The organism is Jeotgalibacillus marinus, assembly GCF_040801915.1.
Taxonomy (GTDB): domain Bacteria; phylum Bacillota; class Bacilli; order Bacillales; family Jeotgalibacillaceae; genus Jeotgalibacillus; species Jeotgalibacillus marinus.
Window position 1 is genome coordinate 1 of record NZ_JBFMIA010000007.1, and the last position, 115343, is coordinate 115343.

Annotated in this window: 101 protein-coding genes, 1 tRNA gene, 1 other RNA gene and 3 pseudogenes (1 of these 106 running past the window's edge); 19 read left to right on the forward strand and 87 right to left on the reverse strand. The window is 39.0% G+C overall.

The genetic code is table 11. The features are described from left to right. Window positions 1-213 precede the first annotated feature (213 nt). Entirely contained in the window at window positions 214-1083 is an 870-nt protein-coding gene (locus AB1471_RS09490) for a nucleotidyltransferase-like protein (protein WP_367779523.1), read from the reverse strand. Window positions 1084-1236: 153 nt separating this feature from the next. Between AB1471_RS09490 and AB1471_RS09495 the strand changes: the two genes are divergently transcribed. Further along, the gene (locus AB1471_RS09495) at window positions 1237-1605 is read left to right on the forward strand and encodes a YgzB family protein (RefSeq protein WP_367779524.1); all 369 of its coding nucleotides are present in this window, start codon (window positions 1237-1239) and stop codon (window positions 1603-1605) included. 33 nt (window positions 1606-1638) lie between these two features. On the opposite strand, the gene perR is transcribed toward AB1471_RS09495, so the two are convergent. From perR to AB1471_RS09510, 3 genes are all read right to left on the reverse strand, one after another. Beyond that, window positions 1639-2085 (reverse strand): peroxide-responsive transcriptional repressor PerR, encoded by a 447-nt coding sequence (gene perR, locus AB1471_RS09500; protein ID WP_367779635.1) that lies wholly within the window; start codon window positions 2083-2085, stop codon window positions 1639-1641. A 1002-nt stretch (window positions 2086-3087) separates the two neighbouring features. Then, the gene (bcp, locus tag AB1471_RS09505) at window positions 3088-3567 is read right to left on the reverse strand and encodes a thioredoxin-dependent thiol peroxidase (protein WP_367779525.1); all 480 of its coding nucleotides are present in this window, start codon (window positions 3565-3567) and stop codon (window positions 3088-3090) included. A 74-nt stretch (window positions 3568-3641) separates the two neighbouring features. After that, window positions 3642-4043, reverse strand: a complete 402-nt coding sequence (locus AB1471_RS09510) for an ion channel (protein WP_367779526.1) — start codon at window positions 4041-4043, stop codon at window positions 3642-3644. A 75-nt stretch (window positions 4044-4118) separates the two neighbouring features. On the opposite strand from AB1471_RS09510, the gene AB1471_RS09515 reads away from it, so the two are divergent. Both AB1471_RS09515 and AB1471_RS09520 read left to right on the forward strand, forming a co-directional pair. Next, on the forward strand, window positions 4119-5405 hold the full coding sequence (locus AB1471_RS09515) for a glutamate-1-semialdehyde 2,1-aminomutase (RefSeq protein WP_367779527.1): 1287 nt from the start codon (window positions 4119-4121) through the stop codon (window positions 5403-5405). Between the two features lie 288 nt (window positions 5406-5693). Beyond that, a complete protein-coding gene (locus AB1471_RS09520) occupies window positions 5694-6776 on the forward strand; it encodes an FUSC family protein (protein ID WP_367779528.1) in 1083 nt (360 codons plus the stop codon). 65 nt (window positions 6777-6841) lie between these two features. On the opposite strand, the gene AB1471_RS09525 is transcribed toward AB1471_RS09520, so the two are convergent. From AB1471_RS09525 to mutY, 5 genes are all read right to left on the reverse strand, one after another. Then, the gene (locus AB1471_RS09525; protein ID WP_367779529.1) at window positions 6842-8587 is read right to left on the reverse strand and encodes an ABC transporter ATP-binding protein; all 1746 of its coding nucleotides are present in this window, start codon (window positions 8585-8587) and stop codon (window positions 6842-6844) included. 239 nt (window positions 8588-8826) lie between these two features. Next, complete coding sequence (ntdP, locus tag AB1471_RS09530) at window positions 8827-9372, reverse strand: nucleoside tri-diphosphate phosphatase (protein WP_367779530.1); 546 nt, start codon at window positions 9370-9372, stop codon at window positions 8827-8829. A gap of 361 nt (window positions 9373-9733) precedes the next feature. Beyond that, window positions 9734-9937 (reverse strand): gamma-type small acid-soluble spore protein, encoded by a 204-nt coding sequence (locus AB1471_RS09535; protein ID WP_367779531.1) that lies wholly within the window; start codon window positions 9935-9937, stop codon window positions 9734-9736. Between the two features lie 59 nt (window positions 9938-9996). Continuing rightward, window positions 9997-10743, reverse strand: coding sequence for an enoyl-[acyl-carrier-protein] reductase FabL (gene fabL, locus AB1471_RS09540; protein ID WP_367779532.1), 747 nt, complete (start codon window positions 10741-10743; stop codon window positions 9997-9999). Window positions 10744-10762: 19 nt separating this feature from the next. Next, window positions 10763-11863, reverse strand: a complete 1101-nt coding sequence (gene mutY, locus AB1471_RS09545) for an A/G-specific adenine glycosylase (protein WP_367779533.1) — start codon at window positions 11861-11863, stop codon at window positions 10763-10765. A 244-nt stretch (window positions 11864-12107) separates the two neighbouring features. On the opposite strand from mutY, the gene AB1471_RS09550 reads away from it, so the two are divergent. Together AB1471_RS09550 and AB1471_RS09555 are read left to right on the forward strand one after the other, a co-directional pair. Continuing rightward, on the forward strand, window positions 12108-13094 hold the full coding sequence (locus tag AB1471_RS09550) for a metal-dependent hydrolase (protein ID WP_367779534.1): 987 nt from the start codon (window positions 12108-12110) through the stop codon (window positions 13092-13094). 1389 nt (window positions 13095-14483) lie between these two features. Next, window positions 14484-16031, forward strand: a complete 1548-nt coding sequence (locus AB1471_RS09555) for an AbgT family transporter (protein ID WP_367779535.1) — start codon at window positions 14484-14486, stop codon at window positions 16029-16031. Window positions 16032-16257: 226 nt separating this feature from the next. Here the strand turns inward: AB1471_RS09555 and AB1471_RS09560 are convergent, their stop codons facing one another. The 3 genes from AB1471_RS09560 to recX form a co-directional block, all read right to left on the reverse strand. Beyond that, the gene (locus AB1471_RS09560) at window positions 16258-16527 is read right to left on the reverse strand and encodes a YfhJ family protein (protein WP_367779536.1); all 270 of its coding nucleotides are present in this window, start codon (window positions 16525-16527) and stop codon (window positions 16258-16260) included. Further along, window positions 16524-16862 (reverse strand): YfhH family protein, encoded by a 339-nt coding sequence (locus AB1471_RS09565; RefSeq protein WP_367779537.1) that lies wholly within the window; start codon window positions 16860-16862, stop codon window positions 16524-16526. Before AB1471_RS09565 ends, AB1471_RS09560 begins: the two co-directional genes overlap by 4 nt. A 182-nt stretch (window positions 16863-17044) precedes the next feature. Then, window positions 17045-17857: a recombination regulator RecX gene (gene recX, locus AB1471_RS09570; protein WP_367779538.1), complete on the reverse strand. Its 813-nt coding sequence runs from the start codon at window positions 17855-17857 to the stop codon at window positions 17045-17047. 86 nt (window positions 17858-17943) lie between these two features. Here recX and AB1471_RS09575 point away from each other — a divergent pair, with 86 nt between their 5' ends. After that, window positions 17944-18849, forward strand: a complete 906-nt coding sequence (locus tag AB1471_RS09575) for a TIGR01777 family oxidoreductase (RefSeq protein WP_367779540.1) — start codon at window positions 17944-17946, stop codon at window positions 18847-18849. 372 nt (window positions 18850-19221) lie between these two features. Here the strand turns inward: AB1471_RS09575 and AB1471_RS09580 are convergent, their stop codons facing one another. Next, window positions 19222-20613 (reverse strand): aldehyde dehydrogenase, encoded by a 1392-nt coding sequence (locus AB1471_RS09580; RefSeq protein ID WP_367779541.1) that lies wholly within the window; start codon window positions 20611-20613, stop codon window positions 19222-19224. A 450-nt stretch (window positions 20614-21063) separates the two neighbouring features. Here AB1471_RS09580 and AB1471_RS09585 point away from each other — a divergent pair, with 450 nt between their 5' ends. Next, window positions 21064-22047: an NAD(P)-dependent alcohol dehydrogenase gene (locus AB1471_RS09585; protein ID WP_367779542.1), complete on the forward strand. Its 984-nt coding sequence runs from the start codon at window positions 21064-21066 to the stop codon at window positions 22045-22047. A 297-nt stretch (window positions 22048-22344) separates the two neighbouring features. Here the strand turns inward: AB1471_RS09585 and rlmD are convergent, their stop codons facing one another. From rlmD to AB1471_RS09620, 7 genes are all read right to left on the reverse strand, one after another. Beyond that, window positions 22345-23724, reverse strand: a complete 1380-nt coding sequence (rlmD, locus tag AB1471_RS09590) for a 23S rRNA (uracil(1939)-C(5))-methyltransferase RlmD (protein WP_367779544.1) — start codon at window positions 23722-23724, stop codon at window positions 22345-22347. Window positions 23725-23728: 4 nt separating this feature from the next. After that, window positions 23729-24601: a DNA-3-methyladenine glycosylase family protein gene (locus tag AB1471_RS09595; protein WP_367779545.1), complete on the reverse strand. Its 873-nt coding sequence runs from the start codon at window positions 24599-24601 to the stop codon at window positions 23729-23731. Between the two features lie 227 nt (window positions 24602-24828). Next, window positions 24829-25596: a delta-lactam-biosynthetic de-N-acetylase gene (pdaA, locus tag AB1471_RS09600; protein WP_437342354.1), complete on the reverse strand. Its 768-nt coding sequence runs from the start codon at window positions 25594-25596 to the stop codon at window positions 24829-24831. Window positions 25597-25781: 185 nt separating this feature from the next. Then, window positions 25782-27323, reverse strand: a complete 1542-nt coding sequence (locus AB1471_RS09605) for a fumarate hydratase (RefSeq protein WP_367779546.1) — start codon at window positions 27321-27323, stop codon at window positions 25782-25784. 179 nt (window positions 27324-27502) lie between these two features. After that, entirely contained in the window at window positions 27503-27685 is a 183-nt protein-coding gene (locus AB1471_RS09610) for an SE1561 family protein (protein ID WP_367779547.1), read from the reverse strand. A gap of 227 nt (window positions 27686-27912) precedes the next feature. Further along, window positions 27913-28089, reverse strand: coding sequence for an OsmC family protein (locus AB1471_RS09615; protein WP_367779548.1), 177 nt, complete (start codon window positions 28087-28089; stop codon window positions 27913-27915). A gap of 132 nt (window positions 28090-28221) precedes the next feature. Beyond that, window positions 28222-28839 (reverse strand): HAD family hydrolase, encoded by a 618-nt coding sequence (locus AB1471_RS09620; RefSeq protein WP_367779549.1) that lies wholly within the window; start codon window positions 28837-28839, stop codon window positions 28222-28224. Between the two features lie 684 nt (window positions 28840-29523). Between AB1471_RS09620 and AB1471_RS09625 the strand changes: the two genes are divergently transcribed. Continuing rightward, window positions 29524-30531 carry an NADP-dependent oxidoreductase gene (locus AB1471_RS09625; protein WP_367779550.1) on the forward strand — a complete coding sequence of 336 codons (1008 nt, stop codon included), beginning with the start codon at window positions 29524-29526 and terminating at the stop codon, window positions 30529-30531. Between the two features lie 123 nt (window positions 30532-30654). On the opposite strand, the pseudogene AB1471_RS09630 reads toward AB1471_RS09625, so the two are convergent. From AB1471_RS09630 to AB1471_RS09700, 15 genes and pseudogenes are all read right to left on the reverse strand, one after another. Then, a pseudogene (locus tag AB1471_RS09630) lies at window positions 30655-30866 on the reverse strand (acyl-CoA dehydrogenase family protein); the annotation flags it as partial. Between the two features lie 29 nt (window positions 30867-30895). Beyond that, window positions 30896-31291 (reverse strand): PaaI family thioesterase, encoded by a 396-nt coding sequence (locus AB1471_RS09635; RefSeq protein WP_367779551.1) that lies wholly within the window; start codon window positions 31289-31291, stop codon window positions 30896-30898. A gap of 44 nt (window positions 31292-31335) precedes the next feature. Next, complete coding sequence (locus AB1471_RS09640) at window positions 31336-32118, reverse strand: enoyl-CoA hydratase/isomerase family protein (protein ID WP_367779552.1); 783 nt, start codon at window positions 32116-32118, stop codon at window positions 31336-31338. Next, window positions 32115-33296, reverse strand: coding sequence for a thiolase family protein (locus AB1471_RS09645; protein ID WP_437342355.1), 1182 nt, complete (start codon window positions 33294-33296; stop codon window positions 32115-32117). Before AB1471_RS09645 ends, AB1471_RS09640 begins: the two co-directional genes overlap by 4 nt. A 14-nt stretch (window positions 33297-33310) precedes the next feature. After that, window positions 33311-33697, reverse strand: coding sequence for a PaaI family thioesterase (locus tag AB1471_RS09650; protein WP_367779554.1), 387 nt, complete (start codon window positions 33695-33697; stop codon window positions 33311-33313). A 2-nt stretch (window positions 33698-33699) separates the two neighbouring features. Beyond that, window positions 33700-34893 (reverse strand): thiolase family protein, encoded by a 1194-nt coding sequence (locus AB1471_RS09655; protein ID WP_367779555.1) that lies wholly within the window; start codon window positions 34891-34893, stop codon window positions 33700-33702. A gap of 126 nt (window positions 34894-35019) precedes the next feature. Further along, a pseudogene (locus tag AB1471_RS09660) lies at window positions 35020-35103 on the reverse strand (electron transfer flavoprotein subunit beta); the annotation flags it as partial. Window positions 35104-35138: 35 nt separating this feature from the next. Further along, complete coding sequence (locus AB1471_RS09665) at window positions 35139-36038, reverse strand: 3-hydroxyacyl-CoA dehydrogenase family protein (protein WP_367779556.1); 900 nt, start codon at window positions 36036-36038, stop codon at window positions 35139-35141. A gap of 70 nt (window positions 36039-36108) precedes the next feature. Then, the gene (locus AB1471_RS09670) at window positions 36109-37728 is read right to left on the reverse strand and encodes a long-chain-fatty-acid--CoA ligase (protein ID WP_367779557.1); all 1620 of its coding nucleotides are present in this window, start codon (window positions 37726-37728) and stop codon (window positions 36109-36111) included. Window positions 37729-37744: 16 nt separating this feature from the next. Further along, a complete protein-coding gene (locus AB1471_RS09675) occupies window positions 37745-38761 on the reverse strand; it encodes a TAXI family TRAP transporter solute-binding subunit (RefSeq protein WP_367779558.1) in 1017 nt (338 codons plus the stop codon). Window positions 38762-38788: 27 nt separating this feature from the next. Continuing rightward, complete coding sequence (locus AB1471_RS09680; RefSeq protein WP_367779559.1) at window positions 38789-40756, reverse strand: TRAP transporter permease; 1968 nt, start codon at window positions 40754-40756, stop codon at window positions 38789-38791. Between the two features lie 30 nt (window positions 40757-40786). Then, entirely contained in the window at window positions 40787-41554 is a 768-nt protein-coding gene (locus AB1471_RS09685; protein ID WP_367779560.1) for an SDR family oxidoreductase, read from the reverse strand. Window positions 41555-41576: 22 nt separating this feature from the next. Beyond that, entirely contained in the window at window positions 41577-42722 is a 1146-nt protein-coding gene (locus AB1471_RS09690) for an acyl-CoA dehydrogenase family protein (protein ID WP_367779561.1), read from the reverse strand. A gap of 241 nt (window positions 42723-42963) precedes the next feature. Next, window positions 42964-43872: a ketopantoate reductase family protein gene (locus AB1471_RS09695; RefSeq protein ID WP_367779562.1), complete on the reverse strand. Its 909-nt coding sequence runs from the start codon at window positions 43870-43872 to the stop codon at window positions 42964-42966. Beyond that, window positions 43869-45548 (reverse strand): sigma-54 interaction domain-containing protein, encoded by a 1680-nt coding sequence (locus AB1471_RS09700; RefSeq protein ID WP_367779637.1) that lies wholly within the window; start codon window positions 45546-45548, stop codon window positions 43869-43871. Before AB1471_RS09700 ends, AB1471_RS09695 begins: the two co-directional genes overlap by 4 nt. A 258-nt stretch (window positions 45549-45806) precedes the next feature. Here AB1471_RS09700 and rpoN point away from each other — a divergent pair, with 258 nt between their 5' ends. Next, window positions 45807-47120, forward strand: a complete 1314-nt coding sequence (gene rpoN, locus AB1471_RS09705; RefSeq protein WP_367779563.1) for an RNA polymerase factor sigma-54 — start codon at window positions 45807-45809, stop codon at window positions 47118-47120. Window positions 47121-47220: 100 nt separating this feature from the next. Here the strand turns inward: rpoN and AB1471_RS09710 are convergent, their stop codons facing one another. Further along, window positions 47221-47877 carry an NUDIX hydrolase gene (locus AB1471_RS09710; RefSeq protein ID WP_367779564.1) on the reverse strand — a complete coding sequence of 219 codons (657 nt, stop codon included), beginning with the start codon at window positions 47875-47877 and terminating at the stop codon, window positions 47221-47223. A 315-nt stretch (window positions 47878-48192) separates the two neighbouring features. On the opposite strand from AB1471_RS09710, the gene AB1471_RS09715 reads away from it, so the two are divergent. Further along, window positions 48193-49722, forward strand: coding sequence for a DHA2 family efflux MFS transporter permease subunit (locus AB1471_RS09715; protein WP_367779565.1), 1530 nt, complete (start codon window positions 48193-48195; stop codon window positions 49720-49722). A gap of 270 nt (window positions 49723-49992) precedes the next feature. Here the strand turns inward: AB1471_RS09715 and AB1471_RS09720 are convergent, their stop codons facing one another. The 4 genes from AB1471_RS09720 to AB1471_RS09735 form a co-directional block, all read right to left on the reverse strand. Beyond that, complete coding sequence (locus AB1471_RS09720; RefSeq protein WP_367779638.1) at window positions 49993-51234, reverse strand: ABC transporter substrate-binding protein; 1242 nt, start codon at window positions 51232-51234, stop codon at window positions 49993-49995. 487 nt (window positions 51235-51721) lie between these two features. After that, a complete protein-coding gene (locus AB1471_RS09725) occupies window positions 51722-53311 on the reverse strand; it encodes a sensor histidine kinase (RefSeq protein ID WP_367779566.1) in 1590 nt (529 codons plus the stop codon). Further along, window positions 53304-53969 (reverse strand): response regulator transcription factor, encoded by a 666-nt coding sequence (locus tag AB1471_RS09730; protein WP_367779567.1) that lies wholly within the window; start codon window positions 53967-53969, stop codon window positions 53304-53306. The genes AB1471_RS09725 and AB1471_RS09730 overlap by 8 nt, the downstream gene beginning before the upstream one ends. A 409-nt stretch (window positions 53970-54378) precedes the next feature. Beyond that, entirely contained in the window at window positions 54379-54810 is a 432-nt protein-coding gene (locus AB1471_RS09735) for an Rrf2 family transcriptional regulator (RefSeq protein ID WP_367779568.1), read from the reverse strand. A gap of 215 nt (window positions 54811-55025) precedes the next feature. On the opposite strand from AB1471_RS09735, the gene AB1471_RS09740 reads away from it, so the two are divergent. Both AB1471_RS09740 and AB1471_RS09745 read left to right on the forward strand, forming a co-directional pair. Beyond that, window positions 55026-55667: an NAD(P)-dependent oxidoreductase gene (locus AB1471_RS09740; protein ID WP_367779569.1), complete on the forward strand. Its 642-nt coding sequence runs from the start codon at window positions 55026-55028 to the stop codon at window positions 55665-55667. A gap of 401 nt (window positions 55668-56068) precedes the next feature. After that, window positions 56069-57601, forward strand: a complete 1533-nt coding sequence (locus AB1471_RS09745; protein ID WP_437342356.1) for a multicopper oxidase family protein — start codon at window positions 56069-56071, stop codon at window positions 57599-57601. A gap of 176 nt (window positions 57602-57777) precedes the next feature. On the opposite strand, the gene AB1471_RS09750 is transcribed toward AB1471_RS09745, so the two are convergent. From AB1471_RS09750 to AB1471_RS09760, 3 genes are all read right to left on the reverse strand, one after another. Further along, complete coding sequence (locus AB1471_RS09750) at window positions 57778-58650, reverse strand: cation diffusion facilitator family transporter (protein WP_367779570.1); 873 nt, start codon at window positions 58648-58650, stop codon at window positions 57778-57780. Window positions 58651-59411: 761 nt separating this feature from the next. Continuing rightward, window positions 59412-59954: a DUF6944 family repetitive protein gene (locus AB1471_RS09755; protein ID WP_367779571.1), complete on the reverse strand. Its 543-nt coding sequence runs from the start codon at window positions 59952-59954 to the stop codon at window positions 59412-59414. A gap of 312 nt (window positions 59955-60266) precedes the next feature. Next, on the reverse strand, window positions 60267-61553 hold the full coding sequence (locus AB1471_RS09760; protein WP_367779572.1) for a DEAD/DEAH box helicase: 1287 nt from the start codon (window positions 61551-61553) through the stop codon (window positions 60267-60269). Window positions 61554-61693: 140 nt separating this feature from the next. Between AB1471_RS09760 and AB1471_RS09765 the strand changes: the two genes are divergently transcribed. Continuing rightward, the gene (locus tag AB1471_RS09765) at window positions 61694-62740 is read left to right on the forward strand and encodes an SDR family oxidoreductase (protein ID WP_367779573.1); all 1047 of its coding nucleotides are present in this window, start codon (window positions 61694-61696) and stop codon (window positions 62738-62740) included. Between the two features lie 82 nt (window positions 62741-62822). On the opposite strand, the gene AB1471_RS09770 is transcribed toward AB1471_RS09765, so the two are convergent. The 10 genes from AB1471_RS09770 to AB1471_RS09815 all read right to left on the reverse strand — a co-directional run bounded on the left by AB1471_RS09770 (window position 62823) and on the right by AB1471_RS09815 (window position 73998). Continuing rightward, entirely contained in the window at window positions 62823-63539 is a 717-nt protein-coding gene (locus AB1471_RS09770; RefSeq protein ID WP_367779574.1) for a DsbA family oxidoreductase, read from the reverse strand. A gap of 150 nt (window positions 63540-63689) precedes the next feature. Continuing rightward, a complete protein-coding gene (locus AB1471_RS09775) occupies window positions 63690-64409 on the reverse strand; it encodes a DsbA family oxidoreductase (RefSeq protein WP_367779575.1) in 720 nt (239 codons plus the stop codon). A gap of 234 nt (window positions 64410-64643) precedes the next feature. Next, complete coding sequence (gene ilvD / locus AB1471_RS09780) at window positions 64644-66338, reverse strand: dihydroxy-acid dehydratase (protein ID WP_367779576.1); 1695 nt, start codon at window positions 66336-66338, stop codon at window positions 64644-64646. Window positions 66339-66688: 350 nt separating this feature from the next. Further along, window positions 66689-67759, reverse strand: coding sequence for a dual-specificity RNA methyltransferase RlmN (gene rlmN, locus AB1471_RS09785; protein WP_367779577.1), 1071 nt, complete (start codon window positions 67757-67759; stop codon window positions 66689-66691). A 249-nt stretch (window positions 67760-68008) separates the two neighbouring features. After that, window positions 68009-68368: a transfer-messenger RNA gene (gene ssrA / locus AB1471_RS09790) on the reverse strand. Window positions 68369-68506: 138 nt separating this feature from the next. Beyond that, window positions 68507-68971 carry an SsrA-binding protein SmpB gene (gene smpB, locus AB1471_RS09795; protein ID WP_367779578.1) on the reverse strand — a complete coding sequence of 155 codons (465 nt, stop codon included), beginning with the start codon at window positions 68969-68971 and terminating at the stop codon, window positions 68507-68509. Between the two features lie 66 nt (window positions 68972-69037). Beyond that, window positions 69038-71416 carry a ribonuclease R gene (gene rnr / locus AB1471_RS09800; RefSeq protein WP_367779579.1) on the reverse strand — a complete coding sequence of 793 codons (2379 nt, stop codon included), beginning with the start codon at window positions 71414-71416 and terminating at the stop codon, window positions 69038-69040. 39 nt (window positions 71417-71455) lie between these two features. Further along, window positions 71456-72208, reverse strand: a complete 753-nt coding sequence (locus AB1471_RS09805; RefSeq protein ID WP_367779580.1) for an alpha/beta hydrolase — start codon at window positions 72206-72208, stop codon at window positions 71456-71458. 210 nt (window positions 72209-72418) lie between these two features. Beyond that, window positions 72419-72652, reverse strand: a complete 234-nt coding sequence (gene secG / locus AB1471_RS09810) for a preprotein translocase subunit SecG (RefSeq protein WP_367779581.1) — start codon at window positions 72650-72652, stop codon at window positions 72419-72421. Window positions 72653-73248: 596 nt separating this feature from the next. Beyond that, window positions 73249-73998 carry a polysaccharide deacetylase family protein gene (locus AB1471_RS09815; protein ID WP_367779582.1) on the reverse strand — a complete coding sequence of 250 codons (750 nt, stop codon included), beginning with the start codon at window positions 73996-73998 and terminating at the stop codon, window positions 73249-73251. A 220-nt stretch (window positions 73999-74218) separates the two neighbouring features. On the opposite strand from AB1471_RS09815, the gene AB1471_RS09820 reads away from it, so the two are divergent. Continuing rightward, window positions 74219-75175: an ATP-binding cassette domain-containing protein gene (locus tag AB1471_RS09820; protein ID WP_367779583.1), complete on the forward strand. Its 957-nt coding sequence runs from the start codon at window positions 74219-74221 to the stop codon at window positions 75173-75175. Beyond that, window positions 75168-75959: an ABC transporter permease gene (locus AB1471_RS09825; RefSeq protein WP_367779584.1), complete on the forward strand. Its 792-nt coding sequence runs from the start codon at window positions 75168-75170 to the stop codon at window positions 75957-75959. The genes AB1471_RS09820 and AB1471_RS09825 overlap by 8 nt, the downstream gene beginning before the upstream one ends. A 103-nt stretch (window positions 75960-76062) precedes the next feature. Here AB1471_RS09825 and eno read toward each other — a convergent pair whose 3' ends face one another. From eno to AB1471_RS09865, 8 genes are all read right to left on the reverse strand, one after another. Continuing rightward, entirely contained in the window at window positions 76063-77355 is a 1293-nt protein-coding gene (gene eno / locus AB1471_RS09830) for a phosphopyruvate hydratase (protein WP_367779585.1), read from the reverse strand. Between the two features lie 23 nt (window positions 77356-77378). After that, window positions 77379-78911, reverse strand: a complete 1533-nt coding sequence (gpmI, locus tag AB1471_RS09835; protein ID WP_367779586.1) for a 2,3-bisphosphoglycerate-independent phosphoglycerate mutase — start codon at window positions 78909-78911, stop codon at window positions 77379-77381. After that, a complete protein-coding gene (tpiA, locus tag AB1471_RS09840; protein WP_367779587.1) occupies window positions 78904-79665 on the reverse strand; it encodes a triose-phosphate isomerase in 762 nt (253 codons plus the stop codon). Before tpiA ends, gpmI begins: the two co-directional genes overlap by 8 nt. Window positions 79666-79841: 176 nt before the next feature. Continuing rightward, entirely contained in the window at window positions 79842-81029 is a 1188-nt protein-coding gene (locus AB1471_RS09845; protein ID WP_367779588.1) for a phosphoglycerate kinase, read from the reverse strand. A 141-nt stretch (window positions 81030-81170) separates the two neighbouring features. Next, window positions 81171-82178, reverse strand: coding sequence for a type I glyceraldehyde-3-phosphate dehydrogenase (gene gap, locus AB1471_RS09850; RefSeq protein WP_367779589.1), 1008 nt, complete (start codon window positions 82176-82178; stop codon window positions 81171-81173). Between the two features lie 47 nt (window positions 82179-82225). After that, a complete protein-coding gene (locus tag AB1471_RS09855; RefSeq protein ID WP_367779590.1) occupies window positions 82226-83260 on the reverse strand; it encodes a sugar-binding transcriptional regulator in 1035 nt (344 codons plus the stop codon). A 175-nt stretch (window positions 83261-83435) separates the two neighbouring features. Further along, window positions 83436-83687, reverse strand: coding sequence for a glutaredoxin family protein (locus AB1471_RS09860; RefSeq protein ID WP_367779591.1), 252 nt, complete (start codon window positions 83685-83687; stop codon window positions 83436-83438). Between the two features lie 109 nt (window positions 83688-83796). Continuing rightward, window positions 83797-83868: transfer RNA gene (locus tag AB1471_RS09865), tRNA-Arg, on the reverse strand. Between the two features lie 359 nt (window positions 83869-84227). Between AB1471_RS09865 and clpP the strand changes: the two genes are divergently transcribed. Next, window positions 84228-84854 (forward strand): ATP-dependent Clp endopeptidase proteolytic subunit ClpP, encoded by a 627-nt coding sequence (clpP, locus tag AB1471_RS09870; RefSeq protein ID WP_367779640.1) that lies wholly within the window; start codon window positions 84228-84230, stop codon window positions 84852-84854. 215 nt (window positions 84855-85069) lie between these two features. Here clpP and AB1471_RS09875 read toward each other — a convergent pair whose 3' ends face one another. The 9 genes and pseudogenes from AB1471_RS09875 to AB1471_RS09915 form a co-directional block, all read right to left on the reverse strand. After that, a complete protein-coding gene (locus AB1471_RS09875) occupies window positions 85070-85324 on the reverse strand; it encodes an HPr family phosphocarrier protein (RefSeq protein WP_367779592.1) in 255 nt (84 codons plus the stop codon). A gap of 79 nt (window positions 85325-85403) precedes the next feature. Then, window positions 85404-86351, reverse strand: coding sequence for a DNA-binding protein WhiA (whiA, locus tag AB1471_RS09880; RefSeq protein WP_367779593.1), 948 nt, complete (start codon window positions 86349-86351; stop codon window positions 85404-85406). 42 nt (window positions 86352-86393) lie between these two features. Beyond that, window positions 86394-87368 (reverse strand): gluconeogenesis factor YvcK family protein, encoded by a 975-nt coding sequence (locus AB1471_RS09885; RefSeq protein WP_367779594.1) that lies wholly within the window; start codon window positions 87366-87368, stop codon window positions 86394-86396. Then, entirely contained in the window at window positions 87365-88249 is an 885-nt protein-coding gene (gene rapZ, locus AB1471_RS09890) for an RNase adapter RapZ (RefSeq protein ID WP_367779595.1), read from the reverse strand. Before rapZ ends, AB1471_RS09885 begins: the two co-directional genes overlap by 4 nt. 25 nt (window positions 88250-88274) lie before the next feature. After that, a complete protein-coding gene (locus AB1471_RS09895) occupies window positions 88275-88733 on the reverse strand; it encodes an NUDIX hydrolase (RefSeq protein ID WP_367779596.1) in 459 nt (152 codons plus the stop codon). Between the two features lie 1058 nt (window positions 88734-89791). After that, window positions 89792-89920: pseudogene (locus AB1471_RS09900) on the reverse strand (hypothetical protein); the annotation flags it as partial. A 523-nt stretch (window positions 89921-90443) separates the two neighbouring features. Next, complete coding sequence (locus AB1471_RS09905) at window positions 90444-90683, reverse strand: hypothetical protein (RefSeq protein WP_367779597.1); 240 nt, start codon at window positions 90681-90683, stop codon at window positions 90444-90446. Window positions 90684-90885: 202 nt separating this feature from the next. After that, entirely contained in the window at window positions 90886-91221 is a 336-nt protein-coding gene (locus AB1471_RS09910) for a hypothetical protein (protein ID WP_367779598.1), read from the reverse strand. Window positions 91222-92041: 820 nt separating this feature from the next. After that, entirely contained in the window at window positions 92042-94255 is a 2214-nt protein-coding gene (locus tag AB1471_RS09915; RefSeq protein ID WP_367779599.1) for a right-handed parallel beta-helix repeat-containing protein, read from the reverse strand. A 109-nt stretch (window positions 94256-94364) separates the two neighbouring features. Here AB1471_RS09915 and AB1471_RS09920 point away from each other — a divergent pair, with 109 nt between their 5' ends. Both AB1471_RS09920 and AB1471_RS09925 read left to right on the forward strand, forming a co-directional pair. Next, window positions 94365-94565, forward strand: coding sequence for a DUF7852 domain-containing protein (locus AB1471_RS09920; RefSeq protein WP_367779600.1), 201 nt, complete (start codon window positions 94365-94367; stop codon window positions 94563-94565). 181 nt (window positions 94566-94746) lie between these two features. After that, window positions 94747-95202 (forward strand): right-handed parallel beta-helix repeat-containing protein, encoded by a 456-nt coding sequence (locus AB1471_RS09925; protein ID WP_367779601.1) that lies wholly within the window; start codon window positions 94747-94749, stop codon window positions 95200-95202. Between the two features lie 276 nt (window positions 95203-95478). On the opposite strand, the gene trxB is transcribed toward AB1471_RS09925, so the two are convergent. From trxB to AB1471_RS09940, 3 genes are all read right to left on the reverse strand, one after another. Continuing rightward, entirely contained in the window at window positions 95479-96432 is a 954-nt protein-coding gene (trxB, locus tag AB1471_RS09930) for a thioredoxin-disulfide reductase (protein WP_367779602.1), read from the reverse strand. A 90-nt stretch (window positions 96433-96522) separates the two neighbouring features. Then, a complete protein-coding gene (locus AB1471_RS09935) occupies window positions 96523-98010 on the reverse strand; it encodes a tetratricopeptide repeat protein (protein WP_367779603.1) in 1488 nt (495 codons plus the stop codon). Between the two features lie 264 nt (window positions 98011-98274). Continuing rightward, the gene (locus AB1471_RS09940; protein ID WP_367779604.1) at window positions 98275-99009 is read right to left on the reverse strand and encodes a SurA N-terminal domain-containing protein; all 735 of its coding nucleotides are present in this window, start codon (window positions 99007-99009) and stop codon (window positions 98275-98277) included. Between the two features lie 285 nt (window positions 99010-99294). Between AB1471_RS09940 and AB1471_RS09945 the strand changes: the two genes are divergently transcribed. Next, complete coding sequence (locus tag AB1471_RS09945) at window positions 99295-99894, forward strand: biotin transporter BioY (RefSeq protein WP_367779605.1); 600 nt, start codon at window positions 99295-99297, stop codon at window positions 99892-99894. Window positions 99895-100074: 180 nt separating this feature from the next. On the opposite strand, the gene AB1471_RS09950 is transcribed toward AB1471_RS09945, so the two are convergent. The 14 genes from AB1471_RS09950 to AB1471_RS10015 all read right to left on the reverse strand — a co-directional run. Next, window positions 100075-100563 (reverse strand): acyltransferase, encoded by a 489-nt coding sequence (locus AB1471_RS09950; RefSeq protein WP_367779606.1) that lies wholly within the window; start codon window positions 100561-100563, stop codon window positions 100075-100077. After that, window positions 100560-101213 (reverse strand): pyrophosphatase PpaX, encoded by a 654-nt coding sequence (gene ppaX / locus AB1471_RS09955; protein WP_367779607.1) that lies wholly within the window; start codon window positions 101211-101213, stop codon window positions 100560-100562. Before ppaX ends, AB1471_RS09950 begins: the two co-directional genes overlap by 4 nt. Next, window positions 101197-102147 carry a nucleoside recognition domain-containing protein gene (locus tag AB1471_RS09960; RefSeq protein ID WP_367779608.1) on the reverse strand — a complete coding sequence of 317 codons (951 nt, stop codon included), beginning with the start codon at window positions 102145-102147 and terminating at the stop codon, window positions 101197-101199. Before AB1471_RS09960 ends, ppaX begins: the two co-directional genes overlap by 17 nt. 21 nt (window positions 102148-102168) lie before the next feature. Continuing rightward, on the reverse strand, window positions 102169-102999 hold the full coding sequence (gene lgt, locus AB1471_RS09965) for a prolipoprotein diacylglyceryl transferase (RefSeq protein WP_367779609.1): 831 nt from the start codon (window positions 102997-102999) through the stop codon (window positions 102169-102171). 161 nt (window positions 103000-103160) lie between these two features. Further along, window positions 103161-104096, reverse strand: a complete 936-nt coding sequence (hprK, locus tag AB1471_RS09970; RefSeq protein ID WP_367779610.1) for an HPr(Ser) kinase/phosphatase — start codon at window positions 104094-104096, stop codon at window positions 103161-103163. A 169-nt stretch (window positions 104097-104265) separates the two neighbouring features. Beyond that, window positions 104266-104517: a hypothetical protein gene (locus AB1471_RS09975; RefSeq protein ID WP_367779611.1), complete on the reverse strand. Its 252-nt coding sequence runs from the start codon at window positions 104515-104517 to the stop codon at window positions 104266-104268. A gap of 188 nt (window positions 104518-104705) precedes the next feature. Then, window positions 104706-105926: a DUF4097 family beta strand repeat-containing protein gene (locus AB1471_RS09980; RefSeq protein WP_367779612.1), complete on the reverse strand. Its 1221-nt coding sequence runs from the start codon at window positions 105924-105926 to the stop codon at window positions 104706-104708. 305 nt (window positions 105927-106231) lie between these two features. Continuing rightward, complete coding sequence (gene uvrA, locus AB1471_RS09985) at window positions 106232-109108, reverse strand: excinuclease ABC subunit UvrA (protein WP_367779613.1); 2877 nt, start codon at window positions 109106-109108, stop codon at window positions 106232-106234. A gap of 7 nt (window positions 109109-109115) precedes the next feature. Next, window positions 109116-111098 carry an excinuclease ABC subunit UvrB gene (gene uvrB, locus AB1471_RS09990; RefSeq protein ID WP_367779614.1) on the reverse strand — a complete coding sequence of 661 codons (1983 nt, stop codon included), beginning with the start codon at window positions 111096-111098 and terminating at the stop codon, window positions 109116-109118. A gap of 295 nt (window positions 111099-111393) precedes the next feature. Further along, window positions 111394-111630, reverse strand: a complete 237-nt coding sequence (locus AB1471_RS09995) for a CsbA family protein (RefSeq protein WP_367779615.1) — start codon at window positions 111628-111630, stop codon at window positions 111394-111396. 35 nt (window positions 111631-111665) lie between these two features. After that, on the reverse strand, window positions 111666-112304 hold the full coding sequence (locus AB1471_RS10000; protein WP_367779616.1) for an HD domain-containing protein: 639 nt from the start codon (window positions 112302-112304) through the stop codon (window positions 111666-111668). Window positions 112305-112500: 196 nt separating this feature from the next. Beyond that, window positions 112501-113694 carry a PDZ domain-containing protein gene (locus AB1471_RS10005; protein WP_367779617.1) on the reverse strand — a complete coding sequence of 398 codons (1194 nt, stop codon included), beginning with the start codon at window positions 113692-113694 and terminating at the stop codon, window positions 112501-112503. 153 nt (window positions 113695-113847) lie between these two features. Further along, window positions 113848-115251, reverse strand: coding sequence for a S41 family peptidase (locus tag AB1471_RS10010; protein ID WP_367779642.1), 1404 nt, complete (start codon window positions 115249-115251; stop codon window positions 113848-113850). Between the two features lie 84 nt (window positions 115252-115335). Continuing rightward, window positions 115336-115343: the 3' end of a peroxiredoxin family protein gene (locus tag AB1471_RS10015; protein WP_367779618.1), read on the reverse strand. 565 nt of this gene lie beyond the right edge of the window; 8 of the gene's 573 nt are visible here — the last part of the coding sequence; the start codon falls outside the window, past its right edge; the stop codon is at window positions 115336-115338.

A 115343-nucleotide genomic window follows, 5' to 3' on the forward strand; every position in this document is an offset into this window, starting at 1 on the left:
TAAATCAAGAATTAACGTTGACGTTTTAGGTTGTTTAGTTTTCAAGGTTCAAGGTGTTCCGCATGCGTCTTAATCACTCAAGACGACTTTCTTATATTAACATAACTTTTCACGGTATGTCAAATAATTTTTATCGCTGCGTTACAGCGTTTCAACCGCTCAGCAGCGACGTTTATTATCATAACAATAGCATTAAAAAAGTTCAAGTGTTTTTTAAACTTTTTTCACAGAATAGTATCTGTGGTAGATTTCATTACCTTTAGTTTCTACTGAACGAGTTGAGATCACGTTTTTATCAATTAGAAATTCAATCATAACCGCTAGGTCTACTGAGTAATACGTAAGTTCCTTATGTGCATGAAGCTCTTGAAAATTCCATTGATCTTTCTCGCTCAAAATTTCTACTAAATGATAAGAACCAATTTTTATTCTAGAATGGATAAGAAACTCACTTGCTAGAAATAATAACTTTAAACGTTTCTCTAATGTTTCTTCACTGTTTACTAATTCCTCGTATAACTTGAAAATCTCTGGTTCAATTTGCTTTACTTGGTTCCAAACGGTTACTTCTGGATGAAAACCATTTTCAATCACTGCCAATCTAGCTAAGTGATGGAGAGAGTGCACAATATGATTATACGCATCTAAAAAATGACGGGATTCGAAAAAAGCTTTCCCATCCAAATAACGTCTAATCAGTTTAGCAAATTCAATTCCCATTTTAATTTTCCTACCATAGAAGGGAAAGTCTCTAAGCTCCGTTCGCATATTCTCAATGTACTCGTTTCGGTCAAATACGATTCTCCCAGTTAAGAGCCATTCTGTGATTTTACGGTTGCTACCGAGTAAAAGCCATTCTTTCAGTTGCGCTTCACTCACGATGTGCATAGCAGCTTTACGATCCTCATATGTATAGTGCTTCATAAAGACAGGGGCTTCAGTTTCTTTAACAATAATAAGTAAGATCGTATCGAATGTATCTGTTATCGGACTTTGATGATCCTTTTTTTGCATGATTAAAATACCAAGGGTATTTGGCTGGCTCGCTCTTTCTTGATAAATAGGCCGCAGTTTGTCTTCCATATCAATGAACTCCTTCACTATTTAGTTCTTTTACTAGTCATTCGACAAAACCAGTCATCTTCCTGCTGGTAATTTTTCTTAAATAATTCGTCACCAAATCGTTGTCTTGTTCACAAGTTTCTATGATATAGTAAATGTTCAGGGGGGACAATAATGGCTAAAACATATTCAAATAAAATTAACAAAATACGTTCTTTCGCGCTTGCTCTTATATTTGTAGGATTTATCATTATGTATGGAGGAATCTTTTTTAAAGAAAGTCCGATTGTGATGCTCATCTTCATTTCTTTAGGAATGCTTGCACTTATGTTTAGTATGGTTGTCTATTTTTTGATTGGGATGTTGTCTACGAAAGCTGTTGTGGTCAATTGTCCTAATTGTGAAAAGCCAACAAAAATTCTGGGTCGCGTAGATATGTGTATGTATTGCCGCGAACCTTTAACGCTTGACCCTAATTTAGAAGGTAAAGAATTTGATGAAAATTACAATAAAAAAAGTAGCACAACTCAAAATAAAGCATGAAAATAAATGTATAACGCAAAAAGAAGCTCACACTTAGTGGGCTTCTTTTTTTACGGAGCAATCTTGACATACCCCATATACTTCCATACGATGACCATTAACTTTAAACCCTGTGACATGAGAAGCTAACTGTTCAACTTCATCTAATCCAGGATAGTGAAAATCAACAATTTTTCCGCAGTCCTCACAAATGGCGTGATAATGATCTGTCGTCACAAAATCAAAGCGACTGGAGGAATCCCCATAGGTTAATTCTTTCACAAGACCAACTTGTCTAAATACACGTAAGTTGTTATATACTGTGGCCACACTCATGTTAGGAAACTTCCCTTCGAGCGCTTTATATATATCATCCGCAGTTGGGTGTGACGTAGACCCTACTAGGTACTCCAAAATCGCATGACGTTGAGGAGTGATACGCACCCCGGTCCCTTTAAGTGAGTCTAATGCGTCTCGTAATTGCACTTCTGACACCGCCATGCACCTTCTTTCTATAAAAAGCCTTACTTTATAATCTTTATAAATAGTGTACTCGTCTAATGTATATTTTGTCAAACACTTCAATGCTTGATCTCTTCATATATATAGTTTATGTATAAGGTCTGCTCCCTACAACAAAACTCTTACCTATAAAAAATGTATGTTTTGGCAGTATATTTTTTTGCAAACCACTGCTCTTTACATGGAGAGATGGACAAGTTAAGCTTGCTACCATGAAAAGCTGTGGCAAATAGTCCATAGAGGATCCATGTCAAGGGACAATGAGACTTGTATATTTCATGTGTACTACTAATAAAAATACTGTCATTTATGACATAACTTAATTGGTAGCATCATTTAGTATAAATAGAATTTTTTATAATGTTCTGTTAATAGATCTATTAAATAGAGAAAAATTGTAAAGCTAATAGCAACTTTAATAGTGGTGTTTTGATCTATAGATAATAAAGCTCCAATAGTGAATAAGAGCAAAATCCTTATAACATTTACTATCAGAAAATATGATATTTTTTTCTTTCCGAAATATAACAAAAAGATCTTCACAAAAGCATCTTCAATAAAGAAACCAAAAATGATGTACCATAATACTATTTGTTTTTGGTTTAATGATAAATTCAGAAACCCATTTATTATATTTAGAGACCCAGAAAAAGCTAAAATAAAAAAAGAACTACTCCAGTAAGCAATAGCCCAAATACTGTTGAAACAAATAGAGATATTAATAATGGGTGTTCTTCTTCTCCCCTACTCTCACTTCTATAAGTAAAAAAGAGAAATATTACAAAAATAATGATGAATATAGTTAAGCCTATGTATAGTAATTCCAAAATACTCCTCCTTACATTATAAAGGGAGTTGACCACCTCCCTTTATAATGCTAAATAAAAAACATTAAAAATTTCGCTATTAAATCAGCATCTGGAGGCGGAATATCAGTAGTTACTAAGGTTAAGGATCCATATTAAGAGCAAGAGTAATAAATCAAAATTTAGTTAAATTCTCTTCCACATATTTCAACGTTTCTTCAACATGCCCTTTAACACGTACACCTCTCCACTCTTTTGCAATACGCCCTTCTTTATCGATTGCAAATGTAGATCGTTCAATCCCCATATATTCCTTTCCGAACGTTTTCTTTAATTTCCAAACGCCATATTCTTCAGCAACGGCGTGATCTTCATCCACTAATAACGCAAATGGTAAATCGTGCTTAGCGATGAACTTTTGATGTTTAGTTTGCGGATCAGGACTTACCCCCAAAACGATGGCATCCATCCCTTCAAACGATGCGTGATGGTCTCGGAAATCACACGCTTGAGTTGTACAACCTGGTGTCATATCTTTAGGATAAAAATACAGTACAACATTTTTCTTACCTTTATAATCTGAGAGGGAAACCGTTTCTCTATCTTGTGATTGCAATGAAAAATTGGGAGCTTGATCTCCTGTTTTAAATTTCATATGTAAAGCCTCCTTATGTTGTTCAGTCTTTCATTAGCATACTGAACAGAGGAGATAATTTCAACGAATGACAGTTATCGCTCACGAGGCGATCGATTATATATCAACGTCCAAACAACTGTAACTGGGAGGACGTGTCCAAGAAAAATAGCTAATATAGACACCCATCTTCCTAACCCAACAGGGATAATTTCCCCATTTCCAACTGAAAAAAGCATCATCGTACTAAAATAAACGGCTGTAAAAAATAGTGACCAAAAAGAATCAACTTGCTCTTGCACAACCATTACTTCGATCCCTTCCATTGTTAAAACCGTAAAAACAGTCGCAAAGCCTGTTAACAGGACCGAATACGTTACCGTTAGCAGAAAAAAATTTTTTAATGAAAAAGCATGTCCTTCCCATGCAGTAGTCAGCAATCGTTTGACAGCGTAACCCGTAATAAAAACAACGCAACATAAAATGGCCCACCCCATCACTGATCCCCCCATTTGCGCATTCATGTTCATCATATTACAATACTTATGACGTAATGACTGGGAGGAGACATAATGAATTATTCACATTCAGAGCGACTTCATGAAGAAGCGCTGGAACATATTGTAGGTGGCGTTAATAGTCCATCAAGATCATTTAAAGCAGTTGGCGGAGGTTCACCTGTTGCGATGGAACGAGCAACAGGGGCTTATTTTTGGGATGTTGATGGCAACCATTACATAGATTATCTAGCTGCCTACGGACCTATTATTACTGGTCACGCTCATCCACACATAACAAAAGCTCTTCAGCACGCAGCTGAAACTGGTATTTTATATGGAACTCCCACAAAGCACGAGGTTACATTTGCTAAAATGTTAAAAGAAGCGATGCCAGCTATGGAAAAGGTTCGTTTCACAAACTCAGGGACAGAAGCTGTGATGACGACGATCCGTGTTGCTCGAGCTTATACCGGTCGAGATAAAATCATTAAGTTTGCAGGTTGTTATCACGGCCACTCAGATCTAGTTCTCGTTGCTGCGGGTTCTGGTCCTGCAACACTTGGTACACCTGATTCTGCGGGTGTAACTAAAAAAATTGCAAGTGAAGTTATCACAGTACCATTTAATGATATTGAACCATTTAAAGAAGCTCTTGCTAAATGGGGACACGAAATTGCGGGAGTACTTGTAGAACCTATCGTAGGGAACTTTGGCATCGTAGAACCTGTTCCTGGCTTTTTAGAAAAAGTGAACAAACTGGCACATGATGCCGGCGCCCTTGTCATTTACGATGAAGTAATTACAGCCTTCCGTTTCATGTACGGCGGAGCACAAGATCTCTTAAATGTGAAACCTGACTTAACCGCAATGGGTAAAATCATCGGTGGTGGCTTGCCAATCGGAGCTTATGGTGGACGTGTGGATATTATGGAGAAAATCGCGCCACTTGGACCTGCTTATCAAGCTGGAACAATGGCTGGTAACCCTGCATCTATTCAAACTGGAATTGCTTGCTTAGAAGTATTGAAGCAAGATGGTGTATATGAAGAAATGGATCGCCTGGGCGGAATCCTTGAAAAAGGAATTCTCGAAGCAGCAGCGAGACATAATGTGACGATTACAGTTAACCGTCTAAAAGGTGCGTTAACCATTTATTTCACCGACCAAAAAGTGTACAATTATGATCAAGCAGAAGCAACAGATGGCGAAATCTTTGCTCGATTCTTTAAGTTAATGCTTGAGCAAGGCATCAATTTAGCTCCTTCAAAATATGAAGCATGGTTTTTAACGACAGCCCATACAGAAAGCGATGTTGAAAAAACACTTCAAGCGGTTGATATCGCATTTAAAAATTTATAATCACACGGAAAGAACGAAACTGCTCTCAATGTTTCGTTCTTTTATTTTTACTTAATCCAACATCATGTAAATGCTTTCTTTCTGACTGCGCTTGATGATCTTTGAATGGGGTGATTTTTCAAATAATTAGCACGACGATATTGGACAAAACTTCTTCATATTTTCTCTTGCAGTCCCTTCATAAGAAAGGTATATTACAACTATTGCCTAGCTATTTTTTATCCAATTTTTACAGGTGGGCAATGAATAACGTGGACTTATAACGTCAAGAAAGGATCTTTTCTATTCATGAAGCTCGGAGCCCGAGTGCTTAAGACAGGAATTGCTATCGTCCTCGCTTTATATCTCGCTGAACTACTTCAGCTATCAGCCCCTATTTTTGCTGGAATTGCCGCAGTATTCGTCGTACAACCAACCATCTATCGTTCGTTTGTGTCTATTTTAGAGCACATTCAAGCAAATTTGATCGGTGCCATTGTCGCAGTCTTATTTGTTTTACTATTTGGTAACGATGTAGCGGTCATTGGCTTTGCTGCTGTTATTGTCATCACGATCATTTTAAAGTTACGAATTGAAACGACAATTGGGTTAGCCTTGGTAACACTGATTGCCATCATGGAAGTTCATAATGAGGATTTTATTACCTTTGCCCTATTACGTTTTGCAACTATTATGTTAGGGGTTTTTTCTTCCTTTGTCGTCAACCTCATTTTCTTACCACCTAAATACGAATCAAAACTTTTTTATAAAATCTCAACCACGACTGACGACATGGTGAAATGGATTCGCCTAAGTACACGCCATGCAACAGAGCACCAGTTACTTAAAAAGGATATTGAGAAATTTAAAGAACGTTTAATTAGAATTGATCAAACGTATTTAATGTATAAAGAAGAACGCGGGTATTTTAAGCGCAATTCAGTGGCAACAACGAGAAAGCTCGTTGTATACCGCCAAATGATTTCAAGTGTAAGAAGAAGCTTTGAAATTTTAAAACGACTTCACCGTTTTGAAAATGAATTAAATCATCTACCAGACTCACTGCAGCTCATTATTCAAGAACAGCTTGATTGTTTGATGAGTTATCACGAGCAACTACTCCTTCGTTTCGTTGGTAAAATAAAAACAACAAATGAAAACGAACAAATCAATCACACCTGTATGAATCATAAGGAAGTAACGGATATCTTTATGATTGAAGTAAATAAAGCACGTGATGAAGAAGACAACAACGGTTATCATTTGATACATGTTTTGTCAGCCATGCTTGAATATGAAGAGCATCTCGTCCATCTCGATACATTGATCGTGAGTCTCTCTTATCACCATGACGATCATGATGTAGACATTCCTGAGAGAGATAACGACTAACTAAAAAACCAGTACGCTTCGGGTTTCCCCGCTGCATACTGGTTTTTCTTAAATCCAGTCATCCATTATTCATCCAATTGCTGAACCTGGAACAAGTTATAGTACAGTCCTTTATGATTCATTAACTGTTGGTGTGATCCGCTTTCAGCAATCTTTCCTCGATCAATGACAACTATTCGATCAGCATGAGTAATCGTAGATAATCGATGAGCCACGATAAATGTGGTGCGGTCTTTCGCTAAAAATTCAATTGACTCTTGAATCAAATGTTCACTCTCTAAATCAAGAGCTGAGGTGGCTTCATCTAAGATGAGAATTGGTGGATTTTTTAAAAACACTCGAGCAATCGCTACACGTTGCTTTTGACCACCCGATAGTTTGACGCCTCTTTCTCCAACCTTCGTGTCATAGCCTTCAGGTAATTCTAGAATAAAGTCATGTGCGTTGGCCGCTTTAGCCGCTTCGAACACATCTTCATCAGATGCCTGCGGATTACCCATTTTAATGTTCATCATCACTGACTCACTAAAGAGGATATTATCCTGTAGCACCATTCCAATTTGATTGCGCAAACTTTTCACTTTAAAATCTCGAATGTCTGTGTCATCAAGAAGAATTTTTCCTTTTGTCACATCATAAAAGCGAGGAATTAAACTGACGATCGTTGATTTTCCTCCCCCACTCATCCCTACGAAAGCAATCGTTTCTCCTTGCTTTACATGTAAATGAACATCTTTTAACACATCATTTTCTTTTTCATCATACGCAAAGGATACATGATCAAAAACGATCTCACCTTTTATATTTTGAACATCTTTTGCATCTTTTTTATCATCAACATCATATTTTTCATCGACTAATTCAAACACACGGTCCATCGATGCAATCGACTGCACCAGCGTTGTCGAGCTGCTCACAAGTCTACGAAGCGGATTGTAAAGTCTTTCTGCATAAGCGATAAAGGCCACCATAACACCAACCGATAAATCCCCTCCGATGACTCTGTACCCTGCATATCCGATGACAATCAGCGGTGCAATATCTGTGATCGTGTTGACCACTGCAAATGCTTTCGCGTTCCATTTAGTTTGATCAAGGGCTTTGGTTAAAAAATGACCATTTTTGTTATCAAATTGTTTTTGTTCATGGTCTTCAATAGCAAAACTTTTGATAACACTCATTCCTTGCACGCGTTCATGTAAATAACCTTGAACTTCTGCAAGAGCCTGCGATCGTTTTCTCGTAAGTATACGCAGTCTACCAAAAAAGTAATGAACGGAAAACACGTAGAGCGGGAACACTGTGAGTGCAACAAGTGTGAGTTTCACATCATACGTAAGCATAATTCCGATGGCGATTAAAATCGTTGCTAAATCAAGCCATAAATTCATTAGTCCCGTCATAACAAAGTTTTTCGTTTGCTCAACATCATTGATCACTCGCGAGATGACTTCTCCCGCTCGTGTATTTGAATAATATTTAAAACTTAGCTTTTGCATATGAGAAAATAGACGCTCTCGAATATCAAACAAAATCTTATTGCTCGTCCATTGAGCAAGATACTGACGGTAATATTCTACAGGTGGACGCACGATGACAAATAGTACAACAGCTATCCCAATGATCCAAAAAAGTTGTGAGATCTTGTCTGCGTTCGCTTGTTGACCATCAATAATACTATCAATTACATACTGAACGAGAACAGGGATAAGTAATGGAATCGCAAATTTCACAATACCGATCACTAGAGTTAGGAAAATTAACCATTTATACGGTTTTACAAATTGCAAATAACGTTTGATACTGTTCAAACAAAATCATCTCTCTTTCATCTAAAAGCGGAAGCGGCTGGGCTCATTTGCCCCAAACAATCATAACACGCACAACACAAGTAAGCACTTTTCGTCTACCGGGTTGTATCGCTTATGACCTCGAGGGATTACCCGTTTGCGTTGGGTAACAGTAAAAACGGCTCGGCCATCATGCTAACTTCAAGATAAAATACATAAAAAAACCTGTTGAAATTCACCAACAGGTAAAAAATAAATGATTATTCTTTTTGGCGATATCTTTTTTGAAATAAATATCTACTATACCACACATCGATAAAATCAGGGGCAAATGGACCTCTACGTTGCTTAATCCACCGAATCAATTTGTTCACATTGCGCTGTAAAATATGGTCAATAACATTCGGGTACCCCATCTGCTTACGGTGATCTTCGTATTCATCTTCATCAAGAAGCGTATACGACATATCTGGGTAGACTTTAATGTCCAAATCATAGTCAATGTATTTTAGTGCTTCTTCATCATAAACGAACGGCGAGCTTAAATTACAATAATAGTAAACGCCATCTTCTCTCAGCATACAAATAATATTAAACCAGTGCTCCGCATGAAAATAACAGATGGCTGGTTCTCTTGTAAGCCACGTTCTGCCATCTGACTCTGTTACAACAGTGCGATCATTTCCACCGATGACAATATTCCGCGTTCCTTTAAGGACCGTGGTTTCTTGCCAGACACGATGGATCAGTCCGTCATGTTTGTAGCTATGTATTTGTATACGTTGCCCTTCAACCGGTAGCGTCAATGTCCATCGCCTGCCTTTATACAGCTTAGTAATTTTTTCCTAACGTTTTGATTAGGACCCGCTCGTGTGTGTATTTTTCCATTATACCCTTTTATACAAAAAAGAGCCACCGAGACACAGTGATAGCTCTTTCATTTTAAAATTGTTTGTTGTATTTATGAGTACGAAAACTTATTTATGAATGAAAGGATGTAATCACTCCTCTCTTTTTTAATACATTCATTGGGGAATTGCTAAATTATGTAGCATTGTCTCTTCAACAGCGCAAAGTTTTCTTTCTTCTATAGCCATTGTTTTTCAAAGTTCAAAAGCCGCTCCAATCCATGGGGCGGCTTTTGCTTATAAATTACTGATTAATTTGTTATTGATTATATTGGTTAGCATTTGTAGAAGCATTGGCTTTTTTAGCTTCAGCTTTTTTGTTTTGTCTTTTTACTTCAGCAGCATTTGTTTCAGATGCAAACTCCGTGCTATATTCATTGTTCGCACCGGCAGTTTGAGTGTTTTGATTCTTTACTTTTTCGATGTTCGTCCCCGCCGTTGTTTTGTTCGTTTGTTTTTTCATTATCATCTCACCTCCACGTAGTTAATGTAACCCGTTAGAAGTGACTCTATACAAATTTTTTAAACGAGTAATGAACGGCCCCCATCAACAATAATTGTCTGGCCACGAATCATGGATGCATCTTCAGAAACGAGGAATAGGACAGTTTTAACCAAGTCTTCTATCTCGACCATTCGCCCAGCAGGTGTTTTACTTCGTGCGTCTTCAAGCAGTTCTTCACGATTTGGAAAGTGTTTGAGTGCATCCGTATCGACAGCACCGCCCGACACAGCATTCACAACAATGTTCTTCGGTGAAAGCTCAACAGCTAAATATCTCGTAAGTGCTTCTAGTGCTGCTTTTGACACACCCACCGTCGTATAGTTGTCCAAATATCGAATCGAACCTAATGAAGAAATGCTTACAATTTTACCGCCTTCTTCTGGCATTAACTTCGTTGCTTCTTGTGCGCAGAACAAAAGGGCTTTACTGTTAATATTCATTGTCCAATTCCAATGAGATTCTTCTAGCTCCATTGCAGGTCTTAAAACGCCTGATGCTGCATTATTGATGAAAATATCTAGCCTACCGAAATGTTCTTTTACCTCTTGAAACATTTTTTGGATTTTTTCTACATCACCAACGTTTGCCCGAACAACGATTGCTTTTTGACCAAGCTGTTCGATCTCTGCCGCTGTATCAAGAGCCGCTTGTTTGCTTCTTGCATAGTTGACAACAATATCGTAACCTTTTGCTGCTAACGAGAGGGCAATCGCTTTTCCGACTCCTCTACTACTCCCTGTTACAAGTGCTACTTTATTTGACATGCTGTTCTCTCCAATCAATTTATTTATTTAAAAGATGTTGTCTCCAAATTTTCCTGTGTGAAACAGGTAGAGCGATCTCTTCAATTTCCTGCTCTGTTTTCCAAGCTGCGCGCTGGTATAAATTTGTTTCTTGCGTGTTAAGGTCTGCAGTGAACACAAGCATTTTCCAAGTTAAATGAGAAAACACATGATCTTGTTTCATCCACGGTTCTTTTTGAACGATTGCTTCAAGTCCAAAATCTACTTTTAAAAATTCTTGAATTTGAACAGAAGTCGGTGCGTTTTGCTGATCTTCTAAATTCGGAAATTCCCATAAATTTGCGAGCAAACCATGAGATGGTCGTTGATTTACCAACCATTCCCCCTCTTGATTTTGTACGATGACTGTCAGAATATCAATCATCTTTGTTGATTTTTTACGCGTTTTTACTGGCAATTCGCTTTGAATTCCTTCCGCAAATGCTAAACAATGTTCATTAACTGGGCATAATAAGCACGAAGGGGACGTTGGTGAACATATAAGTGCCCCTAGCTCCATCAATGCTTGGTTAAAGTATGAAGGATTGTGTTCAGCGATTAAATGACGGACAGCTTCTTCAAATATTTTTCTAGACGATGCTTTTGATATGTCATCCCATATTCCAAGTACACGTGACAATACACGCATGACATTGCCATCGACTGCTGGTTCAGGAATTCCGTATGCGATGCTTAAAATCGCTCCTGCAGTGTAGGGACCTACCCCTTTTAATGATGAAATTTCTTTTGGTGTATTGGGCACTGTCCCACCATATTGTTCATGTACTTCTCTCACTGCACTTTGCAAGTTTCGAGCTCTTGAATAATACCCAAGCCCTTCCCAAGCTTTCAACACCTTTTCTTCTGGTGCATAAGCGAGTGTTTCAATCGTTGGAAAAAGTTCCATAAAGCGATTGTAGAAAGGAATCACCGTATCAACTCTTGTTTGTTGGAGCATAATTTCTGATACCCATACACGATAAGGATCTTGATTTTGTCGCCAAGGAAGTTCGCGCATTTCGTTTTCGAACCATTCAATAAGATCTTTTTGAAAAGAATATTTATTGACTTTCAATAGTTGCTGGTCAAAATTTTTATTCATTTTTGTTCCTCCGTAGTGTGACACTAGGCTGCCTAATAGGAATAAACTAAGAAAAGATCGACATCCACCCAATCATAATCTTTGTAACGAATTATTTGTACAGCCGCTTGCGCTTTTGTTTATGTATGCATAGTTTTAGTAAATACAACAAATTCAGCCCTGATAAGCATAAGTTCTTATATTTTTCACATGTTAAACTACCTTTAAGTGGTACATCAACTTGTTACAAAAAGGAGGGTTTATTTTGGACACAGGAACGCATATCGTCATGGGGTTTGCCCTCGGTGGATTAGCTACCATTGATCCTGTTGTGGCAAATGACCCTGCCACAGCACAAGGCGTGTTAATTGGTGTTATCATTGGCTCCCTAGCCCCAGATGCTGATACCGTTTTAAAGCTAAGAAATAACGCTGTTTATATTCGACACCATCGTGGGTTTACTCACTCTATACCAGCAGTAATACTTTGGCCTCTTGGCATTCTCACTGTCCTATATCCTTTTTATCCTGATGCGAACTTATTGCATTTATGGTTATGGATATTATTATCCATTTTCTTACATGTATTTGTTGATATTTTTAATTCATATGGAACGCAAGCGCTCAGACCCTTTTCATCTAAGTGGGTAGCTCTTGGTGTGATCAACACCTTTGATCCTTTTATATTCGGCATGCACGTTATCGGGTTAATAATTTGGGGGCTTGGTGCAGATCCCGTTTTGACATTTCTAACTATGTATGCGGTCATAATCGGATATTACATCGTACGGGTTTTGCTACAAGCAGCAGTCAGGCATTCCATTAAGAGTACCATACCAAAGGCTGACAGTGTCATTATCGCACCTACCATGCGTTTTTACCATTGGAGAATTGCTGCACAAACTAAAGAGCATTTTTATGTGGGGCGTGCTTATGGTAGATCTATTACCATTTTTGATAAATTCAATCGTAAACCAGTCCCAGATACCGCTATTTTTAACAAAGCGCAAACCGATAAAAATGTAAACGCGTTTTTATCATTCTCTCCTCTATACCGTTGGGAACTTGAAGAAAAAGACGATCAATACGAAGTACGGTTTATTGATTTAAGATATCGTAGTAACGATCATTACCCATTTGTTGCGGTTGTGCAGATGGATCTTGATTTAAATATATTGAGCTCGTACACTGGTTGGATCTTTAGTGAAGAAAAGTTACGTAAAAAGTTAAGTTTTCTTCATAAGAAAGAATAAAAGTGGAATCAGCTTTTTTGGCTAAGACAAACATAGAGCGCTACAAGATAGACGCTTTTTTCCTATTGGGCGAGATGGCTTATGACTCTAAGACTAACCGCTTGCGCTTGATGAAGAACTAAACTCATTAAAGTTCCACACAACGTGTTGAGTAGATAATTTACTTTCAAAAGAACTATTAAAGGCTATATTTTCACCCAAAGAATAAGGACCTAATCTCTGGTCCTTTTTTATCTGCCTTGACCAACTAGAGTCAATCTTTAGTGAAGAAGAACAATAGGGTGAGAGTTGTATGTCTTTTAATAGTCAGTAGCTTGGGTATATGTGGTTGTTAATATTTTTATTTATTCAAGATCTTGTCTTTAAATACTTTTTTTAGCTAATGGAAGAAGTAGGACTGCGAATATAACCAATCAGTTTAATTCAAAGGGATGCCTGGATAGATTGACAATCACGCAAATAAAAAGACCAGCTTATAAGCTGGTCTTAGCTAAACGAGTACGTTACACCTTTCGTTTTATGCAAGATATTAAGGGACTAGGCTTCGGGATTCATTTTTCACTAACTCTTCATGGTCCGTTGCAGAATCATCAATAGTTTGTAGAACGCTAAACCGACTAATCCGCTAATCACTACAATACAGATAGACATCTTTTAGAAATTTCATAAGCCAGTTCCTCCTTCGAGAGTAATGGCTTGGACTTGTCGTCATATTCCTGAAATATGTTCAGATATTCCAGTGCCTTTTTATAGTCTCCTTTATTTTTTAAAAAATTGGAGACACATTGCGCAACCTCCGCAACTTCATAAAAAAGTTCCTGTTCTTTTAAAAGTTCTATATGAATATTTACTATAGTTCTTTATATATATAACGCAAAGCATATGTCAGATAATAAATACAGAAAGTTCTATTTATTTAGTTATTTAGTCATGTGAATCACTCTATCATATGCATAAAAACGAAAAAAAAATTCATTTTATTACATTTTTCTAAAAATGTTGTCGATGCATGCAAAACTTTGTTAGAATGATAAAAGTAAAAAATTCTGGTTCTTTTCATCTTGTTCATTTTTTCTATATTAACTATAGCGAATGGAAGGATTCGGATGCAAAATCATTTGATAGAAACGTAGAATCTATATGGACTATTCTATTGACAGTCTGTGGTGCCCTCCCAATCAATTTATGTATGAATGTAACTTCAATTCGGACAAACTTCACCTGTGTCTGTCCAAAGTTTATACATTAACTATTGGGAATAGCTTCAAGATACAGAAGAAAAAGATTCATTCAGCCTCTATATTCTCTATTTTTTTTGTTCCAAAGCCGTTTTTTTTACTATTATTTTTAGAAAATTTCATAGATTAAGAAAGGGGTTTACACTACACGATGGAATCGACACCTACGAAACGCGGATTAGTAATGCGTTCTTTAGATTCAATAGAACGTACTGGTAATAAACTTCCGCACCCAGTAACATTGTTTGCAATCTTTTCATTATTGATCATTATTTTTTCAGGTGTATTTGCTAGCCTTGATGTACAAGTAGATGATCCATTAAATGAAGGCGAAGTTCTTCAAGTAAAAAGTCTTTGGAGCTCCGAAGGAATTGCCTATATTTTTGAAAGTGCCGTAACAAACTTCACCAGCTTTGCTCCACTTGGGACGGTATTAGTTACGATGATTGGTATCGGTCTCGCAGAGAGATCCGGCCTAATCAGTGCAGCATTACGTGGACTTGTTACTTCTGTACCTAGGCAGCTAATGACTGCTGCTCTTGTTTTTGGAGGAATTATGTCCTCTATGGCTGCAGATGCAGGGTATGTAGTATTAGTGCCGCTTGGTGCCGTTATATTTGCTGGCTTAGGACGGCATCCTTTAGCAGGTCTAGCTGCGGCTTTTGCAGGGGTTTCAGCAGGGTTCAGTGCAAATTTATTATTAACCTCACTTGATCCGCTATTAGGTGGTCTAACTCAAGAAGCGGCAGCGACGGTGAATCCGGATTATGCTGCAAACATGAACTATATGATGAACTATTACTTTATGGCAATTTCTGTTTTTGTTCTTACAATTGTAGGTACATTCGTTACAGATAAAATTGTCGAGCCGCGTCTTGGGGAATATAAAGGGGCGTATAAAGGGGACGCGGGTTACCTAAAGCCAGAAGAGAAAAAAGGCTTATGGGCAGCACTATTTTCCTTCATCGCTACAATGGCGGTTATATCCTTATTGGTCGTACCATCTTGGGGACCGTTACGTGGAGATGGAACAATTCTTGAAGCGCCATTTTTCCATACACTTGTTCCTGTCATTTTAATTATGTTCTTTATTCCTGGTTTAGTATATGGAATGATTACAAAGTCCATTAAAAATGATAAAGATGTGGCAAACCAACTGTCTGATACGATGGCAACGATGGGTGCCTATATCGTTCTCGCTTTCGTAGCCGGACAATTTATTGCGTACTTTAATGAAACAAACTTAGGGATTGTAATGGCTGTTAATGGAGCTGAATTCATTGAAGGTCTTGGCTTTGATAGCGGAAATCTTTTCATGAGCATCATGCTGATATTAATATTCATTATAGTTGCAGGCGTCATTAACTTGTTTATCGGGAGTTCCTCTGCCAAATGGGCAATTATGGCCCCTGTATTTGTACCAATGATGATGGGGCTCGGATATTCTCCAGAGTTAACACAGTTAGCATACCGTATCGCTGACTCTACAACGAATATTATTTCTCCACTAATGCCATACTTTGCAATCGTTATTGCGTTTGCGCAAAAGTATGATAAAAAAGTAGGAATTGGTACACTGATGTCTTCAATGATTCCATACTCTATCTTTTTCACCATTGTGTGGGTAGTTATGTTAATTATTTGGATGTTAACAGGTCTACCACTTGGACCAAACGCACCGATTGACTATGTAGGTTAATCGGATATATATAAAGCGTTTGTTTGTTTTGAACGATCCCCCGAATGATGGGCACTTTTAAAAAGTCCCTTAATTCGGGGTTTTTTTGTTTTTTAGGAGAGACATATTTTAATCAAACAAGAAAAATCAGGCTGCCATTGCTCCAAAAAAATTGGAGGCAATGGCAGCCTAAAAGAATGTTTTATCTGTGTCTCATATTGCTAGGTAAGTTCAGTCTTCAGCCTTTTTAATGTTTTGTATCTTCATCATCACTCAACAACTTGGCGTATTTTGGATTCATGGCGGCAACCTCATGGAGACGTGATCCATAATTTTGAATCCACTGTCTGACGACGCGCTCAGTTACTTCTTGCCCTTGGTAATCGTGACCCGCCTTGGCATAGGTTGCTTCAAAATCTTCCCACAAGAGTTCGACCAGAATTTGTGCTTTTGAACGTGACAACACTGTGTTTTTTTCAAGAAGAAGCGCAACTAATTGTTCTTTACCACCGCTCATGACTGCTCTCCTCCAGATGAAACTTCAAGTATGGATATTGGTAATGCTTCAAGCTTTCTTTCACCTTTCAATCGATACCCCCATGCAAATACTCCATTTAAATAATCGATTTTAAAGTAGCTGCCCAGGTCGTTTTTAATAGCGTAAACGGCACCGGCTTCAAATTTTTTCGGGTCTAATAAATAAGACTGGGCCATAATGGCTTTGCGTTCAAGAACGGCAAATTCATTTACGATCCCTAATTGCTCTGCTTTTCGAGCTTTTTCTTTTAACGTAGCAATCTCTTGGTTTAATTCATATTCTGACATTGTACTGTATCTTTTTTCTGTTGACACAATAAGCACCTCACTCTGTTAACAGTATAGTAAAAAATCAGGTTAAAACAAACTGGATTGAATAGAATCAATTAAAAAATACTTGTTGGCTACTATGTACCATTAAGTATTTTTGATTTATGTTATTCCATCACTGAAAATGAAACACACTTCGCTCCAATGCTTACCCATTCTTGTCGTCCCTATTCTTCCTCTTCTAATTGATCGATTGCACGATCAATTTCTTCCATCCCAAAACCTTTACGAAACAGCGTTTGCTTCATACGCTGCTTGTATTCATAGCCTTCGTATTTCTTTGAGTATTTAGTGTGGGCCTTTTTTGCTTGAGAATAAATCGCTAGCCACTGCTCATCTTTATCTCGTTCAATTGTCAAGTTAGCTAATACATTGCTTACAACAGATCCTGAATACCCTTTTCTAGACAGTGTATCTTCTCCCTTCTTTTTAATTTGCATTTTGGATTGCTTAGGATTCTTTTTTATCACTTTTTCAATTACTTGCTCCGCTCTTTCTTGCCATTCTTCAACCCTAATTTGTTCAAGTATTGCTTCGGTGATTTGTGGTGCAACTCCTTTTTCCTTTAGCCCATTTCCCATGTGTCGAGGGCCTTTATCTGACGTTCGAAGCTGAGTGTTTACAAAGGCTTTTGCATAATCTTCGTCATTTACATAGCCATATTGTCTGAGCTTGTGCATGATTTCTTCTATGCATGCATCACCCATTTCATGCTCTCTTAAATGCAACACAATTTCATATTCAGAGCGCATTCGGTAGCTTAAATAGACCAGCGCTTTATTGAATCCTTTGCGAATTTCGTCTTCATATTGAATTTCACCTATATCAAAATCTGTCAGTTCTTTATTTTTACTTAACTGATTGCGTGCTAGTACTTCTTCATCCACACTAAACGCGTATGTTCCATCTAAAAAAATATTGTAACGTTCATTACTGCGTTTTTGTTGTGTTATTTTCGTAATAATTGGCACAATGCTCACCTCTATACTCACTTTAACACATTCATTAAAGGTTTTATCCTGCTCAAAGGAGAAATAGTCACAATAACGAGTAGGAGGGATGCCACATGAAGATCCTTTTAAGCGGAGGAACGGGCTTTATAGGACAAAAGATCACACAATTACTCACAAAAAATAATCATGAGGTTTATATTTTAACAAGAAATTCAGACCGTTTTGACGATAAACCATACGTTCATTATGTTGAGTGGTTAACCGAGACGGCTTTTCCAGAAAACAACCTCATGAAAATTGATGCTGTCATTAATTTAGCAGGGGAATCCATCAATAATGGACGCTGGAATGATGAACATAAAGAACGAATATATGACAGTCGCATAGAATCTACAGATGAAATTTTACGTATCATTCGTGCACTTGAATCGAAGCCATCTGTACTCATCAATGCTAGTGCAGTTGGTTATTATCCTTCGTCTGAAACTAAAATCTATACAGAACAATCGCTTGAAAAAGGAAGTGATTTTCTAGCAAGAACCGTTGTAGATTGGGAGAAACAAGCAACGCTCGCACAAGATGAAGGTGTGCGTGTAGCCTATGGACGTTTTGGCATCATTCTCGGTAAAGACGCGGGAGCACTACCAAGTATGGCGATGCCGTATAAACTGATGGCTGGTGGAACCGTCGGGAGCGGGAAACAGTGGCTGTCGTGGGTTCATCATGAAGATGTAGCCCGAGCGATCTTGTTTGCAATTGAACATGATGAACTAGAAGGTCCATTTAACGTGACAGCTCCGAACCCGATGCGCATGAAAGAGTTTGGTAAAACGCTTGGTCGGGCTTTGAACCGTCCGCATTGGATTCCAGCCCCAGCATTTGCTTTAAAGCTTGCTCTTGGTGATAAAAGTGCGCTCGTCTTAGAAGGTCAAAAAGCATTGCCTAAAGTATTAGAGGAAAAAGGATTTACGTTTAAGTATTCAACTCTCCATCAGGCCCTACAAGAAATTTATTCTTAATAAAAGGATCCGTCCAACTACCATGGACAGATCCTTTTTTGCGGGTAAACTGAGAAGGGCGGGGTTTTTACTTCCGATAATCTTAGGTTAGTTACCCGGTTGCCTTTTTTTATTAACGACGTAGTAGATAATACTTAATATTGATATCAATATAAAAGTACCAATTAAAGCTACCCCCGCCGCCTTTGTACTGTATGAATAGAAATACGCGTAAGTATTTCCAATCATAAATATAACGAATAGAATCAATTTAAAGTAAAATTTCATTATTTACACCAGACTTTCATTTTTTAAAAATTCCTTGCTGCGTTGTGCTTCTTCTATTCCTTTCTTAACTCCCTTTGCTATTGAATGCTGAAACAGATTCCAACTTTATTTAAGTATTCTTTTAATCGTCTCTAAACTCATTTTATACGGTGGAAAAGCGAGCTTCAATTCTACACTTGTACTTTTTTTTAGCATACTTTTTCTGTGCGAAAATAGATCAAAGCTATGCTTCCCATGGTAGGCATTAACTCCTGAATGTCCAACGCCACCAAAAGGCAAATTGCTGTTCGATATATGACTTATCGTATCGTTTACACAGCCACCGCCAAAAGATATTTGCTGTAGTACTTGTGATTCGTTTTTTTGATTTTCCGTAAACACATAAAGAGCCAATGGCTTCGGATGAGCGTTGATCATATTGATCACATCATCTAAATGATCATACGTTAATATAGGTAAAATCGGTCCAAAAATTTCATCCTGCATCGCTGCATTTGACCAATCAATATGATCTAGTATGGTTGGAGCAATGAATCTATCTTCTCGATTATGCTCTCCCCCGGCCACAATATGACTCTTATCTTTTTCTAAAATCTCGGTCAACCGATCAAAATGTCGCTCATTTACAATACGGCCAAACTCTTCACTCGTCTGAATTTGATCACCATAAAATGCATGAATTGCTATCTTCATTTGTTTAATCAATTCATCTTTTACTTTGTGATGTACGACTATATAATCTGGTGCAATACATGTTTGACCAGCGTTCATGAGTTTGCCCCATATAATGCGCTGCGCTGCTTTTTTGATGTCAGCTGTTTCATCCACAATGGTTGGACTTTTCCCACCTAGTTCAAGTGTATGTGGCACTAAGTTTTTAGCCGCCGCTTCCATTACGATTTTTCCAACAGGAATACTTCCAGTGAAAAACAAATAATCAAACGGTGCATGAATGAGTAACGATGTTTCTTCTTTTTCACCTTCAACGACTTTAATATAAGCGGGATCAAAATGATTTGAGATTATTTTATTGATCACTTTAGTAGTATGTGGTGTACTTTCAGATGGTTTAATAACAGCACAATTTCCGGCTGCTATGGCACCGATCAATGGCTCTATTAACAATTGAAATGGATAATTAAATGGCCCAATAATCAACACACTTCCATAAGGCTCCTTGATAATAAAACTTTTCGAAGGCATTTGATAAATCGGCGTTTTCACTTTTTCAGTTTTTGACCATCGTTTCACATTTTTAATCATGTCGCGGATGCTACTAAGTGTAAAACCGATTTCAGAAACATATGCTTCAAAAGGATTTTTCCCCAAGTCTTTTTTTAATGCATCGAGAATTTCTTGCTCATGTTCTTCGATTACTGTTTTGAGTTTCTTTAACTGTTTTAAACGAAAATCAATTTTACGTGTAATCCCACTATGGAAAAATTCTCGTTGCTTTTGAATAAGATGTTCCACATCAAGTTTCGTTTGAATAGACAATGGTCTTCCCCCTTTTGTTAAGAACATGTTCAACAATAAATTCTTCTCCTATTTTACACGTGCTTTGTAGAACTTTTTTAACTTTTATAGGCTTATCATGCTTACTATTATAGTAGATGAATTGTCAATCCAAGTACAACTCTTCGCACTAAATTCTTGTGTCAACTATATTCAATATCATCAATACAATAGCAACTAATGAAGAAGAACCTTCATTTACTGATTAAGGAGACAAATTAATTGAATTGAAAGGAAAAACGAATGTTATGTGTTTATGTGACATGACAAACAATCGTAGCCACAAATACGGTCCCACTGAAGTCCTAAGGATAGTGGATATCGAATAGCATCTATTCAAGATGATGAAGTATTGGTAAAAGTGCATTGCGCCTCAGACAATCCATATGATTTTAGAATCAGATCAAAAAGCAATAAAGGAGGAGAAGACTTATGAAAGCAATTATATGTACAAAATACGGATCACCGGATGTTCTTCAGCTCAAAGAGGTAGAAAAACCTACTCCTAAGGACAATGAAGTACTGGTAAAAGTATATGAGACAGTAGTATCGCCATCGGACTGCGCCTTTCGAAAGGGTGACCCATTTATTGCAAGATTTTACTCTGGTCTCATAAGACCCAAAAATACTATACTAGGGTTTGAGCTAGCCGGAGAAATTGAAGAAGTAGGAAAAGATGTAAAATCATTTAAGAAAGGTGACCAAGTTTTTGCATCTACCACGTTTGGTACTTATGCCGAATACATATGTCTGCCTGAAGAAGGCGCGCTGGCAATAAAACCGACCAATATGACCTATGGGGAAGCCGCCTCCGTCTGTGATGGGGCATTAACGGCATTGCCTTTCCTTAGAGATACGGCAAATATTCAGAGCGGACAAAAAGTCCTTATCAATGGCGCTTCTGGATCGGTAGGTACTTTTGCGGTACAGCTTGCCAAGTACTTTGGGACAGAAGTTACCGGGGTATGCAGTACCACGAATTTAGAATTGGTGAAATCATTGGGAGCTGATAAGGTAATTGATTACACTAAAGAGGATTTTACCAAAACCGACCAGACCTATGATATTATTTTTGACGCAGTAGGTAAGAGTTCATTTTCAAGTTGTAAAAGCTCGCTAAATCAAAGAGGGGTCTATCTTTCTACTGTACCCACTCTGGCAATTATTCCTCAAATGATTTGGACTTCAAAGATCGGTAGCAAAAAAGCATTGTTTGCGACCACAGGTTTGAGGCCAACAAGCGAAAAGACTAAAGATCTACTCTTCTTCAAAGAGCTTATTGAAGCAGGAAAGATAAAATCGGTCATTGATAGACGCTATCCGTTGGAACAAATTGCTGAGGCTCACAAGTATGTCGAAAAAGGACACAAAAAGGGAAATGTAGTAATAACATTGGAACATAATAATAAAACCTAACAAGATATCAGCACAGAACAAAGTAAATAAAGGGTACGGACAACCAGTTGAAACCCTTACACTAGCCAATATAAAATCAAACTTTGACCGGCCTGGTTAGGATCCGAAAGCATCCCGTTGGCTGAGACCCACAACAAACGAAGATAGTATGAAAAACCCTGATTTCTTCTACGTAAGGAAGAAATCAGGGTTTTTTAAATTACAATCCATCAAAAAGTAAACATCGTTTGTTTTTCGCCGTTGCAAATAGAAGCTTGAGCTCATCATCGGTTGCACGGTTGAAATTATTTTAGTTTGCTACGATTTTAAGACAAGTTTCGTTACACTTTCAACATGACTTGTTTGTGGGAACATGTCGATAGGTTGAATATAATCAATGGTGTAGTGAGATGACAGTTGCATTAGATCTTTTGCAAGGGTGGATGGATTACATGACGCATAGATAAATGTTTTGGGTTTGACTGACAATATCGTTTTCAAAAGAGATGGATCGCAGCCTGTTCGTGGCGGATCTACAACCACAACATCCGGCTTAAACCCTTCATTTTTCCACTTCATCATCCACTCTTCAGCTGTTCCAACTTCATAGTTGAAATTTTTCAATCCGTGATTTTGTGCATTCATTCGTGCGTCTTGAATCGATTCTTTAATCACATCCATTCCTCGGATCTCACTCGCTCCTTGTGACAACCAAAGACCGATTGTTCCTGACCCACAGTAAGCATCGACAATTTTTTCTTTTCCCGTTAAATCAGCCGCTCGTTTAATCTCATCATAGAGCTTTTCAGTTTGAACAGGGTTCAACTGAAAAAATGCTCTAGCAGAAAGGTGATAAGTGTATTGTTCCATCTTATCTTCAATCGTTTTTTTGCCCGAAAGAAGCACGGTTTTGTTTCCGAAAATGACTGAAGTAGACGCTGGATTTACGTTTTGCATAATGGATTTGACTTCAGGCATTTTGTTCTCGAGCGCACGAATGAGTTTATCCTTTTGAGGTAAATCATCTGTAGCAGTAACAATCACAATTTGAACTTCTCCTGTGTTCACTCCTACACGTGAAACAACTGTTCGAACGCATCCTTTTTTCTTTCGTTCGTTGTATACGGGAATACCAAGCTTGTCCAATTGTTTTCGTACAACTTGAGTGGCTTTATTTGTTTCTTTTCGTTGGACGATACATTCTTTAATATCAACAAGGTCATGAGAATTTGCTCCATAAAGCCCTACGATGACTTTTTCTTTTCTTTTGCCAACCTGAAATTGGCTCTTATTACGGTAAAACCATGGATCTTCCATACCAATTGTTCGGCGAATATCTAATTCATTTAAGTTAAATTTTGCATGTCGTTCTAGCGCTTGAATTAAAATATCTTTTTTATGATTAAGCTGCTGGCTATATTCTAAATGCTGTAGTTGACAACCACCACATGAATCATATACGTAACAAGGTGCAGTCACACGATGTGGTGAAGGTTTACGAATCGTTTTTAGTTTTGCTTCAGCAAATTTCGGGTGAACCTTTGTCACTTCAACGACGACTTCTTCATCAGGCAATGCCCCCTGTACAAAGACAACTTGTCGTTTAAAATAACCTACACCCTCACCGTTGATACCAAGACGTTTTATTGTTAAAGGAAACTCTTGCTTTTCTTGAATTTTATTTGAATGTTCTGTCATTCTCTCACTTCCCTGTTTCAATGCTCCTCCATAAATAAAGCGACGCGTAGCTCAAGTATGGCTTCCATGACTCAATCCACTGCTCCATCTCTTGCATGGTGGGCTTTCGTTCCATTTTAAATTGTTTTTTTAATGCGTTTTGAATGCCGATATCAGCAAACGGAAAAACATTCAATCGACCAAGTCCAAATAATAGCACATTTTGCGCGGTCCATGGGCCTACTCCGCGGATTTGAAGCAGTTCAGTAATAATCTCTTCATCACTCATGGATGGAAATTTCTCGATATGTAATTCACCACGCGTAATTTTCTCACCAATCCCAATAACATACTCAGCTTTCCGCTGACTAAATTGCATTTCTCTTAGCTCTTCCACTTTAATCGCTGCTACTCTTTCTGCTGAAGGATAAAACCATACATCGTCTATCTTTTCACCATACGTGGTAACAAAGCGCTGCGTCAGAACACTGGCAAATTTCATATTCAACTGTTGATGAATAATGCTTTTAATTAGTCCGCTGTATATGGAGGAATCGAGGACAAGTGGGGTTCCTCTATGTTCTTCAAAGATGCTTGAAAGATTGGTTTGTGAAAAATGTTCCCCCACGTGTGTTAATGACTTGCCCCATTGAAAACGATCACTGACAAATATTACTGCCTCTTCTTTATCATTATCTGTCCTACCACTCACAAGAAACGTAGGATCTTCTGTTGTTCCAATGGCTTGAATGATTAATGCTTGTCGTTTCAGCCCATCATAAGGGAGTCTCACTGTTAAGTTTTCGCGATCCACGTTGATAAGTGGATCGATAGACATTCGCTCTAACACGCGGTCAAATGCATACGGTCCTTGAATCGTAATTCGTTCCTGCCACATTTTATTCCCACTTTCTTTTACATAAATTATAACATGGGGTTTTACGTGGAGTAGAATAATTGGAGTGTATATGAACGCTTAAGGACGGGCAGAAAACAATGGAAGATGTCCCCTGCTCCCATTAAGATTTTAACGCTGACCAAACATGGAGATTAACTGCTAAAGGCAGTCATTTTCTAGAAAAAACCGCAAGAAAACTCTTCACAGAGTCATCTTACGGTCCCTTTTTACGCTTGATTTTCAAATAAATGATCTAAGTCCTTGAACTCATATCCATCTTTTTTAAGATCTTGAATTACTCGTTGAAGGGCGTCTGCATTGTCTTTTGAGACGGTATGAAGAAGAACCACTGCACCAGGATGAATTTGTTTCATAATTTCATCGTATGCATAATCGGCTCCCCTTGGCTTATCGGCATGCCAATCGACAAATGCAACTGACCAAAACACATGCTTATATCCCGCTTCCTTTGCTACCTTTAATGTTTCCTCGTTAAACACACCTTCAGGCGGGCGAGTATACAGCATTTCCTTTTGACCGGTTAGTTCCTCTGTTTTGTCTTTTACCTTGCTCCATTCCTCTAACATTTGATCTTTCGTCAGTGTGGAGAAGTTCGGATGTCCCCACGAATGATTGCCGATTTTGTGACCATCTTTTACCATTCTTTCAACTAATGGACCAGCACTCGTTAAATAATGACCAGTTAAAAAAAAGGTAGCTGGTACTTTCTCTTCTTTTAACACATCCAAAATCTTTTCCGTATGACCGTTTTCGTACCCATTATCAAACGTCATATAAATGACTTTTTTGTCTGACTTCCCCTTATATGCTGAATCATATTTCTTTAAAAGCTCATCTAATTCAGGACCAGCATTTGGTTGTTCACCATTCACCGATCGTTTAAAACCCCAACTCTGACTTTCTCCAAAGACGGATAGTGGAGCAACTAAAAAAAGCAAGCAAACCATAAGAATAGATACTATTTTTCGACGCATTCTTTCATTCCTCCCTTATCATTAATGTGTTCAAAAATAAGAAGAACATACAACGAAAAAAAGCACTCAGATTTAGTTTGAGTGCTTTCTGGAAAGGAAATAATAAGGTTACAAAGTCAATCACCGCTGAAGGAAAAAAGTTCCTTCAGCGGTGATAACCGGTTCTACACAAGCATCTTCCGCTTTTATTGGAATACCGGTTCTTTATATCGGGAAAGCTTTTCTAAAGAGGATTGGTCAACATCACGGTGCAAACTGTTACCGTGGGAATCCATTGTTACGACTGCTGTAAACCCTTTTACTTTCAAGTGCCACATTGCTTCTGGGATTCCAAATTGTTTAAGATCCACTCCTTCAACACTTTGGATACAGTCAGCATAATATTGTGCCGCTCCACCAATTGCATTTAAGTAAACACCGCCGTGTTCTTCAAGTGCTTTAAGTGTTTTTGGACCCATACCACCTTTGCCAATAACTGCTCGAATGCCAAATCGTTTCATAATGTCTCCTTGATATGGTTCTTCACGAATCGAAGTGGTCGGTCCAGCGGCTTTCACGTGCCAGTTTCCTTTATCATCTTTTAACATAACAGGACCACAGTGATAAATAACTTGTCCATTTAAATCGACAGGTGAATCATTGTCGCTTAAATATTTGTGAATGGCGTCACGTCCTGTATACATCATGCCATCAATTTGAACAACGTCACCTACTTTTAATGAGCGAATTTGCTCTTCAGAAATTGGTGCATGAAGAGTGACAACTCGTGGCTCTTCATCTGGGGTTTGTTCCGTTTTTTGATCTTCACCAAAGCTGATTTTTTCTCCTTCTTGATACTGCCAATCTTCAATTGCTCCTGTGTCTGCATTGACCGTAATGCCAAGACGACGGAATGCCCAACAGTTATACGCAACGGAAACAAAGAAGCTTGCTGGAATTCGGTTCATGACGCCGACCTTACATCCAAGTAATGTCGTTTCACCACCAAAACCCATCGTACCAATTCCAAGTTCATTCGCATGCTCCATTACATACTGTTCAAGCTTATGAAGATCTTCATTTGGATTAACATCATCTGATGAACGGAAAAGTTGTTCTTTTGCTAGATCGTAGCCTGATGAACGGTCGCCACCAATTCCTACACCAATAAAACCTGCGCTACATCCTTGCCCTTGTGCTTGATAAACAGAATGCATCACACATTTACGAATCCCATCAAGGTCGCGTCCAGCCCGCCCAAGACCTTCAAGTTCACACGGGAGACTATATTGGATGTTTTTGTTTTCACAGCCGCCACCCTTAAGAATTAAACGAATATCAATCGTGTCTTTTTCCCACTGTTCAAATTTTACAACGGGTAAACCGAGTCCTAAATTGTCACCACTATTTTCGCCCGTTAATGAATCAACTGAGTTTGGACGCATTTTACCATCGTTTGTTGCGCGTACCATTGCCTTATGGATCGCCTTTTTTATTTCAATCTGATTGACTCCAACTGGTGTTTTAATTTTAAATGTCGGTAAGCCAGTATCTTGGCAAATCGGTGATACTTTATCATCAGCCATCTGAATGTTTTGTGTGATCGTTGCAAGACTCATCGCAGCTCGTGTACCTTCATTTTCTTGTGCCTTCGCTTCTTGTATTGCGCGTCGAACATCTTTCGGTAGATTTGTCGATGTTTCAACGATTAAATCGTATAAACTATTTTCAAGTGTAGTTATATTCATTATGTATGCGCCCCTTCCTCATCACTCAGCGACTTTCTTACTGAGGATTTCAACATTTCTATTATACCTGTTTACTAAGATGAAAAAAAGATGAATTGAAAACGGTTTCTATTGTCATAAATAAAAAGAGGTGCTCAGCAGTTGAGGCACCTCTTTTGCGTGGTTTGACGCAAGTAACTTTATTCCGATTTTTTAAATTGGTGAACCTTTACTTCAAGATCATCGACCATTTCGATCATACGATCAATGTCATCAAGATTTGTGCTTTCAGGGTCTACTGATTCCAGTACTTCTAAAAACATATTTAAACGCTTTTTTAAATAAAGCATTTGTGAATCGTTATCATGAATTGCATTACCCATCGGTATCGCTCCTTTCAAACTCGCTACTATCGTAACGGATTTTGTGAAACGATGCAACACCCTAGGCGCAAGTGGGCTTTTAGCTGCGACAAGCTCAAGGCGAGTTTTTATGTATTATCATGAAATGATTTCAAATGTCTCTGTCACCTTAATGCTGCCAATGACAGATTGAACCATTGAACAGTTTTTTCTAGTTAGATTTAATGCTTTTTCAACTTTTTTCTCATCTATTTGATCTGCCTTAATTGTAAAAAAAACACATGTATTTTTTCTGTGCGGTTTGCGATCGCTTCATTTCGCTCGAACTTCGCATTCACTTCTATGTCTTCAAACTTTAGACGCATTTTTTCAAATACAGCTCTTAATACGCCTCCACTACATACAGCTACCGATGATACAAGCAATTGATAAGTGTTGGTTTGGAATAAAGTTTGATCTTGAATAACTCCCCAGCTTATACTGACTGGTTTTGCTGAGATTGTTCTATGAAGGAAGGGCTTTCCTAGTATTCAAGGAAAGCTCCAGTTTCCTTAAGATCAAAATAGTTTCACAAGTTCATCAAACTTCTCAATAACCTCATCATAATCACTTACTTGTCCGAATCCATACTTTGCATAAACAAATGGTATTCCAGCATATCTAGATGCATTTAAATCACCTTCTGTGTCCCCTACATAAATAGGATTGGATAGGTTATTCCTTTCGATAATTAAGTTAATATTTTCTCCTTTTGAAAGTCCGGTTCTTCCAGGATTTTCATAGTCTAAGAAGTATTTTTCCAGGTTATGAAACTCATAAAATGATTCAATGTAGCCATCTTGACAGTTGCTTACGATGTAAAGTTTGTATTGCTTCGAAAGTACGTTTAGTACCTCCTCCACGTTATGATACAGATTACCGCCTTGTTTCTTTAAATACCCCTGTTCAGTTTCACAACACTCGGTAATCACTTTTACGCGGACATCCTCACTTAAATAAGGAAACAACTTTTTACTGATATCGTGCATTTGTAGTCCCATTGTTCCTTCGAAATCAATCCGTGTTAGTTCTCTTTTAATTTGACTGTGTTCCTTGATACGGCTATTCCACGCATTAAGAACGGTATCGATTGGATCCCAAATGGTCCCGTCTAAATCAAAAATAATACTATCCATATGTAGTTTCACCTCTCCATTGTTCAGTAAATCTCCTGATTGTAGAATAGGCATAAAAGAAACTTTCCAGATGCCACTTTCATCAGTTATCATTATATACTCAAAAACATATTACATATATTGTAAAATTTAGCATGATTTTGTGATTGTATGAAATGTGTTTAACATATCTAGAGCATCTTTTCTCTCGATAGATCTTCAACAATCTGGCCCGATTGCGGAATAAGAAAAAGTCCTGCAATATTAAATAGGATTTTTGATCAATTGAAAAAACGATTATTCGCCCAGATGGCTTTTGTACATATCTTTACATTTGTCATGACGTTCATTACGTGCCTCCTCTCGATTCTTAAAGGAAATGACGCGAAAAGGTGTTTGTGCAAAATTGTTCCGTTCCGAGTTGGCACGTATTTATGCAGTAGCGAGAAGAAAATCAAGCCGTAAACGGACGCCCATTTGTGTGCGTTTTTCAATTAGGATATCTGTTTTGTTGCTTATCATCGTATCAGAATGAATGTCTTTTTTATATTCATTAGTTTAAATGGATAATAAACTGACGTTTGAAAAAATGCACGCAAACATTAATCGAAAAGCCAAACATTTATATTTGCATAATTCAAAAACATTCTAATATACTGTACCTTAGGAATAAAAGGTTTCATTGAAAATGAAAGGGTGACAAACATGCAAAAACAAATTAAGTTAATCAATCGACCTGCAGCAACACCGACAAAATCGGACTTCAAATTAGTAGAAGCACCGATTGGAGAACCGTCTAAAGGAGAGTTACTAACACGGACCGTTTATATTTCAGTAGATCCTTATCTACGCGGACGCATGAATGAAGGCAAATCCTATATTCCACCATTTGAATTGAACGGTATAATTTCTAGCGGTGTAATTGGACAAGTCGTTGAATCCAAGTCAGATCAATTTACAAAAGGTGACCTCGTTCTCGGTTCACTCGGTTGGCAAGAATACTCGATTGCAAATGAAAATGAAGTACAAACGATTGATCCGAACCTTGCACCTGCATCTACCTATTTAAGTGTACTAGGTATGACAGGTTTAACGGCCTACTTCGGCTTTCTAGATATCGGTAAACCAAAAGAAGGTGAAACGGTTGTTGTTTCCGGCGCTGCAGGAGCTGTTGGTTCAATTGTTGGCCAAATTGCGAAAATCAAAGGCTGCCATGTTGTTGGGATAGCGGGTTCAGATGAGAAAGTGAACTACTTAACGGATGAATTAGGTTTTGATGCTGCGATCAACTACAAAACGCAAGAGGTTGGAGAAGCACTGAAGGAAGCATGCCCGAACGGAATTGACGTCTACTTCGAAAATGTAGGTGGCAAAATTTCCGACGCCATCTTCCCGCTCCTAAACAAATTTGCACGAATTCCAGTATGTGGAGCGATCTCATCCTACAATAACGAAGAACCGGACCTAGGACCTCGCGTTCAAGTTCATCTCATCAAGACCAGCTCATTGATGCAAGGCTTTACCGTTGGAAACTACTCTTCTCGATTTGAAGAAGGGGCAAAAGAATTGGCTCGTTGGCTGGGTGAAGGCAAACTAAAGTATGAAGAAACCATTACTGAGGGCTTTGATCATACCATTGATGCATTTTTAGATCTGTTTAAAGGTGCGAATCTCGGGAAAGCGTTGGTGAAGGTTGGGGATATTGAAAAATAGTCAATAGTAAAGCATGTGGAAAAGCGGTTCTAGGGTCAGTGTAGAACCGCTTTTTCACTTGTGCAAAAACACATGAGCTGACTAATCGCGGGCTAATTTCGTTCGAGCACCTACTTTAAAGTATCAATTATATTGCAATGTCTCTCCCCATGCAGGAAGCATTTTATTTAATGTTTTTTCCTCTCGATAACCTTAATACGTATTCTGCTTGCATTATCGTATGAATTTCACGAATTCCCTCATAAATAACTGGAGCCTTGGAATTGCGTAACTAACGCTCGAAAGGATACTCATCAATAACCGTACGCCCCATGAATCTGAACTGCATCATTTGCGTTTTCCACTTGTTTATGATCGCTTCAATTTACTCACGAATTATTTTATAGGTCCCTGTACCTTTTGAGACAATATCCCCTTCCTCATCTCTGACAATACTATCTACAAAAGCAGTCTTATAACCTCTCGAAATGATTGATGCTTTTGCATAAATATCTCCCGTTTTCACTGGAGCCGTGAAATGGACAGTCGAACTCGTTGCAATACACCTTGTTCTTGTAACTGAGCGCAGATGCATACTCTGGATGAAACCCATCATAGAAGCATGTACACCGCCATGAAGGGTTCTTTTTGTATTTAAAAGGTACTGTTGCAAACTTAATTTAATCTCCACGTTCTCTTCTTCAAAAGCTAGTATTTTTATTCCAAGATGCTGGAGGTAGGGACATTCTTCAAATTCTTTCTTTATTTCCTCAATCATCATCTACACCTTTTCTCCCCTCCACACTAATCTCTTTAAGAAATCTTTTATTTGGACATAAATTCGGGAGAACGTTTCTCTAAAAATGCGCTTGTTCCCTCATTTTTATCTTTGGTTGAAAAAAGTACAGCTTGGGCAAGCTTTTCAATCATTTGACCCGCCTTCATATCTGTATCAAAGCCGGCATGAATCGACATTTTTGCGAGTTTTATAGCTAATGGACCTTTCGATAGTATTTGAGCTGCTGTTTTTTCCACCACTTCTTTTAGCTGATCCTGCGGTACGTATTCTGAAACGAGACCAATTTTTTCCGCTTCTTCTGCCGTAATAATTTTCCCAGTCAAGATTAAGTCCATTGCTTTCCCTTTACCGATCAATCGCGCCATTCGTTGGGTTCCACCTGCACTCGGAATAATACCAAGATTCAACTCCGGAAGACCAAATTTTGCATTTGTAGAGGCGATTCGAATGTCACACGCCATGGCTAGCTCACATCCGCCGCCAAGCGCAAAACCGTTAATCATCGCAATCGTCGGTTTGTCATACGCTTCGATATAATCATATATTTCTTGCATGCCACCAGCTGTAAATACATCTAATGGACCTCGTTTTTTAAGCTGGTTGATGTCCGCTCCTGCTGCAAATGATTTATCTCCTTGCCCGGTAAAAATAATACAGTTCGTTTCTGTATCATTTTTCAAATTATCCAGCGCGTCTTTCATTTCTCCAAGTGTTTCTTTACTTAACGGATTGCGTTGTTCGGGCAGATTGATAATAATGTAGGCAAGCTGATTTGATTTTTCTACTAAAATATTTTGATAGTTGTTCATCTCTTCATCCCTCTCTCATTTTCTAGTAGTAAAGCAATTCCCTGTCCCCCGCCAATGCAAGCAGTCACAATAGACCGTTTCGCACCGCTTCTTTTCATTTCATAAACCGCCTTTGCAACGAGCATACCGCCTGTGGCTGCAATCGGATGACCGTGCGCGATCGCTCCACCATTTACATTTAGTTTTTCGTACGGAATATTTAATTCAACATTGCAGGCAAGTACCTGCACGGCAAACGCTTCATTTAACTCGACAAAATCAATATCTTCCATAATTAAATTATTCTGTTTCAACAGTTTTTGAACAGCTGGCACTGGGCCAATTCCCATGATGTTGGGATCTACTCCTGCCACTTGAGAATCAACTATACGTGCCATTACTTCTAGTCCACGTTTTTCAGCTTCTTCTTCAGACATCACGACTACTGCCGATGCACCATCGTTCACACCAGAAGAGTTGCCAGCTGTGACTGAGCCGTCTTCTTTAAAGACAGGACGTAGCTTCATCAGTTTTTCTTGCGTCGTTCCCGGCCGTGGATGCTCATCTCGATCGAACAACACCATTTCTTTTCCCGCTTTCACTTTAATTGGAACGATTTGTTCATCAAAAAACCCTTCTTGCATTGCCTGCGCCATTCTTCTCTGACTTTCCACTGCATATTTGTCCTGTTCTTCACGCGATATCCCATACTTTTCAACTAAGTTCTCCGCAGTGATCCCCATTGGAGGATCTCCAATCTTTTTTGGGGAAAGCTTTCTTTTCACAAATGCGGGTGGTTGTCGGTCATACGGACGCGACGCTGGTGCCAGCATATGTGGAGAGAGAGACATACTTTCCGCGCCGCCTGCTAAAAAGATCGTTCCTCTTCCCGCTACAATCAAATCCGCGGCGAGTGCCACGCTGTTAATCGATGAGCCGCACTGACGATCAATTGTCAGTCCCGGCAAAGTAACAGGAAAATCCGCCTCTAATAATGACATCCGTGCAGCATTGCCTCCACCGCTTAAGCAGTTGCCATAAATAACATCATCAATTTCTTCTTTTTTAAGATGTGCTCTTTTAACTGCTTCTTTCATCACTTCTGCTCCATATTCATAGTACGGTACTGCCGCAAGTGCCCCGCCTTTTTTGGCGATTGCTGTTCTTACCGCTGATACAATAACCGGTTGTGCCATCATTACACCTTCTTTCGTTAAGCTTCATTCATTACTTTAAATGTCGCCATGCCAGTTGCAACAAGTACCCCATTTCCGTCAAAAACATCTCCTCTACCACTGCCGGCATTCCCATTTATATTGATGTGCCCCCCTTTACAGACAAGCTTTTTAATCTGTTCTTGCTTAAAAACTTGAACATGCATATCAATGGTTACCGTAAAACCGCCTTCTTGTTCTGACACTGCTGTACCGAGAGCTACATCAAGTAGCGTGTAATAAAGTCCACTGGAAACGTGACCAACTTCATCTTTGTGGATCTCTTGAACTTCCATTGAGATCACAACTGCTCCATCGTCATTCTCTTGTCTTACCATTCCAAGGTGATCAGAGAAGGTAGACTGTTCTAGCATCCTACTTTTCATCTTTACTGTACCTGAAGATTTTCAATTAAAATGGCCATCCCCTGTCCACCTCCAACGCATAATGATGCAACCCCGTAACGCCCTCCTCTTTTTTTCAGTTCATGCATTAACGTAATGACAAGCCGTGATCCCGTAGAACCAACAGGATGTCCGAGCGCAATCGCCCCACCGTTCACATTTAATTTTTCTGAATCAATGTTGAGTTCACGTTGTACAGCGAGTGCTTGGGATGCAAATGCTTCATTTATTTCAAACAAGTCAATTTCATCAATCGATAAATTCGTTTTTTCTAATAGTTTTTGAATCGCGGGAACAGGACCGATGCCCATGATTTCTGGTGGTACTCCAACAGCCATCCAGTCAACAACTGCAGCTAACGGTGTCAATGACTGAGTCTTCGCTGTGAATTCACTCATAAGAAGAACAGCGGAAGCACCATCATTTCGACCGCATGCGTTGCCAGCGGTTACAGACCCATCTTTCTTAAACACAGGTTTTAATTGTGCAAGTTTTTCAATCGTCGTTTCAGGTCGTGGATGCTCGTCCTTATCAAAGATAACCGTTCCTTTTCTTGTATTTATTTCATAAGGAACAATTTCCTCTTTGAATTTCCCCTCTTCAATTGCAGCTGCGGCTCTTTTTTGACTTTCGATCGCAAACGCATCCTGATCTGCTCTAGAAATTCGAAATTTTTGTGCGACGTTTTCAGCAGTGATTCCCATGCCCATATCTTCACCGTACATTTCTTTCGGCTGCTGACCTGCTTCCAAATTTGAATCGACTAAATACGTTTTATCTCCCCCAAAACGAGCTCCACGCAAGTATATCGGCGAACAGCTCATACTTTCCGTGCCGCCAGCGACAACAATATCAGCCTGATTCGATTGAATTTGCTGAGCACCGGAAGCAATTGCCTGCATACCGGAAGCACAGAGGCGATTCACTGTAAATGCTGGTTTTTCAACAGGAATGCCGGCTCGAATTGCTGCGACGCGAGCGACATTCGACGATTCAGTCGCCTGCCGTACTTCTCCTAAAATAACTTCATCTACTTTTTCTGGTGACAGAGATACTTTTTCAAGTAATTTTTCAATAACATGTGAAACCAAAAGTCCTGAGTTAATTTCTTTTAATGCGCCACCATACCTTCCAATTGGCGTGCGCACCCCCTCGGCAATAACTACTCGTTCACTCATAACGCTCCCCCCTTATGTATATTCTTTATTAATTTCCCTGTAGGATCTTTGAGGTTTCTCATTTACTCATAAATTAAAAAATCCTTGCATCACGATAAAGACACGATTGTCCACTTCTGATCCGAAAGCTGTTTCTACGCCGGATTCACCGTATGGATTAATAATGAATACGGAACCGTCTTCCTGAACCTCTCCATTGTTGATTGAAATTTTCTCTTCCGTATCAAATGCTTTTTGACCAACATTTAAACTTTTATTTCATTCCCCACTCTGGTTCCTTTTGCATCATATTCGTAAAAACCTTTTCCTGTCTTTTTACCTAGCTCTCCTTTTTCTACTTTTTCAGCGACGATCCTTGCTGGTTTATCTTTCTCGTCGCCGCTTTCATTGTATCGTTGCATCCGCACGAAATAATTTACATCAATGCCCGTCAAATCCATTAAAGCAAACGGACCAATCGGGTGATTTAGTGCTTTTTTACAGACAAGATCAATTTCTTCATGCGTGGCGTAACCGTTTTCATATAAAAATACAGCTTCATCCATCAATTTACCGAGAATGCGATTAGCAATGAATCCTGAAATTTCTTTCTTAAGTAAAACCGGTGTTTTCCGGATGTTTTTCACAAATGCTATGCTCTTCTCAGCTGTTTTATCAGATGTATGGGGGCCCTTAACCACTTCGACCATTTCCATCACAAGAACTGGATTAAAAAAATGGATATTACAGACGTTTTCTGGATGACTAACGACATCTGCTATTTTTGAACTAACAATCGTTGAACTGTTCGTCGCTAATATCGCATCATCTGCAACGATTTTATCGAGCTTTGCAAAAAGATCACGTTTCGCATCCAATTTTTCAACAATCGCTTCAATCACCATATTTGCATTTGACAAATCTTCAATGCTTGCCGTAAAAGAAAGGCGATCAAACGCGCTGTCTACCTCTTCACGCGTGTATCTCCCTTTTTCAACACGCCTATCCATCTGCCCTTTGAGAAACACCTTTGCCTTATCAAGACTTTCTAGTTCAATATCTTGCAGTGTGACCGGATAACCAGCAAGCGCACAAACCATCGCAATTTGTGAACCCATCGTACCTGAACCGACAACGGCTACGTGATTAATTTCATTTTTTTTCATCAACATCCATTCCTCTCTTTTATCATTCTTCTTTCATCCATGTACGCTTCAAAAGCTACTTGATTAATTTTTACTTTTCCTCATTAAACTCCACTTCTCTCTTCTCTAGTTCCTCTTTAATGAGCAATCTTTTTAATAGCTTGCCAACTGTATTTCTAGGCAGTTCGTCTATCACTTCAAATTCTTTCGGTACTTTGTAAGGTGTTAACTTTGAATAACAGTACCCCTTTATTTCGTCTATATCGATTGTGATATCCTCTTGTGGAACGATAAATGCTTTTATCATTTCTTCCCCCATGCCATAAGGTATACTTGCTACTGCGGCTTCTTGAATATCAGGATGTTCGTATAAGACACTTTCTACTTCTTGGGGATAAATATTAAAACCTCCAACGATAATCATTTCTTTTTTTCTACCGACGATATAAAAATAGCCTTCTTCATCCATCATTGCGAGGTCGCCTGTATATAGCCAGCCATTTTGTAGCGCCTTTCTCGTTTCTTCCTCGCTGTTCCAATAGCCTTTCATGATTTGAGGCCCTTTAATGAGCAACTCGCCAACACAATTCGGCCCCAGTTCTGTGTCATATTCGTCAATAATCATACAATCTGTACCCGGAAATGGAATGCCGATGCTGCCTACTTTTCGTTTAGCGAATGGCGGATTACGATGTGTTGACGGGGAGGCCTCCGACATACCGAATCCTTCACAGATCACAGCACCTGTCAATTCTTCAAAGCTCTTAATGACTTCGATCGGGAGTGGTGCCGAACCAGACGAGCAATGTTTTAAGCACTTTAAATCGTATTTTCCGATAGCTGGATAATTGATGAACGCATTATACATTTTGGGTACGCCTGGGAAAAATGACGGCCGATATTTCTTCACTTTCTCTAGAACATCTTGAATCTTAAATTTTGGAAACAAAAGAATCGTAGCACCGAGGTGAATGCCGAGATTCATCGCGCTCGTCATTGCATACACATGGTAAAGTGGAGTCGCTGTCAGAATAACCTCTTCTCCCTGCCTCATCGTTTCACCATACATTTCAAAGCTTTGAACGACGTTGGAAGTAAGATTGAAATGAGTCAGCATCGCTCCTTTAATTTCTCCACTCGTTCCTCCTGTGTATTGAATAACAGCGATGTCTTCATGAGGATCAATGTATTCAGGTCCGCTTATTTCCTTGCCATTTTCAATAAGTGCTCGAAGCGATACGAATTCACTGTCGTCTTCAATCGAGAAGCACTGTTCGAACGAATACACTTCTTTTATTTTTTCAACTGTACGTTTAGCATTCTTGTCGAACACTATATATTGCGTGCACGAATCAACGACAATCTGCATCAACTCCCGGGATGTATACATTGGATTCACTTGAACAGCAATGAGACCAAGTGCCTGCGCAGCATAGTAACTCACAATATAAAGAGGGTGATTAGCCATCATCAGTCCAATCCGATCCCCTTTTTTCAAACCAATCTCTTTCCATTTCCCAGCTAGTTTGTCTACTTGATTCTTTAAAGTCGTATAATCGATCCGTTCGTCTTCAAAAACAATCGCTGTATGGTCAGGGAACTTTTTAACAGTATTCATCAAAAGTGTGTAGATTGAGCTTTCCGGTAGCAGAATAGATGAAGTTCTCTCTCCATACCATTGTTCCCAAGGTTTTTTTACCGTTTCTCCCATCGTCTGCACCCCAGTTCTATTCGAATATACCTTCTTCTTCATAATATTTTTTTGCCCCTGGATGCAATGTAGTTTTATCAATCCCGTCAAATATTGTATCTTTAGTAAAATGAGCGGCACGTTCCGGAATTTGCTCTTCAAAAATATCGATGTTTTCCCAAAATAACTTAGTCAAATTGTATACATATTCCTCATCAAGATCGGTACGAGCCGTTAACATCGAAACGGTTGTGTACGTCAGCACTTCTTCATCCATACCTATATACGATTGTGCTGGAATTGCTCCCGCAGAAATCCCGTAATCTTTTTCTTCTATTTTGTCGAGTTTATCTTGATCTATCGGCAGAATCCGCAATTTATTTGTCAGCTCTATGTCCTGTAGAGCTAACACTGAAGGAGCGCCACCTCCGAGGAATACATCAACTGAATTATCTACGAGCATCGCAGCACCGTCATTATAATCGCCATAAGATGTTTTCCCGCCAGCATTTTTGACCGATTCCTCATCGATTCCGTATTCTTTCATCATTTTCCAAAAAGCAACAGCACCTCCTCCGTTTTTTGGACCGAGGAATATGTGCTTATCTTCAATATCCTGAATCTTGTTTATTTTGTTGTTTTTATCAAGTACGGCAATCGTTTGATACACTGGAGTAAGTGAGGCTACCGCTGCGACAGTATCAAGTTTTTCTTCAAAAGTCCCCTCTCCTGCAATTGCCTCAGAGTAATCCGATGTGTAGTTCATACCTATGTGAATATCTCCTACGTCAAGAGACCTTAAATTTGCTGTAGATCCGCCTTCAATTTGTGAAGCATTCAACCCATTAAAGTTATCCATGTATATATCTGACATAACCGTTGTGATGGGATACCATCCCGATCCCATAGGCCCTGTTCCAATTTGCAAAAACTTCTCAGGCGCTGTCAGTTTACTATTGTCTCCTCCCACGTTGTCTCCTTCTCCACTACCGCACCCCACTAGTACAACCATTAAAATACCAAATGTTGCTTTCAATAACGCGCTTTTCATCATTTTAATTCCTCCTTTTTATTCTCGACCTTATTGCGCGTCTGCCCTTTGAATCACTTCAGCTTTTCCTGTAAACTCCTTCTTTTGCCACATATAAACGACAATGAACAACACAATACCTGCAAGATCCGTCAAGAGGCCAGGAATAATTAAAGCGGCCGCAGCGATAAATAAAAGAAGGCGCTGGATGATGTTAAGCCGATTGATTAAATAATTTTCTACTGCTGATGCAAAAATATAACAGCTTATTAAAGCGCTTACAATAACTAAGATAACCGCACTTATATTCTCACTTTGCAAAAGAAGTTCGGGGTTGTAAGCGAATATAAATGGGACTAAAAATCCACCTACTCCAATTTTCATCGCATAAAGTGCTGTTGCATTTGGATTGGATCCAGCAATCCCTGCTGTTGTATACGCTGTAATCGCAACTGGTGGCGTCAGGCCAGAAAGCACTCCAAAATAAAACACGAACATGTGAGCAGAGATCAAGTTAATATCCGCAGCTACCAATGCTGGAACACCGAGGACAGATAAAATTACGTAAGCAGATACTGTTGGCATACCCATACCTAGAATAATAGATGAGATGGCAATCATGACGAGCAATAAAAATGTCTTGCCGTCCGCAACCCCGATCATAAACCGTGAAAAATTCATACCGAGTCCTGTTAATGAAACAGCACCGACAATGATTCCCGCAGTTGCACATGCCGCAATAACAGTAAGTGCTCCTCTAACCCCATCTTCAATAGCACCGAGGATACGAAGCAGGTTCATTCTTGTTGCTTTTCTGATCCAACTGAGTGCGATCGTAATGAAAATAGCATAAAAGCCAGCTTTCATCGGGCTGTACCCCATAACCATTAAACCGATAATGATGGGAATTGGTAAAAATAAATATCCTTGTTTTATCAAAGATTCCCATGGATTTGGGAGGAATTCTTTCGGAATACCTGAAAGTTCAAGCTTTTTCGAATGAAAATAAACGATAAATCCAGCAATGAGAAAATAAACAATCGCTGGAATAAGCGCATAAAGCGCCAATTTAATAAAAGGAACACCGGTTGCTTCCGCCATGATGAAAACTGATGCACCCATAATTGGCGGCATAATTTGTCCTCCTTGAGAGGCAACTGCTTCAACGGCAGCAGCAAACTTCTTGGAATAACCCATTTTTTTCATGAGCGGAATAGTGAATGAACCGGTAATCGCAGCGTTCGCCGCCCCATTTCCTGTAATAGTTGAAACGAGCGCACTCGCGCCGATTGCAGATAAAGCCGGCCCACCTGCTTTATTTCCGAGTGCTCCAAAAGAAAAGTTTGTAAAAAACTGTCCGCCGCCCGATTTCATTAAAAATGAACCAAAAATGACAAATAAAATGAGTATCGTCGAACTGATATAAATAGGTGTGCTGAAAATGCCCAGTGTACTGTTAAACATTTGATCAATCATTTTCCCGTAACGAGCACCTGGGTGGGCGAGAATTCCGGGGAAATAGCTACCAAAGAAAATGTATACGAGAAAAAACAAACCGATTAAAGACATCAAAAGTCCATTTGTTCTTCTCGTTGCTTCAAGAACAAGCGCTAACAAAATCGTTCCATATATCATATCTAGATCACTGACATTTCCCTGACGCATTTGTATACCCTCTACATCTGTCAGCATATACCAACCAGTAACAATCGTTAATCCAATAAAAAGAATATCGATATACCCAAAGCTTTTTCCTTTTCTAAACGGAAAAATTAAAAAGATAAGCAAAAGTGCCCACAATACGTGAATTGCACGCTGTTGCCATGACTCAAGGGTGCCAAATCCTGCAGTATAAATGTGGAAGACTCCCATTCCAATCGCCAGCAAAGAAATAATGAGCATAAATACTCGTTTTTTGTTCCACTTCTCTTTGCGGGATTGCCATAATATTTCCGCATTAGACGGCTGTTCTTCAACGATTGTGTTGATTTTCCGAACAGGTTCTTCTGCTGTTGTCATCTTAACCACCCCTTGCATATATCTTTAACGTTACAATGAACTGCCACCGTCTACTGCAATAATTTGACCGGTAATATAATCGCTCGCACGACTTGCTAATAATAGAGCGGTGCCTTTTAAAGACTGTTCATCTCCAATTTTCCCCATAGGATGACTAGATTTAATGGCATCTCCTTTCACTTCAAGAGTATGTTTCGTCATTTTAGTTTCAAAAAAACCAGGCGCAATCGCATTGATCGTAATATTGTTTCCGGCCCATTTACGTGCCAAATCTTTTGTAAAATGATGAATCGCTGCTTTACTCGTACTATAACCAATCGCATTCAGCACTTCTTTCGGTTCCGCTTTTAATCCAGCAACAGAGCCAATGTTTATAATTTTACCGCTGTTTTGCTTCAGCATATGGCGACCTGCCTCTCGGCACATCAGAAATGTTCCTGTGGTATTAACATTTATGACTTTGTTCCATGCTTCAAGCGGCATATCTTCTACTTTTTCACCCCATGTCGCCCCGCTGTTATTAACTAAAATATCGATTTTATCAAAGGTATCAATTACTTCTTTAATCGTTCGCTTTACATCTTCTTCATCACTTACATTACAGGAAAAGGCCGCTGTCTTTACTCCGTATTTTTGGGTGATTTCTTGCGCAGTTTCCAGACAGACATCGTATTTACGGGAGCAGACGGCGATATTTGCGCCGTGCTCCGCATACACTTCTGCCATTAATTTACCAAGTCCACTCCCACCACCCGTAATAAGAGCGGTCTTTCCACTTAGATCAAATAATGACGTCATTACTGTTCCCCCATTCAGATATTTATCTTTCTAACACTTTTCGTGCAATAATTAGACGTTGAATCTCATTTGTACCTTCATAAATCTTCGTAATGCGAGCGTCTCGGTAAAATCTCTCTATCGGATAATCAGCAACGTATCCCATGCCACCATGGATTTGAACAGCTTTATCTGCTACTTTATTAAATACATCAGAAGCGAATAGTTTTGCCATAGACGCTTCTTTAATCACTCTTTTCCCTTCATCAATTAGAAGTGCTGCTTTCAAAGTAAGCATTCGGGCCGCTTCTGTTTCTGTTGCCATGTCTGCAATCATCCATTGAATCGCTTGATTATCCGCAATCGGCTTACCGAATTGCTTTCTTTCATTTGCATACGAAGCGGATAGTTCGATCAATTTATCGCACGAACCTACTGCTCTCGCAGCGAGCCCAACGCGTCCTTCTCCGAGGATTTTCAAAGCAGACACATAGCCCATGCCAATTTTTCCGATCACGTTTTCTTCCGGAACTTCACAGTCTTCAAAAATGAGTTGAGCAGTGTAAGAACCTCGAAGACCCATTTTTTTATCCGTTTTTCCAATCGTGAAACCTGGAAAATCTTTTTCTATTAAGAAAGCCGTAATACCGCCTTTTGCACCTTTTTCTTTATCCGTTAAAGCAAAAACAGTAAAAACATCTGCCACTGGCGCATTTGTAATAAAGTGTTTCGTTCCATTCACGATCCATTTATCCCCACATTTTTCTGCTCTCGTTTCTAAATTAGTTGCGTCCGATCCGGCTCCCGGTTCCGAAAGAGCAAATGCTGCAATTTTTTCTCCTGAAGCCATTTCTGGTAAGTATTTTCGTTTCATCTCTTCAGATGCGAATTTTACAAGCCCTGTGCTTCCTATTCCTGTGTGTGCACTAATTAAACTGACAAAGCCATTATGCGTTCGGCCAAGCTGTTCAAGGACAGCTACCTTACCAACTGCATTCAACCCGATGCCACCGTACTCTTCTGGAATACTCATTCCGAACAATCCAAGCTCTTTTGCCAGTTCTACTAAATGCTGAGGGATTTTATCTTCTTCCTCTATTTGCTGTGCGTATGGTTCTACTTCTTTCTCTACATAGTTTCGAACCATTTGTGTCATTTGCTCAATCTCTGGTAACAATTTGAATGTCATGTTAGTTTCCTCCCTTTATGGTCGATCTCAATGATCTATATAAAGATACTTGCAACTAACGTGCCAAACTTCCACATGCCTATTCCCGTTGTTCTTGAGCTACCTACCCATTTAAAACCAAAACCTTCGATTCATTTGTGAATCGAATAAACTTCAATCACTCTCACATAAGTGATTCAAAAACGCATCAATGATTCATTTGTGAATAATTAACGACAAAAAAACTTGTAAAAATACAGCTTTACAAGTTTTTCTCTCTACTTTTTAATAGGTAATAAACGGTTTTTACTGTGTTTAACGACTTTTTGTACACGGATGCTTTGTTGATTAAATAACCGATTAACTCGTCAGCTTCTGTTACTTTTCCCTTTCGAACGTCCTGAAGCATCGATGTCGTGTGCTTTCTTGCAAATTCTGCATTTTGAAAAGCAATTTCGATGTCCTCTTCACCCAGCGGATAGCCAGACAATGCGGCTATCTCAATTGTTTCCGATCCGATCATCGCTGCTATTTCTCTTAAATGAGGATCCTCAAGTATTTGCCCAATCGTCCTATCCGTCGCTGCAGATAATGGATTGAATATTAAGCTAAATAAATATTTCTTCCATTTTCTCAACATAATTTGTTGCGAACAGTCCGCAGGGATTTGTGCTTCGTTTAACAAGACGGAGATTTTTTTTGCGGCTTCTTGCCCGCCATCACTAAGCGCACCTATAACAAGTCTATACCTTCCGCTTTGTTTAATAACGCCTGGTGATTCAACCGATGCCTGCACATATACCGCCGCTGACAGTACCCGATCTTTGCCAAATACCTCGACAAGCGTTTCTTCGTTGTTCACACCATTTTGCAGCGTCATGACATACGCTGATTCATGAATCACTTCTTTCAACTTTTCTGCCGTCTCTTTCGTATCTCCGGATTTCACACAAAATAAAATGAGTTCGCAATCAGCAAGAGCTTCAACATTTTCAGAGAATGTTTGATAGATTGTTATTTTTTTATTCTCTCTAACAATCGACAATCCATTTTTGTTCATTTCAGCTAAGTGTGCCCCGCGTGCAATGTACCTTACATCGTGTACCGCTTCTGTTAAAAAACTTCCAAAAAAAGAACCGACAGCACCGCTGCCCATAATACCAATTTTCATATATTACTACCTCGCCCTTTCAATACAATGTTATATTTTTTTAATTTTCTAACAATAGTAGCTTGACTCGTGTCTAGTTGCTTTGCCAGTTCATATGTCGTCGTATATTTTTCAACTGCGCGCTTCAATACATTTTCTTCAGCTGTTTCCACCGCTTTTTTCAATGTCACTTTTTCATTGATTTCAGTAGACGGGAAATTTATTTCTGTTTTATATTCAACTGGAAGATGTTCGAGATTAAGCTTGTCTGCACTATTTAGTAGCACAATTTGTTCTAGTAAATTTGACAACTCTCTTATATTTCCCGGCCAGTGATATCGATAGAAAAAAGAAGAGAGTTCCGCATTCAACTCTTTTTTCATTTCATACTTTTTATTAATATTTTTCAAGAATATTTTTATTAAAGAATGTATCTCATCTTTACGTTTCCGTAAAGGAGGAATAGCAATCGGCACGACATTTAAGCGATAATATAAATCTTCACGAAATTTCCCTTCCTGGACCATTTCTTTTAAATTCCGATTCGTTGCTGCAATCAACCGCACATCGATTTTTTTAGTCGATGTCCCGCCAACCCGCTGAATTTCTCTTTCTTGAATGACCCTCAGTAATTTTACTTGAAGGTCTAACGGCATTTCGCCAATTTCATCTAAAAACAATACTCCTTTATGTGCCAATTCAAACATTCCTGGTTTTCCATTTTTGCTTGCACCTGTAAAAGCACCACCCGCATACCCAAACAATTCTGACTCAAGGAGGTTCAAGGGAATGGCACCGCAGTTCACTTTAATAAATTTTCCTCTTCTTCTTCGCTCGCTTTCATTGTAAATATATTTAGCCAGTACATCTTTACCAACACCAGTTTCTCCAAGAATCAGAACCGTAGCTGAGACATTAACGATACGTTTTGCGGTATCATAGATGATCCTCATCTGCTCGTTCTCCACAACGGTCTTTCCATCTATGAAGGACTCAATTCCTTTTAACCTCTCAATTTCCTTATGGTAGCTTTTATTTAAGTCGTTCGCTCTACGAAGGGCCGTCTGCAAACTATTTAAATCAGATAAGTCACGAACATTCGTAACAACGCTCTCCACTTCACCTTGTTCATTGAATACCGGATTGCCGGTAAGAAGTGTTTCCCTTCCTAAATAATTAAGTTGAACAAAAGATATACTTCTCTTTTTTTCTAACACCTTATGCGTGACCGATTTCTCAAGAATTCCCCGCTTAATTAAATCGTCTACCTTCTTATTCAAATAGTATTCTTTTGGTATTCCCGTAATTCTTTCAATTGCTGAATTCGTCCGCAATGTAACGCCATCCTTATTCGTAATATAGATGCCGTCATAAGAATTTTCGATGACCGCATCAAGATGACGATTTAAACGTTGCAGTTCCTCCAGTTCAGTCAACTTGTTTTCAAGTTCTCTTGAAGTAATGCCTACATAGAAAATTCTATCTTCAGTCAATTGTTCTTTTAGAAAAATATACCTTTTATTGTTCAAGCGGGACTGAATTAATTTCCCTCCCTGCTTTTCATGCCATACGTCAAAGAGTGCTTTAACAGGTTTATTCAAAACGCTTTTCTTAAAGTCAGATAATAGGCTCTCATTCATACTAATTACTTCATCATTTAAAGACGTTTCAAGACACAAAAACGTGATTTTATCCATCTGAATCACAACAAGCCCTCCTTTTAAACCATTCTACATTTATTTTTTTAATAATTCAAAAATTTAATAAAGACTACTTTTCATCCCTGAATCAGGTCTTTTTTTATTACCTTTTTCTCCATCTACCTGCGTTTCTATTATACTTTCAATTCAGAAAATTCGTTGTTTATTATAGAGTATTATTAAAAGCTGTATTATAATAGAGTCTATGTTCAATAAGCGTTCTTAAAAAAAAATGAACTTAACAAGGGGGAAGTTATGGAACTTGTTCTCCAACAAAGACAACAACTCAATCTAATAATGACATCCGAGTTAAGACAAGCCATCGAACTATTACAATATTCCACTTACGAACTTTACCAATATATAAAAGAACAAGAGCTAGAAAATCCCTTAATAGAATTAGAAGAACAAAAGAACGAGCCTTTGTATGAAAAAAAAACGAGCGACACGTCGAAGTCAATCAGCCCATCTAAACTGACATTGGAAGTAATAACAAGTAATGAGTTAGGTATGAGAAATAAGTTATCCCAACAAGCTATGTTCTTATTTAAGGATGTCCAAGATCAAAAATTAGTCCAATATATCATTCATCATATTGATGATAATGGATATTTATATTTCAATGAAAATGAGTCATTTGTTTATGGGAAGTTTGATGAAGCTGAAATTGACAGAGGAATTCAGCTTCTTCAACATGTTGGACCTACCGGGATAGGCGCAAGAGGTTTGAAAGAATGTTTACTATTGCAAATAACAAACGATTTTCCGGAAGAAAAATTAGCTGAATGCCTAATTCAGAATTACTTGGATCTATTAGCAAATAGAAAATGGGATGATATTGCTGCTCTCATGAATATATCATTGACCAAAGTAAAAGATATTTATGACTTTATTCTAACTCTTAATCCAAAACCGTGTTCCTGCATCGCTGACTTTTCAACACAATATTTGAACCCCGATATTATTGTAGAGGTTAAAAAAACGGGTATTTCTTTTTATTTAAATGATAGTTATTTGCCTACAATTCATTTTAATAATGAATATACTAGTTTGATTAATAATAAAGATGAAACGTCAAAGTATATTAGTAAGCAATATAATAATTACCAATGGTTGCTTAGCAGTATAGAACAGCGTCGTGAAACAATATTGAAAATAGTAAAGGTCATTATCAATAAGCAAGAAAACTTTTTTAGAGACGGATTGATCTCACTTAAACCCCTAACATTAAAAGAAGTATCAGAAGAAATAGAAATGCATGAATCTACTGTTAGCAGGGCTACTATGAATAAAGTTATCCAAACACCTAAAGGCACATTTAACCTTCGGATGTTCTTTACGTCAAAGTTAGAAACCGCAGACGGTAATTCCATTTCTCAAACAAGGGTGAAGGCTCTCTTAGAGACTTTTATTGCAAAAGAAAATAAATTCAAACCGTTTTCAGATCAAAAAATAGCTGATTATTTTAATAATGAAAAAGGGATTACTATATCAAGACGTACGATTAGCAAGTATCGAGAAGAACTAAAAATCCCATCTTCAAGTAGACGTAAAGAGATTAAAGTATGAAGAGGCCCAATATGGTATGTCAACACGAAACTAAAAAAATTTAAGGTGTAGCTGTTGTAGTAGTACCCTCCCTTAATTGTGCTTGACCTTAAAGTAGGTGTCAATTAAATGTAGTCGATTTATCATGCTTACGTTCTAACTCCTCTTTAATTAATTTTATTACGCGTTCAAAATAGGTCTTCTCATGTGGCAGAAAGCTTTTTTTGCTAACACTCTTATTGATTAAAATTTTTTCTCCAGCATTAGTTATTTCAAACCCTTCAATTTTAATTTCTTCTTTTTCCCCTAAACACAGTTCATAAAAGGATTTAAATTCAGCTTTTACAACTCCTGACACTTCTTCTGACTGTAATTCATATTCATCATCCAAGGTATTTTCACTTCTATATAGAAATACGTTACCTAGTTCTTTATCAATAAAATCATCTTGGATTATTCGATCTTTTATTACACCTAGTGAAAATAGATCACCAAAAGATACGTCGATACCTAACTCCTCTTTAACCTCTCTTATTCCATCAGCAATCGTTTCGTTGGCTAATATATGTCCAGCTGCTGTGATGTCTAAAAGGTTTGGAAAATCCTTCTTATCATCACTTCGTATTTGAAAGTGAATGTAATTTTTATCGTTTTTTGTACTTATAAACCAACAATGGAACGTTTCGTGCCAATGTCCTATTCTATGTACTTCTTCACGTGTTGCCACGCCTAACTGCTTGTTATCTTCGTCAAATATATTGATTTTTTCCGTATCCATTGATCATTCCACCTTTCTTTTTTTATGTGATACTAATGAACGAGTCAGTTCTACCACTAAAAGGTATACTCATAATTATCTTCCGTATAGCGAATCCGCCTTCCGTTTATCGAGTTTTATAGCAGGGTAGCAGGGCATCATAAGGTAAAATCTCATTCATCTGAGGTCCAAGTGCAATTGAAACGTTCATTACATAATTAATTATGGTAAAGCAGTTATTTATGTTTGTTTTATTTGAACCTAGGGTATAAAATACACAAAGTGAAAAATTATTCACACAATTTTTCAACCAAATGTTTGAGTGGAGGATTTAAAATGGATAGTCAACAAACGCACCCAAAACCCCCTTATGCCATGATTGCCATCCTATTTGTAGGGGCATTCGTCGCATTACTAAACAATACATTATTAAATGTCGCATTGCCGACGATCATGCAAGAATTCGACGTTCAAGCTTCTGTTGTGCAATGGCTTACCACTGGATATATGCTTGTAAACGGAATATTGATTCCAGCCAGCGCATTTTTTGTTCAAAAGTATACAAACCGAAAATTGTTTATCACGGCGATGTCGCTGTTTACACTGGGAACACTTCTCGCCATTCTCGCACCTTCTTTCGGTATTTTAGTTGCTGCCCGTATGATTCAGGCTTCTGGATCTGCCATGATGATGCCACTTCTAATGAATGTCATGTTAGCAGCTTTTCCGGTCGAGCGCCGAGGAACAGCAATGGGGATTTTTGGTCTCGTTATGATCACAGCTCCTGCTATTGGCCCGACACTGTCAGGTTGGGTACTCGAACATTCCACCTGGCGCACACTATTCGAGATTATCTTGCCATTTTCCATATTGACGCTTACTTTAGCGATTTTTAAATTGCGAAATATTACACCGAATCGTGACATGAAGATAGACATTCTTTCACTTATTTTGTCTAGCATCGGTTTCGGTGGAATTCTTTACGGATTCAGTACAGCAGGTGATAAAGGCTTTGACGCACCGATTGTCTATGGAACCATCATTGTTGGTGCCATTGCACTTGTTATATTCATTTTACGACAGCTCCGATTGGATGATCCAATGCTGGAGTTTAGAATTTACAAACACCCGATGTTCGCTTTATCTTCAGCCATATCTATTCTGTTATCCATTGCCATGTTTTCCGCAATGATTCTTACACCGCTCTATGTCCAGACGATACGAGGAATTTCTCCATTCCATTCAGGTTTACTTATGCTTCCGGGCGCAATTGCGATGGGACTTATGTCTCCAATCACAGGAAAATTATTTGATAAGTACGGGGCACGAGGGATGGCGATTATTGGTCTTACAATTACCGTGGTTACCACTTATTTCTTAAGTACACTCGACATGTCATCTAGTTATTATTACATCATGATGATTTATACGATTCGTATGTTTGGGATTTCATTGGTTATGATGCCTGTTATGACAAACGGCTTGAACCAATTGCCGATGGCCGCGAACCCACATGGTACGGCAATGAATAATACCTTACAGCAAATATCGGGCGCGATTGGTTCCGCACTGCTCATTACCATTATGAATAAACGAATGGAGACAAAAGGTGCTGAACTCGCTGCCGATGCTGCCCAGAGCGGGAACACCCCAACAACTCCAGAAGGACTAGCGGCAATGGAACAAGAACTAATCAGCAAAGCCATGCTTGAAGGAATTAATTATGCATTCTTCGTAGCCATGATTTTTGCCGTTATTGCCTTGATTTTATCGTTCTTTATTAAACGTGTTACAGCGGAAACTACTCATAAACTGACTGAAGAAGATCAGGAAAGGGATACTGAAACGATTACCACCCCTAAATAAAGAGCGTAAGATAAAATTTTTGCTCCTTATAAAGAGTAGCCGGATATAATATAGAAAAAAGGCTGGATCAAAAGTATAAACTTTTGGTCTAGCCTTTTTTGGGGTTATGGATAAAAGCATTTAGAGACCTTTTTGGTATCCTTCCGAACAAAAATAACAATTCTTATTAAACACAAAGAGATACGTCGCTTATCATTTCGGTGATTTATTGAACTTCCTCTAAATAAGAAGAGGTCTCCTAAATGAGGAAACCTCTTCAATCTTCTTCTATTACATTTCAGGTGCTGCGTTTTGTAATGCTTCAATAAGGTTATCAGCCTCTCTTTGTGTAACAAAGATGTTTACAGCTTGATTAGCTTTCGTTACAAATCCTTCAGATGCTGCTGAACCATGTGCAAGACTTGGAATGAGTCTTGAAGTCTTGAAGTCTTCCATCGTATCTTTACCATAGTCATCATATTTTGACAAATCGGCATCGACTCGTGCTGGAATGGAACCTTTTAATGGATTAAATGCATCTTGACCTTCGACTGAACCGAGTACAGTTAAGAACTTTTTCACTTCATCTGGATTTTCAATTCCTTTTGGCAACCCAAATGTATCTGTGATGACAGCAAAATCGCCGTCTGTCTCAGGAAAGGCAACATACCCAAAGTCTTTATTTGCTTCTAGATTTAAATCATTAGCAAAATATCCTTTTGCCCAGTCACCCATATTAATCATTGCGGCTTCACCATTTGCTACAAGCTGAGCAGAATCCTGCCAGTTACGGGATGCATGATCCTCATTCACATAATCAAGCATCTTCCCGAATTTTTCTACCGCATCAACCACTCGTTCATCATCAAAGTCAATCTCACCTGCAAAAAGTTTACTATAATCATCTGGTCCTAATACACCTAAAAGTACATTTTCAAAAATCTGTGTTGCTGTCCATGACTCTTTGTCACCTAATGCTAGTGGAACAATGCCAGCATCTTGTAATTGATCTGCAGCGGTGAAAAACTCATCAAATGTTGTTGGTACTTCAATACCATTTTCCTCAAAAACCTCTAGGTTATAGAAAATTACATTCCCACGGTGAATATTTACAGGTACAGAATAAATGTCTTCACCTTGACTTACCAGCTCAATTAATTCTTCTGGGAATTTATCCATCCACTCATTTTCTTCATACAAATCATTGATTGGTTCCATTTTATCTGCTGCAACCCAGCTCTTATTAAGCTCTTCGCCACCATGCACTTGGAACGTTGATGGTGGATCATCCCCTTGCATTCTTGTGGTTAACACTGCTTTCGCGTTCGTACCAGCTCCACCGGATACTGCAGCGTTGTCAACTTCAATATCTGGATGTTCCTCTTCAAATAAATCAATTAATGCGAGCAATCCATCCTCTTCTCCAGCCCCTGTCCACCAGCTGAAGATTTCTACTTTACCACTTGCACTACCACCATCTTCACTAGAATCACCATCAGATTCCCCCGACGAATCAGAGCTACACGCAGACATCACGAGTACAAGCGCAAATAATACTGAAAGTCCATATAATTTCACGACAATAACCCCCTTATTTTGATAACGCTTTCAATTTACATTATAAAAAAATTCAAACAATTAATACAACTAAATTACTGCACTATTTTACGTTTTTCTTCATTTTTTAAAGATACTTTGCTGAAATTGTTGAGGGGGTTCATGATCATACGACTGTTGATTAGTTATAAACCATGGGACAACGATACGGATTTCGTCAATTGGGTATGCAGAATGATTAGAACTACACATGAACTCCACACAAACTTCACACCAACTACAGATTTTATTTTGTAGCGCAAATAAGGAAACAATAAGGAGATTTATATCAACATGGCATGGGATGCTGTAAAAATTATTTTTTTCCAGGTGGTGTTGGATTCACCACCTGATTCCCCGCCGTTTCTTCAAACTATGCTTGAACGAGTTCCCTTCTGAGTTTGAATCTCCCCACAAACAATTTTCATTTAGGAATACGGACTGTAAACAAAACCCCATCTCGTTCATTCGTTAACTTATATTGTATATGAAGAACATCAAAAATTCGTTTCACAATATACAGTCCAAGACCACTTCCACCTGTATGTCTATTTCTCGATTTCTCTAATCTCTTAAATGGTTCAAAAATCGTATCTAACTGAGCTTCTTCTATTGATACGCCTGAGTTAAAGATGGTCATATAAATAGCATCCTTTGCATCTTTACAAGAAACTTGAACTTCAGCTTTATTAGGAGAATACATCATCGCATTATGAATAATATTACGAAGTGCTTTCTCTACTAACTTTTCATCTGTATTACTCCAAAGGTCACGATCGACTTCTACTGTTACATCTAATTGCTTTTGAGAAGAAAAGTACTCAAGGGAATCCGTGACTTCTGTAAGCATCTTAGATAGATTTACTTTACGAACTTTCGGGTTAAACCCCACTTGATCAATTCTTGAAAGGTGCAAAATTTCCCTCACAAGAAATTCTAACTGTTCCATATTTTTATGAGAACGTTGTAAATACGTATCGCGATCCTTATAAACGCCAATATGATGGATCATTCCTTCTAATTGACCTTTCACGACCGTAATCGGTGATTTTAGTTCATGGGAGATGGTGGCAAAAAAATCCTTTCTCTCTGCCTCCATCTTTCTTTCATGTTCTATATCTTCTTTCAATTTTTCGTTTGCATTATATAACTCATTCATTGTACTTTGTAAATTACTGGACATATTATTTAAACTTGCAGCCAATTCACCTAGTTCGTCTTTGGACTTATACTCACTTTTATGTGAAAAATCTAGATTGATCATTTTTTTGGCCACTGAATTCAATTCAAGTAAAGGCCTTGACAAAATTTTCGCATAAAAAAGTGCGCCAACGATTGAAATGAATAAAATAACAACAATTAAATAAGGTAAAAATTGTAAGATGACTTTTTGAACTTCATCAACAGGTTGAAACGTTTGAAAAACTTTAAGGGTGAACTCTCCTTCCCTTACAGTTATCGGTTCCATTATGAATAATCCCTCTGTTCCCTCTCTTCCTCTTCTATCTATTTTCTCTATTTCTTTTTCTTCTATTTCTTCTATTTTCTCTATTTCTTTTTCTTCTATTTCTTCTATTTCTTCTATTTCCTCTATTTCTATTTCCTCCTCTATTCCCTCCCTTAGCGTCATTACTCTTCTATTGATAGCGATAACTGTATTTTCATCTATTTGTTCAATTATATCTATGTAACCATAAAAGTAATAATCATGTTCCAATTCCAGTCTAACGGGTTTCCCATCAGGTGTTCCCACCTCAACAATAACATCATTTCCTAATTCGAAATTACGTCTGTGACCTAAAAAATATTTAATGGATTCTCCTTCTACTTCATCCTTAAACTGAGCGAATTCAGACTGTAAACTACTCAGTTTATAATCCTTATAAAAACCAGGGAGAAGAAAATATAGAGCAAAATAAATAATAAATGACGCCAACATTAATAATATAGTCGTAATAACGAAAATTTTTAACACAATGCCTCTACGTTTTAAATGCACAGGAAAATTAATCATGGATCTTATACCCAATGCCTTTTACCGTTTTTATATAATCACCATTCAACTTCCTTCGAAGGTTCTTAATATGTGTATCAATAACCCTTGTATCACCGGAATAGTTATATCCCCACAGCCTATTTATCATCGCTTCTCTTGGAATCACTTGCCCTTTATTCTCCATTAAATAATGTAGCAGCTCAAACTCCTTCGTCGTCAAATTAATCAATTGATTATCTTCGTATGCTTCGAAAGATGGTACGTTCATAACGAGGTTTTCAAAAGTAAGTTGGCCTTGAACATTTTCCTTTGTTCGATTGTTCCTTCTGAGTACTGCTTCGACTCGTTTGATAAGAATATCAAACGAAAATGGTTTTGTTATATAGTCGTCTACGCCTGTTTCAAAGCCCTTTAGTTGATCTAAATCATCTTCTAATGCTGTAAGCATAATAATTGGTATGTCTGAGTTCTGGCGTATAAGCTGGCTTAACTGGAATCCATCCATGTTTGGCATCATTACATCCGTAATAACGAGGTCAAAATCATTTTTTTGAAATAACGTTAACCCCTCAAGTCCATCACTCGCCAATTCTACTTTATACTGTTGCGTCAACAAAAACTCGCTGATCAGTTCGCGAATTTCATTATCATCTTCTAAAACTAATATTGAATACATTATGAACACCATACCTACTTGTCAAAGTTGAATTAAATTCTTATAAAGGTAGTATCTCATACCAACTCTTTAGTCCCCACATACGTTGGGCCTATTTTTTGTGGTAACCAATGAGTGACATCTTGTTCAGTCCAAAAGTTAATTCTTTTTAGGGACCAAAGCACCAGCAAGAAAGGAAAAACAACTACCTCCACATACGGACGCTGATTTTATGTTAGCTCGGTGGCTTTTGCATTCTGGGGGTGTAACCTAGATCCTAGCTTGATGGGTATAGGGAGACAGTGCAAGAGGAAAAGTTCTGTCATTGGTTTATGGCTCATAATGTTTTTCGGTTTCGGCATGTTTCTTTTCTTAAGTAAAATTAAAAAAGATAAAAACACCTTTCTTTCAAACGATTAACAATTACTTGTTACTTATTTTCTTTTTCTAAAATATCCTTCACAACATCCTCGATGGTTACTATTCCTAATGCCTTTTCTAATGCTAGTTCAGCAACAGAAAATATTGGTCCAATTGTATTTTGTATGTTTCTTCCTACTGGGCAAGCTGGATTTGGATTTTCATGGACCCCAAATAACTCTTTATCCTGCACGACATTAACAGATTTATATACGTCGAGTAATGTAATCTCGGATAATTCCTTGGCCAAACCCGCACCAGCAACACCAGGTCGGACGTTTACTAATCCAGCATTTTTAAGCATTCCTGTTATTTTTCTTATTAAAGCTGGATTAGTGCTTACACTTGCTGCAATATATTCAGATGTATTAACTCCATCTTTATTTATTTCTAAAAGAGATAATATATGGATCCCTACTGCAAAACGGCTACTGATAGACATCTTTTTTCGCCTTCCTTCAACTTCTATATTCCTACTATTATAAAGGATTACACATGTAATACAAGCAGTTACAAGTTAGTATTATTACTATTTGTTTTAAAATTTCGGTAAAAATCAATTGACAAAACACCATCCTGTAATCTATATTGTTACATGTAATCAATTTAGTTACAATTAAACGAAACACAATAAACGATTATTGGAGGAGTTTTAATATGAAGATCGGAATTATTGGTGCAGGCGGCAAAGCTGGAAGCTTAATTCTTAAGGAGGCTGTAGGTAGAGGTCACGAGGTTACAGCTATTGTCAGGGATGCAGCTAAAGTTCAAAATCAAGATGTTGCCGTCTTAGTAAAAGACCTATTTGCCTTGAAGGCAGATGATGTGAATAAATTTGATGTCGTTGTCAATTCATTTAATGCTAAACCTGGGCAAGAACATCTACATGTGGATGCTGGTAGAGTTTTAATAGAGGTGCTTAAAGTTGCTTCACAAACAAGATTAATTGTAGTTGGAGGAGCAGGAAGTTTATTTGTGGATGAAGCGAAATCACTAAGAGTATTGGAAACGCCAGAATTTCCTGAAGCCTATCTTCCAACTGCTATAAATATGGGCAAAAATCTTGAGGAATTACAAAGCATAAGTGGAATTCAATGGACTTATATTAGCCCAGCAGGATTCTTTGACCCAGAAGGTAAACGAACAGGCTCTTATCAAAAAGGAAAAGACAACTTAATTCTAAATGCAAAAGGTGAAAGCTATTTAAGCTATGCTGACTATGCTATTGCCGTTTTGAATGAAATTGAAAATCCTCAACATAAAAACGAACGATTTTCACTTGTTTCTGAATCAGAATAACAATCGATACGTAAAAATTAAGTTTAAACTAGAGATACCATTAGTGTGTAAATGCTAATGGTATTTTCAATTGAAACTACATACTGCCTTTAGAGGAGATATAACATGCCTCAATTACCTCTAAATAATTATTCTTCACTAATCTGTAGCCAGTTTTTATTGGTTAACCTTTTTATATAGGACTTATTATATCAATAGCCATGGTAGAACATACGGGTGCGTGGGACAATGATAACGAAATTTAGCAGATATATAAAATCTCGTATTCCTCCATCCCTATTTTAAGATTTTATGAAAAAGAGAATTCATCTTTTTCTATAAAATCATTGTTAATGGCGCAGAAGGATATTTCTAAAAAATAATAATAAGTATATAGAAACAGATGTGAAAGGAGGAGTACCGTGCTTGAAAAATTTGCAGATCCTCTTCCCCTTATGGAAACGATTCAACCTATTGCATGGATTAACCAAGTACCCTTTTATGAGGTGTCAATGAGACAAAGCATGCTAAAGCTTCATCGCGATTTACCTCCCACGAAAATCTGGGGATATAATGGCTATTTTCCAGGGCCAATCTTCAGAGTATGGCGCAACCAAATGATTCGCGTTTTATGGAAAAATGAGCTACCACTGAAACATTTTCTTCCTATTGATACAACGATCCACGGTGCCGAAAAAGATAAGCCAGAAGTTCGTACTGTCGTTCATCTTCACGGAAGTGTAACTCCTGATATGAGTGATGGCTATCCAGAGGCATGGTTTACAAATGGCTTTAAAGAAGTAGGGCCATACTTTTCTTTGAAGATCTATGAGTATCCGAATAAACAGCCTGCAACATCGCTATGGTATCATGATCACGCGATGGGAATCACTCGTTTAAATATTTATGCGGGGTTAGCTGGTTTTTATATTATCCATGATACAGAAGAACAGTCACTTGGATTACCCAATGGTCCATTCGAAATTCCTTTGCTCATTCAAGACCGCTCCTTCCATTCAGATGGTTCGCTCTTATATCCTTCTCAACCCGATCCGCCTGTAGCTGACGTGAACCCCTCCGTCCTTCCTGATTTTTTCGGTGATACAATTTTAGTCAACGGGAAGGTGTGGCCATATGTTGAAGTGGAGCCTCGACGCTATCGCTTCCGAATTTTAAATGGCTCAAACGCTCGATTTTATCGACTGTCTCTTTCAAATGGAGGCCCTTTTGTCCAAATTGGTACCGATCAAGGTTTATTATCCGCACCTGTTAATGTCACAGAGCTGTTACTTGCACCAGCTGAACGAGCAGATGTATTAGTGGATTTTTCATCTTCATTTGGTGAGGAGATTACAATAAAAAACGATGCAGCGTCTCCATTTCCACAAGGCGAAATGCCGGATGCACAATCAACAGAATTCGTCATGCAAATTCGTGTGACCAAAAGTCTGTCAAGTCCAGATCATAGCAAATTGCCTCACACTTTAACACATGTGCCAAAACTCAAAGAAAGCACTCAATACAAAACTAGAAATCTTTTGCTAAATATGAGGACTGATGAATTTAAACGTAATATTCACTTATTAAATAATCAATTATGGTCAGAACCCATTACCGAATCCCCTCGCCTTTGGAACGTGGAAATTTGGAGCTTCATCAATTTAACAGAAGCAACGCACCCCATTCATTTACACCTAGTACGATTTCAAATTCTTGATCGGCAACCGTTTGATCAAGAGATTTATGAAGAAAATAGCAAACTTGTCCCGACTGGTTCTCGAGTAACTCCTGATCCAAATGAACAAGGATGGAAGGATACAGTACGTGCGGACCCTGGAGAAATCACACGCATTATTGTTCCATTTGGCCCTTATACTGGTTTATACGTCTGGCATTGTCACATTTTAGAGCACGAGGATTATGAAATGATGCGGCCTTATGTTGTGATTCAATGAAGTGTGACGTGATGTATGAATTAGAAAAGCAGGAACCTCTAAGGATTCCTGCTTTCTCATTATACTTTTATTGCATTGTTAGGAGCTTCATACGCCGATAGGTTCACTTTCAGATGCATCAATTTGGACCTGAAATTATGCGAAAAGTGGTGTCAGCTTGAAACAACCCATGATTCTTAATCCTTTCGTTCATGCTCAGGTTCTGGATGAATCAATACTTGCGCATTAGCAAACAAATTAATGATGTCTTGTTCGATTCGATCACATAAATCATGTACTGTCTCAATGGAATAGTGGGATGGAACAACTAGGTGAAAATCAATGTATTCATCTTTACCTGAACGTCTAGTACGAAAATCGTGAACTTCAACATATTCTTCTTTATAGGATTCAATAATTTGTAAGAGTTGCTCTTCCTCTTCTGCAGATAAACGTACATCCATTAATGGAGGAAACGATTCTTTCATTAACTTAAACGCTTCAAACATGATATAAACAGCTAAAACAATTCCGATAATAGGATCTAAAATATACCATCCAGTTAATAGGACAAGTAACAAACTTATTGCTACACCTAATGACGTGTATACATCTGTAAGTAGATGTAACGCGTTGGATTTCATGGCCATAGATTTTGTTTTCTCGGCTGTTCGTCCAACAATTCTTGACACGATAAAGTTGATGGTAGCACCAATTAACATCACTAGTATTCCTAGGAACGGGAGTTGGATCGGTTCAGGATGCAGGATTTTGTGAATGCATTCGTAAATAATCCAAATACCAGCTACAAAAATTAATAATGTTTCAATGGTTCCCGATATATTTTCTATTTTCCCATGTCCATACGGGTGGTCTTTATCAGCTGGTTTGCCCGAAATTCGAACAGAGAAAAAAGCGATTAAAGAAGCCATTAAATCTAATGAAGAATGGATACCTTCGGACAAAACAGCTACCGAACCGGTAATTATCCCAACAATTATTTTTAAAATAACAACAAAAGTATTACTTATTACTGATAAAAATGCAATTTTAGAAGGATTTGGATTCATTCATACTTCACTCCATTGTTCTTGATTTAAATTATGATATCAAAACAAATGTTAGTGGGTCTATAGCAACCTTTTTGAGAAAATAAACATTAATTTAAGTCCAGCAAATATGTTGAACAAGGGCACATTTCTTTAAGTCAAACAACTACATATGGTGATTCATTATTTTTGGTACATATTGCAAAATGAATGTACGTTCGATACAAATCAAGAGGGGATACAGGCTTAATTTGTTCTCTATGTATTGTCGAATAAATCCTTAGTCAACTTTAAGTATATTCACGTTGTACATATTCATTCTTCTTAAACAAAAACCCTGGTAAACCACTTAACTTACTATTGCAAGCAGTTATTGACACGGCCATTGCCTTTGCTAACCTTAGTCATCGCAATAGTGCTTTTTAGAAATGAAAAATAGCCCCTAGTCAGTAAACTCATACAGGGAGCTATTTAGGCAATTCCTAAATTGCGCCGAACTTTGGGTTCAGCAATCTGTTTTACACCTAATTCATGTCTCGCAAACATGAATTAGGTCTTTTTAGTATTTGTTATCTTAAGTCAAATTATACAGCTCTAATGCTTCATAGAAAGAGGTTCAAGGCAAAACCTTCTTCTCTTGCGAGGTGTCGCCACCCTTCGAGCCATACTGTTTTAACTTAAATACATCATAGTAGATTATCAGTTTGAATCCAGTATACAGAATAAGATCACACTCCAACAGCAGAAACACTTTAGTGTATTCACCTGAGAATCCCACTGGCTTAGCTCTTGGGATTCTCAAGTGCACCTAAGGCGGAGATATTTGCGCCAATGGCTTGTATCCAACTACCAATTGTATTGGTCAGTTCATCATCTGCTCCTTTGCTCTTATTTATTCCTGATATCGCTTGCATTGAATTTCCAATGACTTGAAGCAAGTTTCCATAAATGTCATAAAAGGATTCTATCGTAATTTCTTCATTTAACGCATCTGCTAGGCTTGCGCCCCCACCTACCGCTTGCAGTAGATTTCCTTTAATGTTTAACTCATTCTGGATCTCTTCATTTACCACTATTAAAAACTTTACAATAATGGTCAAGTTCCCTATAGATTGAACTTGATTACCAAGTTTAGTTAAAGAAGGTTGCTCTATACTGTCTGCAATCAAAGCGTTCCCTGTTGCTTGTAAGACATTTCCCCATAAAGCAAGATTGGAGAGCAACTCTTTATCACTAGATACCGATGGAGTATTTCCCACCGCAGAAACTGTTGTGCCAGTGGCTTGTACCCAGGACCCAAATAGAGCTTTTAATCGATCGTCCAACTTGGTCCGTACCCCCTCCCCACTAAAGTGACCTATTCTATCTTATTCATAAGAAGATTGCGCGACATTTACTTCTATACTCATTTACTAAAAATACAATAATTATAAAACTAAACATAAACGTTTCTAGTGCCTTATAAAAAAGGACAGAGCAAGGGTTAAATCCACATTCATTGAGTGTTTTATCGAACATTAGTCACTACATCCCCGACATATCCAGGAAAGCTGGGGGAGCTTATCAATCAGAAACCACTGTCGATCTTCAACACTAAAAAGCACACAACCAAATCTAGGTTGTGTGCTGGTATATTATTATCGTTTTTTGCTTCTTTTTCCTGCAGATGGCTTTGGCGCAGTGTGGCCACCACCATAACGTTGCTGCCTTTTAATATTCTTCTCGATTTTTTCTTCACGACGATCTTTTGCACTCATGCGATCCTTTTTCGAACTTCCCTCATCTGAATGACGATCAAACTCAGATGCATTTACTTCAATCATTTTTCGAGGAATGGCGTACTGGATGCCTTGCTCAATATTTCGCATCAGTTCTTTGTCTTTTGGCGCAGATAATGTGAAAGCAACGCCCTCTTCTCCCGCTCGACCCGTTCGTCCAATACGGTGAATGTAGCTTTCCACGTCTTCTGGGACATCGTAATTAAAAACATGCGTAATCCCTTCAATATCAATTCCACGTGACGCGACATCTGTTGCAACAAGCAATTGAAGCTTCGCTGTTCTAAACTTCTTCATCACATTTTCACGCTTTGACTGCGACAAATCACCATGCAACTCACCAACCAAATACCCTCTTCCGCGAAGTTCGCCGTACAGCTTACTTACGCGCCTGATCGTTCTGCAAAAAATAATGCCAAGAAAGGGGCGTGTTTCATCAACTGTTTTACAAAGTGCACCTAACTTTTCTCGATCTGACACTTCAATTACATAATGTTCGATTTCTTCAACCTTATTCGTTTCATCACGAATATGCACCGTTTCAGGAGTTGACATATAACGTTTTGCTAATTTACGAATTTCTTTTGACAGCGTTGCAGAAAATAGTCCCATCTGCTTAACAGAATGTGTTTCCTCGATAACCTGTTCTACTTCTTCTAAAAATCCGAAATGAAGCATTTGATCCGCTTCATCTAACACTAAAGTTGTAATCGTTGATAAATCAATCGTTTCACGACGTACGTGATCAAGCAGCCGTCCTGGTGTTGCCACAACAATTTGAACGTCACGTGACAATCGCTTAATTTGCTTGTCCAAATCTTGACCACCATAAATAGATAAAACATTTGGATAGCCGTCTTCATTTTGCAGCTTTTTGATCTCAGCCGTCAATTGAATCGCAAGTTCACGTGTTGGCGCTAAAATAAGTGCTTGAAGTTGTTCAAAAGTTGGGTCTAGTTTTTGAATCATTGGCAGGAGAAAGGCTAATGTCTTACCAGTACCTGTTTTTGCTTGAACAAGCACGTCTTTTCCTTCTAGCAATAAAGGAATGGTCTCTAATTGAACAGGAGTCGGCGATAAAATCATCTGCTCCTCTAATTTTTTACAAAGTAATGGGGATACACCCATCGATACAAATTCTTTCACTTGATTCACCTCTTCCCTTCATTATACCTCTTTTTCCCCCACTATTCTTCCCCACCTTATCTATTTTGACAAAAGTCGCTTAAGCTTCTACAAACCATCTGCTATACTAAGGTCATATTGTTTTTTTGAAGGAGATAAACATGAATATAATGATCACTGGAGCCACAGGATTTGTTGGCACAAAACTAATGAAATCTTTATTAAAGGAAGGGCATAGCCTCTATCCAATTGTTCGAAACGAGCAAAAAATGGATCAGCTTCTTGCTTCAATGTCAGATGAAGAAGCATTGCGTGTTCATCCGGTTGCGGGAGATATTACGCAAGTAGACCTTGGAATTACACCAACCACACAAAAAGAACTCGACCAACAAATCGATGTTTTTTATCATACTGCTGCGTTTTTATCATTCGATCCAGCCGACCGTAAAAAGACGTTTTTTGTTAATGTAGAAGGCACCCAACATGCACTTGATCTTGCAAAAAAAATACATGTGAAGTCCTTCAAACATGTGAGCACAGCTTATACGGTTGGTCTAGATAATCATGCAGAGGAAACTCTGCACTCAACAGATCGTCAATTCGTCAATGACTATGAAGAAAGTAAATGCCATGCAGAACACCTCGTTTGGGAACATAGACATGAGCTGAACGTGAGTATCTTCCGTCCTGCCATCATTGTTGGTGACTCAAACACTGGAGAAGCCAATACAACATTTGCTTTGTATGGTCTTTTAAAAGCCGTTGCATTATTAAGAAAGATGATCCAACGAGGACGAATCGATCAAAATCGTACCATCCAATTATTGAGTAAAGGGGCTGCTTCGAGCAATGTTGTTCCCGTGAACTATGTAGTCGATGTTTTAACTGCAGGTGCTACTCATTCAGAACGGAACAAAATTTACCACATTTCCAACAACCATACCCCTAAAAATGAAGAAGTTCTTGAATGGATAAAAAAATTTAGTGGTGTTCATCAGCTTGCAATCGTGGACGAACCACACACCTTAACAGCAGAAGATGAAATCATCAACGAGCCGATGAGCGTTTTCCATTCGTATTTATCAAGAACCCTTATCTTTGAAGATTCCAACACGAAAAAATTACTCGATCGTGCCGGAACAGAAGAGCTTCAACTATCAGATGAAAAATATAAAATGTTGATCAGAGTATATTTTGAAAAAAATTAACGGTTCGCCAGTCCAATGTTCATAAAAAACACAAATAGACCCCTAGCTGACTCTTCTGTCAGCTGGGGGTCTTGTTAATTCTTCACACCTTACACGATCCATCAGAACAATCTGCATCGTCGTCTTTCATGTTCATACTTCCTTCATGAACAAGTAGAGGTTCTTTCTTTTCCTGCCAAACTTTATCAAGCACCTCTTTAAAAACGTCGCTTGGTTGCGCCCCTGATACAGCATATTTTTCGCCGATAACAAAGAAAGGTACACCGGTAACGCCAATTCTTGATGCTTCATCAACATCATGCTGAACATTTGATTCAAAGTCATTCGAAGAAAGAACCGCCATTACTTGATCATGATCAAGCCCAACTTCAGCAGCGAGTTTTGCAAGTGTTTCATGTTTCCCAATGTGCTGAGATTCACTAAAATACGCTTGTAATAATCGTTCCGTAAGCTCTGCCATTTTTCCCTGTGTAGATGCGAAATGCGTTAAGCGGTGAGCATCTCGTGTATTCGTACGAATCATTTTATCAAAATCGTAATCTAGACCAACTTCTTTCGCTTGTTCAACCATTCCGTTCGTCATTTCTTTCGCACGATCGATTGTCATACCGTATTTACCAGCAAGCAATTCATACATGCTTTTAGTTGGATCTACAGGAGCATGCGGATCCAATTCAAAGCTTCGGTAAACCACTTCGACTTCGTCACGTCCCGCAAATTCACTTAAAGCTTTTTCAAATTTCCTTTTTCCAATATAACAAAATGGACAAACATAATCCGACCAAATTTGGACTTTCATGTTATCAATCTCCTCTCCCTTTTTTAATGTAGCACTGTATCGTCTTTTTGATTTAGCACATAAAATGTTTGCTTAAATCCATTCAACTTTTAACCAAAAAATTCAAAAACGCCACGCTATTGTCTGATTTGCGTGGCATTTGTTTATGTTTTATACCTTACATGATCCGTCTGAACATTCAGGATCATTTTCATCTTTTTCGCGATTAGCTCCAACTTGAATAAGTGGAGAAGCACTTTTTTCTGCCCAAACTTTTTCAAGCACTTCTTTAAAGGTATCGCTTGATTGTGCACCAGAAACAGCGTATTTTTGATCAATGACAAAAAACGGCACACCATTTACACCAAGTTTTGATGCTTCATTGATATCATTTTGAACGCTTTCGTTATAATCATTAGATGAAAGCACGGCAAGTACTTCATCGTGATCGAGCCCAACTTCAGCTGCAATCTTTGCTAGCGTTTCGTGGTCACCAATATGTTGGAACTCGATAAAATAAGCTTTTAACAGCCTTTCAGTAAGTTCCGCCATCTTCCCTTGTGTTGTGGCGAAATGGGTCAATCGATGAGCGTCTCTTGTATTGATGCGCTTTACCCGATCAAAATCGTAATCTAGACCGACTTCTTTCGCTTGTTGCTCAACACCATTTGCCATATCAATCGTGCGTTCGCGCGTCATGCCATATTTTTTAGCCAAGGCATCATATATATCCTCTTTCACATCAAGCGGCGCATGTGGATCGATTTCAAAGCTTCGGTAGGCGACTTCGACTTGATCGCGTTCTGCAAATTCGCTTAACGCTTTTTCAAATTTTCTTTTTCCTATATAACAAAATGGACATACATGATCTGACCAGATCTCAACTTTCATGAAGTTCTCTCCTGTCTAAATAAAGTAACTATTTCTTTTCCTAATCTAATCACACATTCGAAATTAAATCGAATAAATTGCTTGCCATCATACATAATTGAATATAAGCCGTCGGGAACTATTTTTGAGATAATCCATATCATCCAGTTTTCTGGTCGTTCAAAAAAACTGCCTAAAAACCAATCAAATCTGGTTTTTAAGCAGTTGAGCAATTATCTCTTTTTGTGCTTACTATTAATCTAAATTAAGGTCTGTCACTGCACCTTTTGAAGAGGAAGAAACGAGATGAGCGTATTTTGCTAAAATACCGTTGCGATGCTTGGCTGCTGGTTTTTTCCATGCTTTTGCTCGTTGTTCAAGTTCTTCTTTGGACACATTCATGTTAATTTCTTGTTTATCACTATCGATTGTGACGATGTCGCCTTCTTTTAACAAGCTAATCGGTCCACCAACATGAGCTTCTGGTGATACGTGACCAATCACAAAGCCGTGTGATCCGCCAGAGAATCGACCGTCTGTCATGAGTGCTACTTTGCCGCCAAGACCGCGACCAACAATCATGGCTGTGATAGATAGCATTTCAGGCATACCTGGACCGCCTTTTGGCCCAACATGTCGAATAACAAGTACATCGCCTTCTTGGATCAAATTATCTTCAATCGCTTTAGTTGCTTCAGCTTCACTGTCGTATACGCGTGCAGGTCCTTCGAAACGGCTGATCTTTTGTCCAGACATTTTCGCTACAGCTCCATCTGGCGCAAGATTTCCGCGTAGAACCACGAGCGGTCCATTCGGCTTGAACGGCTGGTCAAATGGACGGATGACTTCCTGACCCTCTTTTAATGAAGCGACTTCCGCCAAGTTTTCAGCGATTGTTTTTCCTGTGACAGTTAAACAGTCAACGTGAAGTAAGCCATTTTCATGCAACAGCTTCATGACAGCTTGAACGCCACCTACTTCATAAAGATCTTGCATCACATACTTGCCGCTCGGTTTCAAATCAGCTAAATGAGGAACAGTTTGACGAACACGTTCAAAATCATCTAGTGTTAAATCTACTTCCGCTGAATGGGCCATCGCAAGTAAATGCAAAAATGCATTCGTTGATCCGCCAAGCGCCATGACAACGGTAATTGCATTTTCAAACGCTTCTTTTGTCATAATGTCGCGTGGGTAAATTTCTTTTTCCAGCAACCCAACAACTAGTTCACCTGCTTGACGGCATTCTGATTCTTTATAATCGTTAACAGCTGGTGTAGATGACGAGCCAGGGATACTCATGCCAAGCGCTTCAACGGCTGCTGCCATGGTATTTGCTGTGTACATGCCACCGCATGCACCTGCTCCCGGACAAGCGTGGCATTCTACTTTATAGAGCTGATCTTTATCGATCGTTCCTTCCTGATATTGTCCAACCGCTTCAAAAGAAGACACAATATCAATGTCTTTTCCATCTAATTTCCCTGGTTGAATCGTACCTCCATAGACATAGACTGACGGGATATTCATTCGTCCAATCGCCATGATACAGGCTGGTGTTGTTTTATCGCATCCACCAATTGCAACTATCCCATCAAGACGTTCAGCATTTGTGACTGTTTCAATTGAATCGGCTATAACTTCTCTGCTTGGCAACGAGTAAAACATTCCATCATGCCCCATTGCGATACCATCTGAAACGGTAATCGTATTGAAAATCATCGGTGCACCACCGCCATCTCTTGCACCCGCTTTTACCTGCTTCGCTAGTTCATTGATATGTATGTTACACGGAGTCACTTCACTCCATGTACTTGCAACGCCAATCATAGGCTTTTTAAAATCCTCATCGCTAAAACCAACTGCTCTTAGCATGGACCGGTTCGGCACACGATTCACACCTTCACTGATTACCTTACTTCGTATACGCAAATCATTTTTTGTTTCCATTGTCCTCATCCTTTCCAATCCTTCTCTTGCGTCAGATGAATTAGCTACATCCAGTCTGTGTATGTCATATCATACTAATATGTGACACAGTCCGCAATAAGTTTTCTGAATATAATTATATTTGCATCAATTAAAGCCCTTACATTCCGGTTATCCCATATACTTTGTTTAAATTTAACCGACTCTTTGATTTCTTCTTCCGACAAAAACTCATCGCGCTCATCCAGGCAGCACAGGGATTTTTTGTACATAAAAAAACGCATGGATTCTTTTTAAAAAATCCATGCGTTATCATATAGGTGGTTCAGATTATTAATTATCATCACTAAAGCACATTAGACTAGCGTTTTTTATGAACGAGCTTTATCTTTTTTGATCTGTTTGCTTCTTAATTGACCACATGCAGCATCAATATCTGATCCTTGCTCTACTCGAACACCACAATTTATGCCACGTTTCATAAGCGTTTCGTAAAACTCAAGAATGGCTTTTTTCGTGCTTCTTTCATACTGATTGTGTTCATCGACAGGATTGTAAGGAATCAAATTGACATAGGATAAATGTCGTTTATTGCTAAGCAAGTTAGCAAGTTGGATTGCTTCTTCCTTATGATCGTTTACATCTTTTAGCAAGATATATTCAAACGTAATTCTACGATTTGTTTTTTCTAAATAATAATCAATGGCAGGCATTAATTTTTCTAAAGGATAGGCTTTATTAACCTTCATAATTTGCGTGCGTAGTTCGTTCGTTGGCGCATGCAATGACACAGCTAAGTTTATTTGGAGATTTTCATCCGCAAAATCGTAAATTTTATTTGCTAGACCACTGGTTGAAACAGTGATGTGTCTTGCACCAATAGACAACCCTTTTTGATCATTAATGACACGGAAAAAGTCCATCATATTCGGATAATTATCGAATGGTTCACCAATTCCCATTACCACTATATGACTGACTCTCTCATCTTTTCCAACTTGGTCTAAATGATGTTGAACGTTCATAATCTGCTCAACAATTTCTCCACTGGATAAATCACGATTTTTTTTCAATAGTCCACTGGCACAAAATGTACAGCCAATGTTACACCCTACTTGTGTTGTAACACAAACAGACAATCCATAATTAAACCTCATCAATACGGTTTCAATGAGATTTCCATCTTCTAATTTAAACAGAAATTTAATCGTACCATCCTCTGATTTTTGCACGACTTCTTCTTTTAGTGACTGGATGAAAAAGCTTTCTTCTAATAATTGAATACAGCCTGGATTAAGATTTTTCATTTGCGAAAAATCCGTTACTCGCTTTTTATATAGCCAATCCCAAATTTGTGCGGCACGAAATTTTTTCTGTCCTTGCTCTATTAACCAACTTGTAAGTTGTTCTAGTGTTAATCCATATATAGATTTTTTTTCCATTTGAAACCCTCTTTTCGGAACTTTTTCCTTTATTCGATTTGATTTACATAAAGTATACCCATGTAGCAATCCTTATTAAATGGCAAAAATTGATAGGCTAGTGTGCTATGACAATAAATGTGCTAAACAACAAACAAAACTATAGGCGACAGTGCCTATAGTTTTTTAAACGTATATGTTGATCTTGCTGAATTTAGCAAAATGATCGTTCAGGTCAAAGACAAGAAAAAACCACCAAAAGTATGTATTTGGTGGAGACGGTGGGAGTCGAACCCACGTCCAGAAACTTCCACACTTAAGCGTCTACGAGCGTATTCGATCTATTCGCATTTCGCCAGCTCTTATGCCGATCGACAGGCGTCCGAGTGGCTAATCTGATTGTTCTCTTCAGTCGACCTCAGATGGTGGCCGAACAGCGTATCCCACTTCTAAGTGAACCTCATTCAAGTCTACATGGGCGATAGACAGGTGAGGCCTCAAGTGCGTATTAGGCAGCTAGAGCGAAATCTTGTTTGTTGTTAACTATTTGTGTTGACGTTGATGACGAAGACGATCCCTCCGGCTCGCGACTCAAGCTCGAAACATCCCTGTCGAATCCGTAACGTCCCCTTATTATAAGGAAGAAAAAAGGATATGATCCAATTTCTTGTACGGGAATCCCAGCGTTTCGGGATTGAGTTGCTACATCGTCTACTGCGATGACTTTTACTAGTATAACATAAACTGCTTATTTTTCAACCCTAGTGTCTATCGTTGGTTATCTTTGAACGCACGAGCCATTTCACGCTTTGCTTCTTTTTTCTTTAGTGATTCTCGTTTATCGTAGTTTTTCTTACCCTTTGCTAAACCGATTAACACTTTTGCATAGCCATCTTTTAAATACATTTTCAGCGGAACAATTGAATAACCTTGTTGCTTGGTTGCACCTATTAGTTTATTAATCTGCTGACGGTGAAGTAATAGTTTTCTCTCACGTAATGGATCGTGATTGAAGCGATTCCCCTGCTCATATGGATTAATGTGTGCATTGTTTAAAAAAACTTCCCCATTACTAATACGGGCAAATGAATCTTTTAAATTGATGCGTCCTTGACGAATTGATTTGATCTCCGTACCTTTTAGTACGACTCCCGCTTCATACGTTTCTTCAATAAAATAGTCGTGGTTTGCTTTTTTATTTTGCGCGACGACTTTTCCTGATCCCTTTGGCATAAGTGACTCCTCCTTATAGCAAGCAAAGCGGCAGAGTGTAGATTCTGCCGCGCTCGTGTTTGTTACTTACTTCCGCTTTCTCTTGCGGCTTTTTTGATTCTTAGTATTCTTATTCTTTGCGCTCGATGGAATTCCTTCATAAAACTTTTTCTTTTTCTTCTTTTTTTCAGAAGATGCGACCGTTGGACGTTCGCTACCTGAACGACCTTTGCGTCTACTTTTATCTGGTCCAGATCCTGAACGTGATCTTCCACCGCCACCTTGAATGACTTTAGCCGTCTCACGACTTTCACGACGTGGTGAACCTTTCATACCAACAATTTCAAAATCAATCGCTCGTTCATCTTTGTTTACATTAACAACACGTACAGCGATTTCATCGCCAATACGGAAAACATTTGCTGTGCGTTCTCCGATCATGGCCATATTTCTGTCGTCAAAACGATAATAATCATCCGTCATATAGCTAACATGGACAAGGCCTTCGATTGTATTAGGTAGCTCAACGAACATTCCAAAGTTTGTGACAGAGCTAATAACACCATCATACTCTTCACCGATTTTATCAAGCATGTACTCCGCTTTTTTCAATTCGTCTGTTTCACGTTCTGCATCTACCGCTCGTCGTTCACGACTTGATGTATGTGCAGCAATTTCAGGTAAACGAGAATCCCATTTTTGCTGTGTACGTTCGTCCACTTTTTTCTGGATTAAATACGTTCGAATTAAGCGGTGAACAATTAAGTCTGGATATCGACGAATTGGCGATGTGAAATGCGTATAAAAATCTGTCGCCAATCCAAAGTGACCTAGGCTTGAATCATCATATTTAGCTTGCTGCATTGATCGAAGCATCATCGTTGAAACAACCATTTCTTCTGGTCGACCTTGTACTTCATCCACGATTTCTTGAAGTGCTCGCGGATGTATTTCATTTGCGGTACCTTTCACTACTAAGCCAAAATTCGTAATAAACTCAAAGAAACGTTGTAATTTTGCTTCTTTTGGATCTTCGTGAATTCGATAAATAAATGGAATGTTCATCCAATGGAAATGTTCTGCAATCGTTTCATTCGCTGCTAGCATAAATTCTTCGATCAACTTTTCACCAACAGATCGTTCGCGAAGAGCAACATCAGTTGGATGTCCTTCTTCATCAACTAACACTTTTGCTTCTTTAAAATCAAAATCAATTGAGCCGCGTCCCATACGCTTGCCACGTAAAATCGCAGCGAGAGCTTCCATATCTTTAAACATTGGCACAAGCGGTTCGTATTTTGATACAAGTGCTTCATCATTCTCTTTTAAAATGGCGTTCACGTCTGAATACGTCATACGTTCATTTGTCCGAATGACACTTTGGAAAATATCGTGCTTTATAACGCCACCGTTTTGATCGATTTCCATTTCACATGATAGTGTTAAACGATCGACTTGTGGGTTCAATGAACAAATCCCATTTGATAAACGATGAGGGATCATAGGAATCACACGATCAACTAAATAAACACTCGTGCCTCGGTCATACGCTTCTTCATCCAGAGGGGAACCTTCATCTACGTAGTGACTAACGTCTGCAATATGGACACCTAACACGTAATTGCCATTGTCTAATTTTTTCAGTGAAATGGCATCATCCAAATCTTTCGCATCTGCACCATCAATCGTGACCGTTATGTCTTCACGTAGATCACGTCGATCTTTTAAATTAGCTGGATCAATTTCATCTGGTACGTCGTTTGCTTGTTGAAGCACTTCATCTGGAAACTCTACTTCAATGCCATGTTTATGAATAATCGATAAAATATCCACTCCTGGATCATTTTTATGTCCAAGAATTTCAATAACTTCCCCTTCAGCACTTTTGCCGCCTTCTGGGTACGATGTAATTTCTACGATTACTTTATGGCCTTCTACAGCACCCTTACTTTCTTTTTTCGCAATGAAAATGTCACTCGCCATTTTCTTATCATCAGGAATAACAAACCCAAAATTTCTACTTTCTGTGTAGGTGCCGACTACTTGCGTAACACCCCGCTCGATGATTCGAACGACGGCCCCTTCCCGTCGATCACCCGATGATTCCTCTGATACACGCACGAGAACAATATCTCCGTGCATTGCATTTCCCGTTTCATTTGGTGGAATAAAGACATCATTCATATCCGAATCTTCAGGAATTAAGAACGCAAACCCTTTTGCGTGACCAGAAAGTTTACCGCGTACAAGGTTCATTTTTTCCGGTAATCCATAGCGATTACTTCTCGTTCGCACGACATGTCCTTTTTCTTCAAGTAACACCAATGCTTTTACTAAATCTTTAAAGTCATTTGAATCCTCTATTTTAAAAGATTCTTCTAGCTCTTGAATGGTTAAAGGTTTGTACACCTCATCCCTCATAAATAATAGCAGGTTATCCATTAACGTTTTCATTTGTGCTTCCATTGACGTATTCCCTCCTCTACAACATTTTCAATTGTATTCTTATTTTTCAACAGTCCAGTCAAGCGAGTCTAAAAATCTCAACACGTCCTGATGAAGCTGTTCTTTTTCTTTATCAAGCGTAATGACATGTCCAGATTCTTCATACCATTTCAACTTTTTTTGATCGGTTTCAACACCATCATAAATGATGTTCGCCGAGTCCGTGTTGATCATGTGATCGTGTCGTCCTTGTACAACAAACGTTGGCGTGTAAATCATATCAACTGAATCGCGCACGTCTCCAATTAATTTTTGTAACGCCTGCAGTGTATTCATCGGCGTTTGGGCAAAATCCTTCATTTCTTTTTCGATTTGATCGTCATCTTTACCTTCGTATTTTTTAAACTCACGTGCATATTCTAAAACGCCTTTGTACATGACTTCTTCGCTTTTTATGTACATTGGAGCACACATCGATACAATACCCTTCACAGGTACAGTGTAACCCAATTTCAGTGAAAATACGCCTCCCATAGAAAGACCAGCCACTGCAATTTCTTCATAGCCCTGACTTTTTAAATGATCATAGCCTTTCATCACGTCTTTCCACCAATCCTTAGGACCCGTTTTAACAAGTTCTTCGGGTGGTACACCGTGTCCTTTGTAGTGAGGGGCATGAGATGTATAGCCATTCTTCTCTAAAAACCGACCGAGCATACGTACATCTGACGAATTCCCCGTGAAGCCGTGTAGGAGCAAAACCGCTCGCTTGCCACCTTCAAAGAAAAATGGCTTTGGTAAATTTAATTTCATCGTTCTATTCACTCCTGTATGTATAATCAAATGATATCTTAATCTTAGTAGACAGTAGGGTGGAATGCTATTTTTTGTTTGAAGGGTGAAGTTATTTACATTCGATTGTCGGTGGGGAGAGTGTTCTGCATTTTTGAAACATACTTCTACCGTTCAAGCTCAGTCAACAAAAAAACCTGACCAATTTAGTTTGATCAGGGCCTGTGTTTATTATTTTACAACGAAAGCAACCGAAATAGTTAACACAAAAAACAACACCGAAAGTACGATTGTAATACGGCTCAACACTAGGTCTAGTCCTCGAGCTTTCTGTTTGCCAAACAATTGTTCAGCACCACCTGAGATCGCTCCTGAAAGACCAGCACTTTTACCGGATTGCAACAATACAACCACAATCAACGAGATACATGTAATAACCAGCAAAACTGTTAATAAAGTTTCCATAAGTCCCACCTCCTGCAACGAACATCACAATGAAGCAATTTTACCATAGCCGCGTAGGTTAAACAATCTTTCTTTTTTGAAGACTAAAGCACGAGTTGTAGTGGAGAGGACGCGGGAAAATTAGATCGCTCATTCTGCGTTTATCGATTAACCTTTTCAACCTCCATCATGCCCTCTCTAAAGTAAACACAAACACATGATTCAAAATAAAATAGTCCGGCTCATACACAATATATAAAGATCTAAACTTTCCTCGACTCTGCGTACATCGTTGATCTTGGGAACACTTGTCAACTTAACGATATAGTTTATTCCTAACAAGGATAGAGAATTCATTCTAGGGTAAAAGTGCTCCCTTTAATACATCTTACCCTCGTTGTGCTGAAGTCAATCTTCTCCTTCAGGAATTCCACAGCAACGCCACTTCCTTCTAAGACTTCTGTACAATTCATAGACTAACTTTAAACGATGTAAAGTTAAACAAATTAAAAGAAAGTGTCTCTCTTTGATCGAAAGAACACTTCCCTTTTACCACCGTTTTTTCTTTTAATCTATCTTTCATTCACAAAACCATTCCAAAAACAAGTAAAAAAATCTCATGCAGTTGGAAACTGTAGTGGAGGCAAATCCTCAGTAAGTCTTCTAAATTCATACCCACTTGAGATTAAAGAATCCAATAATAAAGGTAAATATTGAGTTGTATATAAATAGTCATGCATTAAAACAACAGCATTTGAAGTAGGATCAAGTGCCTCTAATTGCTCAATCGTATGATTGACATACCTTTCATCTTGATATCTCCAATCTTCGGTATCGACATTCCAATCCCACATTTTATATCCTCTTTCGGCTACAGCCTGCTTATATTCATCTGTCATACCAGGAGAGCTTCCGTAAGGGGTTCGAATTAAATACGATGTAACACCTGTAATCTCACGTAATGTTTCTTGAGCCTGATCCATCTCACCAAGAACAGACTCTTTCGAGGCATAAAACACTTCATTATCGTGAGTGACCCCATGAAGACCTACCGAATGACCTTCCGCCACCATCCTTCTTACTAAATCTGGGTAACTTCTCATATTTCCATCAAGCATAAAAAAAGTCGCTTTTATGTTATGATTTCTAAATTTTTCTAGTAACAATAACATAAGCTCTGTACTAATTCCACCAGGACCGTCATCAACTGTTAAATAAACAACTTTTTTCACAATGATCATCATACCGGGCGAAAGAACATTCGGATTTGTAATTTGAGGGTTCATATTGATTAGCTCTTGTAATGTGAGACCGAACCTTTGGGCAATCGCCCATAATGTATCACCTGGAACAACTGTATAATACATACTCTTGAACCTCCTTTTTATCCTATTCATATGAATAGGATAAAAAGATGATGATCAATTTCGTAAGACTCAAATTAAACTGCTCTTTGATCCAAACCGTTTATTAGTATTTTTTAACGATCAAACATGTCCACTACACTCAAAATTGTCAAACTAATATAATCGTAATAAAATAGAGCTAATAATTGACTGACAATTATGTCAAAAGAGGTGAAGACTGATGGGCGGAACCATCCATGTTGAAAATGTTATAAAGACATTTAAGGGGAATGTACAAGCTGTGAAAGGAGTATCGTTTGATATAGGAGATGGGGAGTTTTTTGCTTTTTTAGGTCCAAATGGTGCAGGGAAATCAACCACTGTCCAAATGCTTACTACACTGATCAAACCGACTTCAGGACAGCTTACGGTAGCTGGATTTGATGTCCGCAAAGATCCTGAGAAAGTACGACTAGAAATCGGTGTTGCCCTTCAGGAAACAGGAATTGATCCTGATTTAAAAGGAATTGAGTTGCTTGAATTTCAAGCACGTTTATTCGGATTTTCTAAAAAGAGTGCACGGATCCGCGCTGAAGAACTGCTAGAATTAGTTGGACTTACGGAGGACGCTGATCGATTGAGTGGAAAATACTCTGGTGGTATGAGAAGAAGACTTGATCTAGCGATGACACTTGTTCACCAACCAAAAATACTTTTTCTAGATGAACCGACAACTGGACTTGATCCATCAAACCGTCAAACAATTTGGAAGGAAATTAAACGGCTTAATAAAGAAGAAGGAACAACTATTTTCCTGACTACACAATATTTAGAGGAGGCTGACCAGTTAGCTGATCGCATTTCGATTATCAATAAAGGAGAAATTGTTGCCACTGGAACGACTAATGAATTAAAACGCACATTCGGTTTTGATGCAATTTTCCTCCAATTTGAAACAGAGGAACAAGCTCAAAAAGCTCACTATGCCACAAATCATTTAGGTCGCAATGTAGAACTCGTGAAAAATGAGCTGACCATATTCGCTGAAAATGGGACGACACTATTGGTTGAACTGATCCGTTTATTAGGTGATCAACAGCTTTATCCAACGACTCTTAACGTACAGCCACCTTCACTTGATGATGTGTTCATCCAAGTAACGAAAGAACAAGAAAAGGAAGGTGTCGCATATGAATGATCAAAAGGGATCTTTTGTTGGAGATACAGTCGTCATGACCAAAAGAAGTCTTATCACCATTTTGCGAAATCCTTTGATTTTCATTCCAAACCTTGCGATCAGTATGTTTTTTTTGTTTGTATATGAAGCTGGACTTAGTGGTATTGCCAATCTTCCAGCATTTGAAGGGGCAAATTATTTAGCTTTTATTTTACCTGTTTCCATTGTTTCTGCTGCCATTGGTGGAGCAGGTGGAGCCGGGCAAGCACTCGTTAAGGATTTGGATAATGGATTTTTTTCTCGTATTCTTTTAACACCCACTTCTCGGTTGGCTATCGTGTTAGGTCCCATTATTGCTGGGATGATTCAGCTCGTTGTTCAAGCCGCGTTGATCATCGCTGTCGGTTTTTTGTTGGGTCTTGAAGTGGCTGGTGGAACACTCGGCGTCTTTATCGTCCTATTGCTCACACTTGGTTGGGGATTAGCATTTGCAGGTTATTCAGTTGGCATTGCATTGCGAGCAAAAAATGCACAATCTGCTCAAGCCGGAACGTTTATTTTCTTTCCCTTAATTTTTCTCAGTACAACATTTGTACCTTATGAACTAATTGAAGCACAATGGCTAAAGGTTGCGGCAACTCTTAACCCTGTCACCTACTTATTCGAAGCCATGCGTACCATCCTTATCGACGGTTTTGGTGAACCATGGCCCATCATCCTCGGTTTCATTGTAATTGGAGGTCTATGTGTCATCACAATCACATTCTCTGCCATTTCTGCAAAGCGAGCAGTGAGTACTGATTAACACTTTCCGCTGACTGAGCCCTTTAGCGAACGAAAAAACACCGCTCCCTCATTCAGGTCGCGGTGTTTTTGGTGTTTGCTGAGCACGGGCCAAGCAAACGGTGTTAGCGTAGGTTATAAAATGTTTTAGCACCTAGGTACTCAGCTGTTTCAGCAAGTTGATCTTCGATGCGAAGAAGCTGGTTGTATTTAGCTACACGGTCTGTACGTGATGGTGCACCTGTTTTGATTTGACCAGCGTTTGTTGCAACTGCGATGTCAGCGATTGTTGCGTCTTCTGTTTCACCAGAACGGTGAGAGATTACAGCTGTGTATCCTGCACGCTTCGCCATTTCGATTGCATCAAATGTTTCAGTCAATGTACCGATTTGGTTTACTTTGATTAGGATTGAGTTACCGATTCCTTGCTCAATTCCTTGAGAAAGTTTTGTTGTGTTTGTTACGAACAAGTCATCACCAACAAGTTGTACACGGTCACCAAGACGTTCTGTTAAAAGCTTGAAGCCATCCCAGTCGTTTTCGTCAAGACCGTCTTCAATTGATACGATAGGGTACTTGTCAGACATTTCAGCGTACCAGTCAACCATTTCAGCCGATGTTTTCACAACGCCTTCGCCTGATAAGTGGTAATTGCCGTCTTCTTTGTTGTAAATTTCAGAAGCAGCTACGTCCATTGCAAGAAGAACTTCTTCTCCTGGTTTGTAGCCAGCTTTTTCGATTGCTTCGATGATTGTTGAAAGTGCTTCTTCGTTTGAACCAAGGTTTGGAGCAAATCCACCTTCATCGCCTACTGCTGTGTTAAGACCTTTACCTTGAAGAACTGATTTAAGTGCATGGAAGATTTCTGCGCCCATGCGTAAGCCTTCACGGAATGATTCAGCGCCGACAGGCATAACCATGAATTCTTGAATATCAACATTGTTATCAGCGTGCTCGCCACCGTTTACGATGTTCATCATTGGAACCGGTAGTTGCTTCGAGTTGAATCCACCAAGATATTGATAAAGTGGCAGGTCAAGATAATCAGCAGCTGCATGCGCAACAGCCATTGATACGCCTAGAATAGCGTTAGCGCCTAGTTTACCTTTGTTGTCAGTGCCATCAAGTGTGATCATAGCTTTGTCTACTGACACTTGATCAAGTACTGAATAGCTATCGATTAATTCAGGAGCGATCACGCTGTTCACGTTATCGACTGCTTTAAGAACGCCTTTACCTAAATAACGTCCTTTGTCTCCGTCGCGTAGTTCAACTGCTTCGTGCTCACCAGTTGACGCGCCCGATGGAACAAGTGCACGGCCAAATGCGCCGCTTTCTGTGTAAACTTCCACTTCTATTGTTGGATTGCCGCGTGAATCAAGGATTTCGCGTGCATAAACATCTGTAATAAATGGCATGTAAGTAGTCTCCTTTTAAATGATTATTTTTTAATAAGTGAAGCGCCCGTCATTTCTTTAGGCTGTTTAACATGTAATAAATCAAGCATCGTTGGTGCTAAATCAGCGAGAGCTCCTCCATCACGAAGGGTAACGCCATCCTTTGTCACGATCACAGGCACGGGATTTGTCGTGTGAGCGGTCATTGGATTACCTTGTGTTGTAGTGACTTCATCGGAATTGCCGTGGTCCGCTGTAATAATCGCGTAGCCACCTTTTTCATGAATTAAATCTACAATTTTGCCTAAGCACTCATCCACCGTTTCAATCGCTTTGATTGTCGGCTCGAGCATGCCACTATGACCAACCATGTCAGGGTTCGCAAAATTAAGCAAAATCGCATCAAAACGATCGTGTTCAATTTCGTGAAGCAACGTGTCCGTTACTTCATACGCACTCATTTCAGGCTGAAGATCATAGGTAGCTACTTTTGGTGACTCAATTAAAAGCCGTTCTTCACCAGGGAATTTCGCCTCGCGTCCACCGCTCATAAAGAACGTCACGTGTGGGTACTTTTCTGTTTCTGCAATGCGAAGCTGAGTCAACCCATTGGCAGAAAGCACTTCCCCAACTGTATTTTTCAAGTCCGTACTTTTAAATGCAACATCTGCATCAACTTTGACACTGTAATGCGTAAATGTAACTAATTGTACACCCATTGGCTTGTTCTGACCGAGGTCAAAGTTATCAAAAGTAGGATCTGAAAAAGCAGTTGACAGTTGAATCGCACGGTCTGGTCGGAAGTTAAAGAAAATGACAGAATCATGATCTTGAATTCGACCAACTGGCTCACCATTTTTTTCGATAACAAACGGTACCACAAATTCATCGTGTATATCGTTTTCATAAGATGCGTTAACACCTTCTAAAGCAGAGGAATGGGCCGGACCACTACCATCTACCATAACGCGATACGTTTTTTCTACACGCTCCCAACGGTTGTCACGGTCCATCGCATAATAGCGCCCTGAGATTGACGCAAATTCGCCTACACCGAGTTCATCCATTTGAGCTTCTGTGTTTTTGATGTACTCCAAAGCTGTTGTTGGGCCAACATCTCGTCCATCTAAAAAGCCGTGCACATATACTTTCGTCAAGCCATGTTCTTTAGCCAATTTTAAAAGCGCAATAAGATGATTGTAATGACTATGAACACCACCGTCTGAAAGTAGTCCCATAATATGCAATGCTGTGTTTTGACGCTTCGCATTGTCAATCGCTCGAAGAAATTCCGGGATAGTAAAAAAATCTCCTTCACGAATGGCAATGTTAATGCGTGTTAAATTTTGATACACAGGACGCCCTGCACCAATGTTCAAATGACCAACTTCTGAGTTACCCATTTGCCCATCCGGAAGACCCACTGCTTCACCACTTGCAAGCAACGAGTTGTGTGGATAGTTCGTCCAATAGCGATCAAAATTAGGTTTATTTGCTTGAGCAACGGCATTCCCTTGAACTTCATCACGAAGGGCGAACCCGTCGAGAATAATTAAGGCAACAGGTGCTTTACTCATTTGCACCAGCCTCCAACAATTGAAGGAATGACTCCACTTCTAAGCTTGCACCACCAACTAGTGCCCCGTCAATATCACTTTGGGCCATATATTCTTTAATGTTGGCTGGTTTCACGCTACCACCGTACTGAATGCGTACAGCATCCGCTACATTCTGTGAAAATTGACCTGCAACAACAGAGCGTACATGTGCACAGACTTCATTTGCATCTTGAGAAGTTGATGATTTACCCGTTCCAATTGCCCAAATTGGTTCATAAGCAATGACCGTTTGTTTTGCTTGATCATCTGACAATCCACTAAGAGCTGCTTTTACTTGTCCTTCAACAAAATCTTTTGTTTCGTTGTTTTCACGTTGCTCTAGCGTTTCACCTACACATACGATTGGCACCAAACCGTGGTTAAATGCTGCGTGTGTTTTTTTATTCACTGCTTCATCCGTTTCGTTAAATAATTCACGGCGCTCTGAGTGACCTAAAATAACATAGTCAACACCTAGATCGTTAAGTGCAACAGGGCTTACTTCGCCAGTAAATGCACCATTATCTTCAAAGTGCATTGTTTGAGCACCGATTGAAACGTCTGAATCAGCCGATAAGTTTACAAGACTTTCTAAAAATAAAGATGGAGAACAAATCACAGATTCGATCTTTTCTTTCGATGGTACTTTTGAAGCAACTTCTTCAGTAAATGCTCTCGCCTCTGAAGCTGTTTTATTCATTTTCCAGTTACCAGCAATAATTGGTTTACGCATGTTCTACATCCTTTCTTGATCATGTAGTAAAATGATCGACAAGATTAAAATTGGATTCGAGGGTTTTTAAACTACTCATCACCCTGAATAAATGGTCGCCCAAACCAACTTCGGGTTCTCCCCCAAATTGCATGTGGAATAAAACCATGATTGTAAAGAATTTCTCAACAATCTACCTATTCCTTATCACTTAACGCAACAACACCCGGAAGCTCTTTGCCTTCCATGAACTCAAGAGAGGCACCGCCACCTGTTGAGATGTGACTCATTTTATCTGCTAAACCGAATTTTTCGACTGCAGCTGCTGAGTCGCCTCCACCGATGACAGAATATGTATCCTCTGCATCTGCTAAGGCTTGTCCTACTGCCTTTGTTCCACCCGAGAAAATTTCTAATTCGAATACACCCATAGGTCCATTCCAAATCACTAGCTTGGAGTGCTTAATTACGTCGCTATATACTTCTCTCGTTTTTGTTCCGATATCCAGTGCTTCCCAATCAGCAGGGATACTGTCGATCTCTACCATTTGTGTGTTGGCACTTTCAGAGAAATCATCTGCTACAACGACATCAACTGGCATGTAGAATTTTACGCCTTTATCTTCTGCTTTTTTCATAAATTGCTTAGCTAAATCAATTTTATCTTCTTCTAGAAGAGATTTACCTACTTCATAGCCTTGCGCTTTAAGGAATGTGTACGCAAGCCCACCACCTATAATGAGGTTATCAACATTATCAAGTAAATTGTCGATGACACCAATTTTGTCTTTCACCTTTGCCCCACCAATAATCGCTGTAAATGGACGTTCAGGATTAGACAAAGCTTTTCCTAGTACATCAAGCTCTTTTTCCATCAACAAGCCTGATACAGCTGGTACATATTCTGCAATGCCTGTAGTAGATGCATGTGCACGGTGAGCAGCGCCAAAAGCATCATTGACATACACATCAGCCAGTTCTGCAAATGCTTTTGCTAACTCTGGATCATTTTTTTCTTCACCAGGGTAAAAACGAACATTTTCAAGAACCAGTACATCGCCTTCATTTAGTTCAGCAACGGCTGCGCGCGCTTTGTCACCATGTGCTTCATCAACCTTTTTCACATCTTTGCCTAAAAGCTCCGCTAAATGATTGGCAACTGGAGTTAAACGCAGCTCTTCAACCACTTCTCCTTTTGGACGGCCAAGATGACTTGCCAAAATGACTTTTGCACCCGCATTTACAAGGTGTTGGATCGTTGGTAAAGCTGCGCGAATTCGGGTATCATCCGACACAGTGCCATCCTTCATTGGAACGTTAAAGTCAACACGGCAAAAAACGCGTTTCCCTTGTAGTTCAATGTCTTTCATGCTTTTTTTGTTCATTGAAAAGGCCTCCTCATGGTAGTTAAGGGTTACTTTGAAAAAAGGGAGGGGGGATCTGTTCCCCTCTCCCCTTTTTCCCCTCTAATTATAGATGATGTACTGATTAAAAACCAAACATTCTATCATTTAATTCGGGTTGGATTATAGTCCTTTTTTAGACATGAAAGCAGCTAAATCTACGCAGCGGTTAGAGTAACCAGTTTCATTGTCATACCATGAAAGTACTTTGACCATATTTCCTTCAAGAACCATTGTTGAAAGACCATCAACGATTGATGAAGAAGTGTTACCATTGTAGTCAGAAGATACAAGTGGCTCATCGCTATATTGAAGAATTCCTTTAAGATCGCCTTCCGCAGCCTCTTTAAGTGCAGCATTTACTTGATCAGCCGTAACTTCTTGATCAAATTCAGCAACAAGGTCAACTAGAGATACGTTAGGTGTTGGTACACGCATTGCCATACCATTCAATTTACCTTCAAGCTCTGGAAGTACTAGAGAAACAGCTTTCGCAGCACCAGTTGATGTTGGAATGATGTTTTCAGCAGCTGCACGAGCACGACGGTAATCTTTGTGTGGCAGGTCAAGAATTTGTTGGTCATTTGTGTATGAGTGAATTGTTGTCATCATACCGCGTTTAAGACCAAAATTATCGTTAAGAACTTTAGCATATGGAGCTAAACAGTTTGTTGTACAAGATGCATTTGATACAACATGGTGATTAGCTGCATCGTATTTATCTTCATTAACACCCATTACAAGAGTGATATCTTCACCAGAAGCTGGTGCAGAAATAATGACTTTCTTCGCTCCGCCTTCAAGGTGTTTCGCAGCGTCTGCACGGCCAGTGAAAATACCTGTAGACTCAATAACAACTTGTACACCTAGCTCTCCCCATGGAAGTTGAGCAGGATCGCGCTCAGCTAGAACTTTGATCTTCTTCCCATCAACAACGATATCTTCGCCGTCAACTGTTACTTCACCATTTAGCGTGCCGTGAACAGTATCATATTTAAGAAGATGAGCAAGCATATTTGCATCAGTAAGGTCGTTTACTGCTACTACCTCTACCTCTGGGTTGTTTAGTGCTGCACGATAAACATTACGTCCAATACGTCCAAATCCGTTAATACCAATTTTAACTGTCATGAATAAGTTCCTCCTTAAGATTGTTTGGGGATGGAAAAAAATTTATTTTAAAAGGGTGTCCCTTTCAAAAGCTCTTTTGCTGCTCCTTCGTCCGTGATAAGTGTCGAAGAAGAATGTGGTGCGCCTTTAAGATATGCTTGTATGGCATTCGCCTTGGATGCTCCCCCCGCGACGGCAAATACATTCGGAGTTGATGCCAAATCTTTTAATTGAAGACCAACCGTTTTCACTTTGTGAACGATTTTTCCATGCACATCAAAATAATAGCCAAACGCTTCTCCTACAGCCTGACCTTCTATAATCTTTTGAAGGTCTTCTTCACTCGTATTGCGTCGCTTGGCCATGGTGGCTGCGTCTCCAATTCCGTGAAGAACGAGGTTTGCAGATGTGATAAGCGCCATGACCTCTTTAATGGATGGCTCCTTCATAATAGAATCGTACACTTCTCGGCTCACCTGATCAGGTACATATAATACACGATGCTTTGCGCCTGACTTTTGTGCCATTGTGGCACAAATTGTGTTCGCCTGATTGTGAACATCTTCTCCAATTCCACCTCTTGCTGGCACAAACAATGTGTCTTTCGAAGCAAAATCGGGTGTGAGTATTCCGGCTACAGCTGCCATCGTCGTGCCGCCTGTTACAGCGATAATAGTATGTTCAACCAAGCATTCCTTCATGCCTTGAATCGTTGCACGACCTAGTTCTTCTTTCACCCAAGGAAAATCGTCACTATTGCCAGGCACGATCATCACACGTTTAACTTGAAGCTTTTCCTTAAGAGACTGCTCCATTACGTTTATACCCGTAACCTCATTCATCATACCTTCAAGGGGTAATAATAATTCAAGTCCTTCACTTGTAAGACTCATGCCAGACGTATCGATATGGAGCAAATCCTGTGACTTTAGAAACTCAACCTCACTTCTTAGTATACGCTCTGTCATGCCCAATGATAGAGCCAGACTCCTTCTTCCCACAGGTTGCAAAAAACGAACGGACCGGAGAATGTGATATTTCCGCTGTAAATCATCGAGCAGGTTCGGCACCAGTCGCTTTTGGATGTCAATAAATGTTGGCATGAAAAAGCTCCTTTACTATGGTGGTATTCGCAAATGAATGGACTACCTTTGATAAGATTGTGAGCTAAATGAATCCATTGGACTAATTACGTCCCTCATAGACAAATTATGTCCCATCCAGACGAAAAAAATACACCTGCTTCGTTTTTTATAATAGCAGTATTTTATAGTGGTTTCAAGAAATAAAGTCAAGCTTTTTTTGCAATCGCTTACTTAATGTCACATACTCTACTTTTCCATATTGGACGACTTCACCATCAATCTCTACCACTGGAATCATCAGTCCATACTTCTCAGTCCAGTCATCTCGATCGTCAATATTTCGTTCATCTATGGTAAATGGAATATCCTCCTGAACAAGAGTAAGTATACGCTTTGCTTCATCACATAACGAACAATTTAAACGCGTGTAAAACACTACTTCCATCTCGCTTCAACCTCCTTGTTTAGATGCTCTTACGATCACCTGATAAAAGAACACATACTTGTATAGAAAGAAAACCTTCAGCTGCGTATGCAGTGAAGGTTTTGTCATACGCCCTCGGAGGGGATCGAACCCCCATTTCAAGAACCGGAATCTTACGTGTTATCCATTACACCACGAGGGCTCGATTGTTAAATAGTTGAACGTGTGGTTTCCTTCAACGAACGAGCTTGCAGAGAGCGTTTATGTATGGCGGGCAGTCGTTTATACTTCATTAAGAACTATTTTCGATTATTTTTATAATACAGTCAGTCATTAACTATTCAACTGATGACGTCTCTACTCACGCAACACACTTAAATATTATAATAGAGGACAACCTCTTATGCAACCTTGATTATTGAAGTAATTTGTAATGGCTCCTACTTGTTAAACATATAGATGAATGGGTATGATGGTACTAACAGGTTCAAGAAAGGGTTAAGCAATCATATATTTTGATCTTTCTTGACCTTCGTTGTATCATACAATACATAAGTCACTATTTTAAGAGAGACAAAGGAGGAACTACACATGAATTTAATCCCAACTGTTATTGAACAAACGAACCGTGGCGAACGCGCGTATGACATCTACTCTCGTCTTCTTAAAGACCGCATCATTATGCTTGGAAGCGGAATTGATGACAATGTCTCTAACTCAATCGTATCTCAACTTCTTTTCCTAGAAGCTGAAAACCCGGAAAAAGATATTTACCTGTATATCAACAGTCCAGGTGGAAGCATCACAGCCGGTATGGCGATTTACGATACAATGCAATTCATTAAGCCAAAAGTACATACAATTTGTATCGGTATGGCTGCATCAATGGGAGCATTCCTACTTGCTGCTGGTGAAAAAGGTCACCGCTACGCACTACCAAATGCTGAAGTAATGATTCACCAACCACTTGGCGGCGCACAAGGTCAAGCAACGGAAATTGATATCGCTGCAAAACGTATCCTTTTCCTTCGCGAGAAACTAAATCAAATTCTTGCTGAACGTACTGGTCAAGATTTCAAAACAATCGAACACGATACAGAGCGAGATAACTTCATGACATCTGAGCGTGCGAAAGATTATGGGCTAATTGACCAAATTATGACACGTCACGACATCACAGAAAAATAATAATGTTCCTATTAAGAAGCCTCGTCAAATTGACGGGGCTTTTGTTTTTTCAACAGGCGGTTCGGACGATGACTATTGATTAGAGTGGGTGCGACTAGTTTCGAAAAACTTACAAGATGATCGAGCCTCCACCCTAACCAAAAAACCACTATATCTCCCTCTTACTACATAACAAAACCCGCCAAGATTGACGGGTTTCCCTACTGTCATCTAAATCAGTTCGCCTCTACAAACGATACAAGCGATTGCAAAGCGGTTTCTTCGTCATTTCCCTCTGTAATCAATGTGAAAGTCGTACCTGCTCCGAGCGCTAAACTCATTAAGCCCATGATACTTTTTGCGTTTACCTTTTTACCGTCTTTTTCGATAAATACGTCTGATTGGAAACGTGTTGCTTCTTGTACAAATAGGGCAGCAGGTCGTGCCTGCAATCCCGTCTTCAAGTTAATTTGTACATTTTGTTGTTTCATCTAACATCCCCCTTTTTCAAATAGACTAGCTATATTTATTTTATACATTAATTCGCATTTTTATTTTGGTTGGAGTGACTTAATTCTCGATCATTTCCCCTTTTCGTAGTTTTTCAGCGATTTGATCAATTTTACGTAGGCGATGATTGATACCCGATTTACTAATGTTGCTTCCTGACACCATTTCGCCAAGTTCTTTTAACGTGACATCTTGGTACGCAACACGTAACTCAGCGATTTCACGAAGTTTCTCTGGCAGAATGCTCAATCCAGCATGTCGTTCAATAAAACGGATGTTCTCTACCTGACGAAGTGCGGCACCAATGGTTTTATTTAAATTGGCAGTTTCACAGTTGACAAGTCGGTTCACTGAATTTCGCATGTCTCGCACGATCCGGACATCTTCAAACCGCAGTAACGCTTGATGTGCACCGATCAAACTGAAAAAACTCGTAATTTTTTCAGCTTCTTTTAAATAAGCAATGAAGCCTTTTTTACGTTCGAGCGTTTTACTGTTTAAGTTGAATGTATTCATAAGCTTTGAAAGAGATTCGTTGTGTTCTTCATACATCGTGAAAATCTCCAAATGATAAGAAGATGTTTCAGGGTTGTTAACAGAGCCACCTGCTAAAAATGCTCCACGTAAATAAGCGCGTTGACAACATTTTTTCCCTAAGACAGATGGGGCAATCTCATGGTTTAGAGAGAAGCCTTCACCTAAAATTTTTAAATCTTCAAGAATTTCTCTTGCACGCTCTACGACACGTACAATATAGACGTTATTTTTCTTCAATCTCATTTTTTTTCGAACGAGAAGCTCAACTTGTATGTTGTAATTTTTTTTAACAAGTGTGTAAATTCTTCTTGCGATCGCTGCGTTTTCGGTTTGGATATTGACGACAAGCAGGCGATTAGAGAAGGAAAGAGATCCATTCATTCGGATAAGGGCTGACAGCTCTGCTTTTGCACAGCAGGCATTTGATTCAATTTGTGTCAGCTCTTTTTTGGTCTCTGATGCAAATGACATCTCTCACACCAACCTTTCCTAAAACTTTCTATATTAAACGAGTTAAAATCGTTTTTCTGCCATTAGCTTAGTGATGATTTTTGCCACGCGATCTGTATCGTGTCGGATGAGGCCATTGTGGTAAGAGATAATTTTATCATATACAACTTGAAGGCCGAGCCCCTGAAGACGATCGACATCAAATTGTACAGGTTCAGCCATTTCTCTATCATAAATGGATTTTAACTCCACTGGAATTTCTTCATTGTTCACTAATACATAATCAACAAATCGTTCCCCCATATGATCGTATAAGGCATCAATATGATCAGCAGCCGTGTAATGGAGCGTTTCACCTGCTTGTGTCATCAAGTTGCAAATATACACTTTAGGTGACTTGCTGTTTAACACAGCTTGACCGATTTCTTTTACGAGTAAATTCGGTAAAATACTCGTGTAAAGGGAACCAGGTCCGATGATAATCATGTCCGCTTCTTGTATGGCTTCGACTGCTTGAGGCAACGCCTTCACGTGTTTAGGTGACAGGAACACTCGACTGATCTTTTTCCCCGAGAACGGGATTTTCGATTCCCCTTTAATAATTGTTCCATCTTCCATTTCAGCTGATAAAAAAAGGCTTTGATTCGCGGATGGTAGTACTTCTCCGCGAACATTTAATACCTTGCTCATTTCCTGTACGCCATGAGCAAAATCTCCCGTAATGGACGTCATCGCCGCGATAATTAGATTTCCTAGTGCATGACCACTCAATTCATTTTTACTGGCAAAACGGTACTGAAACATTTCTTCAATAAGCGGCTCCACATCCGATAAGGCAGCAAGCACGTTTCGAATGTCGCCCGGTGGTGGAATGTTCAAATCCTCTCGAATGCGCCCAGAACTTCCTCCGTCATCTGCTACTGTCACAACGGCGGTTAAGTCAAGAGGATGATTTTTTAAACCTCTTAGAAGGACAGATAAACCTGTCCCGCCTCCGATCACAACCACTTTTCCTTTGGTGTCGTACTTAGTGGTCAACTCGTCTTTCCTTTTCGCTTCTCAATATCACGGTGTGTCACCCGTGTTTGATAGTCTTTTGCAAAGGAACGGGCAATTTCCTCTGTTAGGGCTACTGATCGGTGTTGGCCACCTGTACAACCGATCGCTACCACAAGTTGGCTTTTCCCCTCACGTTTGTATTGGGGTAGCATAAACGCAAGTAAGTCCAATGTTTTCTCTAAAAACTTTTGTGTTTCCGTCCATTTCATCACATACGTTGACACTTCTTCATCCAAACCTGTTTGGGGTCTCATATGCTCAATGTAATGAGGGTTTGGCAGAAATCGGACATCAAAAACTAAATCTGCATCAATCGGAATCCCATGTTTAAAGCCAAATGACATTACATTTACTGTGAATAAGGACTGTTTATTCGCTGAGAATTCAGCTAGAATTTTTTCGCGAAGCTCACGCGGCTTCAATTTTGAGGTATTGTAAATGGTTTGTGAACGTCCTTTTAACTCCTCGAGCAACAAGCGTTCCTGTTTTATGCCATCAAGCGGTAAACCTGCTGGAGCAAGTGGATGGGAGCGGCGTGTTTCCTTATAGCGACGAACGAGCGCTTCATCATCTGCATCTAAATAAAGAATGCGAGGTGTCACATGATCTGATTCAAACTGATCAAGTGCTTTGAAAAGAAAATCGAAAAACTCGCGTCCTCTTAAATCCATCACAAGCGCAACTCGATTCATTTTATTACTAGATTCCTTCATCAATTCCAAAAACTTTGGCATTAACGTTGGCGGCAGGTTGTCCACACAGAAAAAACCAAGATCTTCAAAGCTCTGTACAGCAACGGTTTTTCCCGCTCCCGACATGCCAGTGATGATAACTAATTCAACATCGTTAACTGTCGTCATGAATAAATCCCCCTTGTAACAGTGATTAACTTGGATCCAATCGATACGATAACAAGTCAAAATCAGGTGTATATGTAAATGTTCCATACATTACACCTTGTCCATGAACAACATACTCTAAAATGTGCCGGTCACCTTCTGCCATTTCTAGCGACGGAATTGCTTCTACTGGCTGCCATTTTAAAATCCCTTCAGGTGATTCTTCCATTTCTACACCATCAGCATCTGTAGCTAAAAAAGTGAACATCATCCATTCTGACACAACTTCATTTCCATCTTTAATAATAAATGTGAAAATCCCTTTGATCTCAGGGTTTTTAACATAAATTCCTGTTTCTTCACGGTATTCACGAATACATGCATCTCGAACGGATTCTCCTGGCTCCATTTTGCCACCAGGTGCTACCCACCAATCACGACGTGGCTTTTGGAGTAATAATGCTTGCTGGTCCTTTATATATACGCAATTCGTTATGCGTTGCATCTTATCACCTACTCTATTTCGCTCATTTACTTTATTATACATGCTTTTTTTCCAGCGAACAAATAGAGAGAGACTGAATATAGTTGTATTTTTATTCTCATTGATTGGACTTCATGAATAATATGTGAGGTTCTTAACAAAAAAATGGCATGGACCAAGTCTGTCTGTATTCTTACTGTTCTCAATTAGTATACAACATTAAGCCTGTTATAAAAGCGTTTGTATAAGTTTTTGGCTAAGAAGGTTGCAGAAACAAACCATTCCGTAAAAATTAACTTCTCCCTGTCCCTAAAGTATAATTGTAAATAAAAACCAAGTGGAAAATGCACCTTTATTCAGGTCTTGTCTTTTTGGCCAAAATACCGGAAAATATATTTTCTGATTATTCTATTAAAATTTATGCAACACTAGTGTTATTTTATCAATAAAAGATGAAACGAAACATAATCTATTGAAACACATAAAAAAAGCTCGCCCCGTAGGGTAATCTTCTCTTCGATAGGTTTTAGACAACGGAAAAGCCAGTCATCTCTTGCAATTAGAAAGAGATAGATCAGGCTCTTGAAATAAAAACGCTGAACGTAATGGTTAGTTGTTGGGACTAAACCTGACCAACATTTCTACCATTTTTCTTTAGTCACAAATACGTAACCACCCCTACTGGTTTGGTTGACTTCAGGCAGCTAACGAAAATAAATAAAATAGGTATTGCAAAACAAAGGAGAGTCTAGTATTCATTGATAGTGATAATAGAGAGATATTTGTAAAAGTGTCTGAAACCGTTGATATTAATCTCTTCCTTGGACTTTTTGTGGTATACCCGGGTATACCACAAAAATAGGATGAGCAACGTAACTAAACATTAGCTGCCCTGTAGTGACCCTCTCAAGTGGGCAGGAATTAAAAAGAAAAGTAAGTAGCCTGAGTTCTAGAGTCATAAGGGCTCAGGTTATTTTTTTTCGTATTTTTCATGTTGGGCTGGAAACCGTGATTTTGAAGAAGATAAATAAATGGTTGATGAAACCAGCTATTTTCCCACTATGGATCACACCACTTACCTAAGAAACTGTTGACCTTTTCCAGTGACTTTCGTTGTTTGTACTTACGTGACCGTCAAAGTGAGTAATTGCTGTTTCCTTAACTTCAAAAAATTTCAATTCCATCGCTCGTTGAGTCGGACTGTTGTAATTTGATCCTTGCGTTGATCAAATATCCTCCGTCTCACCATTCCTTGAACAATCTTTTCTTCCTGTGTTGTATCATTTTGTTTTGGCTAACTCTCCATCAAGATACAGGTGAGAAACATTCACGGCATCAGCGAAAGCAACTTTCGGTCTGTCTCGAACAATTAAGGCTAGCAATTAACTCTTATTTGTATATTCTAACGCTCGCTTCATTACCATTTCTGGCTGTTCTATATCTTTTCGAGATGAAATGAATATGGAAATAATGATCCGGATGGTCTATCTGAAGATTGTTAACGCATTTTCCCAATGCAAGGTTTGACAAATGTACGAGGAGTTACTAAATTGGGTTTACTGTACATGCTGCTATCTTATAAGAAGTGAAGGAAGACAATGAAACATGCGAAACTAAGAGGGGAAATCTACTCTCAGTTTGATATTTTTCGTATGTCTCGAAAAACATGACGTATGAAAATTTTTAAAAATCTTTATATCCTACTCGTTTCATAAAGGTGAAATCGTTAACTTACGTTTCAACATTATCATCTGATGTGTCTAAGTCAATAACCATAATTTGGAATGGTAAATTACTTTCAACAAGTAGTTTTTTTTCATCATTTTCACTTGTAACTACGATATTATCAACTACGATAAATCCTGTTAATAATACTCCACCATTTACACCTGAAGACTTCGGAATCTGTGTAGTTTCAATATGGTTATTGACATTGACCTCTTTGATATTAATAGAATATTCTTTAGTCATAATTGAAATCCTCCTCAATAAATGTAATCACACAATAAAAGTATATGTAATAAGTTTATTGAATTTTCACAGAAATATAAAAAAATCTTCTCACTAAAAAGAAGACAGTGTTTAGACTGTCTTTTTACTTAGGGATTTCATTATGCTTCATATAGACTTGTTTCAAAAACCTTCAAACGTTTTTAAATTTGCAACAATTTGATTACCTACATGGTGGTGGCAGTATTTTATCTTTTCTAAATTCTGCAATCACGACTTGAACTGGAAGGATCTTCTCTATATACCATTTTTGATCATCATGGTCTTTTTCACAGTGGCAAAGTTCCTTAGAACATCTTATACTTAAACATTTTTCAAAATCAAACATTTGAGTTAAAGCAAAACCGCTATTAAGTCTAAACTTATCGTCTCCAATGATGACATCCTCGCGAATGCTGTCACAAGGAATAGGTGTACATTCAGAGTGTGAAGTTATCTCAGTTTCACCAAAGAAACAGTCACAAAATTCCCCAAAATGGTCATTCAATTTTTTAGTCAACAATTTTCACTCCTTTTTTTATTATTGTTAATTCTTTTTTTGTGAAATCCCTCTATTAGATTATGCAACCAAAGAAAAAATTGAGTAGTTGTTTTACTTGAAAATAGTACTCAATTAATAAAAAAGGCTATAAAAATCTTAGAAAAGCCACTCAAAAAATCCTTCTTCCTCTCCCTGGCTGATTTTCTCTTTACGCTTCTGATTTCGATTAAATTCTGTAATTCTGTAATCACTAATTGAACTGGAAGGATCTTTTCATATACCATTTTTGATCATCATGATCTTTCTTCTTACAGTCACAAGGTTCCCCCTTAGACCTAGAACATCTTATACTTAAACATTTTTCAAAATCAAACACTTGAGTTAAAGTAAAACCGCTATTAAGTCTAAACTTATCGTTGACACTGGTGTCACCATCTTAATTGGAAAGCGCACCTCGGTCACAAAGAATAGGAGCACATTCAGAATGTGAAGTTATCTCAGTTTCACCAAAGAAACAAGAACAAAGTTGTTTCGGTACTTCAAAATGATGATCGGTCATTCAATTTTCAATCCTTTCTTTTTAGTTCCATTGCTACACAGACCCTTCTTTAAGTAGATTGGGATACGTATCCAGAGTAAATGCTGACTAGAGCAGTAGCAGAAGGAATTTAAGGAGTGGATACGTACGTCTGATTTACACGGGCCCTATAATTTTTAAATTCATAGGATTCCTTTTTTATGTCTACAGTTAGGTTATCTGGCTCATATATTAAAGTGCGTAATTGGCCATCTCTAATCTCCTCAGGGATATAAACGAATAACGCCCCACCTCGTTGACCTAACAGTCCTCACACAAACCATCTGGATCACTGGTTCCACATTTATTTTCATCGAACGTATTGTTATCATCCGCAGGTGGATTCGCTTGGATATCATTACCCGCATTATTAAACGCGCAGTTGGAACGGACACAGTTATCTGTTGTGTTGGGCTCTAACCAAATACCCACGTTCTCGTTGTCTTTAACGATGTTATTGTCGATCAAGTTGTTGGAAGCTCCTTCTTCCTCACCTGATTCTAATCGAATCCCTCCTGTTTTATTGCCTTCAACCAAGTTATTGATGATATTGTTTCCATTATCATCAAGATCTAATTCAATTCCTACACCATTTTTGAAAACTTTATTCCCATAAAGGGTAGTCTCGCCAACTACATCGATACCCTTACCCATAGTTTCACAAATCGTATTTTCAAATGTTAGATTCCCAATACCAGAACCATCGATACCCTCTTCGCCATTCTTGATAACTAGATTATGCAAAAGCACATCAAAGTCTCCTGGGAAAATACCAAACCCATTCCCCTCAGCTAGGCATTTAAAATATAGCGTATGACTCCCCCCAGCGCTAGCGAGACCATCGGATACGTTTTCAACAGCCTGACATTTGATGAGATAGTTGTTATTGCCGTTGATTTGAACACCCTGATCCTGATTGCCACTTGCAACGCACTTCAATATGAAATTGCGGTGACCATCCTCAGTTACAAAAAAACCATCAGACTGATTATCCTTTGACTCCACTTGACGAATGATGTTGGCATCAGACTCAATACGTATGCCGTCACTACCGAACTTTTGTACCGTCAGGCATTCAATCGTCGTTTGATCAGATCCCAAAGGAATAACAATACCATCCGTAAACGTTGCCACTCCGTCGATAATCGTCTTTCCTATCCCTGCACCAATAATCCTTAAACGAGGGATCGGTATAGGATTCATTGGGTCCGTCGTGTTAGCAACCACAAACCCCGCAAACGTCCCAGTCTCAATTCTAATCGTGTCACAAGGTTCAGCCGCGTTAATGGCACATTGAATAGATTCTCCTGGTTTTACTGTAATAACCGACTTAACTTCGCAACAGTCCTCACACAGATTATCTGGATCACTGTACCCACATTTATTTTCATCAAAGGTATTATTCACATTCGCCGGTGGATTCGCTTGGATATCACTGCACGCATTACCAAATGCACAGTTGGAGCGCACGCAGTTGCCGGTTGTGTCGGATTGTAATAAGATGCCGTCACCCTCGTTTTCTTTAACAATGTTGTTGTCGATAAGATTGTTTGAAGCTCCAGTTCCCAGAGTGATAAGGTTTAACTTATTGCGTACCCTTGGTAATAAACTCCTCGTAGCTGGATCTGACTCTAACCGAATCCCGTCTATTTTATTTCGTTGAACGCAGTTGTTGACAACATTGTTTCTGTTAGCAAAGGATTCTAATCTAATCCCTGGCCCTGTACCATTGTCACAAACGTGATTTCCGTAGATAATGCCATCACACTCCTCTACTAGGATGCCATTATCCTTGTTCTCACAAACGACATTGTCAAATACTAGTGCTCCATCTTCATCAAGTTCAATACCCTCGGTCCCATTATTGATAGTTTTATTACACAGCAGTAAATCGAAGTCTCCAACTTCAAATCCATCACTTCCATTGCCTTTGGCTAGGCAATTAAAATATAACGTATGAGTTCCACCTTCGTCACTTTCAAACCCCTCGTCCATGTTGTCAATCGCTCGACATTCAATGAGATAGTTGTTATTTCCATCGATAGCAAATCCATCATCCTGATTCCCACTAGCGACACACTTAAGTACTAAATTTCGTTCCCCCTCAATGTTAAAACCACCACTTCCCCCATTACCTTTCGCCTCCACCTGACGAATGATGTTAGCGTTAGATACACTCACAAGGCCATTTCCAGCACTAAAATTCTGTACCGTCAAGCATTCAATCGTCGTTTGATCAGACCCTGAAGGAAGGGCAATCCCATCCGTCGTTGATCCTACTCCGTCGATAATCGTTTTCCCTATCCCGGCACCTATAATTTTCAAACGAGGAATAGGTATAGGTTCTTCCCCTGTCGTGTTAGCAACCACAAATCCCGCAAACGTGCCAGCTTCAATCCTAATCGTGTCAGGAACCTTAGCCCCATTAATAGCGTTTTGGATAGATTCTCCATTCTTCACTATAAAAACAGTCAAAACCTTCATCTCCTTTATCATTATTTTATGAACATTACTCGATAAGGTTCTGGTGCAAAAACATTAAGTTCCATGCTAGTAATCTCTAAAGCTTGGACATACTGATAAGATGATTACAATTCAACAGTCGGCTTTTGAATTTCCAATTAAATTAACACAGGCCGAAATTCAAATCGTTGTCGAAGCAGATATTCCACTTGAGCCACCCGCATTCGAAATTAAACGAGTGGGAAAAGATATATTCCTAACGCAATGTAAACTTGTATCTGTAGAATTTCAGGAGGACGAAAAAAAAGCTTACGATTTGTAACAAGAGGAAAATTATTTGTAGAAAGATTTATTCGTAAAAATATCGAATATGCTACAGATAAATGTAATACAGCGGTTCGTGATAAAACTGCTGATGTTCCATTTTTTGGTTTTGTAGAATCTTCAGAAAGTAGTTGCCGATTTATTAAACCGAAAGATGGGTACTAGATGGAGAGACTGTGGTGGGAGGTAATGGTATAACGATTGATAACACTTCCGGCGTAGTGGTGCATAATTTTAGAATTCAAAAATTTAGTGGTAATGGCATTTTATTAGAAGGTTCAGATAGTAACGTGATGAAAGGGAATAAGTTTAATGAGAATAATACTGATTGTATTCTCTTAATCCGTTCAGTTAGCAACATGATCATAGGGAATGTCGCTAATGAGAATGTGGATGATGGTATACAATTAATCCAACTCTCTAACAACAACATAATTAGAGGAAATACCGCTAATGATCATGATGGGGATGGTATTACCTTCTCTGCAGATTCTGAAGAAAATGATGTTTTCTTTAATCGTGCGCTTGATAATGGGGACGGGGGTGGTTTTACTGATATCAACGATCAAGATACCAACAATTTCAAAGGGAATAAATGTGATACTAGTAACCCCCCAGTCGGGATTTGTAATTGATCACTCTTAGTATCCTGTGGGGTGCTTTTGTTGTGTCGGGAATGATAACAAAAAAAAGACGCCTATACACGTTGGTGTATAAGCGTTTGTTAGGTATGGACATCAGTGGGTTGGTAAATAACCACATCCGAGTCAGTCCATGCCACCAAGTAATGTATTCTAAAGGGGGTCAATTACTTATAATATCTACTATACCTTTTTATTGTTGCATCACTGTTACAACTGAGTAACGATTGCATAAATTTTTTTATCTATACTCTACCTCATTACTCATAGTCATTGACGACTAACTTTTAATGATTCCATCAATTCTTCTACGTAATGTTGAACGGATTGTGCCGCGATGCTTCCATCACCTGTTGCAGTGACGATTTGACGAAGCGTTTTGTCCCTCACATCTCCAGCAGCAAAAATCCCTGGTACGTTCGTTTGCATCATGCTATCAGTCTCGATATAGCCTTGATCGTTTAAAATTCCAAGTGATTCAAAAGGCTTTGTCAATGGTACCATTCCGATATAAATAAATGCACCATCCGCAGCGAATTTACTTTCGGTGCCATCTTCTGTAGAGACGAGTGTAACTGAACCTACTTTTCCATTCTCTTCATTGATTTCTTTGATCGTGTTATTCCAAATAAAATCAATTTTATCGTTGTCAAATGCACGCTGTTGCAAAATTTGTTGTGCACGAAGCTTATCACGGCGGTGTATGATTGTCACTTTGTTGGCAAAACGAGTTAGATATACACCTTCTTCAACAGCAGAGTCTCCTCCACCTACAACAACAAGGTCTTTGCCTTTAAAAAATGCACCATCACAAACTGCGCAATATGATACGCCACGTCCACCAAGCTCTTTTTCACCTGGAACCCCAAGCTTTTTGTACTCTGCACCAGTGGTCAAAATGATCGAACGAGTCTTATACTCTTTTGAACCCGCTTTAATCGTTTTAAATTCTTTTCCGTCAACAATACTTTTCACATCACCGTACGCATATTCCGCACCGAATTTTTTTGCGTGATCGAACATTTTATTTGAAAGATCTGGTCCTAAAATATGGTCAAATCCTGGGTAGTTTTCAACATCTTCTGTATTTGCCATTTGTCCGCCAGGTACGCCACGCTCTAACATAAGCGTTGACAAATTACCACGTGACGTATAAACAGCAGCTGTCATCCCTGCAGGACCAGCGCCAATAATAATCACATCATAAATTTTTTCTTCCGTCATGAAAATACACTCCTTTATCCTCTTAAAAGTGGTTTCCACTTCACCCTCATTTATCGTAAAGGATGAGCAACATTACGTCCACTTTTTTGCCTATGGTAAGTATTCGTTTAAATCATCCATATATGCTCGCATGGACGAAGTACTTGTAGAATACTTTTCAGCCATTTCTCTCTGCGATACTTTTTCGCCTCGCACCTTTTTCCACAAATATTCAACTGCTGCTGATAATGCCGCTACATTTTTGAACGAATAACCATCCTCTGATCCATAATACACAATATGAAACCACATATAAAACAACCCTTGATGTGATTGTTGCGTAAGATTAAAAGTATGACTTAGCTTACAGGCAACATCATGCGCACGTTTTAAAGCATCAACTTTCGGACCAACCGCATTCGTGTCAGACAAAATATTGTGCACTTGCCCAAGCACAGCGAAATAAGCATGTTCAGTTTCTGTTAAATACGAAGGTGCTCCCACCTTCAAAAACGATGGATCGGTTTGTGCTTCTTTGAAAAAAACAAACAACCGCTCTTCTGGATACATTGATTCAGAAAGCACGTCGTTTCGTTCAGTCATTTGCCCGTTCCAAGGCTCCATTCCTTCTTTATCAGGCTGATCGATTAATACGCGTTTCCACGCTTCTTTTGCAACTTTTTCATGTCCAGTTTGCCATGCTGACTGCGAAAGCCAAAAATAAAATCCTGCATCGCCCTCAAAGCCTCGTTTCACAAGACTTTTCAACCATCCATACGCTTGCTTATGACGACCAACTAGTGAGAACGTTGCCCCTAATTTAAAACGATGTTCAAGTAAAAATGGACGGACTTGCTCTAATGCATCCATTAAATTTTCCAATTCATCCGTTCGCTCTTGGTAATAATAAAACACCGCTAAATTACAAAGCGCATGTAAATTTCCAGGATTACGATTAAGCACTTCCGTTAACAGCGCAGTTGCTTGCTCCTTTTCCCCAAAATAAAAATACGCAAGCGCTAAATTATTGTATGCAGTCCAGTAATCAGGAAAACGTTCAATCACTTCTTCAAGTAATTCAATCGCTTCTTTAAATTCTCCATCTGCTAAATGTTGATTTGCTTTTTCTTGATGCATAATAAGTTCATCTTGCTCTAGATCACGATCAAATTCATTTTCCTCTTCAAGTGACAACAGCTCAAGTAGATCTTCTGCATCCTCCACAAACTCGCCATCTCCATGCCGATCTAAATAAGCAGTCGCATGCTTATACGCTTCTCCAAACAAGCCCAAATGAGCAAAATTATTCGCCATAAGATAATGCGCTTCAATCATAGACGGATCGATGGTATCCATGATTTCCTTTAAACGTTCATTTGATTGTTTAAATTCACCGATTTCTGTTTCAATAATGGCCATTTGCAACCGAATCATCGGTTCCTCTGGCTCCAAATCCTGTGCGCGTGTCAAGTACTTGAGCGCTTTATCTAATTGACCACGATGATACATGGTCATCCCTTTGCGGTAGTAACTTTCTCCAGATAGGTTAAACGGTAGCACCTTACCCGTCATTTCTGTTCGCTTCGATCCGTTTTTCATGTATATCCTCCGAACATCGTATTAACCTATCAATGATAGCATAATAAGGACCTCTAACGGAAGCCGCTCGTTTGTGGTGAAATGGTCTTTTTTAGAGAACATAATGGTTTTCTCGTTTAGGGATCAATGGGCAAATCGTCGAGAAAGATGTAACTCAATGCCGTGAGAAAGCGATTGTCCGCCATACACTCCACCCACAATACTACTTTTTGAACCAAAAAAGCACCTCCCTCAATGGAAAGTGCCTCTTTGCTGATCTAATTTTTAAATCAATATCTCAATCTCTGCTTCTTCTTTCAGCTCATCAACATGTTGAGCAAACGGTTCGTTTTGCAGTGTTACCTTAATGTCTTCGCTTACGTCTTCATATGCTGGAAATTCCTCTTCAGTTTCAGCTTCACCTTCTTCATATTCAGCTGCCACTTCATCATAATAAGCCTGAATCTCTTCTTCTGTTATTGGAGCAGCTTCATCCATATATTTTGCGTATTGAATTGATTCAGCAATTTGTTCTTTGAACGTTTCTATCTCTATGTCTTGGGCTTCGAGCAATTCTTGTATTATTTCTTCTCCACCGTATTGTTCTCCAACTAATGCATATTCTTCATCGATTTCTTCTTCAGATGCTGTCATATTCGCTTCTTTTGCTTTTTGAAGAACTAATGTTTGAATCACAAGTCTATCTAATGCCTGTTCTTTCGTTTGCTCAATACCCTCTTCACTTGTAGGATCTTGTCCCCGTTGCTGCATTTCATATTGGATTGAAGTCAATGCAATATTGTAATCAACGCCTGTAATTTCTTCATCATTCACAACAGCAACGATCTCGTCCTCGTCAACTTGTTGCTCAGCTAGCTTAGCTTCCATTTCTTCAAGAGCAGCTGCTTGCTCTTCTTCAGTTAGGCCTTCTGGTGCCTCTTCATCTTTTTCGCTACAAGCTGCTAAACCTAATGCTAGCGCACCTGCTGCAAACGGAAGTAAAAATTTCTTAAGTTTCATACAATAATAACCCCTTTCAGATCTGTAATTCTTTATCCTAGTACGCATTGTAAAGGACATTCACGAAAAGATAAACCGATAACCCTCCAAGACATAAAATAACCCAATTTATCACTTGATAAACAAGGTAACTACTAAGTAGACGAGCATCTTGTTATTTTGTTACATGCAAACATAAGTTTATTACAATAATAATTTAAGTAAACTAAAATAATTATTATGTTGACTTAAAAATGTTTTTCCTCGTATAATCATATCAGATAAAATTAAAGGAGAATGTCACTTATGGTTAAATCACCTCTTCATGGTATGATTTTAGCTTCCTTATTTGCTGCGTTAATGGCGATCGGTGCAAACATAACATCGATTGTCCCAATTCTTGTGATCGGTAACGTACCCATCACCCTCCAAACAGTAGTATGCTTGCTTGCAGGAATTTTATTAGGAAAAAAATGGGGACCAATCGCTATGATCATCTACCTTATGGTCGGACTTGCTGGTATGCCTGTATTTGCACAGATGTCAGGTGGAGTTGGAACCATCATAAGTCCAACGTTTGGATTTTTGCTCTCCTACATCGTTGTTGCTTGGGTAACAGGTTTGATTACTGAAAAGAAAAAAACATTTATGATCCTTTTAATTGCCTCATTGATTGGAACTGTAATCAACTACGGCATTGGAACCAACTGGATGTACATAGCCTATAAGCTATGGTTTTCAGCACCAGATGGCTTTACCTATACAATGGCATGGATTTGGATGCTTCCGCCATTACCAAAAGACATTGTGCTCACATTCGTTGCAGCAACCGTTTCATACAAAGTACTTCAAGCATTTCCTGAAACACGCTCACAAAGAGTACCTCAGGATCAACGAGCTGTTTAAACGTATGCTACCAGTTAAGAACCAGCTAGTGGTTCTTGACTGTTTTTTTGATTTAAGCAAATCTTCTACATTTCAACGCTATAATTTCAAAATATAGTTTACTAATCATTGTAAAAATCGTGAATATTAGCCACACAAAAACGCCTCCCCATTAAAGAGAGACGCTCCACAAATTATTGTTTATTCATCTTTTAACCGAATCACTTGCATCGGGTTCCCACCAACGAATGCCCCTGCTGGCACGTCTTTATGGACAAGCGTGCTCGCAGATACAATGGCTCCGTCACCAATCCGAACACCTGGCAAAATTGTCGTATTTGCACCAATCAACACTTCGTCGCCTATTTCAACCATACCAATACGATACTCATGAATTAAATATTCATGTGCAAGAATAGTCGTATTGTAACCAATGACACTATTTTTGCCGACAGAAATTTTTTCAGGAAACATAACGTCAAGCATCACCATAAGTGCAAAGGATGTTTGATCGCCAACCTTCACACCTAAGAATGTGCGGTACAACCAGTTTTTCATCCTTAAAAATGGTGTGTACCGAGCCATTTGAATCACAATAAAATTGCGCATTACCTTCCAAAAAGGAACGGTTTTATACACGTGCCAAAGTGAATTGGAACCTTCTACTTTATGGCGTTCTGTTCTTCTCATTTTCCGTTATTCTGCACAATCGTCAACAAATCTTCCATCGTTTCAAGCATGAAATCTGGTTCATAACTAGCTAGGTACTCTCGCCCCTTCGCGGTCCAAGAGACTCCAGCGGTTCTAGTTCCAGCGTTTTTACCACCTAACACGTCATGATGATTGTCTCCAACCATTAGACTTGTTTCAGGTTCAGAATCTAGTTTTTTCATTGCTAGATGTAACGGCTCTGGATTAGGTTTTGCATTCTTAACGTCATCAAGTCCAATAACCACATCAAAATAGTGATCAAGTTTCATCAACTTTAACCCTTTAATCACTCCATCATTGCGCTTTGTCGACACAATCGCCATCTTAATACCTCGATCATCTAGCGCTTTGATTGTTTCTTCAACGCCTTTAAAACCAGTGGCGAGCGAATCATGTTGCTCTAAATTAAATTCACGATAATATGCTACCATTTCATCCACTTGGTCAGGGTTTACGCGCTCAAACGATTCAACTAGCGGTGGTCCCATGAATTGCAAAACTTCTTTACGTCCATACTGGCCAGGGAAATAATGCTCCATCACGTGCAAAAAAGAGGAGATAATCAATTCATTCGTATCGATTAACGTGCCGTCTAGATCAAAAAGGACCGTATCAATGGGTTTGTTCATATTCTAATTTCCTTTCTTTCGACAATTCATTTCGCTTCCACACATACGCAATGACCATCGTTAGTACGACTGCAGTAATTAGTCTGATTAGGAATAATGGCAGTATAGGTATCCCGAGTGGAATAAAGATTAGGGTATCCTCGACAACAGCATGACAAGCGACCAAGAAAATAAATGCGAGTGTTGCATCTTTTTTACTTACGCCGTCTTCCTGTACCGCTTTAATCATTACGCCTGCACCATATGCAAGACCAATCGTCAAGCCCGCAACGAGTGTCATCGAAGCATTTTCTTTCATCCCAAGCCCTCTTGTAAAAGGTGCGATCCATTTTGTGAAATGATCGAGCCACTTTAAATCTCTCATAATTTGTATGATAACCATTAACGGAATAACAATGAGTGCTAGCTGTAAAACACCAAATGCTGCTTTTTCAAATGCCATCAAAATGATCGCACCCCAACCAGACACATCGCCCTGTTGTGGTGGCACCATGCCGTATTGAGCCACTTCTTGTCCACCGTGCCATACAAGGTTAATGATCATTGCTGAAACAAACGCCAAACCGAGTCGTACAACGAGCACTACCCAAAGTTTCACGCCTACCTTTAATGCAACACTTGTCTCGATTAATAAATTATGTGAAAATGACAGCATCACCGCAATGATGAACACTTCTTTTACCGTCATTTCTAAGGATAAAATTCCTGCAATTCCCGCATACAGATTTAAAAAATTTCCTAAAACAAGCGGAACTGCTGCCTCCCCACTTAATCCAAAAAGGCCCATAAACGGTTCAATCTGTTTTGTAATCCAAGGTAAAACAGGAGTATATTGTAACAATACAACAATAAACGTGACGGGAAAGATAATTTTCCCAAGAGTCCATGTGGTTTGTAGACCAGCTTTTAATCCGGCTTTAAATGTTGGTTTCATTAATCGGCCCCACCCTTTGTTCTACTTGTTTCGTTTATCCGTATAGCGAGTCGTTACGCCTGTCTTTCGGCGATATGCCATAATCGCAATCGCACCTGCAATCAAAAGGAACGATAAAAGCTGCGCCACACGTATTGTATCTGTCAGCATTAAGCTATCTGTTCGCAATCCTTCAATAAATGCACGACCGATGGAGTACCAAATCACATACGATAAGAAAATCTCACCACGGAGTGGATTCACTTTTCGCAATACCAGCAATAAAATAAGTCCCACTAGACTCCATAACGATTCATACAAAAATGTAGGATGATAGTAAGAAAATGAACCATTTACCTCGATATACATTTGGTTAATAATCCAATCCGGAAGATACAATCCCTCTAAAAACGAACGTGACACTTCCCCGCCATGAGCTTCTTGATTGGTGAAATTCCCCCAGCGACCAAGCATTTGGCCTAAAATAATACTCGGTGCTGCAATATCAACGATCTTCCAAAACGATAGTCCTTTCCGCTTTGCAAAAATTATTACCGTCGCAACCGCACCTATAAGCGCACCATGGATCGCAATTCCACCGTTCCAAATTTGAATAATAGCCCCTGGATTTCCTGAATAATATTCCCACTGAAAAATCACATAATAAATACGAGCTGAAATAATTGCAATCGGCACAGCCCAAATAAGTAAATCGGCAAACGTATCTTTTGGCAAACCTAAACGATTCGCTTCACGATTAGCCAATATGTATCCTAAAATAATTCCTGTTCCAATAATCAGTCCGTACCAAGCAACATTGATCGGACCAAAACTGATCGCAACCGGATCAATAGGTTGAATTGATGCAAGCATACTCTCTCCCCTTTCAAAATCTCTATATACAAGCGCAAGCGGCTCATTCGCCCTGACAAGCATAAGGCGATCTAAACAAATAGACTCTTTAAGACTTGCCACACGGAGCTAGATGACGAATTACGCAATTACAGAGTTTTCCATCTATTATCGTATATAAATTAAATGTCTTCATGATCTCCTTCTATAATCGAATCTGCTAAACGATTTGAAAACTGTTCAGCCGCATTTACTCCCATTCGTTTCAAACGGAAATTCATTGCTGCTACTTCTATAATGACTGCTAAATTTCGACCAGGGCGAACCGGCAATGTGATTTTCGTAATCTCAGAATCAATAATTTTCATTTTTTCTTCATCAAGCCCAAGTCGATCATACTGTTTATTTTTATCCCAAATCTCTAAATCAATGACAAGCGTCACTCGCTTATGATTAAGAACAGCCCCCGCACCAAATAGCGTCATCACATTGATAATGCCTAGACCTCGAATTTCAAGCAAATGCTCAATCAATGGAGGAGAAGTTCCAATTAACGTATCCGTATCATCTTGACGAATCTCCACACTATCATCTGCTACCAATCGATGTCCACGCTTCATAAGTTCAAGTGCTGTCTCACTTTTACCAACACCACTTTTTCCTGTAATCAATACGCCAACACCATAAATATCCACCAGCACTCCATGAAGGGCTGTAGTTGGAGCAAGCTTACTTTCCAAATAATTCGTTAAATGACTAGAAAAACGCGTTGTTTTAACGGGTGTTTTCATTACTGGCACTTGGCTACGTTCAGATGCGTTAATCAGCTCAGCGGGAACTTCAATCCCCCTTGATAAAATAATACCAGGCGTATCATCCGTACAAAGTTGAGACATGCGATCAATCCGATCCTGCGACGGCAACAACTCATAAAAAGACATCTCCGTACGACCAAGAAGTTGGATACGCTCTGCAGGATAATAACTAAAGTAACCTGCCATCTCTATGCCTGGGCGTGAAATATCACTCGTCGTAATTGGACGATGAATCCCCTCTTCTCCGCTAATTAGCTCTAATTTAAACTGCTCAATAATATCTTTTGTCGTAACCTTAACCACCATTGTCCCCCCTACATCGATCAAACATGCTATTGACATACGCTTTATTATAACACTTTGGAATATGATTCACTATATTAGATAATCGAATAGTCCTACAGTGCCTTTCTTACATATCAAAAACGACTAGGGAGACTTCTCCCTAGTCGCTTTCACGTATTACATAAAGTTATTCCTGAGCTGATGCCTTATGAGAAGAAAACCTCATTTTTAACCCAAATCCTAATGCACCTAAAGAGATTAGCCCACTAATGATTCCTGTCCCCAATAAGAAAATGATCAAAACCCATTTAAACAAAGCCATCATTTCGACACCAAGTACATAAATACCTAGTATAGAAAATAGTACGCTAATCCCTAAAAAAACTGATCCAATAGCACTCAATCCAAACCACGTTGCACGATCGATAAACTTCTCCATTTATTCACCTACTCACTTTTAGTTTACTCGATAAAGATTCTCTTATGTATGACTATACCATTCCATAGCATCGGTAAAACCTTTTTACTCTAAAAAAACAGGATAACGAAATAGGATGGGGTCCCAATTTCGCTATCCTGTTTTTTGTGATTTCCGGTCATCATTTATTTTTAGTGTAGAACATGCACTTATTGTTCTTGTGTGTCGTCTTGTGTTGGCGATTCTTTTTTTGACTCTAAAGGCTTCACACTGACTGCACCCGTTTTAGCATCAGCCAATAAAAACAACTTCGTGCCTTTAGGTCTTTTACGCGTGAATCGTATCCTACGCTGCATTAGTTCTTCACGTTCTTCAACATGATCCATATCACGGTGGTTCAAATCGAAGCGTCCAAAGTTTGATTTCAATATGCCGTCAAGTCCTGCACTATCAGGAACAAAAATGGAAATAGACCCTGCAATTGTTTTCGCTTCAATCTTACGAGCAGACGAGCTTGAAGTCGAACATTTGATATTGCCGCTAACCGACTGCACTTCCATCTCATCAATCGCACCTTCAACTGAAATCTTGCCATTCACTGATTCAGCATCAATTGAATCTGCACGTGTATTAGATACGTCGATTCCACCATTAGCTGCTTCAAGTTCTCCTCTTTCAATCAACATGTTCGAAAGTTCAATTTTGCCAATAGCTGTTTTTACTTTTACTTTGTCCACATTAGCTGATTCACTTTGGAACTTCCCACTAAACAATCGAATGTCCCAACGTTCATAACTTCCTTTTGGTACATATAGAACAGTATCTAGTTTTGTCATCTTCAAGTCAGAGATAAAACGTAGCTTTTTAAATTGCGTATCAAATATAACCGATTCCAGAAGCTGATGGCGAGCTTTCGTCTCATCATCTGAGCGATACACTTTTACGTTACACTCTGCTTTTACATAATCCTCATCCCATGGATAAATCGTGACATTACCGTTAGCCACATTGACCTCAACATCTAAAAGTTCAGTTGCTTGTGCTTGGAATGTATGTGTGAATTCAAGAGAAGGGCTCATATTAAACTCGATGTCTATATCTTTCACTTTTTCAAATGCATTTTGAAAAAAGTCCATGATACGGTCGGTTGAATTACCGCCCGATTTTGGGTTTTTATTTGACGATTTTTGCTGGAAAATTTCATCAAAATTAAATGGAAATTCATTTTTCGAACGCTTTTCATTTGAAAAAGGAGTAGAAGAGTGACCTGATGAACTTGGCTGAGTAGATGAATACGTTTCTAAAGTACCAGAATCGGATTGGTTTTGTATTGGTTCTTTCTCCAATGATTCAAGCAGTGTTAAAGCTTCCTTGGTCGTGATCTTCCCATTTTCAACCATACTCAAAATTCGTTTACGTTCGTTTCCCATTTAAACGACACGCTCCTTATGTTGAAATTCAAGTTCCAATTTTTTTAACGTTCCTTTCTTGTATACGTCTGTCGTTCGAAAAAGTTTCATGCTTTCTTCTTTTATAGAATGACAGATGAAGTACATCAAGACACCCGCCTCAAGGCTGATTTTTTAAAAAGGGATGCGGAACAAAGAGGTGCGAATCTAAGAGTTGAAATGTCATCAAGGTTACATGAGAGATACCTTCCCATAAGGACTAACCATAGTTGCCTACGCCATCATACCAAATTAAATGTTTGAGAATTAGTTTCTTCTATTCCACTTTAAGAAGTCGTTATAGCTTCTCCCGTTCGCGCAGCCATCCGCTCAGCCATCCGTTCACTCTCACGTTCTAGAACTGGTTTCAAATATTTCCCTGTGTAAGATTCTTCTACTTTAACGATGTCCTCTGGCTTTCCTGTTGCAACGATGGTTCCACCGCGATCACCACCTTCAGGTCCAAGATCAATAATATAATCAGATGTTTTAATAACATCTAAATTATGTTCAATCACAAGTACGGTATCGCCATTATCGACAAGGCGTTGAAGTACTACAAGTAAGCGTGAAATATCATCTACATGGAGACCCGTTGTTGGTTCATCTAAAATATACAACGATCGACCATTTGAACGTTTGTGTAGCTCTGAGGCTAACTTAACGCGCTGAGCTTCCCCCCCTGACAAAGTTGTTGCAGGCTGTCCTAAACGGATATAACCAAGTCCAACGTCCACAATTGTTTGAAGTTTCCTTCTGATTTTTGGAATGTTCTCAAAAAAAGCCAAGCCATCTTCAACGGTCATCTCAAGCACATCTGAAATGTTTCTCCCTTTATACTTTACTTCAAGTGTTTCACGATTATAACGCTTACCATGACAAACTTCACATGGAACATATACGTCGGGTAAAAAATGCATTTCAATTTTAATAATTCCGTCACCACGACAGGCTTCACAGCGACCACCTTTCACATTAAAACTGAAACGTCCTTTTTTATATCCGCGCACTTTAGCTTCATTGGTCGTGGCATAAACATCACGAACATCATCGAATACACCAGTGTACGTCGCAGGATTTGAACGTGGTGTTCGTCCGATCGGCGACTGGTTAATATCGATTACTTTTTCGAGCTGTTCTATCCCTTTGATTGACTTGTGTTCACCTGGCTTTGTTTTCGCCTTATGGAGCTTTTGAGCAAGTGTTTTATGAAGAATACTGTTAATCAACGTGCTTTTTCCTGAACCTGAAACACCCGTTACAGAAATAAAGATCCCAAGTGGAATATTGACTTTTACATTTTTTAAATTATTTTCCTTTGCTCCAGAAATTTCAAGCTTTCTGCCGTCCCCTTTTCTTCTTTGATGAGGAAGTGGAATAAATTTTTTCCCAGATAAATATTGACCTGTCAGGGATTTATGGTTTTTCATTACTTGTTTTGGAGTACCTGCAGCAACGATTTCACCACCATGAACACCTGCTCCAGGACCGACATCGATTAAATAATCAGCTGCCATCATGGTATCTTCATCATGCTCGACTACGATTAATGTGTTACCAATATCGCGCATGTTTTTCAGCGTTTCAATTAACCGGTCGTTGTCACGCTGGTGAAGTCCTATCGAAGGTTCATCTAAGATATACAGCACACCTGACAGCTGAGAACCAATCTGTGTTGCAAGTCGAATACGCTGTGCTTCTCCACCTGACAGTGTTCCAGCAGCACGGTTCAATGTTAAATAATCCAAACCGACGTTAACTAAGAAACTTAACCGCTCATGAATCTCACGCAAAATTAAACGAGCAATCTGCATTTCTTTTTCTGTTAGTGTGACTTGATTAAAAAATTGTTTCGCTTCCTCAATAGAGAGCGCTGTTACTTCACCAATATGAAGATCGTTAATTTTAACAGCTAGACTTTCTTTTTTTAAACGGTGACCTTTACACGTTGGACAATCCTGCTGTCCCATATACTTTTGCATTTGCTCGCGTATATAGTCTGAGCTCGTTTCACGATAACGACGTGCAACGTTGCGAACCACTCCTTCAAACTCAATATGATTTTCTCGTATTTGACCAAAATCATTTTCATAACGAAAATAGACTTTATCTTTTCCTGATCCATGAAGAATTTTATCCATTTGACTTTTAGGAATATCTTTAACTGGAATGTTCATATCAATGTCATAATGATCACATACCGCTTTAAGCATTAGCGAATAGTATTGTGAAGGTTCCCATGGTGCGAGTGCATGATCCTCTAATGTACGGTTCCAATCTGGAATGATAAGATCCAAATCCACTTCCAACTTCGTACCAAGACCATCGCATTCTCCACAAGCTCCAAACGGGCTGTTGAACGAAAACATTCTTGGTTCTAGCTTATCAATCGAAAAACCGCATACTGGACAAGCATGATGCTCATTAAATTTAATTTCCTCATGATCAATAACATCTATAATGACGTTACCTTCAGCCAAACGTAGGGCACTTTCAAGAGAATCCGCTAATCTTGATTCTGCACCCTCTTTAACGACGATACGATCCACAACAACTTCAATGGAATGCTTTTTATTTTTATCAAGCTCAATGTCATCACCAATATCCACCATTTCCTGGTTCACACGAAGTCGTACGTATCCTTGTTTTTTTATGTCGTCAAACACTTTCGCATGTGTTCCTTTTCGACCTGATACGATCGGCGCTAAAACTTGGAGGCGTGTACGCTCTGGAAATTCATATATACGATCCACCATTTGTTCAATCGTTTGAGATGTGATTTCAATGCCATGCTTCGGACAGATTGGTCGTCCAACACGCGCGAACATAAGGCGCAAGTAATCGTGAATTTCCGTAACCGTTCCAACTGTTGAACGCGGATTACGGCTCGTTGTTTTTTGGTCAATGGAAATGGCAGGAGAAAGTCCTTCTATTGCATCCACATCTGGTTTATCCATTTGACCAAGAAACTGTCTTGCATAAGCAGACAAAGACTCCACGTATCGTCGCTGTCCCTCTGCATAGATCGTATCGAATGCTAATGAAGATTTTCCAGAACCAGACAAACCTGTCATAACAACAAGCTTATCTCGTGGAATGGTTACATCAATATTTTTTAAATTGTGGGCTCTTGCACCCTGGATAATAATTTGATCTTTTACCATTAAAGGGTCATCCTTCCGCTTTTAACTCTAGAACCAAATCTCGAAGCTCCGCTGCACGTTCAAAATCAAGCGCTCTAGCCGCTTCTTTCATTTCAATCTCCATTGACTCAATGACTTTTGCTCGCTCTGGTTTAGACATTTTCTTGAATTGACTAGATGGCGAAACGTATTCTTCCGATTCTTCTGCTACATGTGTTGCACGAATCACATCACGGATTTTCTTATCGATGGTAACTGGTGTAATGCCATGTTTTTCGTTATAGGAAATTTGTATTTCACGTCTTCTAGCTGTTTCATCAAGTGCCCGTTGCATCGAATCCGTAACTTTGTTCGCGTACATAATAACATGACCATTGGAGTTACGGGCTGCACGACCAATCGTCTGAATGAGTGCACGATCTGAGCGCAAGAAGCCTTCTTTATCAGCGTCTAATATAGTAATCAAAGACACTTCAGGGATATCAAGACCCTCTCTAAGTAAGTTAATTCCGACGAGCACATCGTATTTACCTAAACGTAAGTCTCGAATAATTTCAATACGTTCCAAGGTTTTAATTTCAGAGTGCAAATACTGTACCTTGATACCGATTTCTTTTAAATAATCGGTAAGATCCTCAGACATTTTTTTGGTTAAGGTTGTAATCAACGTACGTTCGTTACTCTTAATACGCTCCTGGATCTCGCTTATTAGGTCATCAATTTGACCTTCTATTGGGCGCACTTCAATCGTTGGATCAAGGAGTCCAGTTGGTCGAATAATTTGCTCGATCATTTCTTTTGTATGATCAATTTCATACGGACCAGGCGTTGCTGAAACGTAGACAGCCTGGTTCACATGTTGTTCAAATTCCTCAAATCTTAATGGTCGATTATCCAATGCTGATGGCAAACGGAAACCATGATCGACGAGCATTTTTTTACGCGCTTGGTCTCCGTTGTACATTCCTCTCACCTGTGGTAATGTCACATGCGATTCGTCAATAACAAGTAAAAAATCTTTTGGGAAATAATCAATAAGCGTGTATGGCGTTGCACCTGCTTCGCGCAAGGTTAAATGCCTTGAATAGTTTTCGATTCCTGAGCAAAAACCCACTTCATTCATCATTTCAAGGTCATAGCGAGTACGTTGCTCTAGACGCTGTGCTTCGAGGAGTTTGTCCTCTTCTTTTAAAATTTTTAACTGTTCTTCAAGCTCTTCCTCTATATTTACAATGGCTTTCTTCATTTTTTCTTCACGGGTAACGAAGTGGGATGCTGGGAAAATTGCCACGTGGTTCCGCTCACCTAAAATTTCTCCAGTCAGTGCATCAACCATTCGGATGCGGTCAATTTCATCACCAAAAAATTCAACACGAATACAGTGCTCATCATTTTTTGCTGGAAAGATTTCAACGACGTCTCCACGCACACGGAATGTACCACGTTGAAACGCAATGTCGTTTCGTTCATATTGAATGTCTACCATTTTTCTAAGAAGTTGGTTCCGTTCAATTTCCATTCCAGTCCTTAAAGAAACCACAAGCTCGCTGTATTCTTCAGGCGAACCGAGCCCATAGATACACGAAACACTTGAAATAATAATCACATCATCGCGTTCGAAAAGAGATGATGTTGCCGAGTGACGCAATTTATCAATTTCATCATTGATGCTGGCATCTTTTTCAATGAACGTATCGGTTTGCGGCACATAGGCTTCTGGCTGGTAGTAGTCATAGTAGCTGACAAAATATTCAACCGCATTATTCGGAAAAAACTCTTTAAATTCACTATATAATTGACCAGCTAACGTCTTATTATGTGCAATTACAAGGGTAGGTTTCTTCACTTCTTGGATCACGTTTGAAATGGTAAAGGTTTTACCTGTTCCCGTCGCACCTAGCAACGTTTGGTGCGTGGTGCCATTATTGACTCCTTGAACAATTTTTTTGATCGCCGCTGGTTGATCACCTGCTGGGTTGTAGTAAGATTGAAGATCAAACTGTTGAACCATGAAAAAACCTCCCATTAGTCACTCTAAACTCTCTTCTATATTCATACCCTTAATCCTCGATTGAAACAAGTGAGAGCATCAAAATTAACGCCTTAATTAAACTTTCTTCTATTTTATCACAACATATTCTGAAAAAGACAGAAAAAAGAACATATATTCGCATTTTTGTTTTTATACAATGGAACTTAAATTCAGAGAACGAAACATCTCGAGGAGGACTGTGTGGGGGGAAACAGTGCTTTAGTCTCCTTCAACAAACTAAAGCAACTACAAAAAAACACAACGCCTATGGACGTCATGTATTTTTGTCTTTATGTTGTTTCATATAACTGTTAGCAAACCAAAGACCAATAGTGAGAGAGGCGGCGTCAACGATGATAATGAGCCAGCTTCCTACATAGCCTTTGTATGAAGATGCTGCGATAAGGGCAATGGTTAAGATCATTGCAATCCAACGACTGTACGTGACACGTGTAAAAAGTACAACGAGTAGTGCAGGTGCAAAAGTGGCTAGGATCAATTTTGTGCCCATCAAATCACCTCTATCCTTGAACCATCTTACACAACTCAATCACCATCTGCAATAAGGTTTTTGGTGATTTTACTCAATTCGCTGTGTGGAATGAACTTTTCTGCGAGCATATCAGGTAACACATTGCTTAAAAAGAATTGTACACTGTCCATATCATTAAATTTCACAATGGTTGTGAGCGCTTCTTGGTATATTTCCAAAAAAATCGGCTCAGGATTCCCTTTTTGAATTTCTCCAAATGATTCATACAACAAATCGATTTTATCTGCGACAGATAAGATATTCCCTTCAAGCGTATCATCTTTTCCTTCTTTAAATCGGTCCAAATAAACTTCTTGAAATTCAGCTGGGAATTCAGCTGTCACAAACTTATGCGCCATCTCTTCTTCCACTTGGCTGAACAAGCGGTTTAACTCTGATGATGCGTACTTTACTGGCGTTTTAATATCCCCCGTGAAGATTTCAGGGTAATCATGATTGAGCGCTTTTTCATAAAGTGACTTCCAATCAAGCGTTTTCCCATGGTATTCTTCCACCGTCCCAAGAAATTGCGCAATCTTTGTCACTTTAAATGAGTGTGCAGCAACAGTATGTTCATTGTATTTAAATTTCCCAGGACACCGATACAGTTTTTCCATGTCTGATAAGCTTTTAAAATAGTGATGGATTCCCATATAACCCTCTCCTGACCCTATTGTAGATTTAGCTTATCTTAGCACCAAGGAAGCGTGGCGACAAGAAAAGACCATGTATTTACAAAAAAACAACCGAAAAGTTCGTTCTCTTCGATTGTTTTTTATAAAATTCCATAAATGATAAAAGCATCTACTACTTCAAATAGCTACCCCTAATGCACAGCTAATTATGTAATCATGCGCTATCCGGTGCATATTGGCGCATGCGATCTTCCACCATGATGATCCCAAGTTGATGATGTTGCCCATCATGCAATGCACGCTGAACAAAGCGAATTTCTCCGTTTTGACCGAGCACTTCAAGCTTACAATGTGCACGGTTTTTTTGAAGCGCACCGTATAGCTCGCTTTCATCTTTGACTTTTATTCCGTTGACCTTTTGTACTATTTCTCCTCGGCTCAACCCCATTTTATGTGCTGGTGTATTTGGGATAATATCAACCACCATGATACCTTGATTACGGTTAATAAAATGATAACCTGAATGACGACATAGCTCTCTTGTTTTAATGATCAAATAAATCCGTCCACCGAATGCCACAGCAAATGCAGCTAGCCACATATATGGCGCCCACCAACCCGCTACAGCAAGCATCGTGACAAGTGTACTAAGCCATATCACTTGTTGTGATGCTTGACGAATAATTGGCGTGGGTAAATCGTGCACAATTGTAAGTTGAAATCCAAGTACAAACGGCACTAATAACAACGACCAGGATGTTGAACCAACTGTCATCACAGGCCACCAACCTGCCATTTCACCAAGATTACCTGTAGGTACAAGTAAAAATAACGGAACAAACCACAAACGCTTCGTGAAAAATGCCCCTGCTTTCATTCCGCGAGGTGTTCGAATAAACCGTGGCGAGGTACCTTTACCGGCATTCCATTTCATTAACAACCCTTCCGCTAAAAGCAATACACCCATAATCACACTCGTGACACCAATTGCTGCAAGGTCGAGTGATTCACTTGGTATCCAAGATGGCATGTCCCATGGAACCATTGGTAATAAAAATAAAATTCCAGCTGCAAGAGGTGCAAGAAGTGCCGCTGATAAAACACGGAATTGCCATGTAACGATCGCCATCAACATTAAGACACTGACCAGGTAAATCCACAGTAAGGGAACTTGAATACCAATTGCCACGATTACAATTGAAAGAACGAGACCAATGAGCAAACCCATGCCTACTAAACTTTTTAATTCAACTCCCCTCGTTTGGATCCTAACTCGTATGTCCTTCCGCTCTCGTTTCACGCGTACAATTCCAGCAACAACGCTTGCAATAATTGCTACAAATAAAAGAGGGTTCAAAAGCGCACCAATCGCACCCGATCCAATTTCAATGATCCATTGGTTAATCAACGGGAAAACCACCTTTCGAATTACGAATATTACTTTGCATTAAACGTAGCCCTAAAATGTAAAAGGACCATTTAGCATCAAATGGTCCTTTTGAAAGGAAGATTCTAATATCTTTATTGTATCAAACCCAACCCCACTCGTGCATGAGAATTTTTACTCCTCCTGTAAGTACTCAATCGCTGATTGAAGCTGGTGATCATTCTCAGGGTTATCTTTAAATGTCTGAATTGCCTTGTCCAGTTCTGTTAACGTCGCTGTATTGGCTTCACCGTTCGCTTTTAGCCCAACAGATTTTTGAAAAGTTTGAACTGCTTTTTCAGTGCTCGTGCTGAAGTAACCATCCGTTCGGTCCACTTCATAATCAAGTCCCTTAAGCATATTTTGTAGCACCGCAATTTTTTCATCATTCATTCCTTTTTTCAAGACGACTGCAGATTGAAGCGGAACAAGGTCATAAACAGGTGGCTGCTCAACTTGTAGCGTTGGTTCAATCCCTTTACTATGTATCCAGCGCTCGTTAGGCGTGAGCCACTTAAACATCGTTAGCTTCATTTGACTACCATCCCCAAGATCAACCGATTGTTGCACCGTTCCTTTGCCAAATGTTGTATTCCCTATCAACGCATACCCTTCCACTTCTTGCATTCCAGCTGCTAAAATTTCTGCAGCAGAAGCACTTCCTCCATTGATTAACGTGGCAATTGGATAATCTTTACGTTCTTTTAAAGGCGAAGATAAAGCTTCACTATCACCATTTCTCTCCTCAATATGCATAAACGGTTTCTTATCTGTAACAAATTGATACATAATCTCTTCTACACTTGAAAGCAGCCCACCTGGATTGCCACGAACATCGAGAATCAGGCCATCAATGTCTTCTGCTTCAAGCTTTTCAAGTGATTCTTTTACATCATCCGCTGTTCCTTCAGCAAACGTCGAAATTTCCAAATAACCAATGTTACCATCATTTGTTTCGATCAAATCACTATGCACCGTCTCATTTGGAATATCATCACGAACAACGTTAATCATTAACTCTTTTGCACTATCGCCCCGCTCTACTCCAATTTGCACTTTACTTCCTTTTGGACCACGAATTTTCGCCGTTACTTGATACAGCGTCAACGATTGAACACTTTCTCCGTCCACCGATTTAACAATATCATTCGGTTTCAACCCCGCTTTTTCTGCTGGCGACCCTTTAAAAGGTGATACCACAACGAAGTCTTCATTCTCTTTTGTCAGCTCAGCCCCAATCCCCGAAAATGAAGAATCCAACGATTGCTCAAATTGTTTGGAAGTTTCCTCATCCATGTAAACAGAATAAGGATCTCCAAGAGAATTCACCATCCCTTGAATTGCGCCATCTAAAAGCTCGTTCGAATCCACTTGTTCAACATAGCTTTCTGTAATTAAATCCTGCGCTTTTTGTAATTTAACAAGTGTTTCAGACACTTCCGTATTGGCTTGATCTTCTTTAAAGAACACCCGCTCTACTCCGAAAAATAAAGCAGCCCCAACCAGCGCGCACGTGACCATTAAGAGCAGCCTTTTCATATTTATCAAGCGTGTTCCTCCCCTTTCAAAAAATCACTACAACTGAATGTATGACGGAATCGATCAAGGTAGAAGGACAAGCTGCTAACGAG

Excerpts from the sequence above, each read along its gene's own strand:
- AB1471_RS09765 (WP_367779573.1), top strand. The coding sequence starts at position 61,694 with ATGAATATAATGATCACTGGAGCCACAGGATTTGTTGGCACAAAACTA.
- AB1471_RS09805 (WP_367779580.1), bottom strand. The coding sequence starts at position 72,208 with ATGAAATTAAATTTACCAAAGCCATTTTTCTTTGAAGGTGGCAAGCGA.
- secG (WP_367779581.1), bottom strand. The coding sequence starts at position 72,652 with ATGGAAACTTTATTAACAGTTTTGCTGGTTATTACATGTATCTCGTTG.
- rlmN (WP_367779577.1), bottom strand. The coding sequence starts at position 67,759 with ATGGAAAAAAAATCTATATATGGATTAACACTAGAACAACTTACAAGT.
- AB1471_RS09940 (WP_367779604.1), bottom strand. The coding sequence starts at position 99,009 with ATGAAACTTAAGAAATTTTTACTTCCGTTTGCAGCAGGTGCGCTAGCA.
- pdaA (WP_437342354.1), bottom strand. The coding sequence starts at position 25,596 with ATGCGTCGAAAAATAGTATCTATTCTTATGGTTTGCTTGCTTTTTTTA.
- AB1471_RS09535 (WP_367779531.1), bottom strand. The coding sequence starts at position 9,937 with ATGAAAAAACAAACGAACAAAACAACGGCGGGGACGAACATCGAAAAA.
- AB1471_RS09605 (WP_367779546.1), bottom strand. The coding sequence starts at position 27,323 with ATGAATATAACTACACTTGAAAATAGTTTATACGATTTAATCGTTGAA.
- AB1471_RS09960 (WP_367779608.1), bottom strand. The coding sequence starts at position 102,147 with ATGAAACCAACATTTAAAGCCGGATTAAAAGCTGGTCTACAAACCACA.
- AB1471_RS09585 (WP_367779542.1), top strand. The coding sequence starts at position 21,064 with ATGAAAGCAATTATATGTACAAAATACGGATCACCGGATGTTCTTCAG.
- AB1471_RS09495 (WP_367779524.1), top strand. The coding sequence starts at position 1,237 with ATGGCTAAAACATATTCAAATAAAATTAACAAAATACGTTCTTTCGCG.
- AB1471_RS09945 (WP_367779605.1), top strand. The coding sequence starts at position 99,295 with ATGGTTAAATCACCTCTTCATGGTATGATTTTAGCTTCCTTATTTGCT.
- AB1471_RS09645 (WP_437342355.1), bottom strand. The coding sequence starts at position 33,296 with ATGATGGCACAACCGGTTATTGTATCAGCGGTAAGAACAGCAATCGCC.
- lgt (WP_367779609.1), bottom strand. The coding sequence starts at position 102,999 with ATGCTTGCATCAATTCAACCTATTGATCCGGTTGCGATCAGTTTTGGT.
- AB1471_RS09690 (WP_367779561.1), bottom strand. The coding sequence starts at position 42,722 with ATGACATTCAAATTGTTACCAGAGATTGAGCAAATGACACAAATGGTT.
- AB1471_RS10010 (WP_367779642.1), bottom strand. The coding sequence starts at position 115,251 with ATGAAAAGGCTGCTCTTAATGGTCACGTGCGCGCTGGTTGGGGCTGCT.
- uvrA (WP_367779613.1), bottom strand. The coding sequence starts at position 109,108 with ATGGTAAAAGATCAAATTATTATCCAGGGTGCAAGAGCCCACAATTTA.
- AB1471_RS09920 (WP_367779600.1), top strand. The coding sequence starts at position 94,365 with ATGATTACAATTCAACAGTCGGCTTTTGAATTTCCAATTAAATTAACA.
- fabL (WP_367779532.1), bottom strand. The coding sequence starts at position 10,743 with ATGTCAAATAAAGTAGCACTTGTAACAGGGAGTAGTAGAGGAGTCGGA.
- AB1471_RS09560 (WP_367779536.1), bottom strand. The coding sequence starts at position 16,527 with ATGAGCGGTGGTAAAGAACAATTAGTTGCGCTTCTTCTTGAAAAAAAC.
- AB1471_RS09980 (WP_367779612.1), bottom strand. The coding sequence starts at position 105,926 with ATGGGAAACGAACGTAAACGAATTTTGAGTATGGTTGAAAATGGGAAG.
- AB1471_RS09845 (WP_367779588.1), bottom strand. The coding sequence starts at position 81,029 with ATGAACAAAAAAAGCATGAAAGACATTGAACTACAAGGGAAACGCGTT.
- AB1471_RS09520 (WP_367779528.1), top strand. The coding sequence starts at position 5,694 with ATGAAGCTCGGAGCCCGAGTGCTTAAGACAGGAATTGCTATCGTCCTC.
- AB1471_RS09665 (WP_367779556.1), bottom strand. The coding sequence starts at position 36,038 with ATGAAAAAAAATGAAATTAATCACGTAGCCGTTGTCGGTTCAGGTACG.
- AB1471_RS09775 (WP_367779575.1), bottom strand. The coding sequence starts at position 64,409 with ATGAAAGTTGAGATCTGGTCAGATCATGTATGTCCATTTTGTTATATA.
- rnr (WP_367779579.1), bottom strand. The coding sequence starts at position 71,416 with ATGGAAGCACAAATGAAAACGTTAATGGATAACCTGCTATTATTTATG.
- rpoN (WP_367779563.1), top strand. The coding sequence starts at position 45,807 with ATGGAACTTGTTCTCCAACAAAGACAACAACTCAATCTAATAATGACA.
- gpmI (WP_367779586.1), bottom strand. The coding sequence starts at position 78,911 with ATGAGTAAAGCACCTGTTGCCTTAATTATTCTCGACGGGTTCGCCCTT.
- AB1471_RS09625 (WP_367779550.1), top strand. The coding sequence starts at position 29,524 with ATGCAAAAACAAATTAAGTTAATCAATCGACCTGCAGCAACACCGACA.
- AB1471_RS09730 (WP_367779567.1), bottom strand. The coding sequence starts at position 53,969 with ATGTATTCAATATTAGTTTTAGAAGATGATAATGAAATTCGCGAACTG.
- AB1471_RS09670 (WP_367779557.1), bottom strand. The coding sequence starts at position 37,728 with ATGGGAGAAACGGTAAAAAAACCTTGGGAACAATGGTATGGAGAGAGA.
- gap (WP_367779589.1), bottom strand. The coding sequence starts at position 82,178 with ATGACAGTTAAAATTGGTATTAACGGATTTGGACGTATTGGACGTAAT.
- AB1471_RS09640 (WP_367779552.1), bottom strand. The coding sequence starts at position 32,118 with ATGAACAACTATCAAAATATTTTAGTAGAAAAATCAAATCAGCTTGCC.
- ppaX (WP_367779607.1), bottom strand. The coding sequence starts at position 101,213 with ATGAACAAACCCATTGATACGGTCCTTTTTGATCTAGACGGCACGTTA.
- AB1471_RS09620 (WP_367779549.1), bottom strand. The coding sequence starts at position 28,839 with ATGGATAGTATTATTTTTGATTTAGACGGGACCATTTGGGATCCAATC.
- rapZ (WP_367779595.1), bottom strand. The coding sequence starts at position 88,249 with ATGACGACAGTTAACGATGTTGAATTAGTTATCATCACTGGCATGTCG.
- AB1471_RS09820 (WP_367779583.1), top strand. The coding sequence starts at position 74,219 with ATGGGCGGAACCATCCATGTTGAAAATGTTATAAAGACATTTAAGGGG.
- AB1471_RS09515 (WP_367779527.1), top strand. The coding sequence starts at position 4,119 with ATGAATTATTCACATTCAGAGCGACTTCATGAAGAAGCGCTGGAACAT.
- AB1471_RS09825 (WP_367779584.1), top strand. The coding sequence starts at position 75,168 with ATGAATGATCAAAAGGGATCTTTTGTTGGAGATACAGTCGTCATGACC.
- AB1471_RS09750 (WP_367779570.1), bottom strand. The coding sequence starts at position 58,650 with ATGAATCCAAATCCTTCTAAAATTGCATTTTTATCAGTAATAAGTAAT.
- AB1471_RS09720 (WP_367779638.1), bottom strand. The coding sequence starts at position 51,234 with ATGTCTGCGTGTAGCTCTGATTCGTCGGGGGAATCTGATGGTGATTCT.
- AB1471_RS09695 (WP_367779562.1), bottom strand. The coding sequence starts at position 43,872 with ATGAAAATTGGTATTATGGGCAGCGGTGCTGTCGGTTCTTTTTTTGGA.
- AB1471_RS09895 (WP_367779596.1), bottom strand. The coding sequence starts at position 88,733 with ATGCAACGCATAACGAATTGCGTATATATAAAGGACCAGCAAGCATTA.
- AB1471_RS09680 (WP_367779559.1), bottom strand. The coding sequence starts at position 40,756 with ATGACAACAGCAGAAGAACCTGTTCGGAAAATCAACACAATCGTTGAA.
- uvrB (WP_367779614.1), bottom strand. The coding sequence starts at position 111,098 with ATGGTTCAACAGTTTGATCTTCAATCTTACTACAACCCAGCAGGTGAT.
- AB1471_RS09770 (WP_367779574.1), bottom strand. The coding sequence starts at position 63,539 with ATGAAAGTCCAAATTTGGTCGGATTATGTTTGTCCATTTTGTTATATT.
- AB1471_RS09675 (WP_367779558.1), bottom strand. The coding sequence starts at position 38,761 with ATGATGAAAAGCGCGTTATTGAAAGCAACATTTGGTATTTTAATGGTT.
- AB1471_RS09995 (WP_367779615.1), bottom strand. The coding sequence starts at position 111,630 with ATGGGCACAAAATTGATCCTAGCCACTTTTGCACCTGCACTACTCGTT.
- mutY (WP_367779533.1), bottom strand. The coding sequence starts at position 11,863 with ATGAATAAAAATTTTGACCAGCAACTATTGAAAGTCAATAAATATTCT.
- AB1471_RS09490 (WP_367779523.1), bottom strand. The coding sequence starts at position 1,083 with ATGGAAGACAAACTGCGGCCTATTTATCAAGAAAGAGCGAGCCAGCCA.
- AB1471_RS09725 (WP_367779566.1), bottom strand. The coding sequence starts at position 53,311 with ATGATTAATTTTCCTGTGCATTTAAAACGTAGAGGCATTGTGTTAAAA.
- AB1471_RS09950 (WP_367779606.1), bottom strand. The coding sequence starts at position 100,563 with ATGAGAAGAACAGAACGCCATAAAGTAGAAGGTTCCAATTCACTTTGG.
- AB1471_RS09555 (WP_367779535.1), top strand. The coding sequence starts at position 14,484 with ATGGAATCGACACCTACGAAACGCGGATTAGTAATGCGTTCTTTAGAT.
- AB1471_RS09740 (WP_367779569.1), top strand. The coding sequence starts at position 55,026 with ATGAAGATCGGAATTATTGGTGCAGGCGGCAAAGCTGGAAGCTTAATT.
- AB1471_RS09855 (WP_367779590.1), bottom strand. The coding sequence starts at position 83,260 with ATGCCAACATTTATTGACATCCAAAAGCGACTGGTGCCGAACCTGCTC.
- eno (WP_367779585.1), bottom strand. The coding sequence starts at position 77,355 with ATGCCATTTATTACAGATGTTTATGCACGCGAAATCCTTGATTCACGC.
- tpiA (WP_367779587.1), bottom strand. The coding sequence starts at position 79,665 with ATGCGTAAACCAATTATTGCTGGTAACTGGAAAATGAATAAAACAGCT.
- AB1471_RS09935 (WP_367779603.1), bottom strand. The coding sequence starts at position 98,010 with ATGAAAAACGGATCGAAGCGAACAGAAATGACGGGTAAGGTGCTACCG.
- AB1471_RS09815 (WP_367779582.1), bottom strand. The coding sequence starts at position 73,998 with ATGTATTATACAGTTGTTCCAGGTGATACATTATGGGCGATTGCCCAA.
- smpB (WP_367779578.1), bottom strand. The coding sequence starts at position 68,971 with ATGCCAAAGGGATCAGGAAAAGTCGTCGCGCAAAATAAAAAAGCAAAC.
- AB1471_RS09610 (WP_367779547.1), bottom strand. The coding sequence starts at position 27,685 with ATGGGTAATGCAATTCATGATAACGATTCACAAATGCTTTATTTAAAA.
- AB1471_RS09905 (WP_367779597.1), bottom strand. The coding sequence starts at position 90,683 with ATGACTAAAGAATATTCTATTAATATCAAAGAGGTCAATGTCAATAAC.
- AB1471_RS09685 (WP_367779560.1), bottom strand. The coding sequence starts at position 41,554 with ATGACGTCATTATTTGATCTAAGTGGAAAGACCGCTCTTATTACGGGT.
- AB1471_RS09595 (WP_367779545.1), bottom strand. The coding sequence starts at position 24,601 with ATGTGGCAGGAACGAATTACGATTCAAGGACCGTATGCATTTGACCGC.
- AB1471_RS10000 (WP_367779616.1), bottom strand. The coding sequence starts at position 112,304 with ATGGGAATCCATCACTATTTTAAAAGCTTATCAGACATGGAAAAACTG.
- AB1471_RS09650 (WP_367779554.1), bottom strand. The coding sequence starts at position 33,697 with ATGAAAAGTAGGATGCTAGAACAGTCTACCTTCTCTGATCACCTTGGA.
- trxB (WP_367779602.1), bottom strand. The coding sequence starts at position 96,432 with ATGACGGAAGAAAAAATTTATGATGTGATTATTATTGGCGCTGGTCCT.
- AB1471_RS09735 (WP_367779568.1), bottom strand. The coding sequence starts at position 54,810 with ATGTCTATCAGTAGCCGTTTTGCAGTAGGGATCCATATATTATCTCTT.
- ilvD (WP_367779576.1), bottom strand. The coding sequence starts at position 66,338 with ATGGAAACAAAAAATGATTTGCGTATACGAAGTAAGGTAATCAGTGAA.
- whiA (WP_367779593.1), bottom strand. The coding sequence starts at position 86,351 with ATGTCATTTGCATCAGAGACCAAAAAAGAGCTGACACAAATTGAATCA.
- AB1471_RS09860 (WP_367779591.1), bottom strand. The coding sequence starts at position 83,687 with ATGGAAGTAGTGTTTTACACGCGTTTAAATTGTTCGTTATGTGATGAA.
- AB1471_RS09700 (WP_367779637.1), bottom strand. The coding sequence starts at position 45,548 with ATGGATAAAATCACGTTTTTGTGTCTTGAAACGTCTTTAAATGATGAA.
- AB1471_RS09510 (WP_367779526.1), bottom strand. The coding sequence starts at position 4,043 with ATGGGGTGGGCCATTTTATGTTGCGTTGTTTTTATTACGGGTTACGCT.
- bcp (WP_367779525.1), bottom strand. The coding sequence starts at position 3,567 with ATGAAATTTAAAACAGGAGATCAAGCTCCCAATTTTTCATTGCAATCA.
- AB1471_RS09975 (WP_367779611.1), bottom strand. The coding sequence starts at position 104,517 with ATGGAGAAGTTTATCGATCGTGCAACGTGGTTTGGATTGAGTGCTATT.
- AB1471_RS09715 (WP_367779565.1), top strand. The coding sequence starts at position 48,193 with ATGGATAGTCAACAAACGCACCCAAAACCCCCTTATGCCATGATTGCC.
- AB1471_RS09575 (WP_367779540.1), top strand. The coding sequence starts at position 17,944 with ATGAAGATCCTTTTAAGCGGAGGAACGGGCTTTATAGGACAAAAGATC.
- rlmD (WP_367779544.1), bottom strand. The coding sequence starts at position 23,724 with ATGACAGAACATTCAAATAAAATTCAAGAAAAGCAAGAGTTTCCTTTA.
- perR (WP_367779635.1), bottom strand. The coding sequence starts at position 2,085 with ATGGCGGTGTCAGAAGTGCAATTACGAGACGCATTAGACTCACTTAAA.
- AB1471_RS09655 (WP_367779555.1), bottom strand. The coding sequence starts at position 34,893 with ATGAGTGAACGAGTAGTTATTGCCGAGGGGGTGCGCACGCCAATTGGA.
- AB1471_RS09710 (WP_367779564.1), bottom strand. The coding sequence starts at position 47,877 with ATGGATACGGAAAAAATCAATATATTTGACGAAGATAACAAGCAGTTA.
- AB1471_RS09635 (WP_367779551.1), bottom strand. The coding sequence starts at position 31,291 with ATGATGATTGAGGAAATAAAGAAAGAATTTGAAGAATGTCCCTACCTC.
- AB1471_RS09875 (WP_367779592.1), bottom strand. The coding sequence starts at position 85,324 with ATGAAACAACAAAATGTACAAATTAACTTGAAGACGGGATTGCAGGCA.